At 67.8% G+C, this 115,343-nt stretch carries 89 protein-coding genes, 4 tRNA genes and 1 pseudogene (1 of these 94 only partly in view); 47 read left to right on the forward strand and 47 right to left on the reverse strand.

The genetic code is table 11. The features are described from left to right. The 3 genes from ACLJRM_RS19875 to ACLJRM_RS19885 form a co-directional block, all read right to left on the reverse strand. Positions 1-590, reverse strand: the 5' portion of a protein-coding gene (locus ACLJRM_RS19875; RefSeq protein WP_410663903.1) for a class I SAM-dependent methyltransferase. It extends 235 nt beyond the left edge of the window; 590 of the gene's 825 nt are visible here — the first part of the coding sequence; its start codon is at positions 588-590; the stop codon falls past the left edge of the window. Positions 591-703: 113 nt separating this feature from the next. Continuing rightward, positions 704-1,717 carry a YdcF family protein gene (locus ACLJRM_RS19880; protein ID WP_410663904.1) on the reverse strand — a complete coding sequence of 338 codons (1,014 nt, stop codon included), beginning with the start codon at positions 1,715-1,717 and terminating at the stop codon, positions 704-706. Between the two features lie 623 nt (positions 1,718-2,340). Continuing rightward, complete coding sequence (locus ACLJRM_RS19885) at positions 2,341-3,960, reverse strand: ABC-F family ATP-binding cassette domain-containing protein (RefSeq protein ID WP_101608531.1); 1,620 nt, start codon at positions 3,958-3,960, stop codon at positions 2,341-2,343. 63 nt (positions 3,961-4,023) lie between these two features. On the opposite strand from ACLJRM_RS19885, the gene ACLJRM_RS19890 reads away from it, so the two are divergent. Then, complete coding sequence (locus ACLJRM_RS19890) at positions 4,024-4,380, forward strand: DUF6412 domain-containing protein (protein ID WP_101613257.1); 357 nt, start codon at positions 4,024-4,026, stop codon at positions 4,378-4,380. 69 nt (positions 4,381-4,449) lie between these two features. After that, entirely contained in the window at positions 4,450-5,241 is a 792-nt protein-coding gene (gene yidC, locus ACLJRM_RS19895) for a membrane protein insertase YidC (protein ID WP_101608530.1), read from the forward strand. Here yidC and ACLJRM_RS19900 read toward each other — a convergent pair. After that, complete coding sequence (locus ACLJRM_RS19900) at positions 5,231-5,881, reverse strand: GOLPH3/VPS74 family protein (RefSeq protein WP_101608529.1); 651 nt, start codon at positions 5,879-5,881, stop codon at positions 5,231-5,233. The two genes, yidC and ACLJRM_RS19900, sit on opposite strands and share 11 nt — an antisense overlap. Before the next feature lie 51 nt (positions 5,882-5,932). On the opposite strand from ACLJRM_RS19900, the gene ACLJRM_RS19905 reads away from it, so the two are divergent. Next, the gene (locus ACLJRM_RS19905; RefSeq protein WP_410663905.1) at positions 5,933-6,508 is read left to right on the forward strand and encodes a hypothetical protein; all 576 of its coding nucleotides are present in this window, start codon (positions 5,933-5,935) and stop codon (positions 6,506-6,508) included. 137 nt (positions 6,509-6,645) lie between these two features. On the opposite strand, the gene ACLJRM_RS19910 is transcribed toward ACLJRM_RS19905, so the two are convergent. After that, positions 6,646-8,931 carry an ATP-binding cassette domain-containing protein gene (locus ACLJRM_RS19910; protein ID WP_410663906.1) on the reverse strand — a complete coding sequence of 762 codons (2,286 nt, stop codon included), beginning with the start codon at positions 8,929-8,931 and terminating at the stop codon, positions 6,646-6,648. Positions 8,932-8,993: 62 nt separating this feature from the next. Between ACLJRM_RS19910 and ACLJRM_RS19915 the strand changes: the two genes are divergently transcribed. Further along, a complete protein-coding gene (locus tag ACLJRM_RS19915; protein ID WP_410663907.1) occupies positions 8,994-9,950 on the forward strand; it encodes a helix-turn-helix transcriptional regulator in 957 nt (318 codons plus the stop codon). Between the two features lie 22 nt (positions 9,951-9,972). On the opposite strand, the gene ACLJRM_RS19920 is transcribed toward ACLJRM_RS19915, so the two are convergent. Then, positions 9,973-10,443: an Lrp/AsnC family transcriptional regulator gene (locus ACLJRM_RS19920; protein WP_101608525.1), complete on the reverse strand. Its 471-nt coding sequence runs from the start codon at positions 10,441-10,443 to the stop codon at positions 9,973-9,975. A 162-nt stretch (positions 10,444-10,605) separates the two neighbouring features. Between ACLJRM_RS19920 and ACLJRM_RS19925 the strand changes: the two genes are divergently transcribed. The 6 genes from ACLJRM_RS19925 to ACLJRM_RS19950 all read left to right on the forward strand — a co-directional run bounded on the left by ACLJRM_RS19925 (position 10,606) and on the right by ACLJRM_RS19950 (position 21,691). After that, complete coding sequence (locus ACLJRM_RS19925; RefSeq protein ID WP_410663908.1) at positions 10,606-14,055, forward strand: indolepyruvate ferredoxin oxidoreductase family protein; 3,450 nt, start codon at positions 10,606-10,608, stop codon at positions 14,053-14,055. 442 nt (positions 14,056-14,497) lie between these two features. Continuing rightward, entirely contained in the window at positions 14,498-16,093 is a 1,596-nt protein-coding gene (locus tag ACLJRM_RS19930) for a S8 family peptidase (protein WP_410663909.1), read from the forward strand. After that, positions 16,090-16,674: an RNA polymerase sigma factor gene (locus tag ACLJRM_RS19935; protein WP_101608522.1), complete on the forward strand. Its 585-nt coding sequence runs from the start codon at positions 16,090-16,092 to the stop codon at positions 16,672-16,674. Before ACLJRM_RS19930 ends, ACLJRM_RS19935 begins: the two co-directional genes overlap by 4 nt. Then, a complete protein-coding gene (locus ACLJRM_RS19940) occupies positions 16,671-17,141 on the forward strand; it encodes a hypothetical protein (RefSeq protein ID WP_101608521.1) in 471 nt (156 codons plus the stop codon). Before ACLJRM_RS19935 ends, ACLJRM_RS19940 begins: the two co-directional genes overlap by 4 nt. An 8-nt stretch (positions 17,142-17,149) precedes the next feature. After that, positions 17,150-19,690: a CHAT domain-containing protein gene (locus ACLJRM_RS19945; protein ID WP_410663910.1), complete on the forward strand. Its 2,541-nt coding sequence runs from the start codon at positions 17,150-17,152 to the stop codon at positions 19,688-19,690. A 30-nt stretch (positions 19,691-19,720) separates the two neighbouring features. Further along, entirely contained in the window at positions 19,721-21,691 is a 1,971-nt protein-coding gene (locus ACLJRM_RS19950; protein WP_410663911.1) for a pentapeptide repeat-containing protein, read from the forward strand. On the opposite strand, the gene ACLJRM_RS19955 is transcribed toward ACLJRM_RS19950, so the two are convergent. From ACLJRM_RS19955 to ACLJRM_RS19965, 3 genes are all read right to left on the reverse strand, one after another. After that, positions 21,681-22,832, reverse strand: a complete 1,152-nt coding sequence (locus tag ACLJRM_RS19955; protein ID WP_410663912.1) for a glycosyltransferase — start codon at positions 22,830-22,832, stop codon at positions 21,681-21,683. The genes ACLJRM_RS19950 and ACLJRM_RS19955 overlap by 11 nt on opposite strands. Before the next feature lie 10 nt (positions 22,833-22,842). Next, positions 22,843-24,108, reverse strand: coding sequence for a preprotein translocase subunit SecY (locus ACLJRM_RS19960; RefSeq protein ID WP_410663913.1), 1,266 nt, complete (start codon positions 24,106-24,108; stop codon positions 22,843-22,845). A 90-nt stretch (positions 24,109-24,198) separates the two neighbouring features. Further along, the gene (locus tag ACLJRM_RS19965; RefSeq protein ID WP_233223127.1) at positions 24,199-24,951 is read right to left on the reverse strand and encodes a dienelactone hydrolase family protein; all 753 of its coding nucleotides are present in this window, start codon (positions 24,949-24,951) and stop codon (positions 24,199-24,201) included. Positions 24,952-25,087: 136 nt separating this feature from the next. Between ACLJRM_RS19965 and ACLJRM_RS19970 the strand changes: the two genes are divergently transcribed. Beyond that, a complete protein-coding gene (locus ACLJRM_RS19970; protein ID WP_101608518.1) occupies positions 25,088-26,056 on the forward strand; it encodes a GlxA family transcriptional regulator in 969 nt (322 codons plus the stop codon). A 5-nt stretch (positions 26,057-26,061) separates the two neighbouring features. Here ACLJRM_RS19970 and ACLJRM_RS19975 read toward each other — a convergent pair whose 3' ends face one another. Next, positions 26,062-26,778 carry a Clp protease N-terminal domain-containing protein gene (locus ACLJRM_RS19975; protein WP_101608517.1) on the reverse strand — a complete coding sequence of 239 codons (717 nt, stop codon included), beginning with the start codon at positions 26,776-26,778 and terminating at the stop codon, positions 26,062-26,064. Between the two features lie 158 nt (positions 26,779-26,936). Here ACLJRM_RS19975 and ACLJRM_RS19980 point away from each other — a divergent pair, with 158 nt between their 5' ends. After that, a complete protein-coding gene (locus ACLJRM_RS19980) occupies positions 26,937-28,679 on the forward strand; it encodes a cation:proton antiporter (RefSeq protein ID WP_410663914.1) in 1,743 nt (580 codons plus the stop codon). On the opposite strand, the gene eno is transcribed toward ACLJRM_RS19980, so the two are convergent. Next, positions 28,674-29,963 (reverse strand): phosphopyruvate hydratase, encoded by a 1,290-nt coding sequence (eno, locus tag ACLJRM_RS19985; protein WP_410663915.1) that lies wholly within the window; start codon positions 29,961-29,963, stop codon positions 28,674-28,676. The two genes, ACLJRM_RS19980 and eno, sit on opposite strands and share 6 nt — an antisense overlap. 179 nt (positions 29,964-30,142) lie before the next feature. Further along, positions 30,143-30,742, reverse strand: coding sequence for a DUF1707 domain-containing protein (locus tag ACLJRM_RS19990; RefSeq protein WP_410663916.1), 600 nt, complete (start codon positions 30,740-30,742; stop codon positions 30,143-30,145). Positions 30,743-30,949: 207 nt separating this feature from the next. Here ACLJRM_RS19990 and ACLJRM_RS19995 point away from each other — a divergent pair, with 207 nt between their 5' ends. Further along, positions 30,950-31,306 (forward strand): DUF6892 domain-containing protein, encoded by a 357-nt coding sequence (locus ACLJRM_RS19995; protein ID WP_410663917.1) that lies wholly within the window; start codon positions 30,950-30,952, stop codon positions 31,304-31,306. 43 nt (positions 31,307-31,349) lie between these two features. Here the strand turns inward: ACLJRM_RS19995 and ACLJRM_RS20000 are convergent, their stop codons facing one another. Beyond that, entirely contained in the window at positions 31,350-31,946 is a 597-nt protein-coding gene (locus tag ACLJRM_RS20000; protein ID WP_410663918.1) for a hypothetical protein, read from the reverse strand. A 92-nt stretch (positions 31,947-32,038) separates the two neighbouring features. Beyond that, positions 32,039-32,269 (reverse strand): hypothetical protein, encoded by a 231-nt coding sequence (locus ACLJRM_RS20005; protein WP_101608511.1) that lies wholly within the window; start codon positions 32,267-32,269, stop codon positions 32,039-32,041. Between the two features lie 178 nt (positions 32,270-32,447). Here ACLJRM_RS20005 and ACLJRM_RS20010 point away from each other — a divergent pair, with 178 nt between their 5' ends. Beyond that, the gene (locus tag ACLJRM_RS20010; RefSeq protein WP_410663919.1) at positions 32,448-33,284 is read left to right on the forward strand and encodes a MerR family transcriptional regulator; all 837 of its coding nucleotides are present in this window, start codon (positions 32,448-32,450) and stop codon (positions 33,282-33,284) included. 5 nt (positions 33,285-33,289) lie between these two features. Here the strand turns inward: ACLJRM_RS20010 and ACLJRM_RS20015 are convergent, their stop codons facing one another. Continuing rightward, on the reverse strand, positions 33,290-33,865 hold the full coding sequence (locus tag ACLJRM_RS20015; RefSeq protein ID WP_233223128.1) for a TetR/AcrR family transcriptional regulator: 576 nt from the start codon (positions 33,863-33,865) through the stop codon (positions 33,290-33,292). Between the two features lie 40 nt (positions 33,866-33,905). Between ACLJRM_RS20015 and ACLJRM_RS20020 the strand changes: the two genes are divergently transcribed. Further along, on the forward strand, positions 33,906-34,859 hold the full coding sequence (locus ACLJRM_RS20020; protein ID WP_410663920.1) for an SDR family NAD(P)-dependent oxidoreductase: 954 nt from the start codon (positions 33,906-33,908) through the stop codon (positions 34,857-34,859). Positions 34,860-35,337: 478 nt separating this feature from the next. On the opposite strand, the gene ACLJRM_RS20025 is transcribed toward ACLJRM_RS20020, so the two are convergent. Beyond that, positions 35,338-36,366, reverse strand: coding sequence for a hypothetical protein (locus tag ACLJRM_RS20025; RefSeq protein WP_146044315.1), 1,029 nt, complete (start codon positions 36,364-36,366; stop codon positions 35,338-35,340). A 315-nt stretch (positions 36,367-36,681) separates the two neighbouring features. Between ACLJRM_RS20025 and ACLJRM_RS20030 the strand changes: the two genes are divergently transcribed. After that, the gene (locus ACLJRM_RS20030) at positions 36,682-37,506 is read left to right on the forward strand and encodes an alpha/beta fold hydrolase (protein WP_101608507.1); all 825 of its coding nucleotides are present in this window, start codon (positions 36,682-36,684) and stop codon (positions 37,504-37,506) included. Further along, positions 37,503-37,943: a GbsR/MarR family transcriptional regulator gene (locus tag ACLJRM_RS20035; RefSeq protein WP_410663921.1), complete on the forward strand. Its 441-nt coding sequence runs from the start codon at positions 37,503-37,505 to the stop codon at positions 37,941-37,943. The genes ACLJRM_RS20030 and ACLJRM_RS20035 overlap by 4 nt, the downstream gene beginning before the upstream one ends. A 166-nt stretch (positions 37,944-38,109) precedes the next feature. Here the strand turns inward: ACLJRM_RS20035 and ACLJRM_RS20040 are convergent, their stop codons facing one another. Beyond that, positions 38,110-38,757: an SMI1/KNR4 family protein gene (locus tag ACLJRM_RS20040; RefSeq protein ID WP_410663922.1), complete on the reverse strand. Its 648-nt coding sequence runs from the start codon at positions 38,755-38,757 to the stop codon at positions 38,110-38,112. Positions 38,758-38,834: 77 nt separating this feature from the next. Between ACLJRM_RS20040 and ACLJRM_RS20045 the strand changes: the two genes are divergently transcribed. Continuing rightward, positions 38,835-40,193, forward strand: a complete 1,359-nt coding sequence (locus tag ACLJRM_RS20045) for a lanthionine synthetase LanC family protein (protein WP_410663923.1) — start codon at positions 38,835-38,837, stop codon at positions 40,191-40,193. A 109-nt stretch (positions 40,194-40,302) separates the two neighbouring features. Here the strand turns inward: ACLJRM_RS20045 and ACLJRM_RS20050 are convergent, their stop codons facing one another. The 6 genes from ACLJRM_RS20050 to ACLJRM_RS20075 form a co-directional block, all read right to left on the reverse strand. Further along, complete coding sequence (locus ACLJRM_RS20050) at positions 40,303-41,085, reverse strand: IclR family transcriptional regulator (RefSeq protein ID WP_410663924.1); 783 nt, start codon at positions 41,083-41,085, stop codon at positions 40,303-40,305. A gap of 76 nt (positions 41,086-41,161) precedes the next feature. Further along, positions 41,162-42,436 (reverse strand): SLC13 family permease, encoded by a 1,275-nt coding sequence (locus ACLJRM_RS20055; protein WP_410663925.1) that lies wholly within the window; start codon positions 42,434-42,436, stop codon positions 41,162-41,164. 66 nt (positions 42,437-42,502) lie between these two features. Next, positions 42,503-43,675 (reverse strand): 2-methylaconitate cis-trans isomerase PrpF family protein, encoded by a 1,173-nt coding sequence (locus ACLJRM_RS20060; RefSeq protein ID WP_410663926.1) that lies wholly within the window; start codon positions 43,673-43,675, stop codon positions 42,503-42,505. 38 nt (positions 43,676-43,713) lie between these two features. Then, entirely contained in the window at positions 43,714-44,214 is a 501-nt protein-coding gene (locus tag ACLJRM_RS20065) for a 3-isopropylmalate dehydratase (protein WP_410599062.1), read from the reverse strand. Next, positions 44,211-45,455 carry an aconitase/3-isopropylmalate dehydratase large subunit family protein gene (locus ACLJRM_RS20070; RefSeq protein WP_410663927.1) on the reverse strand — a complete coding sequence of 415 codons (1,245 nt, stop codon included), beginning with the start codon at positions 45,453-45,455 and terminating at the stop codon, positions 44,211-44,213. Before ACLJRM_RS20070 ends, ACLJRM_RS20065 begins: the two co-directional genes overlap by 4 nt. Then, complete coding sequence (locus tag ACLJRM_RS20075) at positions 45,446-46,330, reverse strand: oxaloacetate decarboxylase (RefSeq protein WP_410663928.1); 885 nt, start codon at positions 46,328-46,330, stop codon at positions 45,446-45,448. Before ACLJRM_RS20075 ends, ACLJRM_RS20070 begins: the two co-directional genes overlap by 10 nt. A gap of 400 nt (positions 46,331-46,730) precedes the next feature. Between ACLJRM_RS20075 and ACLJRM_RS20080 the strand changes: the two genes are divergently transcribed. Both ACLJRM_RS20080 and ACLJRM_RS20085 read left to right on the forward strand, forming a co-directional pair. Continuing rightward, positions 46,731-47,009: a hypothetical protein gene (locus tag ACLJRM_RS20080; RefSeq protein WP_410663929.1), complete on the forward strand. Its 279-nt coding sequence runs from the start codon at positions 46,731-46,733 to the stop codon at positions 47,007-47,009. Between the two features lie 412 nt (positions 47,010-47,421). Beyond that, positions 47,422-48,039 carry a histone deacetylase gene (locus ACLJRM_RS20085; protein WP_410663930.1) on the forward strand — a complete coding sequence of 206 codons (618 nt, stop codon included), beginning with the start codon at positions 47,422-47,424 and terminating at the stop codon, positions 48,037-48,039. A gap of 227 nt (positions 48,040-48,266) precedes the next feature. Here ACLJRM_RS20085 and ACLJRM_RS20090 read toward each other — a convergent pair whose 3' ends face one another. Next, complete coding sequence (locus ACLJRM_RS20090; protein WP_410663931.1) at positions 48,267-48,491, reverse strand: hypothetical protein; 225 nt, start codon at positions 48,489-48,491, stop codon at positions 48,267-48,269. A gap of 183 nt (positions 48,492-48,674) precedes the next feature. Between ACLJRM_RS20090 and ACLJRM_RS20095 the strand changes: the two genes are divergently transcribed. Together ACLJRM_RS20095 and ACLJRM_RS20100 are read left to right on the forward strand one after the other, a co-directional pair. After that, entirely contained in the window at positions 48,675-50,405 is a 1,731-nt protein-coding gene (locus ACLJRM_RS20095; protein WP_410663932.1) for an esterase/lipase family protein, read from the forward strand. A 243-nt stretch (positions 50,406-50,648) separates the two neighbouring features. Then, positions 50,649-51,608, forward strand: coding sequence for an aldo/keto reductase (locus ACLJRM_RS20100; RefSeq protein ID WP_410663933.1), 960 nt, complete (start codon positions 50,649-50,651; stop codon positions 51,606-51,608). Between the two features lie 85 nt (positions 51,609-51,693). On the opposite strand, the gene ACLJRM_RS20105 is transcribed toward ACLJRM_RS20100, so the two are convergent. The 3 genes and pseudogenes from ACLJRM_RS20105 to ACLJRM_RS20115 all read right to left on the reverse strand — a co-directional run. Beyond that, complete coding sequence (locus tag ACLJRM_RS20105) at positions 51,694-53,109, reverse strand: alpha/beta fold hydrolase (RefSeq protein ID WP_410663934.1); 1,416 nt, start codon at positions 53,107-53,109, stop codon at positions 51,694-51,696. Positions 53,110-53,289: 180 nt separating this feature from the next. Next, positions 53,290-54,048: an SDR family NAD(P)-dependent oxidoreductase gene (locus ACLJRM_RS20110; protein ID WP_410663935.1), complete on the reverse strand. Its 759-nt coding sequence runs from the start codon at positions 54,046-54,048 to the stop codon at positions 53,290-53,292. Between the two features lie 29 nt (positions 54,049-54,077). Further along, a pseudogene (locus ACLJRM_RS20115) lies at positions 54,078-54,176 on the reverse strand (Atu4866 domain-containing protein); the annotation flags it as partial. 266 nt (positions 54,177-54,442) lie between these two features. On the opposite strand from ACLJRM_RS20115, the gene ACLJRM_RS20120 reads away from it, so the two are divergent. Beyond that, positions 54,443-55,471, forward strand: coding sequence for a hypothetical protein (locus ACLJRM_RS20120; protein ID WP_410663936.1), 1,029 nt, complete (start codon positions 54,443-54,445; stop codon positions 55,469-55,471). A gap of 275 nt (positions 55,472-55,746) precedes the next feature. On the opposite strand, the gene ACLJRM_RS20125 is transcribed toward ACLJRM_RS20120, so the two are convergent. After that, the gene (locus ACLJRM_RS20125) at positions 55,747-56,805 is read right to left on the reverse strand and encodes an ArsR/SmtB family transcription factor (RefSeq protein WP_410663937.1); all 1,059 of its coding nucleotides are present in this window, start codon (positions 56,803-56,805) and stop codon (positions 55,747-55,749) included. A gap of 307 nt (positions 56,806-57,112) precedes the next feature. Here ACLJRM_RS20125 and ACLJRM_RS20130 point away from each other — a divergent pair, with 307 nt between their 5' ends. The 3 genes from ACLJRM_RS20130 to ACLJRM_RS20140 all read left to right on the forward strand — a co-directional run bounded on the left by ACLJRM_RS20130 (position 57,113) and on the right by ACLJRM_RS20140 (position 62,922). Further along, positions 57,113-58,861 carry a trypsin-like serine protease gene (locus ACLJRM_RS20130; RefSeq protein WP_410663938.1) on the forward strand — a complete coding sequence of 583 codons (1,749 nt, stop codon included), beginning with the start codon at positions 57,113-57,115 and terminating at the stop codon, positions 58,859-58,861. A gap of 72 nt (positions 58,862-58,933) precedes the next feature. Next, entirely contained in the window at positions 58,934-59,419 is a 486-nt protein-coding gene (locus ACLJRM_RS20135) for a hypothetical protein (protein ID WP_410663939.1), read from the forward strand. Positions 59,420-59,487: 68 nt separating this feature from the next. Continuing rightward, positions 59,488-62,922 (forward strand): chemotaxis protein, encoded by a 3,435-nt coding sequence (locus tag ACLJRM_RS20140; protein WP_410663940.1) that lies wholly within the window; start codon positions 59,488-59,490, stop codon positions 62,920-62,922. A gap of 440 nt (positions 62,923-63,362) precedes the next feature. Here ACLJRM_RS20140 and ACLJRM_RS20145 read toward each other — a convergent pair whose 3' ends face one another. From ACLJRM_RS20145 to ACLJRM_RS20170, 6 genes are all read right to left on the reverse strand, one after another. Continuing rightward, positions 63,363-64,127 carry an SDR family oxidoreductase gene (locus ACLJRM_RS20145; protein WP_410663941.1) on the reverse strand — a complete coding sequence of 255 codons (765 nt, stop codon included), beginning with the start codon at positions 64,125-64,127 and terminating at the stop codon, positions 63,363-63,365. A gap of 3 nt (positions 64,128-64,130) precedes the next feature. Next, positions 64,131-64,487, reverse strand: coding sequence for a hypothetical protein (locus ACLJRM_RS20150; RefSeq protein ID WP_410663942.1), 357 nt, complete (start codon positions 64,485-64,487; stop codon positions 64,131-64,133). Then, positions 64,385-65,194 (reverse strand): hypothetical protein, encoded by an 810-nt coding sequence (locus ACLJRM_RS20155; RefSeq protein WP_410663943.1) that lies wholly within the window; start codon positions 65,192-65,194, stop codon positions 64,385-64,387. Before ACLJRM_RS20155 ends, ACLJRM_RS20150 begins: the two co-directional genes overlap by 103 nt. Before the next feature lie 65 nt (positions 65,195-65,259). Continuing rightward, positions 65,260-69,621 (reverse strand): hypothetical protein, encoded by a 4,362-nt coding sequence (locus ACLJRM_RS20160; RefSeq protein WP_410663944.1) that lies wholly within the window; start codon positions 69,619-69,621, stop codon positions 65,260-65,262. Beyond that, complete coding sequence (locus tag ACLJRM_RS20165; protein WP_410663945.1) at positions 69,618-70,424, reverse strand: hypothetical protein; 807 nt, start codon at positions 70,422-70,424, stop codon at positions 69,618-69,620. Before ACLJRM_RS20165 ends, ACLJRM_RS20160 begins: the two co-directional genes overlap by 4 nt. A 1,401-nt stretch (positions 70,425-71,825) precedes the next feature. Then, positions 71,826-72,224, reverse strand: coding sequence for an STAS domain-containing protein (locus ACLJRM_RS20170; protein WP_101608492.1), 399 nt, complete (start codon positions 72,222-72,224; stop codon positions 71,826-71,828). Between the two features lie 880 nt (positions 72,225-73,104). Between ACLJRM_RS20170 and ACLJRM_RS20175 the strand changes: the two genes are divergently transcribed. The 3 genes from ACLJRM_RS20175 (at position 73,105) to ACLJRM_RS20185 (ending at position 75,913) form a co-directional block, all read left to right on the forward strand. Continuing rightward, complete coding sequence (locus ACLJRM_RS20175) at positions 73,105-73,632, forward strand: GNAT family N-acetyltransferase (protein WP_410663946.1); 528 nt, start codon at positions 73,105-73,107, stop codon at positions 73,630-73,632. Positions 73,633-74,288: 656 nt separating this feature from the next. Then, entirely contained in the window at positions 74,289-74,597 is a 309-nt protein-coding gene (locus ACLJRM_RS20180; protein ID WP_410663947.1) for a hypothetical protein, read from the forward strand. After that, positions 74,594-75,913, forward strand: coding sequence for a DUF4474 domain-containing protein (locus tag ACLJRM_RS20185; protein ID WP_410663948.1), 1,320 nt, complete (start codon positions 74,594-74,596; stop codon positions 75,911-75,913). Before ACLJRM_RS20180 ends, ACLJRM_RS20185 begins: the two co-directional genes overlap by 4 nt. A 7-nt stretch (positions 75,914-75,920) precedes the next feature. Here the strand turns inward: ACLJRM_RS20185 and ACLJRM_RS20190 are convergent, their stop codons facing one another. Then, positions 75,921-76,160, reverse strand: coding sequence for a hypothetical protein (locus ACLJRM_RS20190; protein WP_101608488.1), 240 nt, complete (start codon positions 76,158-76,160; stop codon positions 75,921-75,923). A gap of 280 nt (positions 76,161-76,440) precedes the next feature. Further along, positions 76,441-77,676, reverse strand: a complete 1,236-nt coding sequence (locus ACLJRM_RS20195; protein ID WP_410663949.1) for a hypothetical protein — start codon at positions 77,674-77,676, stop codon at positions 76,441-76,443. A 359-nt stretch (positions 77,677-78,035) separates the two neighbouring features. Between ACLJRM_RS20195 and ACLJRM_RS20200 the strand changes: the two genes are divergently transcribed. Continuing rightward, the gene (locus ACLJRM_RS20200) at positions 78,036-80,873 is read left to right on the forward strand and encodes a BTAD domain-containing putative transcriptional regulator (protein WP_410663950.1); all 2,838 of its coding nucleotides are present in this window, start codon (positions 78,036-78,038) and stop codon (positions 80,871-80,873) included. A gap of 199 nt (positions 80,874-81,072) precedes the next feature. Here the strand turns inward: ACLJRM_RS20200 and ACLJRM_RS20205 are convergent, their stop codons facing one another. Both ACLJRM_RS20205 and ACLJRM_RS20210 read right to left on the reverse strand, forming a co-directional pair. Then, entirely contained in the window at positions 81,073-82,644 is a 1,572-nt protein-coding gene (locus ACLJRM_RS20205) for a hypothetical protein (protein ID WP_410663951.1), read from the reverse strand. A 709-nt stretch (positions 82,645-83,353) separates the two neighbouring features. After that, complete coding sequence (locus ACLJRM_RS20210; RefSeq protein ID WP_410663952.1) at positions 83,354-83,563, reverse strand: hypothetical protein; 210 nt, start codon at positions 83,561-83,563, stop codon at positions 83,354-83,356. 202 nt (positions 83,564-83,765) lie between these two features. On the opposite strand from ACLJRM_RS20210, the gene ACLJRM_RS20215 reads away from it, so the two are divergent. Next, positions 83,766-83,882, forward strand: a complete 117-nt coding sequence (locus ACLJRM_RS20215; RefSeq protein ID WP_410664102.1) for an HVA1 family protein — start codon at positions 83,766-83,768, stop codon at positions 83,880-83,882. 30 nt (positions 83,883-83,912) lie between these two features. Here the strand turns inward: ACLJRM_RS20215 and ACLJRM_RS20220 are convergent, their stop codons facing one another. Next, entirely contained in the window at positions 83,913-85,151 is a 1,239-nt protein-coding gene (locus ACLJRM_RS20220; protein WP_410663953.1) for an NAD(P)/FAD-dependent oxidoreductase, read from the reverse strand. 425 nt (positions 85,152-85,576) lie between these two features. Between ACLJRM_RS20220 and ACLJRM_RS20225 the strand changes: the two genes are divergently transcribed. After that, positions 85,577-85,777 carry a hypothetical protein gene (locus tag ACLJRM_RS20225; protein WP_410663954.1) on the forward strand — a complete coding sequence of 67 codons (201 nt, stop codon included), beginning with the start codon at positions 85,577-85,579 and terminating at the stop codon, positions 85,775-85,777. Between the two features lie 61 nt (positions 85,778-85,838). Further along, the gene (locus ACLJRM_RS20230; RefSeq protein WP_410663955.1) at positions 85,839-86,111 is read left to right on the forward strand and encodes a hypothetical protein; all 273 of its coding nucleotides are present in this window, start codon (positions 85,839-85,841) and stop codon (positions 86,109-86,111) included. A gap of 49 nt (positions 86,112-86,160) precedes the next feature. Here the strand turns inward: ACLJRM_RS20230 and ACLJRM_RS20235 are convergent. The 4 genes from ACLJRM_RS20235 to ACLJRM_RS20250 all read right to left on the reverse strand — a co-directional run bounded on the left by ACLJRM_RS20235 (position 86,161) and on the right by ACLJRM_RS20250 (position 86,967). Further along, positions 86,161-86,235 (reverse strand) — tRNA-Val (locus ACLJRM_RS20235). Position 86,236: 1 nt separating this feature from the next. Further along, positions 86,237-86,307: transfer RNA gene (locus tag ACLJRM_RS20240), tRNA-Cys, on the reverse strand. A 25-nt stretch (positions 86,308-86,332) separates the two neighbouring features. Then, positions 86,333-86,405 (reverse strand) — tRNA-Gly (locus tag ACLJRM_RS20245). A 136-nt stretch (positions 86,406-86,541) separates the two neighbouring features. Next, positions 86,542-86,967 (reverse strand): SsgA family sporulation/cell division regulator, encoded by a 426-nt coding sequence (locus tag ACLJRM_RS20250; RefSeq protein WP_020672550.1) that lies wholly within the window; start codon positions 86,965-86,967, stop codon positions 86,542-86,544. 400 nt (positions 86,968-87,367) lie between these two features. On the opposite strand from ACLJRM_RS20250, the gene ACLJRM_RS20255 reads away from it, so the two are divergent. From ACLJRM_RS20255 to ACLJRM_RS20275, 5 genes are all read left to right on the forward strand, one after another. Further along, positions 87,368-87,439 (forward strand) — tRNA-Val (locus tag ACLJRM_RS20255). 893 nt (positions 87,440-88,332) lie between these two features. Then, the gene (locus ACLJRM_RS20260; protein WP_168214300.1) at positions 88,333-89,859 is read left to right on the forward strand and encodes a sugar transferase; all 1,527 of its coding nucleotides are present in this window, start codon (positions 88,333-88,335) and stop codon (positions 89,857-89,859) included. Between the two features lie 149 nt (positions 89,860-90,008). Then, on the forward strand, positions 90,009-90,623 hold the full coding sequence (locus tag ACLJRM_RS20265; protein ID WP_410663956.1) for a malonic semialdehyde reductase: 615 nt from the start codon (positions 90,009-90,011) through the stop codon (positions 90,621-90,623). Between the two features lie 138 nt (positions 90,624-90,761). Then, the gene (gene thrS, locus ACLJRM_RS20270; protein ID WP_101607332.1) at positions 90,762-92,831 is read left to right on the forward strand and encodes a threonine--tRNA ligase; all 2,070 of its coding nucleotides are present in this window, start codon (positions 90,762-90,764) and stop codon (positions 92,829-92,831) included. After that, a complete protein-coding gene (locus ACLJRM_RS20275) occupies positions 92,828-93,364 on the forward strand; it encodes an HIT family protein (RefSeq protein WP_410663957.1) in 537 nt (178 codons plus the stop codon). Before thrS ends, ACLJRM_RS20275 begins: the two co-directional genes overlap by 4 nt. Positions 93,365-93,461: 97 nt before the next feature. Here ACLJRM_RS20275 and ACLJRM_RS20280 read toward each other — a convergent pair whose 3' ends face one another. Further along, positions 93,462-94,004 (reverse strand): YceI family protein, encoded by a 543-nt coding sequence (locus ACLJRM_RS20280; protein ID WP_101613142.1) that lies wholly within the window; start codon positions 94,002-94,004, stop codon positions 93,462-93,464. 117 nt (positions 94,005-94,121) lie between these two features. Here ACLJRM_RS20280 and ACLJRM_RS20285 point away from each other — a divergent pair, with 117 nt between their 5' ends. The 6 genes from ACLJRM_RS20285 (at position 94,122) to ACLJRM_RS20310 (ending at position 98,440) form a co-directional block, all read left to right on the forward strand. After that, a complete protein-coding gene (locus ACLJRM_RS20285) occupies positions 94,122-94,664 on the forward strand; it encodes a MarR family winged helix-turn-helix transcriptional regulator (protein ID WP_410663958.1) in 543 nt (180 codons plus the stop codon). A 102-nt stretch (positions 94,665-94,766) separates the two neighbouring features. Then, positions 94,767-95,408, forward strand: coding sequence for a phosphatidylinositol phosphate synthase (gene pgsA, locus ACLJRM_RS20290; protein WP_101607335.1), 642 nt, complete (start codon positions 94,767-94,769; stop codon positions 95,406-95,408). After that, positions 95,405-96,322 carry a phosphatidylinositol mannoside acyltransferase gene (locus tag ACLJRM_RS20295; RefSeq protein ID WP_410663959.1) on the forward strand — a complete coding sequence of 306 codons (918 nt, stop codon included), beginning with the start codon at positions 95,405-95,407 and terminating at the stop codon, positions 96,320-96,322. The genes pgsA and ACLJRM_RS20295 overlap by 4 nt, the downstream gene beginning before the upstream one ends. Positions 96,323-96,344: 22 nt before the next feature. Further along, the gene (locus ACLJRM_RS20300; RefSeq protein ID WP_410663960.1) at positions 96,345-97,490 is read left to right on the forward strand and encodes a glycosyltransferase family 4 protein; all 1,146 of its coding nucleotides are present in this window, start codon (positions 96,345-96,347) and stop codon (positions 97,488-97,490) included. Beyond that, positions 97,487-97,969, forward strand: a complete 483-nt coding sequence (locus tag ACLJRM_RS20305; RefSeq protein WP_410663961.1) for an NUDIX hydrolase — start codon at positions 97,487-97,489, stop codon at positions 97,967-97,969. The genes ACLJRM_RS20300 and ACLJRM_RS20305 overlap by 4 nt, the downstream gene beginning before the upstream one ends. Positions 97,970-97,981: 12 nt before the next feature. Beyond that, positions 97,982-98,440 carry an XdhC family protein gene (locus tag ACLJRM_RS20310; protein WP_101607338.1) on the forward strand — a complete coding sequence of 153 codons (459 nt, stop codon included), beginning with the start codon at positions 97,982-97,984 and terminating at the stop codon, positions 98,438-98,440. Here the strand turns inward: ACLJRM_RS20310 and ACLJRM_RS20315 are convergent. Beyond that, entirely contained in the window at positions 98,437-100,545 is a 2,109-nt protein-coding gene (locus ACLJRM_RS20315; RefSeq protein ID WP_101613144.1) for an elongation factor G-like protein EF-G2, read from the reverse strand. The two genes, ACLJRM_RS20310 and ACLJRM_RS20315, sit on opposite strands and share 4 nt — an antisense overlap. 174 nt (positions 100,546-100,719) lie before the next feature. On the opposite strand from ACLJRM_RS20315, the gene ACLJRM_RS20320 reads away from it, so the two are divergent. The 3 genes from ACLJRM_RS20320 to ACLJRM_RS20330 all read left to right on the forward strand — a co-directional run bounded on the left by ACLJRM_RS20320 (position 100,720) and on the right by ACLJRM_RS20330 (position 103,639). After that, positions 100,720-102,144, forward strand: a complete 1,425-nt coding sequence (locus tag ACLJRM_RS20320; RefSeq protein WP_410663962.1) for an FAD-binding oxidoreductase — start codon at positions 100,720-100,722, stop codon at positions 102,142-102,144. Between the two features lie 190 nt (positions 102,145-102,334). Then, a complete protein-coding gene (pdxS, locus tag ACLJRM_RS20325; RefSeq protein ID WP_101607340.1) occupies positions 102,335-103,249 on the forward strand; it encodes a pyridoxal 5'-phosphate synthase lyase subunit PdxS in 915 nt (304 codons plus the stop codon). A 225-nt stretch (positions 103,250-103,474) separates the two neighbouring features. Beyond that, a complete protein-coding gene (locus ACLJRM_RS20330) occupies positions 103,475-103,639 on the forward strand; it encodes a hypothetical protein (protein ID WP_158255806.1) in 165 nt (54 codons plus the stop codon). 10 nt (positions 103,640-103,649) lie between these two features. Here the strand turns inward: ACLJRM_RS20330 and ACLJRM_RS20335 are convergent, their stop codons facing one another. Next, positions 103,650-114,026, reverse strand: a complete 10,377-nt coding sequence (locus ACLJRM_RS20335; protein ID WP_410663963.1) for an amino acid adenylation domain-containing protein — start codon at positions 114,024-114,026, stop codon at positions 103,650-103,652. Beyond that, positions 114,026-115,255, reverse strand: coding sequence for an MFS transporter (locus ACLJRM_RS20340; protein ID WP_410663964.1), 1,230 nt, complete (start codon positions 115,253-115,255; stop codon positions 114,026-114,028). The genes ACLJRM_RS20335 and ACLJRM_RS20340 overlap by 1 nt, the downstream gene beginning before the upstream one ends. Between the last annotated feature and the right edge of the window lie 88 nt (positions 115,256-115,343).

Here is a 115,343-nt window from a genome sequence, read left to right on the forward strand (position 1 = left end):
CCAGCCGACTCCACGGCCTGGCCGAAGCTCTCGACGGTGGCGAACGAACCGGCCCGGACGGCCATGGTCCACGCGAGTTCCGGCGTCACGAACGGTTTGAACACCTCGCGCACGGCCGCCCACCGGGGATCGTCGGCGCCGAACGTGGTCACGCCCAGCCGTCCGCCCGGCGCGAGCAGGCGATGCCACGATCGCAGGCCGGCGACCGGATCCGGCAGGAAGAACACCACGAACGACGCGAGGACCACGTCGAAGGCGGCGTCGTCGAGCGTCGGTTCTTGGGCGTCCATAAGGGAAACCGAGGCGTTGGCGAGGCCGCGGTCTTCGATGTCCTTCGCGGTGCGCTCGATCATCGCCGAGGAGAGGTCGATCCCCAGCACCGATCCGCCCGCGCCGACCCGCCCGGCCGCGGGGAACAGCACCGCGCCCCGTCCGCAGCCGACGTCCAGCACCCGCTCACCGGGGACGAGCCCGGCACGGTCGAGCAGTTCCCGGGCGAAGGCGCTGAAGAAGTCGACGCCGAGTGCGTCGTAGGTCTTCGCCGTCCGGTCGAACAGCAGCGCCATCGCCTGGCGGGTGTAAGCGCTCATGCGCAGGACGATGGCCCGGCGAAATGGGTGTTGTCAAAGGAAGACGCGGGATTTGTCACGGCGCTCCGGGCGGTGGTGACGCGAATTCGTTCCGGGGTATCAGTTCTCCGGCCTCAGTAGAAGGCGCGTGACACCTGTGAAAGCACGATGAGCCCGCAGATGACCAGGTTCTTGATCTTGTGATCCACGAGGATGGCCACGAATTCGCGGATGGTGGCGCTCGGCCAGAAATACCAGGCCGTCGGCGCCCCGATGACCTGGCCGTTCACCTTGGCGCGGCGCGCGATGAGGGCGGCGCGGAGCACGTGGAAGTTGTTCGTGACCACCGTGCACCGGTAGTCCGCCTTCCGCTCCCTCATGATTTCGGAGCTGAAGGTGAGATTTTCGAACGTCGTCCGAGACCGGTCCTCCAGCAGAATCCGCTCCCGCGGCACCCCGGCCTCGACCAGGTACTCGGCCATGGCGTGGGATTCCGGCAGGTCCTCGTCGGGCCCTTGCCCGCCCGAGGTGACCACCATCGGCTCCCGCCCACGGCGGGCCTCGGAGTCCACGACGCGTTTGGCCCGGTTCAGGCGGCTCCCCAGCAGCGGCGGTACCCGGTGGCCGTCCTGCAGTCCCGATCCCAGCACCACCACGAAGTCCACGCCTTTCTCGGTGCGGATGCGGCCGTAGACGATCGAGTACAGGAGGAAACAGACGAAGAGGAACGAAACGTAGACGACGATCCCGTTGAGGCTGCCGCGGAGGATGTCGAGCGGCTCCCAGGCCAGTTGCGTGACCGTCGCGTTGAACACGACCAGCGCGCAGATGCCGATCCCCGTCAGCAGTGACAGCACGTTGGCCAGCCTGCGGCCTTCGCGGCGGAGCATGGTGATCCCGTTGCAGATCAGGAAGACCGTCAACGCCAGAACCGTCGGGATGATCAGCAGGATCACGCCCACCGCGACGAAGCCCGCCGCTTCGGGTGACACCGAGGCGAGGAGCGCGATGAGGGTGATACCGAGGAACAGGAGCGCGAAGAAGAGGTAGAAGCCGTTCCGCAGCCGTCGCCGGTCGCGAAGGAAGCTCACCAGGAACGCCGCGCAGCACAGGGCCGCGATGGCGAAGGGGATTGCGGCGGCCCTCACGAGTTCTCCAGCCTTGGGACGATGCGGGCACTCGAGTGTCGGTACGCGGTGCGGCGGCATTGAATCACACCGGCGCGGTACCGATGGCGCCGCCGGTCGGCGTGTCGCCTTTCCTTACCCGGCAGTGGGAATCCGCCGCGAGCTGGCGGGTGGGTCGTTAGTGGTAAGGACGGTTAGTGCGGACCGGTATTTGCCTACTTACGTATGACCAGGGCGAAGGTGAAGTGCGGTAGTCGAGGGGTCACTCCGGTCTCGGAGCTCGATGACACCTGACCACTACGGGGTGGCGGCTCAGCGAGTGTCGGGTGTTGACGATGAAGGATATGGGACGTTGAGTGTCCCAAATCCTTCATCGTCGAAGGTGGTCAGTCCGGTCTCGGAGCTTGATCAACGGAGGATCGGGGACACTCAACGTCCCCGATCCTCCGTTGATCAAGACCGTGTCGCCCCGCAACCCCGCGGACGGCAGCCGAGTGGGGAAGATTTGGGACGTTCAACGTCCCAAATCTTCCCCACTCGCCCACATCGGCATCCAGAACAACCTCACCGAGCTGACATCAGGATCCAGTGGGCAGGCAAATACGGGTCCGCTAGAACCGTCCCTACCACTCACGAGCTCTCGCTCACCGCGCCCGTTGCACCGGCCGCTCGTCCCACACCGGTTCCGCGGTCTCCCGCACCCGCCCGTCGGTGCCGAACACGAGGAACCGGTCGAACGAGCGCGCGAACCACCGGTCGTGCGTCACCGACACCGTGGTGCCCTCGTACGCCTCGAGTGCCTGCTGCAGCGCCTCCGCCGAGGCGAGGTCGAGGTTGTCGGTCGGCTCGTCCAGCAGCAGGATGGTGGCGCCGCCGATCTCCAGCAGCAGGATCTGGAACCGTGCCTGCTGGCCGCCGGACAGCTTCTCGAACCGCTGGTCGCCCTGCCCGTCCAGTTCGTAGCGGCGCAGGATGTTCATCGCCGGTCCGCGGCTCCGCGCGTGCTCGGTCCAGAGGATGTCGACGAGCGTCCGTCCGAGCAGTTCGGGATGCGCGTGCGTCTGCGCGAAGTGGCCGGGGACGACGCGGGCGCCGAGTTTCCACAGTCCTTCGTGCGCGACGTCTTCGCCGGCCAGCAGCCGCAGGAAATGCGATTTGCCGGAGCCGTTCGAGCCGAGCACGGCGACCCGCTCGCCGTAGAAGATCTCCAGGTCGAAGGGTTTCATCAGGCCGCGGAGTTCGAGCCCTTCGCAGGTGACGGCCCGGACGCCGGTCCGCCCGCCGCGCAGGCGCATGGTGATCTTCTGTTCGCGCGGGGGAGCGGCGGGGGCGCCCGCCTCCTCGAACTTGCGCAGCCGGGTCTGGGCCGCGTGGTAGCGCGAGGCCATCTCGTCGCTGCGCGCGGCGTACTGACGCATGTCGGCGACGAGTTTCTTGAGCTGCGCGTGCTTTTCGTCCCAGCGACGGCGAAGCTCCTCGAAGCGTTCGAACCGCTCCGTGCGTGCCTGGTGGTAGGTGTCGAAGCCGCCGCCGTGCACCCAGACGTCGCCGCCCGACGGCCCCGGCTCGACGCTGATGATCTTCTTCGCCGCCCGTGCCAGCAGTTCCCGGTCGTGCGAAACGAAGAGCACGGTCTTCTGGGTCTCGCGCAGCCGTTGTTCGAGCCAGAGTTTGCCGGGGACGTCGAGGTAGTTGTCCGGCTCGTCGAGCAGGAGGACCCCGGAACCGCCGAGCAGCAGCGCCTCCAGGACCAGCCGCTTCTGTTCGCCGCCGGACAGGGTGCGCACCTCCCGCCAGCGTGCCTTCTCGTACGGCAGGTTGAGCGCCGCGGTCGTGCACTTGTCCCACATGACCTCGGCTTCGTAGCCGCGAGCGTCGCCCCAGTCGCCGAGCGCCTGGGCGTAGGCCATCTGGGCCGCTTCGTCGTCGCGTTCCATCATCGCGAGTTCGGCCTCGTCGACGGCGCGGGCGGCGTTGCGGAGCGAGTCCGGCGAGACCGAGACGAGCAGGTCCCGCACCGTTCGCTCGTCGCGCACCGAACCGACGAACTGGGGCATCACCCCGAGCCCACCGCTGATGGTCACCGAGCCGCCGTCGGGTTCGAGTTCGCCCGAGATCAGTCTCAGCAAGGTCGTCTTGCCCGCCCCGTTGGCGCCGACGAGCGCGCAGACGCTGCCCTCGCCGACCCGGAACGAGACGTCGCCGAGCAGCAGCCGCCCGTCGGGCAGGTAGTACTCGACGTGCGCGACCTCCACATGCCCCATTCCGACAGCCTGCCTTCGCCGAAGGTGATCACGCAACGCAATATCTCCGGTAAGGTCGGTGACGTGGAGCGAACCTACTTCGGCGTGCGGCTCAAGCTGATGCTTGCGTTGTTCCTGCCCGAGTTGTTCGTCGTGCTCCCGGTCGTCGGCGGGGTCAACCCGCTGAGCCTGGTCACCGCGCTGACGGCGTCGGTGGCGGTCGCCAATCCGCTCGGGCTGGCCGCCGCCCTGACAGCGTCCCTCGCCGTCATCCTGCTCGCGCTCGCGGCGCACTTCCGCCTGGAACCGTCGGCCGCCGCGATGCGGGTGCGAGCCATCAGCCTGCGCGAACGCGCGCAGTTGTACCTGAGCCTGCGCGATCCCGACGCGCGCGGCCGCGTCCGGCCACGGGCTCCGTCACGGGGCATCGTGACTGCCTGACTTCTCCTCGTTCGAAGGTGAGGCAGTCACTCCTGCCCCCGCACCTTCAAACGACGGAGTGACCCGGTCATGTTCGATGTCTTCCTGTACCCCGTTTCCGCCATTCTCTGGTTCTGGCACAAGGTTTTCGGCGCCGTTTCGAGTCCCGACTCGGGCGTCGCCTGGGTGCTGTCCATCGTGTTCCTCGTCTTCACCCTGCGTCTCGTACTGGTCAAACCCGCACTCGGCGCGCTGCGCGCCGGTCGTCGCACGCAGGCTTTGGCCCCGCAGATGCGGAAGATCAAGGAGAAGTACGGCAAGGATCGCCAGCGGATGGCGAAGGAGATCCAAAAACTGCACGCCGACAACGGGTCCAGCCCGCTGGGCGGCTGCCTCCCGGCACTGATCCAGGTTCCGGTGTTCCTGTCGCTGTACTGGGTCCTGCGCGATTTCACCCCGGGTGCCGCGTCGAACCACGTCTTCGACCGCGCCGGGGTGGAGTCCTTCCTGAACGCGGATCTGTTCGGCGCGAAGCTCGGCAACTGGCTTTCGCAGCCGGCGGCGGAGCTGGCCGCGTTCGGCACGGACCACGTCCACATGATCGCGGTCGGCGTACCGCTGATGCTGATCGCGAGCCTGGCCACGTTCTTCTCGATGCGCTCGGGCCTCACCAGGCAGACCGCGACCGCCCCGGAGGCCGCGGGGATCGTCAAGACGATGATGTACCTGGCCCCGCTCGGGATGCTGGTCTCGGGCGCGTTCTTCCCGGTGCCGATCGGGGTGCTGCTGTACTTCCTGGCCACCAACGTGTGGACGCTGGGGCAGCAGCATTTCCTCACCAAGGTCGTCGACAGGGAAGAGGAGGCACGTTCTAGCCGCTGACGGCCGCCCGGCGTGCGGCGATCGAGTACTGCGCGGCCTTCCTCAGCCCGGGGAGGACGGTGTCGACGTGCTCGGCGAGCGCCTTGACCGCGCTCTTGTTCGCGCGTTTCTCCTTGGGGCCGAAGACCGTGTAGACGTCGCCCTCGGCGGACAGCATGGCCAGGACCGCGTCTTCGATCGCGACGGTGGCGGGGTCCTGGCCGCTCAGCACCACGTTCCGGACCCGCTCGCGGAGCTCTTGCGTTCGCTGCGGGTCCATCAAGGTGATGTCGCGAACCGTGAAGATGCCCATCGCCCGGCGCTTCTCGACGAAGAGCACGCCGGACGCGGCGAGCTGGTCGCGGACGGTGTCCTCCGCCTTGTGCCATTCGCGGTCGACGACGGTGAACCACCGGCGCGGCTTCTCGCCGGGAGCGTCCTCGAGCACCTCGGCCAGGAAGGGGTCTATCGGGGTGAGACCGGCCGCGGCCGTGCGCTCGGCCTTTCCGTCACGATCGGTGAGGAGACCGCCGATGATCAGCTCGGCCACCGCGGCCGCGCGCAGGAGCGCGCCCCGCACCAGGGCGCTGACGGGGTCGAGCCTGTTCTTTTCGCTGTCGTAGCCGAGCAGGTACATCCGCTGTGGCAGTGACTGGCTCATGTCGTCCTCTCGTCGGGACCGGTCCCGTCGGACAGCTTTACCCTCGGCCGGATGATGAGCCACCCGGCAGCGCGCTTTCGAGTGACCGCGGCCCTCGCCGTCTGCTGCCTGCTCGCGGGCTGCGGGCCGACCTCGCCCGAACCCGCCCCGGCCCCGGCACCGCCGTCACCGTCGCCGTCTCCGGCTGGCCCGGATCCGGCGCTGGTCTCCTGGGCAGGAGGGTACTGCGGCGCGGTCAAGGAGATGCGGCTGATCGTCTACAGCCTGGCCAAGGGCTACGACATCAAGACCGAGGCCGACGTGCCGAAGGCGGAGGCTTCGCTGAAGAAGCTGGACACCGCGCTGGCCGCCGCGATCGGGGGACTCGAGAAGCTTCCGCAGGTCGCCGCGCCCGCACAGGAGGCCAACGCGCTCGCCTCCGGGGAGCTGGCCTTCTACCGGAAGCTGCGCGGGCAGGTGACCGAGAACCTCGCCCTGCTGCCGAAAGGTGGTGCCCGCTATGCCCAAGCGGCGCTCGACGTGAGCGGGATCGACCTGGTGTCGCACGTGCCCGCCGTCGAGACCGGCAAGGTGCCCGGGCTCGACCAGGCGATGAAGGCGAACGAGTCGTGCGGGCTTGTCGGCTAGATCACGCCGGAATCGGGTGAAGAACTGTTCGGTACCGGCGTGTCGGGCAAAGCCTGATCGGGAATCATCTCGCTCTGCCCGGGAACTGTTCCCGGGCGGGTGGGTGTTCCCGGCGCCGTCAGGCGCCGGGAACGCGTTCAGTGTTTCCGCAGGTGACGGCCCGTGAGCGACGCGGCGTCCTCGGCCAGCGCCGACGGCGCGCCCTCGAACACGACCGACCCGCCGTCGAAACCCGCGCCGGGCCCGATGTCGATGACGTGGTCGGCGTGCGCGATCACCCGTTGGTCGTGCTCGATCAAGACGAGCGTCGCGCCGTCGTCGACGAGTTCGTCGCAGAGGACGAGCAACCGGTCGACGTCGCTGCCGTGCAGCCCGGCGGTGGGTTCGTCGAGGATCAGGCGCAGGTCGTCCGCGGGACCCGCGTCGGCGAGGTGGCGGGCGAGGAGGAGCCGTTGCCTTTCGCCGCCGGACAAGGTGTCGAGGCTCTGGCCGATCGTCAGGTAGCCGAGTCCGACCCGGTCCAGCCAGCGCAACCGTTCCGCGATGGGGGACCGCTCGCCGAACAGGGCGGCGGCCTCCGCGGGGTTCATCGCCAGGACGTCGGCGATGGTCCGGTCGTGCAGGCGCGCGCCGAGTGCTTCCGGGTTGAACCGGGTGCCGCCGCAGGCGTCGCAGCCGGTCTGGACGTCGTCGAGGAACGCCAGATCGGTGATGATGACACCCTTCCCCTTGCAGACGGGGCAGGCTCCGCGGCCGTTGGCGCTGAACCACGACGGATGCTTCCCGGTGGCCTTGCCGAAAGCGTCGCGAACGGGTTCGGCGACGCCGAGCACCGTGGCGGGGGTGGACCGGATGCCGCCGCGCAGCGGTGCCTGGTCGACGACGACGAAACCGGGATGCTGGCGGGGGAGTTCGCCCGCGATCAAGGTGCTCTTGCCGGAACCGGCGACACCCGACACGACGGTCAGGACGCCGAGCGGCACGTCGACGGTGACGTCGCGCAGGTTGTGGCTGCGGGCGCGGGAGATCGTCACGGTCCCCTGGGCGGCGCGGGGCCGCTTCCGGAAGCGGAGCGGGGCACGGAGAACCCGGCCGGTTTCGGTCTCGGTCGTCGTGAGTTCGCGGGGAGTGCCTTCGAACTGGACGCGCCCGCCGCCGGCACCGCCGGTGGGTCCGAGCTCGATGACGTGGTCGGCGGCCGCGATGACCGCGGGATGGTGTTCGACGACGAGGATCGTGTTGTGCGCGTCGCGGAGTTTGGCCAGCAGTTCGAGGAGCCGGTGCACGTCATGGGGGTGAAGCCCGGTGCTGGGCTCGTCGAACACGTAGCAGACGTCGCTGAGGGCGCTGCCGAGATGGCGGACGATCTTGACGCGCTGCGCTTCGCCGCCGGACAGCGTCCTCGATTCCCGTGACAGGCTGAGATAGCCGAGCCCGACGGAATCCAGCGCGTCGAGGCGTTCCCGGATCGCCTGCCGCAGCGGCGCCACCGACGGATCGCGTACGGCCGCGACGACGTCGCGCAGATCGCCGACCGGCATCGCCGACCAGTCCGCGATGGACCGCCCGTCGATCAGGCTCTCGCGCGCTCCCTTGGCGAGACGGGTCCCGGCGCAGTCCGGGCAGACGCCGCGGGTGACGACCCCGGCGAGCCCTTCCTGTTCTTCCGCGGTGAGGCGTGACGGCGTCTTGCGCAGGTACGAGTCCCGGAGCCGCGGGACGATGCCGTCGAAGACGCCGTGCTTGGGATACTCGGAGCCGGGGTCGTCGAGGGAAAGTCCTTCTGCGTGCAGCAGGGTTTCGACCTTCGCCGACGGCAACCGTCCCAGCGGGACATCCGGGTCGACCAGTCCGGAATGGACGAGCCGTTTCCACCGGTAGGTCCCGGGGGCGAACGTCGGGAAGCGCACGGCGCCTTCGCGCAGGCTCCGCGAGCGGTCGAGCAGCCGGTCGAGGTCGATGTCGTCGACCATGCCGAGCCCTTCGCAGCGCGGGCACATCCCGCTGGGATCGTTGAACGAATAGGCGGGCGAGAACCCGGCTCCCGGCTCACCGAGGCGTGAGAACAGCAGGCGCAGCAGCGACGCGATGTCGCTCGCCGTGCCGACTGTGGACCGCGCGTTCCCGGTGAACCGCCGCTGATCCACGATCGTGGTGAAGATCAGCCCGTCGATCCGGTCGACGTCCGGCGGCGGATGCTGCGGGAGGCGGTTCCGGACGAAGGTGGGGTAGGTCCCGGTGACCAGGCGCTCGGCTTCGGCCGCGATCGTGTCGAACGCCAGCGACGACTTCCCCGAACCCGATACGCCGGTGAACACCGTCAGCCGGTGCTTCGGGACCCGCACCGACACCTCGCGGAGGTTGTGCGTCCGGGCTCCCTCCACCGTGATCCAGCGGCCGCGGTCAGCTCGTACTTTCGCCATGAAACGAGGCTACGATGAGTTGTGGCCGGATTACGGCCACAACTAATTGGCAGGGAGGCACCGTGACGGCACCACGAGAACGGATGCTGCGGCTGCTGTCGCTCCTGCAGTCCGGCCGCCAGTGGCCCGCCGCCGAACTCTCCACGGCCATGGAAGTCCCGCCCCGCACCCTCCGCCGCGACATCGACCACCTGCGGACCTTGGGCTATCCCGTGGAGAGCACCCGTGGCCCAGGAGGCAATTACCGCCTCGTCGCGGGCGCCGCGCTGCCGCCGCTCATGCTGGAACACGACGAGGCGATCGCCACCGTGCTCGGGCTGCGGCTCGCCGCGGCGGGCGGGACCGGCATCGACCTCACCGCCGAATCGGCGGACCGCGCCGCCGCGAAACTCCGGCGCGTCCTCCCGGCGGCCCTGCGGCGGCGCACCGACGCGATGCTCGCCGCGGTCGAGTTCGGGAGCGGTGACCAGCCGATGGTCACACCCGACGTCCTGAACGTCCTCGCCGCGGCGATCGCGGCTCGCCGGTGCCTCGAGTTCGCGTACACCGGGAAGGACGGCCCCTCGTCCCGGACGGTCGAGCCGATGCGTCTCGTCCAGCTCGGCAGGCGGTGGTACCTCTACGCCTGGGACCTCGGCCGGCGGGATTGGCGGAGCTTCCGGCTCGACCGGATCACCGCGCCGGAGACGACCGAGGTGGCGTTCGAGCCCCGCGCCCTCCCTGTCGACGACGTCGCGGGTCATCTCCAAGAACGCTTCCACAGCCCGAAATCACTCCGGATCACGCTGACCCTGCGGGTCGGCGCGAGCGAGGCCGCGGCCCGCCTGCACCGGATCGACGGGAGTTTCGAAGCCCTCGGCGACGACAGCTGCCGGTACGTCGCGTACGTCGATTCCTTCGAGTGGCTGGCCGTCGTCCTGACCCTCACCGACATCGACTTCACGGTGGAGGAGCCGGCTGCGTTCGGCGAGTACCTCGCGAGGACCGGACAACGCCTGCTTCGGGGGAGTGGCTCGTGAGCGCCTTTCTGCGCTGCCGGATTCAGGCGTCGCCCGCGTCGGGCCACTGCTGCCCGCGGGTCCAGGAGTCCAGCACCATCAGGGTCTTCGTCCCCGTCACCTGGTGATGCCGCCGGATCTCGTCGATGGTGTGCTGCAGGTGGCCCATGTCCCGGACCCGCAGCCAGACGAGCGCGTCGGGATCGCCCGCGATGGTGAACACCGCCTGGGCTTCCGGCATCCGGGTGGTCGTCCGGACGATCTCGCCGACCTTGGTGGTCCCGGTGAACCGCAGTTCGGTGAACGCCTCGATGCCCCAGCCGAGTTTGGCGTGGTCGATCTGGACGGTGTAGCCGACGATGACACCGTTTTCCTGCATGCGGTCGATGCGGCGTTTGACCGCGGCGGTGGACAACGTGACGCGGGCCCCGATGTCGCCGAGGGTGCGCCGGGCGTCTTCCCGGAGCAGTTCGAGGATTTCGCGATCGGTCTCGTCGATGAGCTGGTCCGCCATGAGCCAGGATGGTACGCAGACGCAACAGATATCGGCTACCGGCGAAGGTGGGCCGGATATTTTGCGTGATCGAGGGCAATAGACTGCCGCTTGTTGCGGCGGCCCGAGCGGTCGGGTCTCCTGTCGTGACATCGCGTGGGGGTGCCGAAGGAGGCAGGTCTGGTGGAGCAGTTCACGTTGGAGGACCGGTATCTGCGGGAAGACGGCACCGTCTACCTCAGCGGGGTCCAGGCCCTGGTCAGGATGCTGTTCGACCGGGTGCGGCACGATCGCGCCGCCGGGGCGTCGCCCGCGGTGTTCGTCTCCGGCTACGAGGGGTCCCCGCTGGCCGGGTACGACCTCGAGCTCGGCCGCCGGTCGGTCCTGCTCGACAAGCACGACGTCGTGCACCGTCCGGGCCTGAACGAGGAAATCGCCGCGACGGCGGTCATGGGCAGTCAGCTCACCGCCTCGATCGGCTCTTCGCGCGGCGGGGTCACCGGGTTCTGGTACGGCAAGGCACCCGGCCTGGACCGGGCGACGGACGCCCTGCGGCACGCCAACCTGGCGGGTACCGACCCGGCGGGCGGCGCGGTGGCGCTGGTCGGCGACGATCCGAACGCCAAGTCCTCTTCGGTGCCCTGCGCCTCCGAGCTCGCGCTGGCCGATCTGGCCATGCCGGTGTTCTACCCGTCCGACTCCCAGGACGTGCTGGACTTCGGGCTCCACGCCGTCGAGCTGTCCAGGGCGAGCGGGCTGTGGTCGTCGATGAAACTCGTGGCGAACGTGGCCGACGCCGCGAGCACCGCCCACGTCCGGCCACAGTGGACGGCTCCGGAGCTGGCGCTGCCCGCGTACCGGCACAAGCCCAGTTCCCGCCTGCTCGGCACCACGCTGATGGCGCTCGAACGCAGCCTCTACACCGAACGCCTGCCGCTGGCCGTCGAATACGTGCGGGCGAGCGGGATCAACCGGATCGTCCAGGAAGGACCCGCGGACCGCATCGGCATCGTCACCGCCGGAAAGTCCTATTTGGACTTGATGCAGGCGTTGCGGCTGCTCGGCCTGGACGCCGACACGTTGTCCCGGCACGGGATCCGGATCCTCAAGCTCGGTGTCATCCATCCGCTCGAACCGTCGATCGTCCGCCGGTTCGCCGACGGCCTGACCGAGATCGTCGTGGTGGAGGAGAAGCGGTCCTTCGTCGAATCGGCGATCAAGGAGGTGCTTTACGGCACCGCCGGTGCGCCCGCCGTGTACGGCAAGACCGGCCCGGACGGCCGCACCCTGTGCACCGAACTCGGCGAACTCGATCCGGACGCCGTGGCCAGGGTGCTCGCCGGGCGGCTGACCGAGCATCACGAGATCCCGTCGGTCACCGCGTGGCGGGGGCGACGGCGCAGTGAGCGCATCTCGGTGCCGCTGCTGACCAGGACGCCGTACTTCTGTTCCGGCTGCCCGCACAACTCGTCGACGAAGGTGCCCGAAGGCACCGTGGTCGGCGGCGGCATCGGCTGTCACGCGATGGCGCTGTTCATGGAGCCGGAACAGGTCGGGGACGTCGTCGGCCTGACGCAGATGGGCGGCGAGGGCGCGCAGTGGCTCGGGATGGAGCCGTTCGTCGAGGCCTCGCATTTCGTGCAGAACATCGGCGACGGCACGTTCACCCATTCCGGCAGCCTCGCGGTGCGGGCCGCGGTGGCCGCCGGGGTGAACATCACCTACAAGATCCTCTACAACGCGACCGTCGCGATGACCGGCGGACAGGACGCCGTCGGCGGGCTCCCGGTGGAGCGGCTGGCGTCGCTGCTCCTGGTCGAAGGTGTCGCCAAGGTGGTCGTCACCAGTGACGAGCCGAAGCGGTTCCGCGGCGTCCGCCTGCCCGACGGCGTGGAGGTCCGCTCCCGTGACGAACTGCTGAGCACGCAAGAGGAACTGGCCGCGGTGCCCGGGGTGACGGTGCTCATCCACGACCAGGAATGCGCCGCGGAGAAGCGCCGCAAACGCCGTCGCGGCAAGCTGGCCACCCCGGCCGCCAAGGTCGTGATCAACGAGCGCGTCTGCGAGGGATGCGGCGACTGCGGCGAGAAGTCGAACTGCCTGTCGGTGCAGCCCGTCAGCACCGAGTTCGGCCGCAAGACCGCGATCCACCAGTCTTCGTGCAATGTGGACTACTCATGTCTGGAGGGGGACTGCCCCTCGTTCATGACGGTGGTGCCCACCGGGAAGAAGCACCGTCGGCAGGCCGGGGAGATCACCGCGGCGGATCTGCCGGATCCCGAGACCGGGAGCACCGACTTCTCCGTGCGGATCACCGGGGTCGGCGGGACCGGAGTGGTCACGGTCGCGCAGATCCTCGCCACCGCAGCGGTGATCGAGGGCAAGCAGGTCCGGACGCTGGACCAGACCGGGCTCGCGCAGAAGGGCGGCGCCGTCGTCTCGGATCTGAAGATCACCGCCGAGCCGACGCCGCAGGCCCCGAAACTCGCGGCCGGGGAATGCGATCTCTACCTGGCCTGCGATGTTCTCGTCGGTGCCGACCCGGCACATCTGACGGTGGCGGACCCCGGCCGGACCACCGCCGTCGTCTCCACGACCGAGGTGCCGACCGGCCGGATGGTCGTCGACACCACCGTCTCCTTCCCGGACGCGGCGGCCGTGCGGGGCGCGATCGCGGAGAGCGCGGCGCGAACCGTGGTGCTCGACGCCAGGGCACTGGCCGAGACCCTGTTCGACGACGACCAGTTCGCCAACATCCTCCAGCTCGGCGCGGCCCACCAGACCGGCGCCATCCCGCTGGCCGCGGCCAGCCTGGAACGCGCGATCGAACTCAACGGGGTCGCCGTCGCGGGCAACCTCCAGGCGTTCCGTCGCGGCAGGCAGCTCGTCGCGGATCCCGACGGCCTGCACGCGGCTGTCACTCCTCCCGCCGTCGCCGCGACCCCGACGCCGTCCGAGGCCGCTCTCCGCGCCCGCGCGCTCGTGCACGCCGAGCCGGGTTCGGAACTCGCGCGCCTGCTGGACATCCGCGTCCCCGAACTCGTTCAGTACCAGGACGCCCGCTATGCCCGGGCGTACGCCGAGTTCGTCGAGCGGGTCCGGGTGCTGGAGGGGGACTCCACCACCGTCACCGAAGCGGTGGCGCGCAATCTGCACAAACTGATGGCCTACAAGGACGAGTACGAGGTCGCGCGGCTTTCGCTCGATCCCGCCGTGCTCGCGGGGATCGAGGCGGAATTCGGGGTGGGCAGCCGCTACGCCTACCGCCTGCACCCGCCCGTGCTCCGCGCGCTGGGAATGAAGCGGAAGATCGCGCTGGGCGCGGGTTTCCGTCCGCTGTTCGTCGCGCTGCGCGCCGGCCGGAAACTGCGCGGCACCCGGTGGGACCTGTTCGGCAAGGCACACGTCCGGAAGGTGGAGCGGGAGCTCGTCACGCAGTACCGGGAAACGATCCTCACCGCGTTCGGCACCGAGGGCGCCGATCGCGGCAGGCTCCTGGCCCTGGCCGAGTTGCCCGACCTGGTTCGCGGTTACGAGGACGTCAAACTGGCGAACGTCGAGGCCTACCAACGGGAACAGGCCGCGATTCTCGCCGATCTCGTCCCGGCGGACAAACTCGGCGTAAGCGGGTGACCTCGGCGCCTCGGTACCGGCGCCGTGGCCGCTTGAAGTACGTGATGGCCCCCTTCCTTGCGTCTAGCGCAAGGAAGGGGGCCATCACGTACTTGGGACAGGCGTGAGGGTCGAGTTTCTTCGGCTGAGCCGAGGCAAGGGGCCCTTCACGGCCCGGACTCGTGAACGACCGCGGCCAGAGGCCGTAGGTAACCAAGACACCCATAGCCCTAACCCGAATCGCCACTCACGACCACCCGGCCCACCAAGCCACCACAGCCCTCCTGTGTCAGGTTCACGAAATAGCCCGGCACACGAAGATATTCCGACGACCATCCGTCTTCGGAACATTCTCGAAGCGGTTGAATTTCGTTACCCGGTCGAGATTCCCGTTTCGTATCCGGCCACTCTCCTCCCGCGACCTCAATGACGTGGTCCGTTCTGTCATGAGAGGGAGGCTGTGATGGCGGTCAGGTTCGTCTCGCCCGACCCGGACGCGTACCCCGAATCAGGCGCCGTCGAGGAGGCCTATCTACCGTCTTGTCCCGCTGAACTGCTGGAACGCCATGGCGCGCGGGTGCTGCGACCCGCGGACGCGATGGTCGTCGCCGGGTGGCCGTCGGAGCGGTCGAGCAGGTTCCTGCCGACCGTCTACCGCGCGAACGCCCTCCTGATGCCGGCGGAGGCGTGGAACGACGGTCCCACCCGCTCCGGTATCGAGGGCGTTCTGCGGGACATGGGATTGCAGGCCCTCACGTCAGGCAGTGACCTCCGCCCGGCGGGCGCGCCGGTCTCGCTCGCGTTGGCGCTCCTTCCCGACGCGAGCGCGCGGACCATCGACGCGTGGGAAGTGCTGCAGCGCATGCGCGAGGCCTCCAGTCGCGAGAGGGCGGGGCTCGATCCGGCTGTCGTGCGCAGGTTTTCCTTGGACCACCTCATGTTCACCGGCGTGGGCCTGACCGGTGTGCCCTGGGATGTCACCGGACTGGGCGAGCGCGTCAACGGTGGCCGGGCAGGCGGCCGGTCCCGGATCCCCGTCTCCCTGCCCGGCCCCGCGCCGTCGCGACCCGCACTGGCCCGGCGCCCGACGGTGCTGGTTCCCGATTCCGGCACCGGGCCCCATCCCTGGCTCGACGTGTACGACCCGTCGCAAGGGGGTCAGTCCGGCGATGAGTTCATCGTCGTCGCACCGGACATCCAGGCGGCGATTCTCGAAAACGAAAAACTGCTGGCGTCGACGGCCCCGGTGGAATTGCTGGTGGGCCATCGCGACGGGCCGATGACGACGGACGCGCTGATCGGCGAGGTCGCCGCGGACGCGGGCCACGGCACCTTCATCGCGGGTGTCGTCCGGCAGGCGGCGCCTCGCGCGAAGGTCCTCGCGGTCAGGATCGTGCACACCGATGGCGTCGCTTATCTTTCGGACACCTTGCTCATGCTGCACAAGGCCTTGGACCGGGTTCGCGCCGCGCAGAAGAGGAACGGCGATCCCGACCTGATGATCGACGTCATTTCGTTTTCCATCGGGTATTTCGAGGAATGGCCGTCGGCCGCGAAGTACACCTCTCAGCTCGCCGAGGTCGTCGGCAAACTGACCGAGCGCGGCGTGGTGGTCGTCGCCGCGGCGGGCAACAACGCGACGACACGCGAGTTCTTCCCCGCGGCCCTTTCGACCCGGCTGTCGGGCAAGGGGCCGCGGGTGGTCGGCGTCGGCGCGCTGAATCCCGACGGCAGCAAGGCGTTGTTCTCCAACGAAGGCGCCTACGTGTCCTGCTGGGCCGACGGCGTCTGCGTGGTGAGCACGCATCCGACCGACATCGACGGATCGGAAACTCCGGACCATCATGTACCCGCTCTGGGCCGGAAGGGATTCGACCCGGACTGTTTCTCGAGTGGATTCGCGATCTGGGACGGAACCTCCTTCGCCGCCCCGCAGGCGGCTTCGGCGGTGCTCAACGCGCTGATCGAAGTCGCGGAGACGGAGAGAACGCCGCTCACGGACTGCACGCGAAGCGCCACCCGGAAGCGGGCCGAAGCGGCATTGGACCTGCTCCGATGAACACGCCATCGGGCGCCCTCGACTTCGACCATCTCGCGACGCTGCTCAAGTCCGCCCAGAGTGGTGACAGGGAAGCCCTGAACGGGCTGATCGAGACCCTGACCCCCTTGCTGTGGCATGTCGCGAGAGCGCAGGGGATCGACAGGGACGGCGCGTCCGACGTCGTCCAGACGTCATGGCTGAATCTTCTCGGCTCCCTCCACGAGATCCACAGTCCCGCCGGCCTCACCGGCTGGCTGATCACGGTGACCAAACGGGAGACCTGGCGGGCGCGGACCCGCTACCAAGCCGAGCGCCCGCCCGCCGACGGTCTTTTCGAGTCGGTGCCCGCGCCCGGTCCGCGTCCGGACGACGAGGCGGTCGCCGCCGATCAGCGGCGGAGGTTGTGGGCGGCGGTGAACAAGTTGCCCGAACGGTGCCGGACCCTGCTGCGCATCGTCGCCTTCGTGCACCGACCGGATTACGAGGAGATCAGTTCGGCGCTCGGGATCAAACGAGGCAGCGTCGGACCCACACGAAGCCGTTGCCTGACCCGGCTCAAGCAGATCTTGACCACCGCCCACGGCGAGGAGTGGAGATGACCGGCATCAACGAAGAATCCCTCGACGACCTGGACCGGACATTGCTCCGCCAGGTTCGCGAGCTGTGGAACGAAACCGACCCGGTACCCGTGAACCTCGTGGAACAGATCCAGTTCGCGGTCCGGCTGAAGAACGTCGAACTGGAGGTCTTCCGGCTGATCGAATGCGGAGGGGTGCCCGCCGCCAGGGGGGACGAGCGCAGCACCCTGCTCACCTTCGAGTGCAGCAGTCTCACGATCATGGTCAGCGTCGGCGCCCGCACCGACGGCACGGTCCGGCTGGACGGGTGGATCCAGCCACCGGCCGCGCTGGAGATCGAGGTCAGGACCTCCTCCGGCTCGATCACGATCAGCTCTGACCGCGAGGGGCGGTTCGCCGTCGACAGGGTGGCGCGGGGCATGGTTCAGCTGATCGCCCGGCCGCAGGGTGGAGGCCGGACGATCAGCACGCCGGCCATGGAACTCTAGGGCCGGTCGTGGAGCCAGATCACCTGTCGCCGAAGGGCATCGACGAGCGTGTGCGCGCGCTGCACCGCGATGGGATCGAAGCGACCAACAGCGGGCACCCCGTACGCGGAGCCCGGCTGCTCCGTGCCGCGGTGAAACTGCTGAACCGTCCTCCGGCTCGGCCGGCGCTCGCCGCGAGAGTTCTGAGCACCCTCGGGGGTGTCGAGGTCGTGCTGGGCAACAGCGAACACGGCTTCGACCTGCTGGACGCCGCCGAGGTGCTGCCCGTCGCCCCCGGTGACCACGGTGCGCTCCGTCAGCAGCGCGGACTGGCCCTGATCCTGGTCGGACGGATGGCCGAAGCGCTCACGTGCTTCGACGAAGCCATTCCGCTGTTGAGGCGTTCCGGCGAACCCGTGGCGCTGGCCAGGGCGTTGTTGAATCGCGCGCTGCTGCACCAGACCGCGGGCCGGGTCCGGCTCGCTCTCGCCGACCTCGACGCCTGTGCCGAGATCGCGACGGCCCACGGGGCTGCCGACGGACTTCCCAGGACGTTGGCGAAAGCGCTCCAAGGACGAGGACAGGCGAAGGTGCTGACCGGGGACATCCCCGCCGCGCTCCGCGATTTCAGCGCGGCGGCCGAGGTCTACGCGGAGCATGGCGAGGGCATGTTGGCTCCGCTCGCGGTGGACAAGGGGCGGGCGCTGCTCGCCGCGGGTCTGCCGAGCGAAGCCGCCGCCGAGCTCGATTTCGCCCTCGCGCGTTTCCCCCGGCTCCGGATGGATCAGGAACATGCCGAAGCGGAGCTCACCAGGGCACGAGCCGCCTTGGCGGCCGGAGACCTGGCAGGCGCCCGGCGATGGGCAGGCCGCGCGACCCGTCGCTTTCGCAGGCGCGGCAACGACACCTGGGCCGCGGTCGCCGCGCTCACCCTGCTGCGGGCCGACTTCACGGCCGGTGGCCGGATGAAACGGGTGGCGGCCGACGCGGCGGAACTCGCCACCCGGCTCACGGGCCTCGGGCTCCGGAACGACGCCGAGACGGCGAAGCTCTTGGCCGCCAGGGCCAACATCGCTCTCGCCGACCCCGAGGCCGCACGCGCCGCGCTCGCGGACCGTGCCCTGCCGGACGGTCCGCTGGCGAACCGGTTGCTCCGCAAGCTGGCCCGGGCGGAGCTCGCGTGGTCGACCGGTGACCGGCGGACGACCTTGGCCCAGGCACGGGCCGGGCTGAAATCGCTCGAGGCCTATCGAAGCGGGTTCGGAAGCCTCGACCTCCGAACCGGTGTCGCCTCACTCGGCCGCGATCTGGCGAAGACCGGCCTGGCAGCGGCATGGGCGAACGGTTCGCCGGAGGTCGTCTTCCGCTGGCTGGAACGCTCCCGTGCCCAGGCTTTCGGGATTCAGCGGCCCCACCGGCCCGACGGGGAAACCGTCGACGCCGTCGCCGAACTGCGCCAGCTCGCGGGCAAGATCCGCACCACCGAACTCGCCGGCGCCTCGGACGCGGAGGCGCGACGCCGGTGCGCCGAACTGGAACGCGGCATCAGGGCTAGGGGATGGGAGACCGAAGGGGCCGACCTTCAGGTATCCAGGGCGACCTATGGCGGTGTCCGCGCCGAACTGTCCAAAAGGGACAGTGTGATGCTCGGTTTCCTCGCCGACAAGGACAGATTCCGTGCTTTGGTGGTCGACGGCCACCGTGCGTCGTTGATCGATCTCGGTGACGTGGCCGTGGTGACCGAAGCGGTCATGCGCCTGCAGAGTGATCTGAACGCGGTCTGCGGCCGAAGGCTGCCGGCCGCGCTGGAGCGGGTCATCCGGTCGTCCGTGCGCCGCCAGGTCGGTGTGCTGGCCGAGGAACTGCTGGTACCGCTGCTCACGCGACTGGGCGACGCCGACGTGGTGGTGGTGCCCACCGGAGTTCTTTCGATCGTGCCGTGGGGGTTGCTCGAGCCCTTCCGGGGCCGTCCGGTGACGGTCACACCGTCGCCTTCCGCCTGGCTCGCCCTCTGTACGGTGCCCACGCGCGAAACAGCGGACCACGCGGCGATGCTGACGGTCGCCGGTCCCGGACTCGAGCACGCCACGAACGAAGCCGATCGCGTCGCGGAGGTCTACCCTCGCGCGGAAGTGCTGGCAGGCAACGACGCCACGATCGAGGCGACGTCGAAAGCTCTCGCCGAATACGACTCGGTGCATCTGGCCGCACACGGGCACCATGAACAGGAGAACGTGCTCTTCTCCCGCCTCGACCTGGCAGACGGCCCGCTGATGGCCTATGACGTCCAGCTGCTCGAATCCGTGCCGGACCATGTCGTCCTGTCCGCCTGCGACATCGGCCAGGCGGTGGTCCGTCCCGGGGACGAGATCCTCGGGTTCACCGCCGCGTTGCTCTACAGCGGAAGCAGGACGGTGATCTCCAGTGTGGCCAGGGTCGACGATCGAGCGGTCGTCCAGGTCATGGAGTCCTACCACCGGGCGCTGGCGCGGGGGACGGTGCCCGCGAGGGCGCTGGCCGACGCCACCTGCGGCGAACTGCTGATGCCGTTGGTCTGCTTCGGTCAGTGAAGCCGAGTTCTTCCGGAAAGGCAGGCGATGATGGAAACCGGTGCCGCGCCCGACGAGCCGCCGCTTGTCGAGCCTTTCTGGCCGACGTGCGCCAACGACGGGTGCGTAGGCCGAACGTGCGAGGGGTTCGACCATTGTCTCGCTCATCTGGACGAGCGCGGGCTGCGCGAGACGCTCCGGAATCTCGGTCCCGGTGCGGATCTGGACGTCCGTGGAACCACGTTCACCTCGTCACTGCTCATGTCGTTACTGATTGCTGTTGCCGATACTCCGGCGAATCAAGAGTTCAAGACACCGCATTTCGGTACTGCGGACTTCGGACATTGTCACTTCAAGGACTTTTTTCACTTTGATCGCTTGGGTTGGGATCATCCAGGCACGCTCACCTATCCTGAGTTCAGGAAATCTCAAGAAGTCTCCTATCTGAGCGGTCGTGGGTTCGCCGGTGCGCGCTTCGATGGCATGGCCCGGTTCGGGAGCGCGCGGTTCAGTGGTGACGCCTGGTTCACCGGTGCGCGGTTCGACGGAGGCGTTTGGTTCGGGAGAACGAGGTTCGAGGGGCACGGTGGATTCAACGATGTCGAGTTCAACGGGAATTCGTATTTCGGGAGCGCGAGATTCGGGGGAATCGCCTGGTTCGGAGATGCACGGTTCAACGATGAGGCGGACTTCACCGGGGTGCGATTTCATCGAAGTGCCCGGTTTGCAGAGGTGCATTTCGGTGGTGGAGCGGATTTCGACGAAGCACGCTTCGGTGCGGCCGCGATGTTCGAGGGCGCGACGTTCCACGGAGCCGCGTACTTCAGCAATGCGCTCTTCGAAGAGGCCGTGAGGTTCGGCCCGCTGGTAGCGACGTCTCTCGTCATCGACGGTGCCTCCTTCGCCCGTCGTGTCGTGGTCGAGGCGGAGGCTGGATCGCTTACAGCATCCGATGCGCGCTTCGAAGCGGGCACCGAGCTACGAGTACGTCGTGCCCAGGTGACCCTTCGGCGAGCGTTCTTCGGGGCGCCGTCGTCACTCAGCGGTTCCCCCGTACCGTTCACGCGAAGGGTCTCGAGCCTGGTCGTCGAGGCTGATCCCGAAATGATCGTGCAGTGGCCGGGCAACCACGCCTCCGGCTCGGTCGAGGTCCTCGAACCGTGGCTACCCAGCGTGCTGAGCGTGCAAGAAACCGATGTGTCGCAAGTGACCCTCGCGGATGTGGACCTGCGGTGGTGCCGGTTCGCCGGAGCTCACCAGCTGGACAAGCTCAAGCTGGAGGGCAGGGGCCCGTTCAACCGGCCTCCCGCCGGTTGGCGGCTCGGCTGGGCGTGGCCGCCCGTGTGGCATTGGTGCCGGAGGCGGGTTCTGGCCGAGGAGCATCCGTGGCGGGCCGAGCGGCGCAAACACCACGGCTGGTCCAGGAACCTGCCCAACCTCGGGAGTCCCGTCACTTTCCCTCCGCTCAGTCCGGAACGGCTCGCCGTGCTGTACCGGTCACTGCGGAAAGCGTTCGAAGACGCCAAGAACGAACCAGGTGCGGGCGACTTCTACTTCGGCGAAATGGAAGCACGTCGCCACTCCGGAACGACCTCTCGCCGGGAACGTGTCTTGCTCACCCTCTACTGGATGATCTCCGGCTATGGTCAGCGCGCGGGACGTGCCCTCTCCGCGTTGGTCGTGCTGGTCGCCGTGATCTTCGCCCTGCTCACCCAGTTCGGCCTGACGAACGGGACCGGGACGCAGGAGATCGTCGGCCCGTTCTCTGCCGCGTCCGGACAGCCCTCGACGACTGTTTACCGAGTCCAGCCCGTCGAGTCGAAACTGCCCGCGCCCGACAAGAGATGGACGCCCGACCGGATGGACAAGGCAATCCGGATCGCCTTGGGCTCGGTGGTCTTCCGCGAAACCGACCAGAAATTCACACCTCTGGGATTCTGGACGGTCATGGCGGGCCGTGCGCTCGGTCCTCTGCTGGTGGCTCTCGCGGTCTTGGCCATCCGTGCCCGTGTCAAACGTTAGCGGCGTACTTCGTCAGGTGGTCCAGGATGGTGGCGGGTTCCGGCATCGCGGCGATCCGCTCGGCGAGGGACGCGGCGGAATCGCGGTACGCGGGGTCGGCGAGCACAGTGCGGACCGCGTCACGGATCCCGTCATCGGCGAGCACCCCGGCGCGAGCCTCGACGACCTGGGCGGCCATGTCGAACTGATCGGTGGCCAGCGGCGAGACCACCAGCGGCACACCGTGCGCGAGCGCGCCCAGTACGGTGCCCGCGCCCGCGTGACAGACGACCGCGTCGACATAGGGCAGTATTCGTTGCTGAGGAAGGAAGTTCTCGATACGTACGGAGTCAGGCTGTGCGCCGAACCGTTCCCGGTCGCCGTCGCGGCCGATGGTCGCGACGACGTTGACACCTTCACCGTGCAGCGCCGAGATCATGGTCTCCAGCACCCCGGGCCGGGTGTTGTGAGAGGTCCCCGCCGTGACGTAGACGGTCCGCGCGTGGGGTAGCCCGTCGAGGACGGCAGGGCGGTTTCCGGCCGCGGGCAGAACTCCTTCCGGGCGCACCGGGAGACGGACGGGGTGATCCCAGACGACTCCTCCCGGCCGCAACGCTTCCGGCCAGATGTCCAGGTACGGGACGGTGTCGTGATCGGGGAACCGGTCGAGGCCGAAGCGCCGCACGATCGGGTCGAGCGCTCGCCAGCCGCCCGCCATGATCCCGGCCGGTTTCGGCGGACCGATCCCGTGCACCACGTACGGCAAACCGGCGATCGCGGCGGCGGCGGGCGCGGCGAATTCGGCGGCACCCGCGATCACCAGATCGGGCCGATGCTCGCGGACCGCGGCCAGCATCTCGTCCACCCTCGGCCCGGCTCCCGTCTCGGCCATCACGGTGACCACGTAGGCCAGCTTCTCGCCCGGCGACATCACCGCCAGCTCGGAGGGTGAGTACTTTCCCCAGGCCTGACGGGCGGCCGCCTCGTCGACCGGTCCGCCCACCCCGATGGTCGGCAAGCCGCTCGCTCGCGTGTGCTCGACCGCGTTCGGCCCGGTCGCGAACATGACGTCGTGCCCCCGGTCCCGCGCCGCCGAGGCCAGCGGCAGCAAGGGGGCGATGTGGCTGTATCCCGATCCGGCGGAGAAGAACAGACGTGTCACTGAAGGCTCCTCAACGAAGGAATTGTCCATAGCTCTTCTGCAGGCGCAGTTCGTTGATCTGCCGCGAAGTGTCCAGCGTGACACTGACGAGGAACACGAGAACCACCTGGAGGGTCACGCCGCCGAAGGGGAGTCGCGGGCTCGCGTCCAGCAAAGCGAGTCCGGCGACCGGGATCAGCGCGATCACTCCGGCGTAGACCGCGCCGAAGAAGCTGATCCGGTGGTACACGTAGCCGATGTAGTCGGCCGTCCAGCTGCCCGGCCGGATCCCGGGGACGAAACCACCCGTGCGCACCAGGTCTCGGGACACCTGCTCGACGTCCAGTGTTCCCGCCGCCCTGACGAACGCGAAGAGGCCGGCGAGGACGACGTAAACCACGATCCGCCAAGGAGTTCCTTCGTCGCGTAGCCGGGATCCGGTCCATTCGAGCCAGGTCACGGTGGGCCAGAGGCCCGACGCCAGTACCGGCAGGGACAGCAGCACGGCGGCGAGGACGGCGGGGCTGTTCGCCTGGGCGATCCGCAAAGGGATGTAGGTCGGGTTTCCGCCGTAGGTCCGCACGCCGATCATCCGCTTCGCGTGCTGTATCGGGATACGGCGTTGTGCCTGCGCGACGACGATCGTGCCCACCATGACCGACGACGCCACGACGGCCATGACCGCGATGGCGACCCAGCCCTTCGCTTCGTAGAGGCGCAGGGACTCCGCCGGCAGCACCGCCAGGACCTGTGCCAGGAGCAGAATCCGGACGCCATTACCGAAGCCGTGGTCGGTGATCACCTCGGTCAGCCGCAGGACCAGCGCGGTACCCGCCGTCATGCACGCCACCGTGACGACGATGGAGACGGCGCCGTGGTCGTCGAAAACCTCCCGGTCTCGGAACACGACCACGCCGACGGCACCGAGGAGGCCGAGCACGACGGTGAGCCGCCGCCGGTACCGAGTCAGCAGGCGCGCGCCGGCTCGCCCTTCGGCCCGGAGCGCGGCCAGCCGCGGGACCAGGGTGATCAGCGTGCGCAGAACCGGAGCCGCGGCCAGGCAGGGAAGGACGCCGAACACGAACACCGGCAGGGTGGACAGCCCGCCACCGGTGAAGAGGTCGAGTAGCCAGTACCAGGGGTTGTCGGTCTTCGGGATTGCTTCGAGCGCGCGGGTGTCCACGTGGGGAGCGGGCAGGTCCTGCCCGAGCCGGAACACCACGATCGCCAGCAGGGTGACCAGGATCCGGTGACGGAGGGAGCTTCTGCCCGCCGTCCGCTCGGCACTGTCGTTCATTGGTTGCTGAGGCCTCCGTCGTCGTCCTGCCCGCCATGTGTGGACCACGCTAGGAAGGGCGGATGAAATCCCGATGACACGCCGCCCGGCTCACCGGGCAGGACGGAGCCGCTCGGTGAGGTAGGCGAGGATCTCGTCTCTGGCCCGCAGCGTGGGTTGCCCGTCGGAGTCGACGAGGTGAGCGGTGACGACGCTGTGCGGCGTGCCGACCACGTCACGGAAGAACGGGGGAGGGTCGGTGTTGGCGGCGCCGTCCGGCAGGACGCGGCCGTCGAAGGCGTCGCCGAGGAGGGCTTGGTAGGCGGCGAAGCGCTGGCCGGTGCACCAGCGATCACCGTCGAAGCGGTAGGCGAGGACTTTCAGGCCATCACGCGAGACGCGGTCTCGGATCGCGAGCGCGTCTTCGTCGCTGAGTTCGAGCCCGCCCGGGTCGTCCAACGGCAGTGACGGATGGTTGACCACGGACGCGACGACGGCGGGTTCGAGCGCCATCGTGAGGGCGAAGTTCCCGGTGAAGCACAGCCCGATCGCTCCTACTCCGGGACCGCCGCACTCGGCGTGGGCCAGCCGTGCGAGCCCGCGCAGCCAAGACGTGACGGGGCTGGTGCCGCCGCCGGCGAACGCCCTGAACTCCGCGCTGACACACGCGCGGCGGACCACCTGCTGGCCCTCCTCGGCCGTCGGGTAGGCCCCGTCCGTTCCGAAGAGGGACGGCAGGTGGACGGTGAACCCCGCGTCCCGCACCCAGCGCGCGAACCGGAGAACGTCGGGGCTGATGCCCGGCATCTCGGGCATCAGCACCACGGCGGGCCCGGAACCCCCGACGTATACCGTCTTCGTCACGCCGTCCACCTCCCGGAGACAGCGAGAGAAATCGGTGATCGCATCGTCGAGGTTTCCGTCCACACCCGCAGCCTGGACCATCGCGCCCATCGGCGGCGATAGGCCGGATCGCCAGATTCAGGGGTAATCTCGCCATATGCTGCGAGTCGGTGTCCTGGCCTATCCGGGTTGCTTCGCGTCCGAGGTGTTCGGCGTCCCCGATCTCCTCACGATGGCCACGCACGTCGCAGGACCGGACAACGCCGGATACGAGGTGTCTGTCGTCTCGCCGCGCCGCCGAGTCGTCGCATCCGGCGGTGTGGCGTTGACCGTCTCGCCGCTGCGTGAGGTGGACGTCCTGGTCGTGCCGGGATTCGAGTTCATACCCGGTCAGGACCTCGACGCGAAGATCGCGGGCCTCTCCAAGGAAGTCGCGGCGATCCGGTCCCACGCCGAAGCGGGCAACGTCGTCGTCTCGATCTGTGTCGGCGCGTTCCTGCTCGGCGAAGCAGGGCTTCTCGACCGGCGCCGCGCCACCACGTCCTGGCTCTTCGCGGACGAACTGGCTCGACGCCGCCCTGAGGCCGATGTCCGGCCCGAGCACCTGGTCGTCACCGACAAGGGAGTCACGACGACGGCGGCCTTCAGCGCCATGTACGACTTCGCGCTCGAACTGATCCGCGAACACAGCGGCGCCGAGGTGGCGCGGACGACAGCGCGGGTGGCGCTGGTCGACGACGCGCGATCGTCCCAGACCCCCTACGTCGACGCGCGGCTCCTTCCGCAGCGCGGCAACGAGTTCTCCCGCCAGGTCATGCGACGGCTCGACCAGAACCTGGCCGCCCGTTACGACCTGGCGGCCTTGGCGGACACGTTCAAGGTCAGCACGAGGACGTTGCTGCGGCGTTTCGCGGAGGAGGCGGGCCAGAGCCCGCTCGAATACCTGCATTCCTCACGCGTCCGGCGCGCCCGCCATCTTCTCGAAACGACGGACCGCACCGTCTCCGGAATCTGTACCGCGATCGGGTACCGGGACCCCGGAACCTTCGCCGCCCTGTTCGCCAAGCACACGGGACGCCGTCCGAGGGATTACCGCGCGGCGTTTCGTCGCGGCGCGGGCGGATAGCCAGGTCAGGCGGTTCCGCCGGGGTTCGACGGCGGCTCGTCGGCGGCGTCCGCGACGAACCTCTCGGCGGCCGCCGCGTCGACGCCCAGTGAGGACAGCAACCCGGTGCCGTTCTCCTCTTCCAGCAACGCCAACAGGATATGGCCGGTGCCGACGCCGTCGTCGTCGAGCCGCAAGGCCGTCCGGAAGGTCAGCTCGAGCGCTTTCTTCGCACGGGCGTCGTACGGAATCATCACCGGATCGGCGTCGGTGCGTGGCGGCAGGGTCGCGACCACCGTTTCCCGTGCGCGGTCGAGATCGACACCCTGCGCCCGCAAGGCATCGGCCGCGGTGCCCTCGGTGCCGAGCAGGCTGAGGACGAGATGCGCGGGGATGATCTCGGCGTTGCCCGCCAGCTTGGCCTCTTGCATGCTGGAGATGACCGCGGCGCGGGCGGGCTGGGAGAACTTCTCGAAACTGTGCGACGGGTTGGCATCGGGTTTGCCGACGAACCGTTTCTGCGCGGCCTGTTTGGTGACACCCATGCTGCGGCCGATGTCGGTCCAGGACGCGCCCGAACGACGGGCCTGGTCGACGAAGTGGCCGATGAGATGGTCGGCGACCTCGCCGATGTGATCGGCCATCAGCATCGCTCCGGCAAGTTGGTCGAGGGCGTCGGTGTGGTTCTTGGTGATCGCCGTGATCAGGTCGTCGAGCCTGACCGGAGGGTTTGCCTGTGTCATGTCGTCAACCCTAGGTTGACTAGACCGGTTTCGTCAACCTCAGGTTGACCCCGGAGGGGTGGCTGTTCCCCGACTTGCGGGCCCGGCGATGTCGTGTCACCAATGGACACGCTCCACTCCAATGACGCCTCAGAGCCGCGAGAGGACATGTACAGCCTGTGGACCTGACCCTCGTCATCGTGCTCGGTGTCATCAGCATCGTGGCCGTGGCCGCGTTCTCCGAGCGGCTCAACCTGGCCGCGCCGCTGAGTCTCGTGCTGGTCGGCATCGGCCTGAGCTTCCTGCCGGGCGTCCCGCATCCGGAGGTGGAGCCCGAGCTGATCCTCGCGGGGGTGCTGCCCCCGCTGCTGTATTCGGCGGCGGTGAACATGCCGATGGTCGACTTCCGGCGGAACATCCGGCCGATCACCGGCCTCGCGGTCCTGCTCGTGGTGGGGTCGACGCTGGGCGCGGGCTGGCTGTTCCACTGGCTGATCCCGGACATCGGCTGGCCCGCCGCGTTCGCGCTCGGCGCGGTCATCAGCCCCACCGACGCCGTCGCGGCGACTTCGGTGGGACGGCGGCTCGGCTTGCCGCCCCGGCTGCTGACCGTCCTCGAAGGCGAAGGGCTCGTCAACGACGCCTCCGCGCTCGTGCTGCTGCGGTCCGCCGTCGCGGCGGTCGCCGGGTCGGTGTCCGTCTGGGGCATCGTGGGGGAGTTCTTCTACGCGGTCGCCGTGGCGGTCGGGATCGGGCTCCTGGTCGGAGTCGTCAACGTCCGGGTGCGCGCGTTGCTGGGCAACGCGGTGCTCAACACCGCCATCTCCTTCGTGGTCCCGTTCATCGCCTTCCTGCCCGCCGAAGAGGCGGGTGCTTCGGGAATCCTCGCCGTCGTCGTCGCCGGGCTGGTGACCGGTCACCTCGCCCCGCGGCACCTGCGCGCGACGGATCGTCTCGCCGAGACCGTCAACTGGCGCACCGTGGCCTTCCTGCTGGAGAGCGGGATGTTCCTGCTGATGGGACTCAGCGTCAAGACCCTCGTCGACGAGGTGCACGAAGACGGTTCGAGCGCTTGGCGCGCGCTCCTCATCGGCCTGGCCGCCTCGGTGCTCGTCATCGTCGCGCGCATCGTTTTCGTCGGACCGCTCGTCGCGGGTCTTTACCGCGAACAACGAAGAGCGGCGCGATTCAAGCCACGCTTGGAAACGACCCAGGCGGTTCTTCGGGGCGACGAGTCCCATCCCGCCGTCACCGAGCGCCTGGACAAAGCATCACCACGGCGGGTGGAGAACCTCCGGAAACGGCTCGATCGTGCCGCCGCGGACGTCGAGTTCCGGCTCACCGAAACTCTGGGCTGGCGCGGCGGCGTGGTGCTCGGCTGGGCGGGGATGCGCGGGGCGATCACCCTGGCCGCGGCGCAGACCCTTCCGCAGGACACGCCGGATCGCGCGCTGCTGGTCCTGATCGCCTACGTGGTGGCGACCACCACACTGCTCGTCCAGGGCTTGACGCTCCCGGCGGTCATCCGCGCGGCACGCGTACCCGAAGAGGATCCGGACCGGTTGCGCCGGGAGTACGTCGGTCTCATGACCGAGCTGACCGAGGCGGCCAAGTCTTTTTTGGACGACCCGGCGCTGGAAGATCCGGGCAACGGGCCGTTCGGCGAGCGGGTCCTGGACCGGGTGCGGTCGGATGTGCGCGTCCCGTCCGGAGCGCGGGCGGGCCGCCCGGAACCGGATCAGGCCGAAAGCGTGTTCCAGTATCTGCGGCTGCGGTTGCGTGTCCTCACCGAGCAGTCCGAGCGCCTCCAGCACGCGCGGTCGAGCGGCCACTACAGCTCGGAGGCCTTGAGCCGCGCGCAAACCTCCCTGGACGTGGAGATGGCCCGCCTCGAGCAACTGGGGGACAAGCCCGCCTCATGACCGGCGGCGGCCGCTGATGGTGGTTGCCCCGGCGTAGCGGGCTTCGGTGCCGAGTTCCTCTTCGATGCGGAGGAGCTGGTTGTACTTGGCCGTGCGGTCGGAGCGCGACAGCGAGCCGGTTTTGATCTGGCCGCAGTTGGTGGCGACGGCGAGATCGGCGATGGTGGTGTCCTCGGTTTCGCCGGAGCGGTGCGACATCACCACGGAGTAACCCGCCTTGTGCGCGGTCTCGACCGTGGTGAGGGTTTCGGTGAGCGTTCCGATCTGGTTGACCTTGACCAGGATCGAGTTCGCGATGCCGCGCTCGATACCGTCCTCGAGCAGTTTCACGTTGGTACAGAACACATCGTCGCCGACGAGCTGGACGCGGTCGCCGATGGCGCCGGTGAGCTGCTCCCAGCCGGTGAAGTCGTCCTGGGCGATACCGTCCTCAATGGACACGATGGGGTAGCGCGAGGTCAGGTCGGCGAGGTAGGCCACGTGCTCCTCGACGCTGCGCTTGCGGCCTTCTCCGGTGTAGTCGTAGACGTCGCCGGTGTAGAACTCGGACGCGGCCGGGTCGAGCAGCAGGGCGATGTCTTCTCCGGGGGTGTAACCGGACTTCTCGATCGCACGCAGTACGAACTCGAGCGCCTCGTCGGCGGAGTTGAGGTTCGGCGCGAAGCCGCCTTCGTCTCCGACATTGGTGCTGTGCCCGGCTTCGTGGAGCGAGGCGCGCAGGGTATGGAACACCTCCGAGCCCATCCGGACGGCGTCGGTGAAGGTCTCGGCGCCGAGCGGGCCGATCATGAACTCCTGGAAGTCGATCGGGTTGTCCGCGTGGGCGCCGCCGTTGATGATGTTCATCATCGGCATCGGCAGCAGATGCGCGGACACGCCACCGACGTAGCGGTACAGCGGGAGGTTCCTGGCGGCCGCGGCGGCTTTGGCCACGGCGAGCGAGACGCCGAGGGTGGCGTTGGCACCGAGCCGGGCCTTGTTCGCGGTGCCGTCCAGTGCGATCAGCGCGCGGTCGACGTCGGCCTGCGCCTCCGCGTCGCGTCCGACGATCGCTTCGGCGATCTCGGAGTTGACGGCGTCGACGGCCTTGCGCACACCCTTGCCGTGGAAGCGGGTCTTGTCCCCGTCACGGAGTTCGACCGCTTCCTTGGTCCCGGTGGAGGCGCCCGACGGTACGGCGGCCCGGCCGAGTGAGCCGTCCGCCAGTTCGACGTCGACCTCGACGGTCGGGTTGCCCCGGCTGTCGAGGATCTGGCGGCCGTGGACCCGGGTGATGACGGTCATGTTCGCTCCTCGATGAGTCGCGCCGGAACACCGGGCCCGAGACGGCCACGGCGTATCGGCTGCGGTGCGCGGCACCCCAGTGAGCCGCGAGACATCCGGGAGACTAGCAGAGATCCACTGAATCGATCCCGAATTCCGTCCGGCCGGCTCGGGGAGCAGGACGCACCCGCCCGGCGCGACTACGTTCGCGAAACTCCCCCGATCGTCTTGCGTCGCGACTCGCGGGCCTTCCGGATCACCTTCACCGAGCCCCACCAGGCGAAACCGGTGACGCGCAGCACCGGCGCACCGATCGCCGGCCGTTGCCGCGTCCGGCTGCGGCCGGTCCCGAAGCCGCCCATGAGCCCGATTCCCCGGACGTCGACGACGAAGTCCTCCGGGACCACGATCGTGACGCCGCCCATGATCGCGACGGCCCTGATCGTGCAGGGATCGGCGGTGATCTCGGCGTGCCGCAGATCGAGGCGCACGCTGCCCCAGAAGGCGCGGCTGACGTGTTTCGACGGCAGCGGCCCGTCGAACCGTCGTCGAGTGCCCGACATGACGGCGATGGAGGACCGCCCACCGCGTGCGTCCTCGGCGTCGGTGCTCACCGGAGAGAGATCCGCGACGACCGGCTCGAAGTCCGCGAAGGTCTTCGCCGAGTAGACGGCGTCGAGTCTCGCCTCCAGTTCGGCGGTGGTGATCCGGCCCGCCCCCATGGCCTCGTACAGCAGCTGAGCCACCCTTTCGCGGTCGGAATCAGCCACTCGCCTCGCCGATCGCTCCGCTTCAGACATGGTCGCGATTGTAGGGGCTGGGGCCGTTTTTCCTTACCTGTGAGGAAAAAGTGGTCCGGCGACCTTGACGCAGGTGAGCAGGTGCCGGAGAGGCGGGATGACGGGCGTGACAAAACCAGGCCGCGTTACGCCGTATAGGGTTCGGGGCATGAGCCAGCAGATCCCGTTCGCCGACACCAACTTCAAGCTCGCCGTCGTCAAGAGCTGATGTACAACCAAGACCTCCTGCCGAGGTTCAACCTGCGGGAGTACGCCGCCGCACAAGGTTTCACCTATGACGACGGGAGCGTCGAGGCGGTACCTGAGGCTCTGGCGTACTTCGAGGCGCTCGAGGTCCCTGTCGAGCTCGCGGAGAAGATCACCGAGATCGAGATGGACGGCGGCAACGAGATCTACCTGGAGATCGCGCCGAACTGGGACGGCGAGGACGGGCTGTTCGACGTCGACGAGTTCGCCGACCTGCGGCACTTTCCCCACCTGAAGTCGATGACGCTGCTCTACACGGGCAACGAGGAGGCGCTGGAGACGTTGCGTGCCCGCGGAATCGAGGCAGACTGGCTCTGAGGCGAGCCTTCTCCTCTCGATGTGGAGAAGGATGCCTCGCGGATCACAGTCGCTCACCCAGTAGTTTCGCCACCTGGGTGTAGACGTCGTCGCGATGATGGGGGAGATGGAGGTCCACCATCCTCGTCTCTCCGTGGACGCGCTTGGCGATGGCGAGCGTGGTCCAGTAGTCGTCCAGTTCGCAGTACATCGCGGCGTCTCCGACTCCGGGAAGCGATGTGCTCGGGCCTGTGCAGTTCTTGGCCGTGCTGGAGACCGGAGTGTTCGGGTCGGCTTTGGTGAAAGCGAAGAAGTAGAGCCGTGGCGCCGATTCGCGCGGCGGATCGCCGGTTCCGTAGGCACAGGTGTACTTCGGTGCCGTGTCGGTCTTTCCGGGTGGTTCTTCCTTGGCGACGATGCCCGAGGTGCCGATGATCTGAGCGAGTTCTCCGGCCCCGAGGAACGGGCAGGCGGCGGTCACCTTCGGAGGGGAAACCGCCGGCGTGAAGGTGGGCTGCGTGCTGCTGGTGGCCGGTTTGCTCGGCGGCGGTTTGCTCGTCGACGACGCAGGTGGCGGCGTGGGACTTTCGTCCGGACCGCCGCAGGCCGAGGCCGCGAGCAGCAGACTGAGCGCGGCGAGAATCCCCCAGGATCTGTCCATTCGGGAAACCTAGCCCTGAGACGCGGGAACTGCCAGGGTTCCGGCAGGCGTGGGGACGCTCATGGTTCGCCAGGTCCCCACGCCGTCACGGACTACCGCTTGACGTAGAGGTCCCACGAATAGGTCGACGCCGAGCAGAAGTAGTCCGACCAGCGGCCCTCCTGCTTGCCTGAGTGGCCGCTGATCTTGCAGTCGCCCTCAGTCGACCAGCTGGACTCGCGGTAGTACCTCGGGTCGACGCCCGCGCTGGCAGGCTGCGCGAACGCGATCGTTGACGCCAGTGCGCCCATCACGGCGGCGGCTGCCGCGATCTTCTTCTTCACTTGTGCATCCCCAGTTCTCTCTCTTGGAACACGTGCGCGCACAAACAATCATGAAACGGGCGCGCTTGTCCGGCGATCAGGTGAATTCAACAAGTTGTTGACGGCTTGGCGTGTTGCACATGCCGCTACGGCATGTGCTGTCCTTGGAGGCACCACAGCACGAGAGGCGCCGTTTGCGATGTACCTTTCCTTCACGTCTCCCCGGCACGTCAAGATCGGTGATGCCGCCGCTTTCGCTGGGACGACCCCACGTGCCATCCGCCACTATCACCAGATCGGCCTGCTTCGTGAGCCTGAGCGCGGTGGGGACGGCCGCCGCCGCTACGGCTACGACGACATGATCCGTCTGCTGTGGATCCGCAAGATGGCAGAGGCCGGCATCAAGCTCGACGACATGCGGGCCGCGTTCGACGAAACCCGGGACATCGAGGAAAACCTGGACCTCCTGGATGAAACCCTGGCCGCCCAGGAGGCCAACATCCGACGTCAGCGCGCGGCCGTTCAGCGCCTGCGGGCCGTGGGCAGCCCGCTGGGACTGCTTTCCGACCTGGTGACGGACAGGCTCAGTCACCTGCCCCCTGGCGCGCTGCGCCCCTCCGACCTGGAGGCCCTGCTGGTCACGGAGCGGATCTTCGGTCCGCTGGGCGCCGCAGTCCAGGCCGGTTTGTTCATCGCGCTGGCCACCCACCCCGACCTGCGGGCTGAGGAAGACCGTCTCGACTTGGCCGAGGCCGCCCTCGACGACGGTGTCGAGCCGGACGATCCGCGCGTCGAAGACCTTGCCGTCCAGCGATACACCCATAACAAGGCCGTGTGGCAGGCCATCGAGGCCGCCGGGCTGGACGCGGACGAAGAGAAGCTCTTCGAGAGCTACGAAGACCCGGACGAGGGAAACGACACGCAGATGAGCGCCCTCGAAGCGTTCACGAAGATGCCGTACGACTTCTCACCCGCCCGGATGCGCTGCATCGAGCGCGCGGGACAACTCCTCGGTCAGGATCTCGCAGACGGCTGACGCCGTCATCCGTGTCGGATCGCGTCGATCAGCATGTGCACGAGTTGCTCCACGCTGACCTGCCACTTGTCTTTCGCCAGATGACCGCTGAGTTCCATTCCCGCGATGCCGTGCGCACTCGACATCAGCAGCGCGCCGTACCGAGGAGCGTCGGACTCACCGACCACATCCGCGACCAGCGCCAGGAATACGCCTTCGAGCCGGCCCGCGGCCTCCAGCGCGGCAGGCGTATCGGCCGGAGCGCTGAACATCAGCGCGTACCGGTGCGGCAGACGGCGAGCGACGTCGATCAGCGCCAGAATGGCTCGCTCCAGCAGTATGTCCGAAGTGGACTCGAGGTTCGCGCGAAGGTGCTCGACGTCGTCCGCCAGGGAACTCCACGCGTTGATGGCGAGCTGGGCAAGCAGATGTTCCTTGTTCTCGAAGTGCCCGTAGGGAGCACCTCGTGAGACTCCGGCCCGGGCTCCGACCGCGCGCAGGGTCACAGCGTCAGGGCCGCCCTGGTCGAGCAGCTCGGAAGCGGCGCGGACAAGAGCTTGCCGCGTGGCCTCGGCGGTCTCGGTGCGTGTCACACCGCCCATTCTAGTTGACAGTGTCATCCGAACTGGGCAGGCTATCCATATGACAGTGTCATATGAGTTGCCCGACCTGACGGGTCGCACCGTCGTCGTCACCGGGACGACCTCCGGCCTCGGTCTCGCTCTCTCCGGTGCGCTGGCGGCGGCCGGTGCCCGGATCCTGATGACCGTTCGCGACGCCGAACGTGGAGCGGCGGCCGTCGACCAGGTGCGAGCCGGGATCGACGGCGCCGGGTCGGCCGAACCCGTTCTGCTCGACCTGGCAGACCTCTCCTCGGTACGGGCCGCCGCCGCGGAGATCCGGGAACGCACCGGGGACCGGATCGACGTGCTGATCAACAACGCCGCGGTGTCGCTGGGGCCGCACAGCCGGACCCGGGACGGGTTCGAGCTGCAGATCGGCACCAACCACCTCGGCCCGGCCGCGCTGACCTGGTTGCTGATGCCCGCGCTGCGGGCAGCCGGAGACCGCGGGCGCCCCGCGCGGGTCGTGACGACGTCCAGCCTCGGCCACCGCACCGGCGGACTCGGCCTCGCCGACCTGCATTGGGAGCGCAGGCGCTATTCGCCGACCCGCGCCTACGGAGCCTCCAAGCTCGCGAACCTCCTGTTCGCCGCGGAGCTCGATCGACGGTCGCGCGCCGCCGGGGACCCGGTGCTGTCGATCGCCGCTCACCCGGGGCTGACGACGTCACAGCTGCTGACCAACGCGCTCGCCCGCGGGAGCACGTGGAGGTCCCGCCTTCTCGTGCTGCCGGACCGCTACCTCTCACAGCCGGTCACCGCCGGTATCGCACCCCAGCTCATGGCCGCCACGGGACCGGTCGAAAGCGGTGACTACCTGGGCCCGGCCGGACCGTTCGAGATCCGCGGTCCGGCCGGTCCGGCACGCCGCTCGGCGGCTGCCAAGGATCGGGGGCTCGCGAACGAGCTCTGGCGGGTCACGAGCACCGCCACCGGGGTCACTCCAGATCCCGGGCCCGCAAGCGACACGTGACCGCGATGGGGCGATGCTGACCTCGACTTGAAGTCGAGCCGGGGTGCGGAGAGCAATCATTCTCCGGGTATCTCAAAAGGGTGCGGGTCATTCAGGTAATCAGGAGAAGGATCACCGTCGGTCTTGGTAACCACATTCGTTGACGCAAGCCAAGTTCCCCGTCGACCCAGACATCCGCCGGGCGCACTCATCGGCCACACGGTGCTGATCTGGATCGCGATAGCCCGCGGGCCCCTGCTCCCGTTCGCCAACAGACTTACCAAGGTGTTCGCCGGCAACTGCCTCGGCTATCCGCTCCGCTGGGCCGCGTTCGTCCTTTCGTTTTCAGGTTCGGGCTCGACCTGCTGGTGGCCGGTCTGGTTGCTGCGAAACCCTGCTCGGTACCGGGAGGCGGGCGTCGCCTGGGGCGGTTCGGTCTCGTTGGCCGAAACCGCCGCGGGGTTCCCATGCCGCCCCACGGCGGCGTTCCGCGCTCAGGTCAGCCGTGGCCGATCTCGGTCCGGTGCCACACGACCGGCGCGCCGCCTTCGTCGAGCGGCCCGTTCGCCGCGATCCCGGCGATCGCGCCGTCGTCACCGATCGCGTAGGCCCTTCCCACGGCGAAACCGTCGGGCAGCGGGAGCTTGGCCACCGAGCCGGGTGCCTGCCAAACCGCGGGGTGACCGTAGGACACTCCTGGCTCGGAGGTCAGCGCACCGGCGATCAGCCCCGATCCGTTGACCCGCAGCCCGGCACTGGAATCGGTCAGGCGTTCAGGAGAGATGGCGGATGTCCAGCGAAAGCCCGTCGAACCGTTGACTCCCTCCGCGTCGGCGCTGCCGACGACGGTCCCGTTCTTGATCGCGCGAGCCAGAGCGACGGTGTACCCGGCCGGGATGGCCAGTTTCTCCACTGTCCCGTTCCGCCAGGTGTAGGGCCGTCCGGACGAGTTGAACAGCACGGTTCCGTCGGTATCAAGATCCGCAGGCCGGGCGTCTTCGTCGGTCGGGATCACGATTGGACCGACGCCTGGCGACGGCCACACCACGGTCACGTGGGCGTCCGGCTTCTCCGTCGAAGCAGTGCCGAGGATGTCGCCGCGATCGTTGAGTGCCACGGCCCACGTTCGTGTGTACCCGGCGGGCACCGGGACCTCGTGAAAACCTCGTTCGTCCAGCACGAAGGTGCGCGTCCCGCCGGCTCCATTGGCCTCCAGGAGCACGGTCCCGGCGCTGTTCTGGTCGATGACGTGCGCGTCCTGGTAGCCGGACGGGACGCCGCGTACCGACACCTTCCCTTCTCGCCAGGTGACCACCTGGGTGTGATCGTCGATGGCGAGTTCGCCCGCGTAGCCACCCTTCCCGTCGGTGCCGAACACGAAACCCGTTGCCCCCGGGTGTCCGGCGGGCAACGGCAGCAGCGTCGCCTGCCAGCCCGGTACTGCCTCCGCCGACGCCACCCCCAGCGCTGTGGTCATGACCGCGGCTGCGACCAGGACACCTGCTCGCAGCGTTGTCCGAATGCTCATGAATCTCCCCATTCTTCCCCGACCTATGAGATTCACGCAGCCACGGCCGGATAGGTTGCTTGCCGGGCTTGGACATTGTCGAAGGTGGATGGATCAGGACGGCAGGCCGTACGCGTGGCTCATGTCGGAGTCGTGTGCCTGGTTCCTTGCTGACGGTGAAGTCCGCGTTGTCGAGTGGCACGTATTTGTGGTGTACCCAGTACGGGACTTTCACTTGGGACGTCTAGTACTTGTCGCATGGCGTGTTCGGCCGGCAGATCATCAGTTCGACGTCGCCGCCGGGGTGCCGCGGTCAATGTAGGCTATATTTAGAATATGGTGAATTTGGATGGGGTGCTGACTCGCGACGGTGGGGTGCTGCGGTACGGAGACCTGGCGGGGGACGGGCGTCCTGTCGTCTTCACGCACGGCGCCGGGATGGACCACCGGATGTTCGACGCGCAGGCACTGGCCCTGAACGAGGCTGGTCACCGGGTGGTCAGCTGGGATCAGCGGGGACACGGCGAGTCGAGCCTCGCACCGGGTGCCCGGTTCACCGCGGAGAGCGCGCTCGACGATCTGAGCGCTCTGCTCGACCACCTCGGTCTCGACCGCCCGGTCCTTGTCGGGCACTCGCTCGGCGGGAACCTCGCGCAGGCACTCGTCCGTCGCTTTCCCGCGCGCGTGTCCGGTCTCGTCGTCGTGGACTCGGCGTGGAACACCGGTCCGCTCACGGCGGTCGAGCGGTTCTCGCTGAAACTCGCCGCTCCGGCGCTCGCCCTCATCCCCGCCTCGCGGCTCCCGGGTCTCATGGCCAGGGCCTCGGCCGTGACCCCGGAAGGGATCGCCGAGTCCGAGGCGACGTTCGCGAACATGCCCAAACAGGTCTTCCTCGACGTCTGGCGGGCCACCGTGTCGTTCGTCGCCCCGGAACCGGGCTACCGCACTCCCGTGCCACTGGGCCTCATCCGCGGCGACCGCGACCGCACCGGCAACATCGCGGTCGCGATGCCTCGCTGGGCGCGGGCCGAAGGTGTGACCGAGCACGTCGTTCCCGATGCCGGACACGTGGTCACCCTCGACGCGGCGGACGCGGTGAGCACGGTGATCCGGGACATCATCGACGGCTGGGACGCGGCGATCGAGGAGCGCTCGGCGTGACCGTGGCCGACGACCGGGCCGCGTTCGCCACGGCGATGGGCGACTTCCTCGCGTCGTGGAACCTGCCCCGTGCGACGGGCCGGGTCTACGGGCGGCTCCTGCTCAACGCGGGTCCCGCGTCGCTGGACGAACTCGGCGGGGCACTCGGCCTCAGCAAGGGAGCGGTGAGCGTGGCCGTCCGCGAGCTGGTTTCCTGGGGGCTTGCCAGGACCATCCCGCAGCCGGGCAGTCGCCGGCTGCTCGTCGAGGTGGTGGGCGGGTTCGAGCAGCTCCTCGCGGCCAGTCACGAACGGACACGGGCCTTCGTCCGGGTGCTCCGGACCGGAACGGCGAGTGCGGAGGACGAACGCGCCCAGTCCCGGCTCACGGAGGTCGCGGACTTCTTCGAGTCCTATGTGGACGCAGGAGAGCAGATGCTGCGAAACAGACGTTCGTAACGCGGCACCCGACCCGCCGCCAAACTCCTCGCGACACTCGAAGAATGCGAGAGCCAGCGGCAGGCGGTCACCATGCGGAGCGTGGAAGAGACTCTCGAGTCGAGGATTCTCGCAACCCCTCCCGAATCCGTTGCTCCTGTTAGGTGGCGGCCCGTGACGTTGTGGCCTATCGCCTGAATCTGATCTTCTTCAAGCGATCGTCGTAGTGTCCGAGGATCGGGTTTCGGATCGTTCCTTCGAGGGTGCCGAGCAGGAACGAGCTGAAGTTTCCGTCGTAGAGGAAGTGGTAGTCGACCAGGTCTCCGGTGACGATCTTCCAGTCGTCCGGTTTCCCTTCGGTGGCCCAGTAGAGGTTCTGTCCGAAGGCGTTGACACCCCACGCGAGAAGCCCGCCCAGGGCGGGGTAGGAGCCGTAGGCGAACTGGTCGGGATCCTCCTCGACCAGTTCGCTGAGTGCGGTTCCTTGGATGACGGCGTTGCTGAGGAAGTTGTCGTACTTGTCGCGGGCGGTGGGATGGGTCAGATACAGGAAGTCGTCCAGCTCGATGGCCGGGTAGTAGTCACAGAACTCTTTGAAGTCCTGGGGGAGTTTCAGCCCGAGTTCGGCCTCGACGTCGCTCCACGACACCGGGGATGGTGTGAAGTCCGGAACTCCCAGCAAGTTCTTCAACCGATCGACCACGTCCGACATACCCCGGCTCCTTCGACGACACGATGCCGTTCCTGATATGTATATCGCGCCCGCTACTGTCACCCTCCCGCCGGTGGCGAGCGACTTCGCGCTGCCAACGGCGCTCTTCGCGTCGTGAGCCACCCCAGCTGCCCGCGGCCCTACGACCGCGGTTGACCGCAGAGGGCCGGATTTCGCCGCGCGGATGCGATGATCGATGGGTGATCTCGGGTAGCGCGCAGGAGTATCGCGGTGTGGCCGAAGCCGCGTGGCGGTGGGTGCTGGATCAGGTCCGTTGGGACGACGGGCCGTGGATTCCCGAATCGGCGGGGATTTCGGAAATCTCGGAGTACCGCGACACCATGTACAGCGGGGTGGGTGGGCTGGCCTATGTGCTGGCTGAGATCCGGTTCGCCCGGGGTTGGACGGTCGAGGAGCGGGATGTCGCGGAGGCGATCGTCAAACGGCTCACCGGTCGAATCGAGAACGAGGTCGACTGCAGCCTCTTCGGCGGGCTGGTCAGCTCCATCGGCGTGCTGACCGCGCTCGAGGCTCCCGGGGCACAGGCGGCCGTCGACCGGCTGATCACGCTGCGCACCCGGGATGGCTGGCCACAAACAGCCATCGGGCCACCAGATTTCCTGCCGGACGCCCTGGTCAACGATGCCACTCTCGGCACGGCCGGGATCCTGCTCGGCGCGTTGTGGGCCCGACGCGCGGGCTTGGCCAACGCCGGCGACCTCGGTGCGCAGGCTGCCGCTGTACTGATGGCGGACCGGGAGGAGGTGCCGACCGGGGTCAACTGGCACTGGGTACCGCACCGGTTCCATGCCGAGCCGGCCAGGCAGATGCCCAACTTCTCGCACGGCCTCGCAGGAATCGCGGCGGCCCTCGCCCTGGCCGGCGCCGAGCTCGACCGGCCGGACCTGACCGGCGCGGCCACCCTCGGCGCGGAACATCTGGTGACGCTGGGCCGCACCGACGGCGGGGGATTCGTCGTGCCGCGCACCATCCCCAGCAAACCGGGCCAGGACGTCCACACCTACAACTGGTGCCACGGCCCCGCCGGCACCTCGCTGCTCTTCCTCGCCCTCGATCTCGCCGGAGTCGAGGACGTCGCGGGTGAACCGCCACTGGCGTGGCATCGCCGATGCCTGCACAGCACTCGTAGCTCCGGCCTGCCCGCCAGACGGCACCCCGGCTTCTGGGACAACGACGGGCGCTGCTGCGGGACGACCGGCGTCGGTGAGGTGTTTCTGGACTCCTGGCAGCGCTTCGGCCGCACCGACGACCTCGAGTTCGCCGTGCATCTGGCCGATACCCTGGTCGAGCGCGCGGTGCGGGACGGACCGCACGCCTACTGGCGGTTCATCGAACACCTCGGCCCGGAACCGCTGCTGCCACCGGGGGTCGGCTGGATGCAAGGAGCGGCCGGCATCGCTGCGTTCCTCTTCCGGATCAGCCGCGTCCTGCAGGACGAGCGCGACGCCACCCCTGTCACGCGCATGGACAGCTGGTGGGCACTCCCCACCCCGGGTTCCTGCCCGGTCACGCGATCGGGCAGGTCGAAGACCCGTTAGCGCGGACTGTTCCTGCAGCCGGAGTCCAGTGCGGATCATCAGGCCGCCGAACACCGAGTTCCGGGCTGCCCAGCGACCTGGCGCAGGGTGATGGGTGCGTGAAGGCCGACTAATGCTCCAGGGCGTCGAGATGCCGGCCGACGGCCGCGGCCGCTTCGAGGAGGCTCGGTACGAACTCCAGTGCGCGGTCTTCGGTCCAGCGCTGTTCGGGACCGGAGATGACCAGGGACATCGCGGAGGTCTCGCCGCGCGCAAAGGGGATGGGCGCGGCGATTCCCTGGACACCGACGTGGTTGGCCCCGCAGGAGAGCGCGTATCCGAGGTCGGCGATGGTTGCGAGCCGATCGCGAAGCCGGTCCGCTTCGGTGCTCGTCAGCCCGGCTCTGATCATGATCACGTCGATGTCGTTTTCGGGGAGCCGGGAGAGGATGGCGTTTCCTCCGCAACCTCGGACGAGCGGGCCTGCGTCACCGACCTGGGCGACCTGGCGCAGCGTGTGCTGCTCGCTTTCCAGCCCGAAGACCAGAACGCTGAGATCACCTACGCGCCTGTGGAGGGTCACCGTCTCGGCGGTGGATTCGACGAGATTCCGAAGGATCGGTCGGGCCGCCGCGTATAGCTGGGTATGCGGGGCGGCGATCGCGGCCAGTCCGGCGAAGGCACGGCCGATGCGGTAGCCGCCCGCGGGAATCCGTTCCGCGTAGTCTTCTTCCTGCAGTACACGGAGAAGCCGGTAAGTGATGCTTTTGTTGAGACCGATCGAGTCGGCGAGTTCCTGGAGCTTGATCGGCTGATGATGGGTGAGTCCCTCCAGAACCCGGAGAGTGCGGCGCGCCGTCTCGGCCCCGCTGGTCTTTCCGCGTTCCGCGCCAGCGTCATCCTGGGATTCCACATAGTGCAACCTACTGGCAAGTGGGTCCATCGGCAATGAGCCCTCACCTTCCCGACCGGGTGGATCGGCGTCACGGTCACAGCCAGCCGGGTGCGACGAGGACCGCCCAGCTCACCAGCGGTCCGGCGATCGTCATCAGGCCCGCGAACCGGAGCAGGCCGCGATAGACATCTCGTCGCTCCGCTTTCGGTGCGTTCGCCATGGCGATGGCCCCGCCTGTCGAGAAGGGCGAGACGTCCACCAGTGAGGAGGAGATCGCCAGCGCGGTGACGAACCCGATGGCTCCGATCGCTCCTGTGCCGACCAAAGGGACGGTGAGCGGGATGACGGCACCGAGAATGCCTGTTGTCGAGGCGAAAGCGGACACCACGGCACCGATGAGACAGATCAGGAGGGCGGCGATCAGGGGCGAGTCGACCGACGCCACGGTCTCGCCCAGCCAGTCGATCGTCCCGTTGCGCTGGAGCACTCCTACATAGGTGAGGATTCCCGTCATCAACAGCACGATGTCCCAGCTGACTTCCTTCGCCGCGGTCCGGCTCGCCTCCGGGTACGCCAGCGCGAGCACTGCGGCCACGGTCAAGGCGACGAATCCGATGTCGAAGTCGAAGACGAGCGCGCCGGCGATCAGCACGACGAAACCGAGGAGCGTCACGCTTTGCTGCAAGGTCGGCTTAGCGGTGACCGGTGGTGCCGTGGCTGCCCCCGGGCTGTCTTTCGCCCTGGTCATTTCGCGTGGGACGGTGAGGAGCTTTTGGCGCCGATTGAGGAGCATGAAGGTCGTGACCGCGATCACGGTGCTGATGACGAACGTGCCGGCGAAGAGGACGAGGGGTTCGCTTGCCAGTCCGTTGTCCTCTTGCACGCGGTGCACGACCAGGCCGAGCAGACCTGTCGGAGCGAATGAGCCCGCCGTGGATCCCAAGCCGATGAGAATGCTGATGAGCACAGGCCGGACGTTGTACTCGGCGACGAAACCCATCGCCATGGGCACCAGGATCGCTCCGACCGCGGGCGGCAGCGCGCCGATGCCACAGAGCACCGCCGCGAGAAGGAAGAACATCCACGGGATGGTGCTCACCCTGCCGCCCGCGAGCCGGAACGCCCCGTCGACGATCCACTGGACGGTGCCGTTGTTCTTGGCGATGGCGAACAAGTAGGTAACGCCGACGAGGATGACGAACAGGTTGGCAGGAAAAGACTTCAGGACTTGCTCCGGCGACTCGCCGCCGATGATGCCGCCCACCACGAAGGCGGCGACGAGTCCCAGCACCCCCATGTTGATCGGCCGGACGGTGGCGAGCGCGACGACTGTCACGAGTACCGCGATGGACAAGAGCGCAGTGGGCATGGGCGTACTCCCGAGCTAAGCGACGTTGATCGGCTGGGACGTGCGATGGGAACGGGCTGGACGGGCTTACGCGTCGGCGCGGGGGTAGTAAGCGGTGCTGTCCATGAGCCGGCGCGCCGTCCTGCTGAAGCCGAGCATCTCGAAGGACACGGACGGCCATTGCGGAACGGTGCGGGTCACCACCTTGGCCGGGGTGATTCCGGAAGGGTGTCCGATGAGGACGGTGTCTCCTTCGCTGCGCGCGATCACGGAATTCACGACGGAACGCGGGATCCGTGAGGCCGCGGCGAGACAGATCGACGCTGTGCCCGAGATGCTCTCGTGGAGGCGGTCCATGAAGAGAAGCCGGACTCGCAGGTCCATATTGACCGCCTGGGCGAAGGTGCCGTTCAGGGTGGGATAGCCGGCGGGTTCGCTGACGAACCCGACCATGGGGAGCCCGGGGGACTGCTCGTCGACTCGGCGCCAGTCGGCGCACAAGCCGATCCGTTCCGCGGCCTTGCCTCGGATCTCACGGGCGGTTTCGATCAGGACCGTGTCCCTGTTGATCCGGTCCGCGAGTTCGCTTCCGTCGAGGCCGACGTCGGCGGCTGGGACCCAGACAGTGGGATTACCGGCGTCACAGATCGTGGCGCGGACCGCCGCACCACCGTCGAGATCGATTTTCTCCACCACTTCACCGGTGGGGAGGAGCTTCCCTGTCTTCGCTCCGACCGAATGCGACCAATCCATGACGATCTCGGCTCCCGTGCCCGGCACGCCCGGAATGGCGAAATCTCCGAGAACCCGGGCCCTCCCCAAGTGGACCGGCACGTGGGCGGTCATCACGACCCCGCTGTTGGTGTTGTGGATCCGCACCGGGGTCGTAGGCTCGACGGCCTTGACGAGACCTTCGTCGATCGCGAACGGTCCCACCCCGACGGAGATGTTGCCGCAGTTGCCGGAGTAGTGGACGACCGCGCGTTCGATCTCGACCTGCCCGAAGGTGTAGTCGATGTCGGCGTCGTCGCGTTCGGAAGGGGCGATGATCGCGAGCTTCGAGGTGATCGGCCGGGAACCGCCGAGCCCGTCGACCTGCAGGGGATCCGGTGAGCCCATGAGCCGGACGAGCAGTGCGTCCCGCGTGGGTCCGGGAACGGGTAGGTCGGCTTCGTGGAAGTACAGTCCTTTGCTCGTGCCGCCGCGCATCAACACGCAGTGAACGGTCGCCTGATCTGGTTGCTCGGACGGCGTGGTCACGGAATTTCCTTTCCTGCAGAGATTACGTCGGTGTCTGATCAGGAAGTCGCGGGTAGGAAGCCGCCCGCGACGAGGCGGGCGAGCAGGCCCCCTTCGTCGAGGATGTCGAGCACGGCGTCCGGCAAAGCCGCTCCTTGAATCCGTTTCCCTCCACGGTCGAGCCAGCCCTCGGCCAGATCGAGCGTGACGACGTCCCCCTCGCCGACCAGCGTGGTGACGCCGGGAACGGTCAGCGCGGGTAGGCCGTTGTTGATGGCATTGCGCAGGAACAGCGAGTTGAATTCCTCCGCGACGATCGCGGCGACACCCAGTTCCCGCATGAGCAGGGCGACGGGACGGCTGGAGCCGATCCCGAAATTCCGGCCTGCCACAAGAATGTCTCCTTCTTCGACCTCGTCCGTCCATCCGGGACGCAGGTCGTAGAACACGTGTTTCGCCGCCTCGGCGGGAGGTAGTTTCATCGCGAAGCCGGGATACATCGCGTCGGTGTTGACGCTGTCGCCGACGACCCACGTCCTTCCGGTGATCCGGTACTTCATGACAGCACCTCCCTGGGGTCGGTGATGCGTCCTGTGCAGGCGGAAACGGCGACGGTCGCGGTGGAGGCCATGTAGATTTCCGCGTCCGTGCTGCCCATCCGGCCGCGGAAGTTGCGGGTGCTCGCGGTCAGGCACACTTCCCCGTCGCCGAGCAGTCCCATGTGATAGCCGAAACAGGCTCCGCACGTCGAATTGGTGACCACCGCGCCCGCTTCGGCCAGGGTCTCCAGATAGCCGAGCTTCGCCGCGTCCCGGTATACGGCTTGGGAAGCAGGAGTGACGATGAGGCGCACGCCGGAGGCGACCTGCCGCCCGTCGAGAATCTCCGCCGCGATGCGCAGGTCCTCGAGCTGCCCGTTCGCGCAGGATCCGATGAAGCACTGATCCAGCCGGCGGGAGTCGACGTCAGCGACCGGCCAGGCGTTCTGACTGACCTTGCCCGGCAAGGCGACGTGGGGTTCCAGCGTGCCGAGATCGATTGCCCGCACGTCCTCGTAGCTTGCGCCGGGATCGGGCGCGGCAGGTACGTAGTCGCCCGCTCCGTGCGCCTCGAGGTAGTCCCCGCATCGCTCGTCGAACTCGAAAACCGTGAAGTCGGCGGAGATCTCCGCCCCCTGGGTGGCTATCGTCCGGCGGTCGTTCATCGGCAATGACGCGAGCCCGGGGCCGCCGAACTCCAGGTTTCGATTGGCGGCGTCGCCGTGCACCCCCGCGATGTGCAGGAACACGTCCTTGCCACCGAGGAGGGAGGGCAGGGCCCCGGACAGCTCGTAGCGGATGGTCGGCGCCACCGCGTACCAGGTCTCCCCGGTGCACATGATCGAGATGACCTCGGCCGGGCCCAGCCCCCGGGCCGCCGAATTGAACGCCCCCGCGGCGCACGTGTGCGAATCGGTGCACGTGAGCACCTGCCCCGGCAACGCGAGCGCGTTCTCGGCGATGACCTGATGGCAGATGCCGTGCCTGCCGACGTCGTAGAACCGCCCGATCCCGAAGTCGGCCGCGAAGGCGCGAGCCCGGATGGCCGCGTTGGCGTCGGTGAGGGTCGGCGCGGGAACGGCGTGATCCATCACGATCGCCACGCGGTCGGGATCGGCGATCTTCAACGGCTGGGTCCAGCTCATGAACATGAGGTCGATGAGGACGTTCATGTCGACCTTGGCCACCACGGTGTCGCCCGCGGTGACCTGCTCCCGGCCCGAGGCACGGGCCAGGATCTTCTCGATCACGGTCATGGCCATACGACTTCGCCCTCCTGATATCGGCGCCCCAGGTCGGCCCACTCTTCGAGCCCGACGGCTCCGAAGAACCCGTCCGGTCCGACGATCTCGCCGGGATCCCGGCCGCCCATCCCCGACAGCGCCGCGGTCACGGCGACGACGGCCGGCGCGAGCAACGCGCCTGGATAGATGGCAAGCCGGTAGCCGAGGGCCTCCAGTTCGTCGTCTCCGATATCGGGTGTCAGCCCGGAAGGAACGACGTTGAACAACAACGGGGCATCGATCTCACCGGCGATCCGCTTGATCTCGTCGCGGGACCGCGGCGCCTCGACGAAGATGAGATCCGCTCCCTCGGCCGCGTACAGGCGGCCCCGCGCGATCGCCTCGTCGATCCCATGGGGACCGAGGGCATCGGTGCGAGCGATGATGACGGTGTTGCGGGTTCTTGCCTCGAGCGCGGCATGCAGCTTGCGCACGAAGTCGTCGGCCGCGACGACTTCCTTGCCCGAGAGGTGCCCGCACCGCTTCGGGAACGTTTGATCTTCCAGCTGGATGGCGGCCACTCCGGCGCGCTCGAGATCGCGAACCGTCCTCACCACGTGGATCGGATTGCCGTAGCCGGTGTCAGCGTCGGCGATCACGGGCACCTGGCTCGCTTCGACCACAACGGCCGCCCGAGCGAGCATCTCGGTGGCTGTCACGAGTCCGATGTCGGGAAGACCGTATCCGGCCGCCGCGACACCCGCGCCGGTCAAGTAGGCGACGGGAAAACCCGCCCGGCGCACAAGGTGTGCGCTCAGACCGTCGTACACGCCCGGAGCACGCACCAGGCCGTGCCCGGTCAGCAAGCCCCTCAGGACGTCCGACGGTGACGCGGCATCGCTCCCGTTCGACACGTTCACAAAGCCTCCGTGTTTCAGACTGTGAAACCTCTTGTTTCAGATTGTGTGCAGGCTGCCATGCCTGTTACTCCATGTCAAACGTCTGGACAGCGTCGAGTCAGGCGAGTTTCACTATGTGAAGAAGCGGCGTCGAGTGCGGTCAGGACGCGGCACGTAGGACTGTCCAAACTGGACTCTTCCCGAACCGACAGAGATCCCGCCCAGCTCGCAAGCAGGTTCGGCTTGTCCTGATCGGGCGCGCCGGGATCGACGAAGTGGCGCGCGGGACAGCGGACACAGTGATCGCCGTCTTTTTCACATTCGACAAGCGTGGTAAACATCAAGGTGTTCTCGACCCCAACACGGGGCAGCCAACCCCTGGGAAAGGCCCCGATCCCACCCGGAGCGTTGAACCATGAACGATCATGTGGTCGGATGGCAGATCGAGGCTTTTCGCGAGTCGGATGAGCGCTTGGCCTGGTCCGCAGATCTACCTTTCGGGACCAGCTATCACGTCCTCGAGGCATTGCTCGGCATGGACGACTTGTCCATGCCTGAGGGGTACCCCGTTACCCTGGAACAAGTTTATGCCGTTCTGGACAACTTCGATGTGCCGGCAGATACCGTCGGTCCGCTCGACAACGTCGAATACACGTACTTCCTCAGCGCCTTCGCCGATACGCGCACTGCCTAGCCCGTCTGGCCGTGTGGGAAGGGCCTCGTCCCGCCGACGACGCGGCGGCTAAGGCGACCTTCGATGCTCTCGTCGCGGAATTCATGGGCGGTAGGAAGACGCCGCCGACCATGCTGGTTACGCGCTATGTCGGCGAACTGAGCGGAGCGCGCTCGTGTGCTTGGCCTGGTCTGCTTCGATCCCCAGGATGAACGTCTCGTCACCTGACGGCGGACGATGGGGCAGAAGGTGTGCTCCGCCAGTCCGATGGCTCATGGCGCTGGCGGGGAAGCTGTACGAGCGCGGCGATATTGCGGCGGGTGATCCGGTCGAAGACGAGTGTGCCGCGCGAAGCGGGGTTGTCGTGAGAACTCTGGACGAGACGGTTGGCGAGTTGCCCGGTTTGGTCTGGTATGCCAGCTACGGTTCGAATATGAACGCCGGGCGGCTCGGCTGTTACCTGGCCGGCGGTGTTCCGGACGGCGGCACCCGGCTCTATCCGGGCTGCCGCGATCGGCGGCCGCCGGCGGGTTCCCGAGGGTGTGAACTGCCGGGCGGGATCTATTTCGCGACCATGTCGCCGGTGTGGGGCGGTGGCCGCGCGTTCTACGATCCGGCGCTGCCCGGGCGAGCGTTCGCGCGCGCCTACCTGATCACCGCCGGGCAGTTCGCCGACGTCGTCGCTCAGGAGATGTACCGCGAGCCCGGCACGGACCTCGACCTCGCTCCGGTCCTGGCTACCGGTGCGGCCACGCTCGGTCCTGGCCGCTACGAGACCCTGCTCCATGCCGGGGATCTCGACGGGCATCCCGTCCTGACCTTCACCGCACCCTGGGCTGCCGACGAGGTCGCCCCTGTCGCCCCGTCCGCGGCGTACCTGCGGATGCTCGCCACCGGACTGTGCGACGCCCACGGCTGGCCTCTGGCCCGAGCCGCCGGGTACCTTGCCGAGCTCTCCGGCGTGCGCGGCACCTGGACCCCGCAGGATCTTCTGGCTGTGCTCAGCTGGCGCGACACCGCGGCGGTCACGCCGACCGAACCGTCGAGCTGAGCGCCGGGCGCACGCCGGTAGCTCTGTCGCGGACCGTGCCCCACGAACGATTACACCCGATGTATCGCAAACCGGGTTCGCAGTCACCGGCTTGGCCCGTATTCGCGGGTAGCGGCGCCACAACCGACGAGGCAGGCCATGTGGTCGAGCGAGACCATCCCGCGGATCGTGAACGCATTGGGCCAAACCGGCGGTTGCGTCCCTGTACCGGGAGGGTCAGTCCCCGCTCATCCCGCGCAGACCAGTGGTGTCCTGAGGACAGTGCACTTTCGACTCCTCGTACCGTCGACAATGGTGATCGTCGGCAGGGCGTCGCAGGTGAGGACGGGCAGGTCGCCGCTGGGCCGGCCGAAGTGCAGTTGGACGTAGTCGTGCACGAAGTTCACGGAGTAGAGCCGAGACCCGATCAGCCTGCCCAGCAACTCGTTCGGCACGTAACTGTGCGCTGCCATGCAGCCATCCTGCCGTAGCGCGCTCCGTTATCAGTGGAAGCGCACGTCACGACCGATCGATCAGCGGCACGAGCGGGTGTTCACGGATGGTGATCGAGCGTGTAACGCGGCTGCGGCGGCAAGCGACAGTTCACCGGGCCGAGCTCGCGGTGGGCGGCACGAATTCGTTGTGGGAGCAAAGTGGTGACCGAGCTCGTCGAGGTGAGTACGGACGAGGATCCGGTGTTGGACGTCGTTTTCGTGCATGGTCTCGACGGTGACGCCTTCAAGAGTTGGTCGACGAAGCGGAAAGGTTCGTTCTGGCCGGAGTGGCTCGGCCGGGACATCACGGGATTGTCTGTCTGGTCACTGGGGTACGACGCGGCGTCGAGCCGCTGGCTGGGCCATGCGATGCCGATTCAGGACCGGGCGATCAACCTGCTGGCCCTCCTGGAAAGTCGCGGGCTCGGACAGCGTCCGCTGTGTTTCGTCACCCACAGCATGGGTGGGCTCGTGGTCAAGGAGATGCTGCTGCACGCGGCCGACGGCCGCGCCGACTACACCGAATTCGCCACCGCCACACGAGGGGTGGTGTTCCTGGCTACCCCGCACACTGGGTCCGGCATCGTCACTCAGGCCGTCTTTCAGGCATTGAGCGTCGTTTACCGCAAGACGAAGGCGGTCGACGCCCTGGAACGCAACAGCGCGCACCTTCGGCAGCTCAACACCAGATACCGCAACTGGGCCGTGGACCAGACGACGGAAATCGAGCACAAGATCTTCTACGAGACCTTGCGGACCAAGGGTGTGCATGTGGTCGACGCCGGCTCGGCCGACCCCGCCATCCCGGGCCAGACAGCCATCCCGGTGGACACGAACCACATCGACATCTGCAAACCCAGTACTCCCAGCGACCTGGTCTACGGCCAGATCAAGCTCTTCATCATCGGAATTGTCACCGCACTGCACACCAGCCCGACTGACATCCTTCAGGATGGCAGCCCGGAGAGCACGGTGCGAGGCCCGGTAAGTCTCGCCATCGATCGCGAGGAAACGGGGCAGCGCAGGACGAGTACTCGGCCAGGTGACGCCTTTGTGAGCGCCCGGAACGTGGAGCTTCGGGAACGTTCACCGACACGGGCTCATTCTACTCACCGTGGCCGATGGTGGTCACGGTCTGCCATGGTGAAGCGAGTAGCCGTTGCGACGGCGGTGAGCGTTGCCGTTGCCGTGTCGGTGTGGGTGGCAGTCCCCACCGGAAGCTCATCGTCACCGTCGCCCGGCACAACGCAAGCCGTGAGTATGTCAGCCGCGTTGCAGGATGAGTCCTACCGCCTGGTGTTCCCCCTGTACAACGTGCTAGCGAGCGAGCAATCGGTGAAGAGGCTGCACGTAATCATCTCATTCGACAGTGGCGTGGCCTGTGCAGAAGTGCCGCCTGCGGTCATCTTCGATGTCAGCGACGTGGTCGTTGCAGGACCATCGGGCACGATCACGCAAGGTGCCGTATCGGCGGAGAACGGACCGGCGGCAGGATTCAAGGTGCCGGTTTCCGGCTCAATCAACTACGGCTGCGGGTGGAACCAGGTACAACTCAGCTTCACCCCTCCCGGAGCGATAATGAACCGGCTCACCACCACACCGATTGCGATCGACGTCCCGAGAAAGATCGCCGTCTCTTACCGCAGGATGCCCGACAGCGGCCCATACGAAGAACGCCTCGCCATGCCGACCCTCGAAGAGCTCGGCGAAGAACGGGTGGTGGCCTTTCGCGCCATAGCGGAAGTCGGCGATGCGAACACGATCGAATCCTGCTTTCTGATTGCTCGCTCAGCAGTGTCAGGGCCCCAAGACTGCGATTACAAACTCGGCAGCCACCAGGTTTTCTGGCGACAGATCCCAGTGAACGCAGGAGAGGTCAGATACGAGCGATGAACACGTCACAAAACTCAGTTCACCAACGGTGCGTCCACTTCACCGTCGCCTGATGGCTGCGGCTCAGCGGGATCAGCGCGTTGACGATGGTGCCCGCGTAGCGGACTGACTGGACGCCGTGTGTCTAGTGGACTGGCCGGACGGCTGACGCGCCCTGCCCTCAGCACCAGCGCGCGTTACCCGTCCGGGCAAAGATGGCCCGCGCTGAAACCATCCTGGGCGCGACGCGCGTTGAGTGCTGATATGACTGAACTTCACCGGCTCGGGTCGTCCGACCTCCTCGTCTCGCCCCTCTGCCTGGGCGGCAACGTTTTCGGCTGGACCGCCGACCAGGCCCAGTCCTTCGCGGTGCTGGACGCCTACCTTGCCGGAGGCGGCAACTTCGTCGACACCTCCGACTCGTACATGAACTACTATCCGGAGCAGGGCAACGAACCCGGCCAGTCGGAGACCATCATCGGCACCTGGCTCGCCCGCCGCGGCAACCGCGACGACGTGGTCGTGGCGACCAAGGTCGGCGACCACCCGCGCTACCTCGGCCTCGCGCCCGCCACTATCAAGGCCGCCGCCGAGGAGTCGCTGCGGCGGCTGCGCACCGACCACATCGACCTCTACTACACCCACTTCGACCGGGACGAGTCCATTCCGGTCGATGACATCATCGGCGCACTGGACGAACTCGTGCAGGCGGGCAAGGTGCGCGCGATCGGCGCATCCAACATCAGCCCCGAGCGGCTCGCCGCGTCACTGTCTTTCGCCGACAGCGCAGGCACCGCCCGCTACGTGGCGCTCCAGCCGCAGTACAACCTCGTGTCGCGTGACACCTACGAAGGCGCCCGGCGCGACATCGTGCAGCGCGAGGGGCTGGCGTGCGTGCCGTACTTCGCGCTCGCCTCGGGGTTCCTCACCGGCAAGTACCGTCCGGGCCAGACCGTCGAGAACGTACGCAACCTGCCCGGACTGGCAGGTGGCTACGCGGATACCGAACGCGGCGTACGGGTGCTCGATGCGTTGGCCCAGGTCGCGACCGGTCGCGGAGTGGAGATGGCCACCGTGGCGCTGGCCTGGCTCGGGCAGCAGCCAACGGTGACTGCGCCGATCGCCTCCGCGCGCACCGTCGAGCAGTTGCCCGCGCTGCTCGCCGCCCACGACCTGCACCTCTCGGACGTCGAGTTGCACTCGCTCACCTCCGCCTCGTCCTGACCGGTGCCCGCGGTCAGGAAGCACGGCCGCGCTGGCGCGGACCGCGCGGTGCCGCTGCTCGTCAACGCCAGAGTGGGGTTCGCGCTCAGGCCGCCGGGGGGATCGGAGTGCCTGGGCAGGTGGTGTTGGAGGTTTTGCCGGTGTCGAAGAACTCGACCGCTTTCGAGGCGCACGGCAGGATTGACAGTGAGCCGTGCATGTCGTCCTCGACGGTGAGGAGCGAGCCGCCGATGTGGGCGCGCATGTCGTGGGCCCACGGTAGTGGTGTGACTGATTCGTAGGCGTGACCCACGAGTTGTAGTGGGCTCTTGCCCGGCTTGAAGTGCCACGTGGTGGCGGGTAATGGCCAGCCGGCGCAGTAGCCGTCGTAGGAGCCGTGGCTGCCGGCGACCGGGAGTTCGGCGGACAGCGCGAGGTGGTTGCGCCAGTGCGCTTCGAAGTCGCGGGGGCCGCTTGATTCGTTGCAGATCACCGCGTTCTGCTGGTCCGGGTTGAACGCGGGGTTCGGATCGTCCCAGCCGAAGCCGGTGCGGGTGGACACGACCACACTAGGCACCTCGCCGCCGGAGCGGAGCTTCACCAACTGCCGGGCCGACTCCGGCCATTTGCGGCGGGCTCCGAGGAGCAGGCTGTCGACCGTGTTCAGGTCGGTGGCCTTCGCCCGCAGGTCCAGCAGCGCGTTGGTGACCGCCTCCTTCGTGGCGCCGAAGTGGTAGACGTGGTCGTTGCCTGCCACCCAGCCGGTGAAGTCATGGAAAGAGTTCTCCAGCGCCGTCATCTGGTCGTGGTCGACCGCGGTGAGGTCGAAAGTGGATGTCACGACCGAGTCGAGCAGCATCGCGGCGACGTGCTCGTCGAACAGCGTGCGGTATTGGGCGCCCAGCGCGGTGCCCCAGGAAATCCCGTAGTAGCCGATCTTTTCCTCGCCGAGAGCCTGGCGGATCCGGTCCATGTCGCGGGCGACGTTCGCGGTGGTCAGATTTGCCGTGAACTCCGGGTCCCGTGCCACACAGTCCTGGTAGTGCCGGGCGTCGCGTTCGGACTCGAAGCGGGCTTTTTCCTTGTCGGACAGGGAAGGATTCGGCTGTGTGTTGTCCTGCGGGCAGGACAGCCCGGCGCTGTAGCCGACTCCGCGCGGGGCGAAACCGACGATGTCGTGGTGCACGCCCAGTCCCGCGGCCTTCGAGGCCAGCAGTTCCCGCGGCATGCTCATGCCGTACGCGCCGGGGCCGCCCGGGTTGACCAGGATGACCCCGTCCCGGCTGCCGGTGGCCCTGATCCGGCTCACGGCCAGCTCGAACGTGCGCTCGTCCGGTTTCGTGTAGTCGACCGGCACCGTGATCATGGCGCATTCGGTGCGCTGATCCTCCGCGGGCCAGCCGTCCGCGATGGTTCGGCACGGCTGCCAAGACAGACCGTCCGCAGCCGTTGCCGTTCCCGGCACCAGCTGTACGAGAAGCAGGCCGGCCAGTACCGGTCCGGCGAGTTTCTTGATCGACATGAGGCTCATGGTGGCAGCCCCGCCGGGCCGGGCCGATCGGCCACCCCAGGGCGGCGATCGGTCAATTGCCGAGGCGGCTCCGCTCCGAACCACGGCGGGCGAGCCGATGACGCACCCGGTCGCCGCGTATCGACCGCGTCCACGCATGATGCGCTCTTTCTTCGTGGTGGTTGCGTGGTGTCAGGCGGCGGTGTAGCCGCCGTCGGCGGCGACGACCGCGCCGGTGATGAACCCGGACCGGGGCGAGGCCAGGAAACCGATCACCTCGGCGATCTCCTCGGGCTGCGCGACACGGCCCAAGGGGTGGGCGTCGCCGAAGGAGCGCAGATACTCCCGGCTGTCCGCGCGGAAGTTGTCGAGCATGTCGGTCTCGATCACACCGGGGGCGACGACGTTGGCTCGGATGCCGTGCGGGCCGCCCTCCAGCGCGAGCACCTTGGTCAACTGCGCCAGTGCCCCCTTCGACGCGCTGTAGGCGGCCGCATCGGCGAGGCCGACTGTGCAGGCGAACGAGCCGACGGTGACGATCACACCCCCACCGCGTTCGCTCATCACCCGGAATGCCTCCCTGGCGTGCAGAAACGTTCCGCGGGCATTGATCGACATCAGCTCGTCCCAGTCGGCCGCAGTGGTCGCGATGATCGGCTTGTTCACCGATCGGCCGGCGTTGCTGACCAGGATGTCCATGCCGCCGAACCGGTCGATCGCCGCAGCGACCGACCGCACTGCGACGTCCTCCTGGGACACGTCACCCACCAGCGTGGACACCTGGTCGAAGCGGGCGGCGAGAACGTCTACTTCGGGGCGGAGGTCTGTGGCCAGCACTCGCGCGCCGCGGGCGTGCAGCCAGGCGACCGTGGCCGCGCCAACCCCGCGGGCGGCCCCGGTGACCAACGCGACTTTGCCCTCCAGTTCACGATCGGAGCTCGGCCCGCTCATCGCCGGGCCTGCCCCGGGCGATGAGCGGCGCCGCGTGCTTCGTCGTAGCGCCCGTCGGCGCGTAGTTCCGGCCGGATATGCCCGTCCGCGGTGACCCACGCGATGGCCACGTCGATATCGCTTGTCATACCGACCATCGTCGGCAACGAAGACAGGCGATGGCAGGACGTGTGGTAGCTGGGTGTGCGGCACCCTCCCGGCCGGCCGGCCGGCGTCGTGCGGGTGGTGGCCGGGAGATCGGGGCTGGTGGGGCGAGAACAGGTTGACATTCACATTAATGGGAATGTTCTGAGATCTGGTCATGATGATGACTGGTGGCCGGTCGGCACTGTTCCGCGTCGGACTCGCTCTGGAGGGGGTCGGCTGGCATCCCGCCGCGTGGCCGGAGTCGTCGATGACCGATCCCGCCGAACTCTTCGGCAGTCGCCATTGGACTGATTGGGGACGTGCGGCCGCGACGGGAGGCATCGACTTCGTGACCCTGGAAGACGGTTTGAGCGCGCAGACCGAGCAGTTCACGGGCGTGCCAGGCGACCCTCGGAAAGTGGTCAGGGGCAGGCTCGATCCGGTGGTGACCGCCGCGATCCTGTTGTCCTCCACCGATATCGGCGAGGTGGTGGTGTCCAGGAACGTGACCCACTCGAATCCCTTCCACGTCGCGACGCAACTGGCGTCGTTGGCCGCGATCGCACCGGGCCGGGTGACTTTCCGGCCCCAGGTGTCGGCTAACGCGGGTGACGCCACCGTGGTCGGCGGCACACCGACTCCCCGGCTCGAGCCCGAGGACGTCCGGGCCCCGGTGCGCATCGCTCATCGCCTCCGGGACCTGTTCCGGGACGCGGAGTCCCAGGTGCGCGCGATTCGGAGCCTGTGGTCGACCTTCCCCCACGAGAGCCTGGGTTCCGGGGACGAATTCTGGCGGTACGGGCCGATCGCACCCCGCGTCCCGGACCATCACCCTGCTGCGGGGCCGCTGAACGTTCCCGTGGCCGTGCCGCCGCGAGTAGCTGCGCTCGCCCACCATGCCCTGGAGCCTTATCGGCTCGCTGCCGCGGTCGCCGACCGGGTCTTTCTCACACCGACCGCCGAGCATCCCGTGCCGGACCTGGTCGCGGCGTTCCGGCAAATCGAGGAGCTGACGCCAGATGCCACTAAGACTGAACTCTATGCGGACATCGCGGTTGTTCTCGGCGACACCGACGACGGCGCGCGGGCCAGGCTCGCTCACCTGAACCATGTCACCGGCGCGGTCTGGTCGACCGACACCGGCATCTTCACCGGCACCGCGGCCGGGCTCGCGGAAGTCGTGACCGGCTGGCGCGATCAGGACGGGATCGCCGGTGTCCGCCTTCGGCCGGCGGTCCTCGACGAGGACGGGCAACGGATCATCCGCGACCTCGCCCCGTTGATAGCAGCCCCGTGAGCTAATGGCTGCAGCGACCTGGACCTGCCTCAGTACGCCGGCAACAGCGTGACAGGGGTGGCCTGCCACGTGATCGGGCTGGTCGGTGTTGTATCGCGGCCGGCTACAGCTGGTAAGCAACGTCCATGCGTGATGGCGGGGATCTCGTGCTGAATCTGTCGGACGACGCGCGCCTGGGTGCGCTGACCGCCAGCCTGCTGCCCCGAAGCGGATGACGACGAGGATGCCGTTTCCGGGACGAACCTAGAAACGCTGCCGCGGATCGGCCCGTCGGGTCAGGACTCGGCCTCGCCTTGCCGGCGCCGGTCGGTTTCGGCGGTTTCGGCGAGCAGGGTTGCCCCTTGGTCGGTGAGAGTGTGCTGGACAGCTTCGGCGATACGTCGCGTGGAGATGAGGCCTGCTTCGCGGAGCACGCTCGCGTGCCGGCTGGCGGAGGCTACTGATGTGTTGGCTCGCCGGGCCAGTTCGGAGGTGGTGGCTCCGGTGCTGACGTTGGCCAGTACGGCCGCTCTGGTCGGGCCGAGAAGCGCGGCCAGGGATCGCTTCGCTTGCGGCGGGGCGCTCATTGCGTACCGCTTGAGGTCTTGCTGCATGGCGTAGGCAAGTGTCGGGGGCGCGTCGGGGACTTCGGAGAGCACGGGTTTGCCACGGTAGAAGACGGTGGGAACCAGCACCAGTCCTCGACCGTCCAGATGGAGGTCGCGGTCGGTGTGCGAGTCCACATCGAGGATGGGCGGATTCCAGCGCATCGCGGGGCCGAGAGAGGCGAAGAGCCCGTCTACCCCCTTGAGCAGCATCGCGCGGCCCAGGACACCGCGTTCGATGGCGGCGAGGGCCAGCAGTTGGCTCCACGCCGGCACGAGGGCGACCTCGTGGTAGACGCGTAGTGCGTCGGCGACTTGAGTGAGGATTCCGGTGTCACCATCGGCCAGGTCTTGAGCCCAGGTCGGCAGCGGCTGAGATTCGGCAAGAAGCCCCAGCTCCGTACCCAACTGGCGGCGGGAAGTGGTCAGCACCCTCTCGATCCCGTCGTCCCAGCTGCGTGGGGCCTCCGCCGGGCTCAGGAAACTGAGAAGGTGGCCCGACGCTGGTACCAGTGTCTTGAGCAGGGTTTTCACCCCGGGTGGCGTCGTCGGCGCTGCCAGCTTGGACCGGGTCCGGCGCTGCCAGCAGTCGAACAACAGAATCGTGTTGCGTTGTTGCATGAGCCGCAGGCTGAGGACGGTCTCCCAGAGCGGATCGGACATCTCCGCGACCCGTGTGCGGGCCAGGTCAGCCATCGTGAAATGAATCCGCAGCATCACATCTCCCCAGGTGTGCACCGGCCAATCCATGATCAACTATCTACCAACAGCCTGCCGGTCGGAGACGCGGCGCGCATCCCCCATGAGATGCAAGTTCCCGGACCAAAGGGACGTTGTGGGGTGCGGGTGGCTGTGCCGGGCTACTTCGCGCCCGCATCGGTTGGGCTCCTCCCTCCTGAGGAGGAGGTTTTCATCCACGTGCAAAGGCACTGGTGCCAAGGGCAGATTCAGCTCAAGGTTCTTTCGCCGGGCAGATCGAACGACGGCGGAGTTCGACGGATTCATCGGATTCATCCATACCTTCACCTCAATAGTGGTGAGGCGGAACAGGGGGTAAATGCAGGTGTCACGACTACGTCCGCGAGGAAAATGGATTGCCGGTTTAGTTGCCACAGTCTTGACGACGGGTGCGTTGTCCTGTGTATCGGCCAGTGCCGTCAGTGGAGGTCCCGCCGCGGAAGGTGCTTACCGATTCGTCGCCAAGTTGGACTTCGGTACCGCAAATCGAAGTTGCAGTGGCGCGCTCATCGATCCGCAATGGGTGATCACCGCGAGTGCTTGCTTCGGTGCGGACCCCGAAACAGGGCGAGGTCTCCAGACAGGGCCGCCCAGCCAGCCCACCACGGCCACGTTCGGGCGTACTGGCGCGAGCGGCCAGGACGGCCCGGTGCTGAACGTCGTCACGGTGGTGGCTCATCCCGAGCGCGACCTCGCGCTCGTCAGGCTGGAGGAACCGGTCGCCGACATCGCGCCCTTGGCGATCGGTGTTTCGGCGCCGCGTCAAGACGAAGTGCTGACGACTGCCGGTTTCGGGCGGACGGCGACCGAGTGGTTGCCGTATCGGGTGCATACCGCACAGTTCTCCGTGACGTCGGTCGAGGCCGCCACAGTGGGTATTGTCGGCACCACGCCGCAGGCCAGTATCTGCAAGGGTGACGCGGGAGGCCCGGCCTTCCGTACGAACGGCAGCGTTTCGGTCGAGTTGGTAGCCCTGCACAGCGCCTCGTGGCAGGCGGGTTGCAAGGGCGAGATCGAGAGCCGCAAGGGTGCCACTGAAACCAGGGTCGACGACCTCGGAGTTTGGATCCAGCGGCAGATCGTTCAGAACAGCTCGGATCTCGGCCCCGGAACCGGGCCCGCGGCGACGATGTTCCAGAACAAGTTGATGTTCTTCGGCCGAAACACCAGCAACGTCTTGCAGCGCTGGTCGATCAAGAACGGTGAGGCCCACCGGCAGGAGTCCTGGGGCGGCTCTGTCGTGGGCAAACCGGCCGCAGTGGTGTTCAAGGACCACGTCACCGTGTTCGCCAGGGGCGCCGACGGCACCTTGCAGCACTGGTGGACCGGGCCCGATGGCGTCCTCGGTGGACACGACACCTGGGGTGGCGGGCTGGGAGGCGATCCAACGGTTCTGGTATCCAACGGTTTCCTCACGGTGTTCGCCAGGGGTGCCGACGGCACCTTGCAGCATTGGTGGCTGCGGGAAAACGAGACCAGTTCTCACCGGGACCACTGGGGTGGCGGCGTAGCCGGAGATCCGGCCGCAGTGGTTTTCAACGACGCCATCACCGTCTTCGCCCGGGGCACCGATGGCACCCTGCAGCACTGGTGGCTCGGCAAGAACGAGACCAGCGCTCATCGGGACCACTGGGGCGGCGGAGTCGCCGGCAACCCCACGACCGCGGTCTTTAACGACGCCATCACCGTCTTCGCCCGGGGCACCGACGGCACCCTGCAGCACTGGTGGCTCGGCAAGAACGAGACCAGCGCTCATCGGGACCACTGGGGCGGCGGAGTCGCCGGCAACCCCAGCACGGCGGCCACGGGAGATGAACTCACCGTCTTCGCCCGGGGCACCGATGGCACTTTGCAGCATTGGTGGCTGGGCAGGAACGAGATCAGCGCACATCGGGACCACTGGGGCGGCGGAGTGACCGGTAACCCCACCGCGACCCGCTTCACCGACGGCAACGTGAACATCCTGACGGTATTCGCCCGTGGTGCCGGGAACAGCTTGCAGCACTGGTGGTTTTCCCCGGCGGATGGAGTCCACCGCGATCAGTGGGGAACAAGTTTCCTCAGTTGACCCAAGAGGTCGACCAGAACTTCATCGGACTGAATACGGAGAAACGAGAAGAATATGCGACTTTCCCCTCGCTTGCTGATCGTCGGCCTGGTCGGCGGCGCTACCTTGCTGGCAGGCACCCTTGCCGCGGAATCCGCCGAAAATGTCCATGCCGATACGCCACCCAGTGTCGTTGAAACCTACGACCATCCTGGCGCGAGCGTGATATTCGCCAATCGCGGCATTGTTGTCGGCAGAGGCGATGGCCATATCGAGCTCGCCGATTGCCCCAGTGACACGAGCACGGATCAGGATTACATCCTGGTCAAAGGGCGAAGTGCCACCGGGCTGGTAAAAGCCTGTTTCCGGGTAACCGGCGCCAGTGGCCGTCTGAGCATGGAATTGCCAAAAGTCTTCTACATCGAGGCCGACAGAAACCATCGTGTCAATGCCACGCTCAACACCAAGGGTGCGATCGAGAATGTCGATATTCCCAAGGGGGACGGAAAGTCGGTCGGTGAGGGCACCGGGCCCGCCAATGGCCCGTCCACGCTTCTGGAACTCACGGCCTTGCCATGAGCCGAGCGCGAACCAAGTGTTTGAAGGGATACGAACGCATGAGAAGAAAGTCAGGCAGGGTGAGCAGAATGCGCGCGACCGTTGTGGTCGCCGCGACGGCTCTGATCGCGGGAATGACCGGTGTGCCGCTTGCCGCGGCGGATCCGCCGCCGGTGAATGAGCGTCAGCTTGTGGTGGACATGCTGAAAAGCGGAGGGCCCGGGACGATGCTCGCCGCGGAGGCCGCGTTGCTGGATTCCGATGCGGCATTGGGCGAATTCTTGCGTACCGGGCAGCACATTGCCCGCGAACAGGACAATCAGGTGCGGCTGGCCCAGATCATGCACACCGGTGGACCCGCGACGCGAGAGGCGGTCAGAGCCGCGTTCCGTGGTTCCGCGGACGGGGTGCGGGTATTCCTGGAATCGGGTTGGCGACCACCCTTCGAGCAGGACCAGCAGGTGGAGGTCACGCAGACCATGCACACCGGCGGGCCTGCGGTGCGGGAGGCGGCCCAGGCCGCGCTGCGTGGGTCCGCCAAGGATGTGTGGGATTTCCTGGTCACCAAACGATACGTCTTGCGGGCTGAGGACAACGAGGTACTGGCGACGCAGCTCATGGCCGTGGGTGGGGCCGCGGTGAAGCAGGCCGCCCGGTCCGCGCTGGCCGGTTCGGCCGAGGATGTCGAGGATTTCCTTCGCAAGGGGCAGTACCTGGCTCGGGCACGGGATGAGGAACGGGCCAGCGTCGCCGGATTGGCGGGCCAGGCGAAGGAAGCGGGCCAGCGGGCCGCCACCGAGACCGAGGCGGCGAAGGAAGCATCCGCCCGTGCCGTGGAGGCTTCTCGACTGGCCAAGGAGGCGGCGGAACGCGCCGCGAGCGAGACCGTGCAGGCCGGCGCCGATGCGGCGAAGGCCACTGCGGCGGCAGGCCGGGCAGCGGACGCCGCCTTGCGTGCGGCCGAAGCGACCCAGACCGCGATAGCGGCGGCCAACGCCGCCACCGCAGCTGCTCGCGGAGCGGCGAACGCCGCGGCCAAGGCGGCCTCCGCAGCTTCCGCGGCCGCGCAGGCCGCCGCCCGCGCCCGTAAGGCCGCGGCCGCCGCGGTCGGCGATGCCAAACAGGCCGAGGCGGCGGGCGCGGCAGCTGTCGACGCTCACAATGTCGCGTTGGCGACGAAGGACGCCGCCAACGCGATGCTCGCGATGGGCCCCGTGCTGCAGGAGGCCCGAACGGCCCTGCGGGCGGTCCTCAGCGCTCGTGGGCATTCCAGTGCCGCGGCTGCCGCGGCACTGGTGGCCGGTAACCAGTCCCATGCCGCAGGAGCGCAAGCCGAGCGCGCGAAGCAGGCCGCTGCCACCGCGAGGCGGCAGGCGGCGGAAGCTGACTCCGCGGCGAATGCCGCCGACGCGTACGCCTCGGAATCGGCTCAGGCCGCGACCGAGGCGTACGAGGCGGCGACCGGTGCGGCCGCGCATGCCGAAGCCGCGTCCATCGCGGCCCGGGAAGCCGCCGAACATGCCGGTCAGTCGGCTGACGCGGCGAGGGAAGCCACCGCTCATGCCGAAGCAGCACAGCAGGCGGCTGACGCCGCCGTGGCGGCGGCCAATCGGGCGAGCAAGGTCGAAGAAGACGCTCGCAAGTCGGACGCCGCACGGTTGAGCAGGGAGACATCCCAGGGGATCGCCGACGCGGAGATGGCGAAAACCAAGTACGAGGCGGGAAAGTCCACGCTCGCGTGGGAGGCCACCGAAGCCGCCAGACTGGACGCGGACACGCGACGACTGCTCGCCGAGGCGACGGCGCCGGGCGCCACTACCGAGGTCATCGTGGGCAATGGGCGCAAGGTCGCGATCAGGTCGATGCGCACAGGTGGCCCCTGGGCGCAGGCGGTGGCCGAAGCGGCACTCGTCGGCGGTGAATTCGACGTACGCGCGTTCGTGTCCAGCCAGCGTCAACTGGCCGCCGAACAGGACGACCGCACCCGGGTGGGCCACATCGCGGACAACACCGACCGACCCGAACAGCGGAAATCGGCCGAAGCGCTGATGTTCGGGCCTTATGCCGGAGTTCAGGAGTTCCTGCGTACTCGGCATTATCCTGGCAAGGAGGCAGATGATCAGGTTCTGATCGCCCAGCTCATGAACTCGGGCGGCCCCGCGGTAAAGGAAGCGGGCAGGACAGCGTTGAACGGAACGCCCCAGCAGGTTCAAGACTTCCTTGAGCGTGGTCAGTTCGTTGCTGCCGAGCAGGACGATCAGGTCCAGGCCACCCAGTTTGTCAGTGCGGGCGGTGAAGTGAACGCCGCTGCACGGATCGCGTTGGCAGGGCCCCCGGACGTCGTGCGGGACTTCCTTCGGGTCGGTGTGCATCAAGCCAAGAAACGTGATCTCGAGACCGCGAGTCATGTCGCGGAGGTCCGTGGGTATGTCGCCGAGGCGGCACAGTCGGCTGCCACTGCTCGGCAGAACGCCGCCGAAGCGGGCAGGGTCGCGGCCATCGCCCGGAACGCGGCCGCAGAGGCGGAGGAGTACGCCAGGCGAGCCAGTGAATCGGCCAACGAGGCCAACGGTTATGCCGATCAAGCCCGCCAGTCCGCTGACCAGGCTCAGGAATCCGCGAACCAGGCCGCCCAATCGGCCAAGTCGGCCCGCGAAGCCGCCCAAGCCGCTCAGAGCCAGTCGGCGGCCGCCGCCCATTCCGCCGCACGGGCCAACTCCTCCGCGGCCCAAGCCCGTCGCTCCGCGTCCTCGGCGTCAGCCTCGGCCGCGCAAGCCAGGGCAGCGGCCATCGCGGCGGGGCAGAGCGCGGACAAGGCGGCCGCAGCGCTGGTCGGAGCCATGGAACACATGCTGAACCTGCAGAAGCAGGAGGAAGAGGCAAGGCGCAAGAAGGCTGCGGAACAACCGCCCGGGCAGCCGGTCGAACGCAAACCATGGGCGCTCGATCAGGAAAACATCGAGATGGAGCTGGCCGAGAAATACCACTATCAGCCAAAAGAGTTCGAGAAGATGATATCCATCTACGGACTTCCGCAGGCTGTTCGGTGGGAAGCACTCATGGAACTCGAAAACAGGCTGTGTGCCAAATTTCCCGGCAACTGTGAGGAAATCAACCTGCAAATGGCGGACCGCGGCCTGTGGCTGGTATCGTCCAATGGGCCGATGGCGGGCAAAAAAGAGCTTCTGGAGGCAATGCGCGACGGCCTTAACTGGGTCATGGCCAGCAAGCGCAGCAAAGACATACTCAACGACAATTTGAGCGAAACTGCGAAAAGGAGAATGAAGGAGGATCGCAGCCTGACCCGGGACTTCCTTCGTACCGCCCTTCAGCTGGAAGTGGAAAAGTACATGAAAACCAAGTTTGGTGACCGGTTCAGGCTCGACGGAGGACTGGTCTACGACAGTGTGACCAAGAGTAGCGCGGAAGTGACCTGGCAAGGCCTGGTTCCGTCGATGTTGCCTGGCGGTAGGAATATCTATCAGACCCTGTATGTCGCTTACCAGCCTGTCGGTCTCAGATAGAAGTGAAGTAGCATCGGTCTCCGCTTCCTTCGGTCGGTTGGAGGAGGCAGGCGTCCGCGGATGCGTCGGTGCTGACCTCCTCGAAGTGCCGGTGGACGGTCGCCTGAATTTCGCCGTGCTCCGCGGGGAACCGTCCGATCAGGGCGAGGACCAGCTTCTTGAGGTTTTCGTCGGTGGGCGGAAGGTGGGACGGATCTTCCGGTATGGCAACTCCACATGTTCGGGAGACGACACTGAGACGGCGCACGGCGACCACAGGATGCGGAAGCTGGTTGAGGTGATCAGGCACACGAACCGTCCCATGTGCGACAGTTTGAAGTGGTCGCTTCCAGCCTGTGTTGCAGGGCTGGTCTCAATCACGACGTGCTGACTTGAGGGCGGCCGGGACCCGGCCGCCCTCAAGCCTGATGAGGCAGTGTTCGTTCGCGCGATGTCCTCCCTTACCGGGGTGTGGAGATGCCTTGGCCGATGCCGCCGTCGATGGTGAGTCTGGCGCCGGTGGTGAAGGTCGCGTCGAAGGCGAGGAACAGTACGGCCGTGGCGATTTCCTCGACGGTGCCGTGTCGCTTCATCGGGGTAGCCGTGTCTCCCATTTCCTTCAACGCGTCCCGGTCGTCGTCGGTCATGCCGGTGATGCCCATGGTCGGGGTGTCGATGAAGCCGGGGCTGATCACGTTCACCCTGATGTTCCGCGGCAGGAGCGCGCTGGCGATCCCTTTCGCGAAGGCCCGGACGGCGGCTTTCGCTCCGGAGTAGACGGTCAGGGTGTCTGTTCCGCCTTCGTCGGCGATGGAGGTGGTGAAGACGATCGAGCCGCCGTCGCGGACGAGGGGAGCGAGCCGCTGGGTGGTGAAGAACGCGCCTTTGGTGTTGGTGTCGAAGCTTTGGTCGTAGGACGCTTCGGTTACTTGGTCGAAGGGTTCGAGCTTGGCGAGTCCGATGTTGACGAACACGAAGTCGATCTGGCCGAGTCCGGCTTCGACGAGGTCACCGAGCGCGTGGATGTCGGCCATGCTGGTGGCGTCGGATCGGACCACATGTGCGGCGGAGGACGTGAGTTCGGTGCGCGCCGTTTCGATGTTCTTCTCGTTGCGGCCGGTCAGCACGACTTCCGCGCCGCCGTCGAGGAGTGCTTTGACGACCGCGAGCCCCATGCCGTGCGTTCCGCCCGCGATGACGGCTTTCCTGCCCGAGTATTTGTTCAAGGTCTACTCCGTGGGTTTCTTGATCAGGTCGACCATGCCGGCGAGGTCGCGGTCGTGGGCGGACTGGCCGATGAGGTCTCGCAGGGGGATGGCCAGGTGGGAGAGCAAGGCTTTGTCGACGTTCTGGGCGTTGCTGGCCGTGACTGTGTTGACGATGGCCACCGCCTGCATGTCCGGTGGGGAAACGGATTCCTCGACCGCCTGCGTGCTGGTGCCGTTTCCCTGGGCGAGCAGGGGCAGAGCGACGGTCGTCGCGGTCAGCCAGGGAGCCAGCAGGGACGCGGCGAACTCCGCGAGATCGGCTTTCTCCGTGCCGACGAGGGCGAGTGCGTGGCTCGCCCCCGCGAACTGGCCGTACATCGCGCTGAGCAAGGCCAGGTCGTAGAGCGACGCCAGGCCCGGGTCGGCGCCCACGCGCGCGATCTCCCCGTCATCGCAGCGACGTAGCGTGCGGTGCGGAAGTGCCGCTCGCTGAACTCCGCCACCCACCAGCCGGGCTCCAGCCGCCCGAGAACGTCGGTGTGCCGCCAGCCGAGGTCGTCGGGAGTCTCGTCGACCGATCCGGTGCGGCGAACGAGATCGTGGGCGTAGTACCCGTTCTTGGTGGCGAGGCCGTGCCATACGTCGAAGTACCTGGCCTCGGCGGTCTCCCGTCCGCGGATGGTCCGTTCCAGATCGTCGCGGCCGACCGGCAGCACGACCCTGTCGCGCGGCTCCTTCCCCTGCACCCACGCACCCTCGTGCAGGTAGGTCTCCCATTCGCCGTCGCCGCTCGAGGGGCAGCGGATCAGCGCGTGCGCGCGGCCGATGTCCGCGACGTCGTCCAGCTTCTCGAACTCCGCGAAGTAGTGGTGACCGTCCACCTGCCCGGCTCGCCGCCGTGCCGCCAGCAGAGCGACGATGCCCGCGAGGCCGTCCCGTTCGAAGGGCGCCAGCGACAACGCGTAACGGTGTTCCGGCAGCAACTCGTCGACCACGGCGTACGCCGAGCGCAGGTCGACCAACTTCTGCTCGTCGTGAGAGCCGATGCTGCGGTAGAGGCCCTTGGCGTTGCCGACATCGGACATGGCGCGTTGGTCTTCGAACAACTGGAGATTCGGGAAGCGCCTCTGGTTCACTTCGCGGAGCGCCATCAACGCTGGGATCGCGTCGACTCTCCCTCGACCTGATTCGATACTCCGAGTCTCGCGGAATAGGTAACATTTTCTACCTGTCCGAAGAAATTATCGTCAGGGTTCGCCCCGTTGGCTCTCCAGGATGCCAGATATGTGGCCAGGTTATCGAGCCGGAGGTCCAAATCCTGCTTTTCGGGGTCGCGCCACCGTGTGTGACTCGAGTGTGTGATGAATTGTTCGAGCACCTCGCTGACTCGTACCAGCTCTTTGCGGTATTCTGCCGCCAGACCGTGATCTGCTCGAGCCTCTGTCGGTGGTGTTGAGTGTGCGCGCACTATCGTGGCGCACGCACGAATACGGCAGAGCATGACACCGCAGTCGTAGTAGCGGGCACCGTTCCTGCCGACTGCCTCACGTGTCGCTCCGAGCAGGTGTTCGAGGGTTCTCCTTATATGCTTTCTGCGCATCACCCACGCCATGAAAGACTCTTTGGTGGGGAGGGCTTCTCTAGTGGGCAGACTGTCCAGTGTACGCTCGAAGAGCTCGATCAGAGACGACTCGAGGTTGATTTCACGAAGTCGCCCAACCACCCAGGATCCCCTGGTCTTCAGGTGTGCGACTACATTATCTGGGAGTCCCTGAGTAATATCCACCTGCGAGTCGGCGTAGATGCAGTAGATTTCTTCCAGCTCGTAGCCCAAGCGCAGCTGCCAATGTAGCCGAGACGCTGCGGCTTCCGCGATTTCGACAGCCAGGCTCAGTTCGGTGAGGAACGCCGGATCCGTCACAGACAACTCCCGGTACAAACGCATCGCCTGCTCACTGGCGGCTACGGCAGCGTCCAGGTCGGCGCCTGACATCGCGCGTACGGCCGCGAATGTGCGCAGGCCGCGCGCCAGGGAGGGCCGGTGCTCACCTGCGTACGAATCGGTCAGCTCCTGACACAGCTCAACCGATCGTTGTGAAGGAACGTGAGCGTCGGTGTATCGACCGGCCTCCAGCAGTCGCGCCACCTGATTGTGGACGACGACCGCCAACTCGCTCAGGTACGTTGGCCGATCGGTGGTCACCAGTTCCTCGAACAGCTCACAAGCGCGCTCGGTACACGTCAACGCCTCTTCGCGTTGTCCAGAGGTCGCCAGCCTGTTGCCATGATTGGCCAGCGCCCGCGCCAGCCCGGGCAGGCAGGTGAGGGGGTGGGCCGCGGCCAGTTCCTCATACATTCGCAGGGCGCGTTCCGACTCGACCGATGCTTCGGCGTGCCTGCCGCGTTCGGCCAGACGGATCGCGTGATTGCTCAGCGATTCCGCAAGGTGGGCATCGGCCGCGGCGGGCTTCGCGTCTGCCAAGGTCGCTCGCAGCACGACCACGCGTTCGGACACCGTGAACGATTCGGCGCGTCGGCCGGAGTCGGCCAGCCAGACCGCGTGATTGTGTAGCCACGTCGCCAACTCCTGCTGTTGCGACGGGTCACTGGCCTCGTTCAGTTCCTCCCGTAACGTGAGCGCGCGCTGGGAAAATGTCAAGGCCACAGCGGGTTGCCCGGCTCTGCCCAGCCGCAGAGCGTGTTTGTACAGCATTCCGGCCAGTGCGAGCTGACGGACCGGTCCTTCCGCATCGAAGGCTGGCTCCTCGCTAAGCTGGATCGCCTGCTCAGAACAGCTCAGGGCCTCCTCGTGGCGGCCGTACCGATCGAGCAGCGCCGCGTGGTTGTGCATCGCGACCGCCCACCCGGGCACATGCGCGACCCGGTTGCCTGCACACAGCTCCTTTTGCAAGTCGAGTGCGCGCTCCGAGCAGGCCAGGGCCTCGTCGTGGCGGTCATTTTCGGCCAGCCGTGTGGCGTGATTGGTGATCGCCTTGGCAAAGGCGGTCAGGTGCGCCGCTCGCTCTGCCGCCGCCAACTCTTCGAAGGCCTGGACCGCTCGATCGGAACATTCCAAGGCCTCGCCGGACCGGCCGGCTTCCGCCAGCCGTATCGCCAGGTTGACCAGTGAGGTGCCCAAGTACGGTAGATACATCGCCCGGTTGGCTGTCACCAGCTCCTCACGCAGTGCCACGGCGCGTTCGCTGCAGGCCAGCGCCTCGGTCTGCCGGCCGTGCTCGGCCAACCGGACGGCGTGATTGTGTATCGATACCGCCAACCCGGGCAAGTGGGCCGCGCGGTCAGCCGCGGCGAGCGTTTCGCGAACCTCCAGTGCACGCTGGGACAAGGTGATCGCCTCGGCCCGAAATCCGGCCTGGCCGAGAAGACTGGCGTGGTTGGCCAAGGCGGTGGCCAAGGAATCACGGTGACGCGCGGGATCAGTCACGTGCAATTGTTCATATAGTGCGACCGCTCGCCGGGAGACGTCCAGAGCCTCAGCACGTCTTCCCACCTCGACGAGCTGCAACGCGTGGTTGGTCACAGCGGTGGCAAGATCGGAAAGCCTTTCGCCGGGGCGGTTTTCCGCCAGCCCCTCATACAGCCCCACGGCGCGTTCGGTGTGGACCACGGCTTCGGCAAAGCGCCCTAGTTCAGCCAGGTTGGACGCGTGGGTGCCGACTGAGCGCGCCAGTGTCGCCAGGTGCGTGGCGCGGTCGGCGGCGGCCAATCGTTCGCTGATACCGACGGCATTCCGGGAGTGCTCGAGCGCTTCGGCCGGCCGGCCGGCCGAAGCGAGCCGGTCGCTGACTTCCAGATGTAGGTCCGCCCGGTCGACGGGGTCGTCGACAAGCGGAAACACGCGAGCGGCGAGAGCGCTGACGATTTCCGCGGCGCCGACGTCCAGGTTGGTGTTCCGACCATCAGGCAGCACCTGCTCCACCGCGCCGAGGACCTCCACAGGAACGTCCTCGATCCCGGCGATGGCGGTCAGCGCACCGCTACCGGCCGCGACCGCAATGTTCGGCTGCGCTTTGAGCAACGGATACAGCACTTTCGTGCCGACGTGAGGCCACCGATCGGTGGCCGAGGCGAGGAAGGTCACCGCGCGGGCCGCGACACTCAAGCGTTGCCCGGTGCTGGCGACGGCCGACTGGCCGGGCTCACTCGACCTCCAGCGGCCAGGATCGCCGGAGTTGGTGTCGTTGTCCGTGAGTGCGGCGACGATGCCCCCGACCGCCGTGTTCACGAGCGCGGTGAAGTCGAGGAGCAACCGGCCGGGCACGGTCGTGGCCCAAGGATCAGGCTCGTAGGAGCTGATGTCGTGGCCAGGTGTGAGCAGGGAAAGGAAGTCTTCGGCGAGCCGGTCGGGCAGCAACGGTTCCAGGACGTTGGCCTGTGCCGGGTCGGTAGGTGGATAGCAGCGGGCGTGGTCGGTGAGAACCCGCTCGGTGGGTTCGCCCGGCATGAGTTCGTTCAGGACGCTTTGGGCTGCCTGCAGGTGTGTGGAGCCGGTAAGGATCGCGGTGAACACGGTTCGGGCCATCACCGTGTCGGAAGTGCGGAAGTCGAGACCGGCCTCGGCGTTCTCATACAGCTGCCGCCAATTCTCGTGCTCCCGGTTCAACAAGTAGGCGGTCAAGCCGGCCATGTCGGCAGGGGCGGTGCGGCCATGGGCTTCAGCGTCCACGGCGACCAGCGCGGCCATCTGCACCGCCAGCGTCAGCCCGAAGTCCGGATGGCGAAGTGGTCCGGGCGGCGCGATGGCGTCCGGCCGGGTGACCTCCGGATAGCGCTGGGCGAAGCAGTCCCGTGCTGTGGTGAACATGTCGTCGCGGTGCCCGCCGACATCGGGTAGTGGAGGCAGCTTCTGAGCGGAGGTGTCGATGCCCTGCTGGAGCTTGTGAAGTTTTCCCTGGATCGCCGGCCAACCGCCGGCAGAGCGGGCCAGCAACAGAACCCGTGTCGGCACGGACTGGTGCAGGAGCCGGTTCTGAAACAACCAGCTCAGATCCGACACGGGCCATCGATCGGCGTAGTCGACCAGCAGCAGCACCCCGGCGTGCCTGTCCGGCCGCAAGTCCTGGCTGCCCGCCGCCGGTGGGTGGGTGTCCGTCCGGTGCGAGGCGCGCACGGCCATCCATCCGACCCGCTGGGCGTCGGCCGCGAGTTGCGCGGCGAGGCGCGTCTTGCCCTGGCCGCCTTCGCCGTGTAACCACCGCACCGCGAACCGCGGGCGAGCGTCACGCCAAGTGGTCAGCTCATTCAGTTCCGCGTCACGGCCGGTGAAGTCGACGACCTCGGCACGGGCGTCCAGCAACCGGCTGGGCTGTGCCCGCAGCCACTGCGGGTCCAGGCTGGTCGCCTGGCGATGTTCGAACAGTAGGTACAGCGGGCTTCCGTCACCGAATACGTGGATGTCTGCGCCGAGAGCGCCGTAGGCGTAGCCACCTTCGGCCCGCACTTCCTGATTGAGCGATTTTGGCAGCGGGGGTCCATCATCGATCCCGGTCACTGTGGCGTTCCGATGCCGCCGACCGCATCACCCGGTGCGGACGGCACTTGTTTGCCGGCATGGTGATGGTGGGTGACGTTGCCGAACATCGCGCCAGAGGCGATGGAACCTTGGCCGGCCGCGGTGATGTGCTGCACCGCGGGGAGCTGGGATGGCTCCTGTTCGGTCCGATGGTCAGAGACCGGCACCGAGGTCGCCAGATGCGCGGCATCGGGTGGATACGGGTGATCCGGCAGGCAGATCCAGCACACCGCAGTAGTCTCTTTCACCAAGACCCGCATCGGCCGATACGTCGCGGGAGCTGCGTCCCGGCTGTGCCGGACCACCTCTTCGAAGAACCATTCGGAGGCGACCAAGGCGAGTAGGCCCGGCGACTCGGCGAGGGCGGTCTTCAGAGGGCGGGCATCCAGCAGCCGGAAGGCCAGATTTATCGATGCCGCGGTGACGCCATGCTTGTCGTAGTTGACCTCTCCAGCGTGCAAGGCCATCCGCACCCGGATCCGTTCCTCGTCCGGGTGCGTGGCGTTGTGTTCGCGCAACGCCCTGGTCAGCGCATGTGGCACGGTGTCCACGAACGGCGCCTTGGGTATTGCGGCGGGGGCCAGGATGAACACCCCATCGCCACGGTCCTCATGGTGGCAGTCCGCCCATGGCACGCCCGCCATCGCGAATGCTTGCTCTACGGCCAGGTACAACCCTTCACGGACACCGAGCTGGTGCTGATTGGTCCGTCGCTTGTCCCCGAACCCCTCCACATCCACCACGATGATCGTGTGATGCACCGCCGACTTCGTTCCGTTCACACGACCCCCTGTCAGCCGGGCCACCCCGCTGCTGCGGCCAGTTGTACCGGCCGACGGCCGGACGCGGTGGGTCAAATGACACATAGATCTCCGGACGGCAGCGACACCACTCGACCGGGCGAATCGATGGACACCCACGGGGCGAATAGTTGCCTCTGCTCTCCCGCACTTGCTGCCGGCTCTTGCCTCGATCGGAGTGTTTCGGCACCAGTGGGCTGGGCGCCGTCCTGCCCGGCGGGCAACCCCCGCGTCGCCGCACTCGGTCGCGCGCTAACGGACGGAAGGAATCACCTCAACGTGGTGTCGTCGCTCGACACAGTCCGGCACGTGCCGGACACAGGGGACGCGGGGTTTCACCGCCTGGTCCCGGAATCACACCGGGCCGGTTCCACCCCTTCGGCGGAACCGGCCGACTATACGGCCGCGCCGTGGAATCGCACCACGAGCCGTTCATAGCCACACTGTCGATCATTTTCGAGGGTTCCACCCGGCGACGAACGTCTCGGCACCCGACGGGATCCAGGTGGTGACCAGTGCGGTGCTGCATCGGCATGCCTCGACCTCGTCGTCGCGAGTGTGCCTGCACCTCTCGCCGCCGACAGCTACCGCCACGTCGAGATCGTCCGCTCTGATCTGCACGGCGACGGCCGCCCGGTATCAGAAGCTCGGCAACGATAGTCCGAACCTTGGAGAACATCCCGTCGAGGTCCTTGTCCGCGCTCGTCCGACGAGTGTCCCGACCGCGGCAGGTCGAGGATTTTGGGCGGCATAGCGCCGACGCCAAAGCGGATCACTTACGCACGATGTGGCGGCGTCGACCCGGCCCGTGGTTCCTCCGCCGATGAGGTCCTGGTTCTGACTGATCATCCTGAGACGTTGATCGAGAGAACGACGTCACGCGCGCCTTTCTCCAGACGAGCGTACTGGCGGCCGCGCAAGCGGATGTCGTTCATTTTCGCCAAGCCCGATCCGGAACATCGGCAGCAGAGGAGAACCGCCGGCTACCTCGGCGAAGTCCTGATCACGCAGCCCGTAGAAGATCAAGCACCTCACTGCCGTCGGTGCCGCAGGACACGTGATCCTGCGGGCCACCCCGCTGTCATGCCGATCCCGGACAGGATTACTGCGGCCAATCGGCTCGTCTCCGCCTTCCGCCACGGTGGGCTCGGCGAAGCCGACCTCGTGGCGATCCAGAAGGAACGGCTCCCCGCGATCGAGAAAGTCCAGGCACAGCAGACGGCCCGTACCCGCCCCGGCTCGACGACGCGGTGCTCGGACCGGCCGGCTGAGGGAAGTCGACGATTCACCAGGACGATCCGAGGTATTTCCCGATCATGTCCTCGGCAAGCTCGCTGGGGCGGGGTCGCCGCGCCCGACCCTGGTGCGAACAGCGGGTTCCGGTCAGGGCGTGAACGTCATGGCCGGCTCGTCGCGGTGACCGGCGCGCCCCGCGTTTCGGAGCCATGTGCGAGCGTCGGAGGGCCGACGGTGAACAACCAAGTCGGAGCCGAGACGGAGGGTGAGCAGCGGGCGAAGGATGGCGTAGGCGGCGGTGTGGAGCGCGAAAGGTACTCCGGCGCGCTGTGCGTCCGCGCACGCGGTCAGGAGTTCCGAGAAGGTGCCCGCGGAACCGAACGTCATCGTGGTGGCGTCGACGAGGATGGCACGGGGCTTGGCGGCGATCGCGTCGGCGAGGCAGGTGCTCAGCGAGGTCTTCTTCGTAGCGTCGAAGTCCCCGCGGAGGGCCACGACCAGTGCGTCATCGCGCCAGATCGTCTGTTCGAAGCCTTTCCGTGGCATCGGGATCCGGGAACTGCGATCGATCCGGGAACTCGACGTGCGCGCGGGACAGTGGCGTGACCCGGTGGGGGACATGGTGACGTCTGCTCCTCGACTCGATCGCTCGTGGCGCTCGCCGGGTGAGGCCGTCGGCGCGACAGAAAGAGGATCATAACCCGGCGTGCTGTACGGCCGGAGCCGATACCAGGTCGAACACCGGCGACCCTTTCGGCGGGCCTGCCGAGCTGACCGCGGCTGGTGACCTCGACGGGTCGAGGTGCCCCCTCACTACGACGATGCTGACGGAAAGTGTTTGGGCGTAACAAAGATTCGGGTAATCGAGAAACGACCCTGGGACGTTCGGCGGTGAGGGTGGGATGTATGGCTGTGGCGAAACGACGTCTGGGCAGAACGACCATGGATGCGAAGTCAGCGCGTCGCATGGCGGTGACTTGGGATCTTTTCGGGGCTGTCTGGCTCATTCTGGGAGTAACCGATGTGGGGCCGATGGACTGGAAGAACTGGGCCAACGTCGGCCTCGGCGCGGTGTTGGTGCTGGGCAGTGGCTACTACTGGGTCATTTTCCTGCGCGGGAACCGGAAGGATCCCTGAGCTGCCGACATGGCGTCGCTGGCGGCGGCGAACAGCGCTGTCGTGATGACGAGCACGGCGCGCAGGCCGAGGGTGACCTGGCGGGATGGGAGGCCGAACCGGGCCCACTGGGCGGGCGAAACGCTCCACCGGGCCGTCCCCACATAGGGCTCGTGCAATGAGCGAGTATGCGTTTCGACCGTCTTGCCGTACCGCGTTATGGTCGATGCCGCGCCGATGCCGTCTCGTCGCCATCACCCCACGCGTACTGCTGCCGCTGAACAAGCCTGGACCACGAGGAGCATTTCCCATGACAGTGACCCGTTCCGACTCGGTGGAACTTGTCGCGGTGGACAATGACGTGCTTGACGACCTGGTCAGGGTCGCGGTCGAGGATGCGTCGGCCGACGACGTGACGCCGCCGCTGACGGCGGACGGTTCGTGGAGCGACGAGCGGATCGCTTGGCTGCGCGCCTACCATCAGGACCGTCGAGCTGGCCTGGCCGGACACTGCCGGGAACGTACCTGGGCTGTTCGTGCCGAAGGAATGATCGTGGGGGCGGTGCGCCTCGCAGCCGGTCCCACCGGCGATGCGGCCGCGGAACTGGGGATCTGGCTCGCACGCTCCACGCGGGGTCGCGGCGTCGGCGCCGCGGCGGTGCGGCTGCTGGTCGACGAGGCGTCGGCGGCCGGTGTGGCGACGCTGAGTGCGTCGACCCGTGAGTCCAATCAAGCAGCCCTGCGGATCCTGCGGTCCGTCGGCTTCACCACCGACCGGCCCGGTCCGGACGGAGCGGTCGAGGCGCGACGCGGACCGTTGCAGAGCGATCCCGCCTGACAAAGGCACGTCTTCATTCGATCTGCAGTGTGTGCGCGATCTGACTCAGCCCTACGACCGGCCCGCCCTCACATTCTCCTGTCGTGTCGGCGGGGATTCGTCGGGTCTTCCTGTCCCGAGCTAGGTGACGTCGCCGTCAGGATCGAGAAGGAGGGGACGCGGTGCGCACGTGGCCGTTCCCGGCACGCTCAGCACTGACGAACGGTGTCGTACCGAGGACCTCGCCCACACAGATCGCCGGATCCGGGTCGCTCTCGACACCCCCGATGCGGACTTCATGTAGGTGAAGGCCGCAGGCCCGGAACTGATCCGCTACTGGGAGCACGCACCCACCTGCGGCAAAGTATGTGGCGTCGAAGGCGGGCCGGGCGCTACGCAGGTCGAACAGGAAGGACGAGCCACAGAGCTGATCGTGAGGTCATGCTCGGTGCCGGGGCATGGTGTCGTCGGGCCGCGGCCGGTGGCGCGTGATGCCCGGCGCGAAGATGTCGAGTCTTTGTTAGCCACGTGATGAGGGGCGTCGCGAGTGTGGGCAACCAGGTAATGGCGCGGTGGTGACAGACGTCGATGCGGCGCCTGTCAGAACCGGGTATCGAATCCAGGATTGAATGTTACATTGCCTACGCGGGATGTCACTTATGTGGGGAGGATGTGCTGTGGGTTTCGAGGTCGATGTCGCGGATATCAGCAATGCGGCGGGAAAGCTCGCCGCGGGGAAGCAGCCGACGCTCACCGCTGGGGGTGCGCCGAACGTCGGCGGCACCCACCGTGCTGCCGGTTACGCGGGGGACTACGACGTGTGGTTGCTGACCCGTCAGGAAGACCTGAAGGCGGCGCAACTCCAGGTGGTTAGCCTGGTTGACGCCATTCGTGCTGCCGCCAAGAGTTACGAGGGGACCGACTCCGCCGCGCGTGACACCTTCTTGAAGGCATTGGACAGCGGCCTCGAAGGGATTGACCGGTGAGCTCGGTCTTCGACAAGATCCGCCATGTCGCCGACCAGGTGGAAAAAGGCAGCACGACCGACCTGGACGATCGGGCCCGAGCCTGCCGTGCCACCAAAGAAGCCGTTCTGGACGCCAAGGTGCTGGTCGAGGCGGTCCGGGTTCAGCTGGCCGAGTGCTGGCGCGGCGGGGCCGGCGAGTCGGCGCTCACGTCGCTGACGGACTTCAAGAAGAACCGCGACGACCAGGCGCAGGATCTCGAGGAGTCCGCAATGTCGTTCGAGGTGGTCCGCGACGCGCTGTCCAAAGCGCAAGGCGACGCTCGCAGTCACCGTGCGGACGCCGAAGCGCTGGAGAAACAGCTGGACGGCGTCTGGAATGACCTCTCGCGTGGTGAGGGCAACATCGTCTCCGCGTGGGCGGAGGACAAGGTGATCAAGGCGCGGGCTGTCGTCGTGCTCGCGGACCTGGAGCGGATCGTCCTCGGCTACGACGCGGTCCTTCTCGCCGAGGGTCTCAAGCTCCGGACCAAGACCGGCCAGGTGTGGGAGCTGGCGGGGTCGGAAAAGCGGAACCTCGCCGAGATCGCCGCGATCATGCTGCGTGAGATCCCGGGCATAGCCGAGCTGGTGAAGAACGATCCGAGGCTCAAGGTCGCCCTGGCGACCGGAAACTGGGAACTGCTGCTCCAGAACCGCGAGATCGCGCAGAAGATCTACGACTATCTCGGCTTCAGATACGTCGCGGACGGCGACTACTACACCACCGGTGAACACTCGATGCAGAGCTTCCTGGGCTGGCACGACTTCTACGACAAGCTGGAGAAGCTCATCGGCGCTGACCTCGACGCGACCGGTGACGATGGTGACAATATGGAATTCACCGACCCGAAGACCGGCAAGCAGTACCGGCTCGAACTGTGGAAGGGCAGCTACGGGTTCGGTGGCGCGTTCGGCGGCGAAGTCGGGTTCTACACCCGTGAACCGGGCTCGTCGGACCCTGCGGGCTACTTCGACGCCGCCCAAGGCGACGACCAGATCAAAGTGAGCCAGACGATCTACAACAAGACGACCGACGAGGTCTACTTCACCAACGACGGCCACGGCGCCGACGGCAGCGACAAGAAGCACTTCTGGAACCTGGGGATCCGCACCGATCCTGACGTCGATCCAAGCCAGCTGGCCCAGCGCGCCACGATCGAGGTGCGGGACATCGGCCTGCGCGATCAGCTCTATGACGAGATGACCCGGTGGGCTGAAGCGCACCGCGATCAGAACCTCATCGTCACGAAGACGACCGACGACCCACCTGCCCTGAGCTACACCTGGGAGAAGTGAGCCACGTTCAGGTCGAGGGCTCCGTCTTGAACTCCCACGGCACGTCGTCGTTGCTGCCTCGTCGCCGGTTCTCGGTGTCGCGCAGTCCGGCGAACACGCCGTCGACGTCAAGCAGACCGGCGACCTCGTCGGCAATGTGCTGGCCGTGCCGCGTTTCGATCTCTTCGAGTCCTTCGCGCAGAGCGCCGGTCGCGGCGGTTCTTGCCGTGGCCCGCAGCGTGCGAGCCAGCTCCTCCGGGTCACTCATGAACCCACTCTAGTCGGTGCACGTCGCACCGGTCGACGTCAGTTCCGGGTTCGTGGTGACGACCACCGGAAAGGTGACGTGACGCAGACGGACGTAGTGGTGCCAGGTCTCGGCCGCAGAACGCGCGGACTACGAGGATCTCCTCGCCTGCGTTCCTCCGGTGCGCGCAGGCCGCCGCCCGCTACGACGCGCTGCATGGGTTACCCGCTCCATCGCCGCCCAATCAACGAGCGCCCCGGTGGCGCGGTCTCGCCACCGGGGCTGTGTCGGGGAGGGTGTGTCAGCTGGTTACGGGTGTGATGCCGAGATCGGCGACTGCGGTTCCGAACTGCTGCCACAGCAGGATTGGGCCGTTGATTTGCCCGCCGGTGATGGTGCCTTTGGCGACGACCCGGTCGGTGCCGTCCAGGCTGAACACCGGTCCGCCGCTGTCTCCGGGGCGACCGGCGATCGCACCGGTCCTGTGTCTGGACTGGACGAGTCCTGAGTAGCACTCGTAGTTGCCATACGGGTCATAGCCGCACAGAACCTTGCCGAATGCTTCGACGACGTGCCCGCAGATCGCCCCGCTGACCGCTCCGGAACTGCACAGTTCCTCGCCGCCGATGACCCATGCCCAGCCGGAGACGCCCTTGGAGAACTCGCCGGTGCCGACGCCGCCGTCGTAGATCCGGCCACCCGCGTCCGTGGCGATGAGCAGCAGATCGTGCTCAACGTGCTCGTGGGTAGCGTTGCCGACGAACCGGCTGCGGTCGCCGTTCTCCCAGCCGCCGCCCGGACGCCCGCAGTGACCGGCGGTCAGCAGGTACCGCTGGCCACCGTTTCGCACTCCGAAGCCCGACGAGCAGCCGGCGGAAACGTCGGTATTGACGATCTCTGCGCCGCCCCAGTAGGGGGGTGCGTCGTTGTGGCGCCCGACGTACGGAGTGAGTCGCTCCCGGTGTGCGATCTGCACCGGTATCGACACCTGTGGCAGATCGAGTGCCGAGGCGGTGGTGGCCCGGTCGACCCCGACGACCAGTCCCTGGCCGTCGGGTGTGATTTCGATGCTGTGCGCGGGCCCGCCGGGTTGGGTACGCAGTTTTCCGGTGATCCGTGCCATGGCGGTTTCCAGTTCGGCCAGGGAATACCGGGCGGCCTTGATGATGACCGGTCCTGTTCGGCGGGCCTGCGCGATCGCGGTCTGCACCGCGTCGGGGACCGGTCCCTTGTAGGACAGTTCGATCGAGGTTCCGCGTAACTCGATGCTGGTGAAGCCGGTGGCGCGGCTGGTGGCGATGGCCTGGCGGACAGTGTTCGCGACAGCCTTGGTCTTGGCTTGCGCGGCCATCCTGTGGCGAACGTCGGGTGGCAGGTAAGAGAACGGCCGATCTTCCACGTTTCCGGGTTTGCCGTGAGTATCGGCGGATATCGCCGCAACCGGTCCGGCTGTGCTGGGAGCGGCCGCAAAAACCCCGCTGATCCCGAGCGTCGCGGTGATCCCCAGCGCCAGCAGGCACTGTCTCTTCTTGGTCATGTGTCGTCCCCTAACGGATGCAATCGAATGATCGTGAGCGGTCAACTCCGCACACGTGGATGGGCGTCCACTTGCACATTTCGCGAATTGTTCGGCCTGGGCGGGGCGTCAAGCCTGGTATTCCTTTCGTGTGGGCGAATGTCACTGGCAACAGTGGGTTCAGCGGCCGCGGAAGGCGCGAGGACACGAAACTCCCCCTTGGTGCTTCGTGTCCTCGCGTGCCCTGTTGGCTACCTCGTTGGCGCTGTCGCCGATGTCTGCCGGTCGCCACAATGAGGGGCGGGGGTGGTGAGCAACATGGGTAGGAACCTTGAAGTCGCTGGCAGGTGCGGTAGAGACAGCAGTCCGGGCAGGATGCGATGAACGTCGAGTTCCGCCTGCTGGGGGAGGTGGAGGTCGTACTCGGCGGCCGCCGGGTATGGGCAGGGCACGCTCAGCAGCGCACCGTTCTGGCCATCTTGCTGGTCCAGGTCAACCACGCCGTTTCCGTGGATGAGCTCGTCGATGCCGTGTGGGGCGACGGGTTGCCGCGGCGACCGCGCGAGACGCTGTACGGGCATGTCTCGCGGCTGCGACGTCTGTTCGCCACCGTGGAGGGCGTCTCTATCCGCAAACAGCCCGGCGGTTACGTGCTGGACGCGGACCCGCTGCAGGTGGACCTGTACCGCTTCGACAGCCTGGTCAGCCAGGCACGCGCGTGCGACAGCGACGAAGGCTCGCTCGCGCTGATCGATGAGGCACTCGGCCTGTGGCGCGGCAAGCTATTGGCCGAATCGGACGCCCCGTGGTTGTGGCCGGTGCGTGAGCGACTGGAGAGGCAGCGTCTCGCCGTCGAGCTCGACCGCAACGACATAGAGTTGCGCCTGGGCGGACACGCCGGTCTGCTGGCGCGGCTGACCGCTCAGGTGACCGAGCAACCGCTCGATGAGCGCCTGGCAGGCCAGTTGATGCTGGCGCAGTACCGCTGCGGTCGCCAGGCCCAGGCGCTCAAGACTTATCGGCAGGTGTGTGACCGGCTCGGTGAGGAACTCGGTGTCACCCCGGCAGCCGACTTGCAGCAGGTCTACCAGCGGGTCCTGACCGCGGACTCGTCCCTTGTCGCACCGTCCCTCCAAGCCCCGGTGCCTCGGCAACTCCCCGCGGTGCCCATGGCCTTCATCGGCAGAGACGCGGAACTCGGCCACCTCGACGCGGCCCACCACAGCAACAACGGCGCTCCGGTGATCACCGCTGTCGGCGGGGCCGGCGGCATCGGGAAAACGTGGCTCGCACTGCGCTGGGCACACGACAACGTCGACCGGTTCCCCGACGGGCAGCTGTACGCCAATCTCCGCGGCTTCGACCCCACCGAGCCGCCGATTCCGGCGGCGACCATCCTGGCGGCGTTTCTTCGCTCTCTCGGTGTGCCGCTCCGCGACATCCCCGTAGATCACGACACCCGAGCGTCGTACTACCGCAGTCTGGTCGCTGACAAACAGATCTTGGTAGTGCTCGACAACGCCCGCGACAGGGCCCACGTCGAACCGCTACTGCCCGGGACCCCGTCCTGCCAGGTGCTCATCACCAGCCGCAACGACTTGACCAGCCTGGTGACCACGCATGGCGCACGGACCGTGCCGCTCGACTACCTCGGCGACGGCGACGGCCACGCGCTCCTCAGCGGCTATCTCGGCGCCGAGCGGATGGATGCGGAACCCGCCGCTGTCACGTCGCTGCTGCACCACTGTGGAGGCCTTCCCCTCGCGCTCGGCATCCTCGCCGCGCGTGCCGCCCGTCACCCGCACTTTCCTCTGGCGGTGCTGGCCGAGGAGCTCGCCGACGACACCACTCGGCTTGCCACTCTGCAGACCGGTGACCTGCACGCGGATCTCGGTGCCGTCATCGCGAGCTCGTACCGTGCGCTGGAAACGGAAACCGCCGACGTGTTCCAGCGCCTGGGGTACATGATCGGGCCGGACATCGGGCTCCCCGCGGCGGCGCGGCTCACCGAGCAGCCTCACTCACGGACACGAGCGATGCTGGACGAGCTGGAACGCCTGCACTTGGTGCAGCAGCATCAGCCTGGCCGCTATCGGATGCACGACCTGGTCCGGCTCTTCGCACGAAACATCGCCGACCCGGAACCGGACGCTGTCGGCCGGCTACTCGACTTCTACCTGACCGGCTCTGCCCAGGCTGCTGAACCGAGCCGCGATCAGCACATCCGCTGGCTGGAAACCGAGTACGACAACCTCGTGGCGGCAAGCGCCACCGCAGCCGAACACGGCTGGAACGACCACGCATGGCGGCTGGCCGACGCGCTGTGGTACTTCCGCTATGCCCGCGGGTATGGCGACGACTGGATCGACACCCTCGTCACCGCGCTACAGGCAGCTCGTCAGCTCGGCGACCGTACCGGTGAGGCGGCCACCCTGAAACAACTCGGCAACGCGTCCCTCCAGTGCGGACGACCTCATGATTCCCTCCGCTACGGCGAGAATGCCCTTGAGCGCTATCGCGCACTCGGGAACCTCCGGGGAAAGGCTGCCGTCTCGAACAATCTCGGAGTCGCTCACGCCCAGCTCGGCCACTACGCCGAGGCAGCCAAAAGTCTCCGAATGTCAGCTGCGCTGCATCGAGAAACCGGTGTCCTCCACCTGTACGCGTCAACTCAGGGCTGCCTGGGCACGGTGCTCGCACAGCTGGGGCACATCGATGAGGCCCTCCAGTGCGGTAAGGAAGCCCTGGCGGCTACGGAACTTCTGACAGCCACACACGACACCGCGAACGGAGCCAGTGAGCCGGACTTCAGCCTCGACTCTATCCGCGGATGCGTCCAGGGAAGCCACGGCGTCATTCTGCGGATCGCAGGTCGCTACGACGAGGCGCTAGCCCACCTTCGCAACGCTCTGATCTTCGTCCGCCGCATACGTGAAAAGACCTCCGAATGCAATGGACTCAACGAACTCGGCGAGACACTCCGGTGCGCCGGCCAACCCGCTGAGGCCCTCACAGCCTTCGAACAGGCGCTCGCACTCGGACGTTCAATGGTCTTCCCCTACGGAGCAGCAAAGGCCCACGCCGGGACCGCCAAGTGCGACGGTGCTCACGCCGATGAACATCGGACCGCCTCGATCAAGCTCTTCACCGAGATGGGAGTCCTTGACAACGAGATCCAGAGATTGACCAGGGGGCCGACTATAAGAGTCTCGCGATGAGCAGTCCGCCAGGCGCCTCAGCTGACGGCCTCGGGTTTGTGGAGTCGATGACTTGTCGTCTGGAAGGCTGTCGATCATGCCGAAGGCTTATTCCGCTGAGTTCATCGCCCCCCTCCCGTCTCGGCAACCCCACGCCTAACCCAAGGTGTCGGTGAGGTCGCAGAGTTGCCCTGACAGCCCCCGTAAGGCGGGATCGCGATCAGGTGCGGCTCAGGAGTCGCCTGGCTCCCGCGACGACAGCGGTCGCCAGCAACCACCCCGCGACCACCAAGGCCATCGCTACCACCTTGTCGGTACCAACGGGGTCCCACGCCTTCTCCTGGCCAAGGTCGACGATCGGCACCACCAGGTCGAGTGCGTAGACGAACGGATCCCAGGTGGGATGCTCGTGCTGCTTGAGTGGGCGCACGGGATGACCGGAGAACCACCATGCTCCGGTGCCGACTATGGCAGCAAGCCAGAGGAGTGCTCTTGCCGGCGCGAATCCATACCCGAACAACGCGTCTTGGGTCCGACCCCACACCCGCCCCGCGAAGTGCTGGTGATGCAGGAGATGACGTTCCCTGGTGAGCCGAACCGTCCGGGCGGAGCGTTCGTCACCCGCGCTCTGATAGTAGGCCGCCAGCCGCTCGAACGAGGCCGCACTCACCTCTGGATCGCGGGTGAGCCAGCCGATTCGCTCCCTGACCGCGAGGGACTCGGTGGCCCCGATCCGGTCGTATCCCAGTCCCTCCAAATCCAGATCGCCGTCGACGGGCCAGGTCGAGGCTGAATCGATCAGTGAGCTGACCCGTACGTCGCGCAGGATGAGGCGCCCGCTCGGAGCAGTGCGAGTGTCCAACCGCAGACGGGATGTCGTGAGTCTGGTGAGGTTCGCGGAGGTGGGCGATCCGCGCAGTTCGGAGTCGTGGAACGTGACGATGTTGCCCGCCCGCATGGCGAGCAGGTCGACTGGACCGGACGCGACGAACCCATATCCGGCGAAGAAGCCACCGCTCACCGTCACGATGCTCGCGTCGACCGCGCCGACCTCCGCCCCGTCGAGGACGATGGAGTTCTCCAGTTTCGCCTCCCAGAGGTTGATTCCCCCGGTCGCGCGGAGAGAATTGGCGATGAACGACCCGGATGCCTGTAGTCGCGGCGCGTAGATCGCCCACGGTTCGCCGGTGCGGATCGTGGACTTCGACAGTACGACGTCGCCCTCGACCCGGCTGCTCGTCAGTGTCACCGGAGCGACCACATCCCGGTCCGGCGTGCTTGTCGGAGTTTGCACCTGGTCGCCTCTGCGACTGCGGAATTCCTGCCAGGAAGACGTCGGCTCGTACTGGTTCGCCTGCCCTATCCGGGCCTGGTGCAGCACAAGGTCGCCGCCCAGCCGGGTGTTGGCGGCCAGGAGGGCGTCCATTTCGGTGCCGGACAGATCAACCGCACCGATGGTCGTGCCCGTGAGCACCAGCCCACCGGAGATCGCGCACCCCGTCAGATCCAGGTCGTAGGCCAGGCGGAGGTGAGACAGGTCGAGAGAGCCGGCGATGCGGAAATTGCGGATCCGCACGGGGTGCGGCAGCGACACCTTGGGCCGTGTGCAGGCCAGGAGGAGTTCTCGCACCTGCTCCGCGGTCATCGACTGGCTTCGGCCGACTCCGTCGATCCCGCCGTCGAGCACCGCTTTGAACAAGTGTCGCGCTTTTCCCCCTCGATGCAGCACTTTGTTCCCCTCGTTTCTGTCGATGGCGACTTTGTCAAAAGCGACCATGGCCCGGCGAACCACCGCTAATATATCGGGTGAAGGAAAAATGTTCGCGCGTGAAGTTCGTGGTTGGGCAAAAGCCGGACTTCGCGGCACGCTGACGAAACTCAGGCGGGTGTGGTGCAGGCATCAGAACATCCTTCCTGGTGACCGGTGGTCGCTTCAGGTGAGATGACCGGACAATCGGGGGAAGTTCGTCTGCGTCCTCGGCGATTTCAGTGGCCAGTTCCTCCTCGGCTGCGGCGTGGCGCGGCAGCGATCCATTCGTAGAACCCGGGTCGTCGCACACCCAGGACCCGGTACAACAGCGCGACACCGAAGGTGGCGCGGTGTTCGGAAATGAACCGGTAGCTACAGGCCAACGACCCATCTCCTTCGCGAAAGGCGGCCGCTTTCCGCAGAATCTCCTTTTCCACCTCCAGTTCCGTCACTCGCTTACGTAGCGACCGCAACTCGTCCTGATCGGCATCGCCCGACGCGGCGGACGGCTGCCCGGACTGCTTCTCAGCGGTCTTGACTTAGCTACGCAAGGTCTCGTGGTTCACACCCAACTCACGGGACGACCTGACGCAACGGGACGGTCAGAGGTGCGGATCAACTCCACCGCATCAGCGCGGAACTGCCCGGGAGACTTCGACGAACGTGACACCAGAACATCCTCCCCCAGAAAAACTGTCTGGGCTCAAGTGTCCGGCCCGAAGGGGAATCTCAGTTTTCGGCACGCACAGCGTCAGCCGAGGGCCTGTCCGTCCCGTCGCGAGCGACTGCGCAAGCCACTCGCGATTTTGCGGAGCTGGCCGCGTTTTTCCGGTTGTTGCGGTGGTGTCTGGAAAGTTCGGTAGTGCTGTTTGGTGACGCACAGGATGACGGCGTGCATGAAGCTTTCGCGGTCTGGCACTTGCACTGCCCAGCGTTCGTCGGTGCGGGTGTTCCACAGCACGCCTGTTTGGTGGCCGCTCATGACGAGGTAGAGCGCCAGTCGGAGGAATGGCGCGGTCGAGTTCGGAGACGAACTCGAGTTCGAAGACCTGGCCGTCGTGCACGGCGTCGGCGACGCCCACGAACGTGATCGGTGTCGCTGTCGCTGTCGGTGAGGCGACAGCCGTGCCTGAGAGATCCATCGGTACCTGTGCCGAGTGGCGATGACGCAGCGTTTCAAGCGGGGTGACCGGGTTCGCTGGAACAGCCACGGCGGAGAAGCCGAAGGCGTGGTCCTGAAGGAGATCATTCACAAGCCCGACGTGCTCGAGAAGATCTGAACGAGCTGATGAATCTCGCCGAACGTCGACTCAGCGGCCTGGGAGATCTGCGAGCACGGCCCGGGCGGCCCGTTGCCCCGAAACGAGTGCGCCCTGGATCGATGGGGTGTCGCGGTGATCGCCGCAGACGTAACGGCCATCGCTGACACGGACAGGGCGGCGTAGTGGGGCTCCGGCGGGGAAGACCGGTAAGGCTCGTGGCACGGCGTACGCATGCAGCAGTTCCCATTCGCTGGTGTCGGTCCGGTAAATGCGGGTCAGGCGTTCGCGAACTCGTGCTTCGAGGTGGACCTCGGACCGGCCGGGCACCGACGCGGCAATGAGCGAGGAGCCCTCGGGAGCGTATTCCGGCGCGATCTCGCTGATGACCGCGGTGTGGAGCAGAAGGTCGGTCGTGCCGTCGAGAAGCAGTGTCGGCGAGCGCAGGGGAGCGGTGTCGGCGCGATAGTAGAACGTGGTGACCGCGTGCCACTCCGGCGCCTCGATACCCGGAAGCAGGCGAGAGGCGGCGTCGCCGTCGGTGGCGACGATAACGGCGTTCGCGGTCAGGTGTTCGCCGGAACTCGTGCGGACGCCGCCGTCGGTGACTTCGCCGACCGCGATGCCCGTGCGGATCGTTTCGGTCGGCAGGCCCGCCGCCAGTGATCGGGGGAGAGTCTGCATTCCGTGGGCGGGCAGGGCGCCGCCGCCACGGAGGAAACTCCGCCACAGTAAGTGAAAGAGCCGTGAAGAGGTGTTCAGCGCCGGGTCCAGGAACACCCCGGCAAGGAACGGTCGCAGGACCTCCTCGATCGTGCTCGCCGACAGCCCCCAGTGCATGAACTCTTCCGCGGTCGTCCGCTGAGCGTCCTTGCGCACGACCGAGTTCGGAGCCAAGGCGTCGCGCAGGACCAGCCTGGTCATGCGGAGGGCATCGCCCGGATGGTGCATGGCGAACTGGGCGAGTCCTCGAATCGCGGGAAGGCCGTGCCAGGGACCTGCCAGCCAGCGGTGGCCGTCGGGGAGGGTGGCTATGGTGCCGCGCGTGAACTTCCGCAGCTGCAGGTCGTCTTCCGTGATCAGCCGCCGCACCGCCGGGTAGGCGGGGAGCAATACCTGGAAACCTCGATCGAGGCGGAAGCCGTCGACTTCGTCCGTGCGGACGCGGCCACCGACGTCGTCGTCCGCTTCGAGCACGATGACCCGGACACCTGTTCGGTGAAGACGGGTCGCCGCGCTCAGCCCGGCGAGCCCCGCTCCCACGACGATGACATCGGACGCTGTGGTCATCTATCTCTCCCTTCTCTCATGTGGGAGTGCCCCGTACGCGCTAGATCAACACCATCTCGCGATCGAGCGGCGCCGATCACACCTGTACTCCGCTGAAATACCGTGACTGGGCCAGGCGGTTCAGCACGCCGATCCGGACGCGGTTGGGCACCGACCGAGGACGCTGCTCGACGTCCGCTTCTTAGCTTGGCGAGCTTGGTGACAGCGGCGTTCAGGCTGATTTCCAGGCCGTCGACTTCGCCGAGCCACCCGTAGGCACGTGCCTCGGTGATGCGCTCGCGCAGGTTCTGGACGATCTCGGCCAGGCGTTGTGCTTGGCGGGGGTCGACTCGGAGGACGGGGCAGCGGATGCAGGCGTTCTCGTGCCGGCAGGGGGTGCCGTAGGGACGGCCGCAGGTGCCGAGTTCGAGTTTACGCAGCTCGAAGTGCTGCTGGAACTCACGCCATTCCTCATCGGTCGGATCACGGTATTCCTCCGCAGGCCGGACTGTTCGTCGGCGGTCGAGGAAGCCCCGGTAGGCGCGGATGACATCGTCCTGGAAGACGGCGAGATAGGCTTGTGTGGTGGTCAGTGTTTTATGACCGAGAAGGCGTGCGGCGATGTGAACGGGGGAGACCGCCGGTGACGGTCTCGGTGGCGAACATGCGACGGAAGCCGTGCGGGGTGTAGCGAAGCGGTTTCCCGGCTTGATCGCGGATACGGGTGCGGTGGATCGCGACGCGCAGAAGCCGGGCGATCGTCGAGGTGCTCATCACCTCGGCTTGCCAATATGGGCGGCGTTGGAACAGGTGCGGCAGCGACGGCCCAGTCACACGTTCGTGTGGGTCGTAGCGGGGGACCAGAGGTACTTTGCCGAAGTTCGCGTCGCGGAGCTGGAGCTGCCGCCGAGCATCGCGATCTTCTACGAAGAGCTGATCGACAGTCACAGCTTCGCCTTTTCATCGTCCTTTGACGACTGAAGCCCCGCCCCTCCGAGGAGGAGCAGGGCTTCTGACCTGCGAAAACAGATGGTGCGCGATACTGGGATTGAACCAGTGACCTCTTCCGTGTCAGGGAAGCGCTCTCCCGCTGAGCTAATCGCGCGAGGTGGAGACGGGATTCGAACCCGTGTACACGGCTTTGCAGGCCGTTGCCTCGCCTCTCGGCCACTCCACCGTGTCAGGCCCGAGAAGGCCTTCCGAGCGGATGACGGGATTCGAACCCGCGACCCTCACCTTGGCAAGGTGATGCGCTACCAGCTGCGCTACATCCGCACATCCTCGGTTCGGTTCGAGAGTTTCTACCTCGCGGTTTTGCCTCTCACCCCGTCGCCGTGGTGTGTGTGAACACTATCCGACCCCGAAATCGACTCTGCAACCGGGGTGCCACTTGCTGTTCGCAAGCCCGTCATCAGGACAGATCGTTGGGGATGAGGTGCGTGAGGGCGTCGTCGACGTCGACCCACAGGTGCTCGTTGCCCGGCAGCACGACGTCGTAGGTCCTGTCGAGGAAGTCGGCCAGCTCCTGAGCGGACGCCTCGAACATGGCGTGCCCGGACGGCGAGTTCAGTTCGATCAGGACGGACTCGGGGTCTTCGACGGAGGGGCGGATGCGTACGTCGCCGTCGCCCGCGTCGGCCAGCAGACCGTCCGCGAGGAGGTCGCGCGCGTAGACCCACTCGACCCAGCCGGCGCGGCCGGTGCGGAAGGCGGCGACGACCGCGTAGGGGTCGCGTGTGTCGTATCGCAGTTCCACCTTGACCGGAACCGCGGGTGTCCGCGGCGCCAGGAGGTCGAACACCGCCGTCGAGCGGAGCGTCACGTGATCGTTGCGCATCGTCCTACCCTTCGTCTCCTTCCCGGCCCGGTCGAACCGAGTGGCGATGATGTGACGCATCGGCCGGGCGATCGGAACGCGGTTTTGCCGCAGATCACCCGGACGGGGTCATCGGACCCCGGGTCCCTACTTCGTCACCCCATCATCACCCGCGCGACGCGCAGCCCTACATGCGCCCTGCAGGCAGTCCACATGTACATACTGCGCGGTTTAGTCGTCACGCGATAGCACCGTCGCACGAATGTCGAAACGCGTCGCGGGCGCCCCCCGGCCCTGACAACCCCGGCTAGCTCGTGGTTGTTCGCTCCGTATTTGCTGGTGAGCGGAGTGTGGTCGGCGCGAACCACCCGTTTGCAGGCCCCCTAAAGTCGTGAGGTAGAGTCGGCCGGACACCGCGAGCGGGCGATTAGCTCAGCGGGAGAGCGCTTCGTTCACACCGAAGAGGTCGCTGGTTCGATCCCAGTATCGCCCACCGGATGAAGGCCCTGGACCACTCGGTCCGGGGCCTTGATTCATTCTCGGACACTGTCGGCGGCGAGCCGTCCGGCGGCATTCGATCCCCAGGTCGGACGCGGGTTATGTGGGGGCGGTACTTCTACCGTCGCGGGCGGGCGCGTCGATGCGGCCGAATCGCCCTGGTGCGAGGGCGACGGCAGGGAGAGCCGGTTCGAAGATCTTCGGTGGCGACGGTTCCGACCGGTGTGGACATTCGTCGGAAACCACGTGTCGCGCGACGAAAACGTCGTGTGAGCCATCCGCCGAGACGACATTGTGATCCTCGGCACTTCGCACCCCGTGAGAAGGTCCAGACCACCTTCGAAGTGATGCGGGGCACGGGAGACCGGCTCACCCGTCCGGCTCCGGGGGAGGGGGTGCCGTGATGCTGACGTGATGTGACGAAACGCCACTCCGGTGACCGATTGACAAGGTAGGTCCGCGCGCAGTGAGCGCGCCTCCCCCGCCGTGGTGCTCCGGAGGTGTGAAATCCACTGTGGACCGGCCGGAGATCGACTTCGGTAGACCGTCCACTGTGGAGTTTTCGGGGCTGTTCGGCCGTTCGGGCGCGTGGTGCTCCAAGTGGCCGGGAAAGCCGGGAATTCGTGACTACTTTGCGTAGTTGTTCGGCGGATACGGTCTATTACGCATCGTCATCATCTTGTTATCAACACGGCATTCATTTGCCTGAAGCTCGGACAGGGTGTGGCTGGAAATCCTTGTAACGACGGCCGGAGAGTTGCCGATACCTTGGCGTGTGTCGCCCCATCGGCCGCTGAGGAACCTTGAGAATCGATCACTCTTCGAAATCGCTCTCATTTACTCAGCGTGTTGGTCCGGCGTTCGGGAATCCCCACTCCGGGAGGTCTGATGGAAGAGTCGGTGCGGCCGTCGTCCACCGTTAACGGGACGCCGCAGCACATCGACCTTCAGTCGATCCCGCGTCCCCCGCAAAGGGACGCGGGCAGCGCCGCGGCAGTCGACACCACGTCGGCACGGCCGCCTTACGCGGCTTGGGAATCGCGCTACCGTGCCTGGGTCATCGGTAGTGACGTTTTCACCGCCTTCGCGCTCATCGTGATGAGCGCCTTCTTGATCGATCGATCCGATCCGCACGACATGCACGCGCTCGGCACCGCCGCCGCCTTCTTGTTCGGGTTGTCGGTCTGCCGGGCCTGGAGTCCGCGAGTCCTCGGCGAGGGCGCGGAGGAGTACCGGACGCTGGGCCGTGGCCTGGTGGCCACCGCGGTCCTCGTCGCGCTGGGCGGTCTGCTCTTCGGGGCGCTCGCCGTGCAGCCGTGGGTCTTCATCGTCGTCCCGATGATCTCGGTCTTCATGTTCCTGCAGCGGTACGCGCTGAGACAGGTGCTGCACCGGCGCAGGCGGCTCGGTGAGTGCCTGCTGCCCGTGCTCGCGGCGGGAAGCCCCGACACGGTCGCCGATCTCATCGCCCGCACCAAGGCCGACCCCCATGTCGGCTGGCGGGTGGAAGCCGTCTGCACGTACAGCGGCGCCGGCGCGGAGCGGGGCAGCGGCGAGGTGGAAGGCGTCCCGGTCGTCGGGAAGCTCGACGAGCTCGCGGGCCACGTCCGCCGTGGCGGCTACCGGGTGGTCGCCGTGACCGCGGATCAGCACTGGAACCCGAAACGCCTGCAGCGGCTCGCCTGGGACCTCGAAGGGACCTCCGCCGAGATGGTGGTCGCCCCGATGCTGATGGAGGTGGCCGGACCCCGGCTGAACGTCTCCGGGGTGCTCGGCATGCCACTGCTGCGGGTCACCGCGCCGATGTTCACCGGCGGCCGCCGTCTGGTGAAGGAAGTGCTCGACCGGTTCGGCTCCACGCTGCTCCTCACCCTCGTTTCCCCGCTGCTGCTGGCGATCGCGATCGCGATCAAGCTCGACGACCGCGGCCCGGTGATCTACCGCCAGCGCCGGGTGGGCCGCGACGGGCACACCTTCACCATGCTGAAGTTCCGCACGATGGTCACCAACGCCGACAAGCTCAAGCAGGACCTGCAGTCGGACAACGAGGGGGCCGGACCGCTGTTCAAAATGCGCAAGGATCCGCGGGTCACGCGGGTCGGCGGCATGCTTCGCCGGTACTCGCTCGACGAGCTGCCGCAGCTGTTCAACGTCGCGAGCGGGCGTATGTCGCTCGTCGGTCCCCGCCCGCCGTTGCCGGAGGAGACCGCGAAGTACGCCCCCGACGCGCGCCGCCGTCTGCTGGTCAAGCCGGGGTTGACCGGGCTCTGGCAGGTCAGCGGCCGCAGCGACCTCAGCTGGGCCGAGAGCATCCGCCTCGACCTGCGCTATGTCGAGGACTGGTCGCTCGCGCTGGACCTGGTCATCCTCTGGAAGACTTTCCGGGCCGTGGTGCAAGGGCGAGGGGCCTACTGACCTTTTCGCCGTGTCGGCCGCCGTTCCCTCCGGGACGGCGGCCGATTCTTGTGATCGACCGCACACGCAGAGGTAGTTGAACCAGAAATAGTCAAGCGCTCAACTATGTTGTGACGAGTACAGGAAGCGTACGGAAGGAAGATCCACCCATGACCACCAGCGTTGAGTCGGCCGAGACCCTGAACCTCCCGCAGGACGTGCAGGACCTGCTGTTCCGCGAGGCCCGCACCGCGAACAACTTCAGCGACGAGCCGGTGACCGACGAGCAGATCCGCGCGATCTACGAACTGGTCAAGTGGGCCCCGACGTCGATGAACAACCAGCCGCTGCGCGCGCTGGTGATCCGGACCGAAGAGGGCAAGAAGCGCCTCTCCCCGTTGATGTCCGAGGGCAACCGCGCGAAGACCGAGGCCGCTCCGGTGACCGTCGTGCTCGCCGCCGACACCGAGTTCCACGAGAACCTCCCGCGCGTGTTCCCGCACTTCCCCGGCGCGAAGGACCTGTTCGCCGACGAGGCGGGCCGCACCGAGACCGCCAAGCTCAACGCGCTGCTGCAGGTCGGCTACTTCATCATCGGCGTCCGCGCCGCCGGGCTGGCCGCCGGCCCGATGACCGGCTTCGACCGCGAAGGCATCGACAAGGAGTTCTTCGCGGACAAGCCGTGGAAGTCCCTTGTCGTGATCAACGTCGGCAAGCCGGGCGAGAACCCCTGGTTCGACCGCCTGCCGCGGCTGGACTTCGACGAGGTCGTCGAGACCGTCTGACCTCGTCGCTCGATACGCGAAGGCCTTCTTCCGATGGGAAGGAGGCCTTCGTGGTCGTTGGGGTAATGCGCGTGAGACCTGTCATGGCTGACGACTAACATCACAGCAAAGTTGTACAACTTAGCCAAGGAGATCATCGTGTCCCAGCCGTCGTCAGTAGCAGCCGCAACCGCCTCGCGCGTGGTGGTACCGGCGGGCACTACGGCGGGCACCGCGGTCCGCGAAGCCGGGCTGCCGACCAAGGGGCCGGACACGATCGTCGTCGTGCGCGACGCCGAGGGCAACCTCCGCGATCTGGCCTGGGCTCCGGAGTCCGAGGTCGAGGTCGAAGCCGTCGCGGCGAACACCGACGACGGCCGCAGCGTCATCCGCCACTCGGCCGCCCACGTGCTCGCCCAGGCCGTGCAGCAGCAGTTCCCGCAGGCCAAGCTCGGCATCGGCCCGCCGGTCAGGGACGGTTTCTACTACGACTTCGCCGTCGACACCCCGTTCACCCCGGAAGACCTGCAGGCGCTGGAAAAGCGCATGAAGCAGATCGTGAAGGGTTCGCAGCAGTTCTCCCGCCGCGTCTTCGACTCGGTCGACGAGGCGAAGAAGGAACTGGCCGACGAGCCGTTCAAGCTCGAACTGGTCGACCTGAAGTCCGAAGACTCCACAGTGGACACCTCCGAGGTGATGGAGGTCGGCGGCGGCGAGCTGACCATCTACGACAACCTCGACCCGCGCACCAAGGAGCGCGTGTGGAGCGACCTCTGCCGCGGCCCGCACGTGCCGACCACCAAGTTCATCCCGGCGTTCAAGCTCACCCGCGTCGCCGCCGCGTACTGGCGCGGTGACGACAAGAACCCGCAGCTGCAGCGGATCTACGGCACCGCATGGGAATCCGCCGAGGCGCAGGACGTCTACCTGGAGCGCCTCGCCGAGGCCGAGCGGCGCGATCACCGCAAGCTCGGTGTCGAGCTGGACCTCTTCTCCTTCCCCGACGAGATCGGCTCGGGGCTGCCGGTGTTCCACCCCAAGGGCGGGATCATCCGGCAGGAGATGGAGAACTACTCGCGTCAGCGGCACGTCGAGGCGGGGTACGACTTCGTCTACTCGCCGCACATCACCAAGGGCGCGCTCTTCGAGACCTCCGGTCACCTCGACTGGTACCGCGACGGCATGTACCCGGCGATGCACCTCGACGCCGAGCACAACGAGGACGGCACTGTCCGCAAGCCCGGCCAGGACTACTACCTCAAGCCGATGAACTGCCCGTTCCACGACCTGATCTTCCGTTCGCGCGGGCGTTCCTACCGGGAGCTGCCGCTGCGGATGTTCGAGTTCGGCTCGGTGTACCGCTACGAGAAGTCCGGCGTGATCCACGGGCTCACCCGTGTCCGGGGCATGACGCAGGACGACGCGCACATCTTCTGCACCCTGGAGCAGGTCCCCGGTGAGCTGAAGTCCCTTTTGGACTTCGTGCTGAACCTGTTGCGCGACTACGGTCTCGACGACTTCTACCTCGAACTGTCCACCCGGAACGAAGAGAAGTACATCGGCTCGGAAGAGGTCTGGGCCGAGGCGACCGAGGTGCTGCGCACCGCCGCCGTGGACTCCGGGCTCGAACTGGTGCCGGACCCGGGTGGCGCGGCGTTCTACGGGCCGAAGATCTCCGTGCAGGCCAAGGACGCGCTGGGCCGCACCTGGCAGATGTCGACCATCCAGCTGGACTTCATGCTGCCCGAGAAGTTCGAGCTCGAGTACACCGCCGGTGACGGCAGTCGTCAGCGCCCAGTGATGATCCACCGCGCGCTGTTCGGCTCGATCGAGCGGTTCTTCGGCGTGCTGACCGAGCACTACGCGGGCGCGTTCCCGGCGTGGCTGTCGCCGGTCCAGGTGGTCGGCATCCCGATCACCGAGGGCCAGGTGGAGCACCTGCGCGGGGTCGAGAAGGCGCTGCGGTCCAAGGGGATCCGGGTGAACGTCGACGCGAGCGACGACCGGATGCAGAAGAAGATCCGCACCCACACCACGCAGAAGGTGCCCTTCATGCTCCTGGCGGGCGCCAAGGACGTCGAGGCGGGCGCGGTGTCGTTCCGGTTCCGCGACGGCGGCCAGATCAACGGCATCCCGGTGGCCGACGCGGTCGAGGCGATCGCCGGCTGGGTCCAGCGCCGCGAGAACTCCTCGCCGACCGTGGCGGGCTTGGAGGCGGTCCTCCGGTGACGGGCCCCGATGGCCCCGAAGTCGTCGGACAGGACGGTGTCGGGGTTCCCGACGCGTTGCAGCGCCTGTGGACCCCGCATCGGCTCGCCTACGTCCAGGGATCGAAGCGACCCGACGAGGGCTGCCCGTTCTGTCATCTTCCCGAGAAGAGCGACGAGGACGCGCTGATCCTCGCGCGCGGGAAGACGGTGTACGCGGTGCTGAACCTGTACCCGTACAACCCCGGCCACCTGATGGCCGTGCCGTACCGCCATGTCGCGGACTACACGGATCTGACGCCGGGGGAGACCGTCGAGGTGGCGGAGTTCACCCAGCGCGCGATGCGCGTGATCAGGGAAGTGTCTTCGGCGCACGGGTTCAACATCGGGATGAACCAGGGCGTGATCGCCGGCGCCGGGATCGCCGCGCATCTGCATCAGCACGTGGTGCCGCGGTGGGGTGGCGACGCGAACTTCATGCCGGTGATCGGGCACACGAAGGTGCTGCCGCAGCTGCTGGGGGAGACGCGGCAACTGCTGGCGGACGCCTGGTAGGTCTTGTTCCGCTGAGGCTCCCAAATCCGTGAAGGCCTCCTTGAGGGACCCAGAGTCCCTCAAGGAGGCCTTCACGGATTTGCCGGGGCAGCGCGAGTCAGGCGTTGAGCGCGGCCTGCAGCTCGATGTCGATCTTGACCTTCTCGGACAGGAAGGCGTTGCCCTCCGGGCCGATGCCGAAGTCGCGGCGGTTCACGGTGGCGCTGGCCGAGACGCCGAGGGTGGTGGCGTTGTCGTTGGCCGGGTTGGTGCCGATGCCGTTGAACTCGGCTTCGAGCGAGACCGGGACGCTCTTGCCGCGCCAGGTGAGCTCGCCGTCGATGACGTAGTCGCCGCCGTCCTCGCGGATGCCGGTCGAGCGGAAGGTGATGACCGGGTGCTCGTCGACGTGGAAGAAGTCCTCTGACTTGAGGTGCGTGTCACGCCCGTCGACACCGCTGGCGACCGACGAGGCGTCGATCTCGACGGTGACCGTGGAGTCGAGGATGTTGTCCGCGGTGACGACCTCGCCGGTGAAGGCGGTGAAGTTGCCGCGGGACTTCGCCAGGCCGAGGTGCTTCACGGTGTAGGCGATGTCCGAGTGGGCGGTGTCGACGGTCCACTTGCCTGCGACGTAGCCCGGGATTTCGGTGGTGGTCATGAAGTCGATCTCCAAAAGTCTCTGGTCTGGCTGTGGTGAACCCTCGTCTGGTTGAGCGCTCAACCACGACTGTAGCGCAGTTTGGTTGAGCGTTCAACCAGGGGTAGAATGAGTGACATGTCCGAACCCCGATGGCTCTCCGACGAGGAGCAAAAAGTCTGGCGTGACTTCTCCGAGGCCACGCGGATGCTGCAAGCGCATCTGGAGGGCCAGCTCCAGCACGAGGCGGGCATGCCCCACACCTACTACGAGGTGCTCGTGGCCCTGTCCGAGGCGCCGGGCCGCAGGCTGCGGATGAGTGAACTCGCCGACGCGCGCAAGGCGTCGCGCAGCAGGCTCTCGCACGCGGTCGCGCGGCTCGAGGCCAACGGCTGGGTGCACCGTGAGTCCTGCCCCACCGACAAGCGCGGTTCCTGGGCGGTGCTGACCGCCGAGGGTTTCGCCGCGCTGGAGAAGGCCGCGCCCGGGCACGTCGAGGCCGTCCGGGAGAGCCTCTTCGACCCGCTGACCCCCGAACAGGTGAAGGCGCTCGGGGAGATCAGTGCCGCCGTCCTGGGGCGGCTGTCGCCGAAATGTGCCGCCGCGGAGGCGGAACTGGCACTGCGGGAAGACAATCTCGCCGAGTTCGGAGAGACGGCCGAACTGGCCAAAGCGGACTGAGCGAAAGCCTGTCCAGGGCGGGCACGACGACGGGTGTCGGTGCGGGTGGATAGGCTTCGGACGCCCAACCGACCCTGCTGCTTAGGTGCACCTGAAGAACCGATGCTCAACATTTTCGCGCGCGCCTCCGTTTCCCGCGTCACCGACCCCATGGGGAAGGTGCTCGTGCGCGCCGGCCTGACCCCGAACGCGATGACCGTCATCGGCACGGCCGGGGCGGTGCTCTGCGCGCTCGTGTTCTTCCCGAACGACATGCTGCTGTGGGGCACCTTCACCGTCTGGGGCTTCGCGATGCTGGACCTGCTCGACGGCGCGATGGCCCGCGCCCGCGGGTACGGCACGGCGTTCGGGGCCGTCCTCGACGCGACCTGCGACAGACTGGTCGACGGCGCGCTGTTCGCCGCGATCGCGTGGTGGTGCTTCGTCCACGACGACAACCGCCCGGCCGCGGCCGCCGCGCTGATCTGCCTGGTGCTCGCGCAGGTCATCTCGTACGTCAAGGCCCGCGCCGAGGCTTCCGGGCTGGAGGCCGACGGCGGTCTCGTCGAGCGCGCGGAACGGCTGATCATCGCCCTGGTGGGAACCGGACTGCACGGTCTGGGCGTTCCGTACACCGTGGACATCACCCTCTGGCTGCTCGCGGTGCTTTCCGTGATCACCCTTCTGCAGCGGACGGCCGCGGTGGCCAAGGCCGCGAGGGCCGCCAAGGCGGCCGGGCCACCCGCCACGGAAGGCGGCTCATGACCGGGTTCTCGCAGCGGCTGGGCGACTTCGGCTACGCGGCGGGCTGGCGGCTCGCGCGCTGGCTGCCGGAGCAGGTCGGCTCGGTGACCTTCGGCCTCGGCGCCGACCTCGCCGTCCGGCGGGACGGCGGAGGGGTGCGCCAGCTGCGGAGCAACCTCGCCAGGGTCGTGCCCCAGGCCGACGGCGTCGAACTCGACGAACTGACCCGCCGTGCGATGCGGTCCTACGCTCGCTACTGGCACGAGATGTTCCGGCTGCCTTCGATGGACCATAAGGAGGTCAGCCGCAAGGTCGCCCAGTCGATCACCGGGGTCGAGAACCTCGACGCCGCCCTAGCCGAGGGCAACGGCGCGGTGATGGCGCTGCCGCACAGCGGGAACTGGGACGCGGCGGGTGTCTGGCTCGCGGACTACCTCGGCGGCTTCACCACGGTCGCGGAGCGGCTGAAACCCGAATCGCTGTACCAGCGGTTCGTGTCCTATCGCGAATCCCTCGGTTTCGAGATCGTGCCGCTGACCGGCGACAGTTCCGCGATGCGCGTGCTGCTCAAGCGGCTGCGGGAGAACAAGGCGATCTGCCTGGTGGGCGACAGGGACCTGACGAACTCCGGGGTGCCGGTCAAGTTCTTCGGCGAGCAGACCAAGATGCCGGGCGGCCCGGCCCGGCTGGCCGCCACCACCGGTGCCGCGCTGATCCCGGCGGGCTGCTGGTTCACCGAGGACGGCTGGCAGATCCGGCTGCACCCGAGGATCAGGGTCACGAACCGGTCCGAGGTCCCGGCCGCCACCCAGGCGCTGGCGGACATCTTCGCCGGTGACATCGCCGCGCATCCGGCCGATTGGCACATGATGCAGAAGTTCTGGCTCACCGACTTCGAAGCCGGGGAACAAGCCGCCCTCGGCGAAGCGAGTTGAGCCGATGGCTCAGGCGCGCGTCATGAAGATCGGGATCGTCTGCCCCTACTCGTTCGACGTGCCGGGCGGCGTCCAGGGGCACGTCATCGACCTGGCCAAGGCGCTTCTCGCTCGGGGGCACGAGGTTTCGGTGCTCGCGCCGGCGGACGAGGACTCCGACGTCCCGGATTTCGTCGTCCCCGCGGGGAAGGCGCTCGGCATCCCGTACAACGGCTCGGTCGCTCGGCTGCAGTTCGGCCCGGTGTCCTACGCCCGGGTGCGGCGGTGGATCCGTGACGGCGACTTCGACGTCCTCCACCTCCACGAGCCCGCCGCGCCGAGTCTTTCCCTGCTCGCGCTGAAGGTCGCGGACGGCCCGATCGTGGCGACCTTCCACACCGCGACGACGCGTTCGCGCACGCTGGCGGCGTTCCAGCCGGTGCTGCGGCCGCTGCTGGAGAAGATCACCGCGCGGATCGCTGTGTCGGCGCTGGCCCGCCGGGTCCAGGTCGAGCACGCCGGGGGAGACGCGGTCGAGGTGCCCAACGGCGTCGACGTCGACTTCTTCTCCCGCGCGCTTCCGTTGGACGGCTACCCGCGGGCGGGCGGCACGGTCGGGTTCGTCGGGCGGTACACCGAGCCTCGCAAGGGGATGGGTGTGCTGCTGGAGGCGCTGCGGATGCTGCTGCCGGAGTTCGAGGACCTGCGGATGCTGGTCGTCGGCCGCGGCGACGCCGATCAGCTCCGCCGTGAAGCGGGGCCGGAACTGGCGTCGCATATCGATCTGCTGGGCCAGGTCGACCACGAGACGAAGGCACGGGCGCTGCGCAGCGTCGACGTCTACTGCGCGCCGAACACGGGCGGCGAGAGTTTCGGGATGATCCTCACCGAGGCGATGGCGGCGGGCACCCCGGTGCTGGCGAGCGGCCTGGACTCCTTCCGCCGGGTCCTCGACGACGGCAAGGCCGGGATGCTGACCGAAACCGGCGACGCGGCGGCGCTGGCCGACGGGTTGCGTGAGCTGCTCGGCGATCCGGCACGGCGGGCGTCGCTCGCGGCGGCCGCGGGGGAGCGGGTCGCGATGTTCGACTGGTCCGTGGTCACCACGCAGGTCTTGCGCGTGTACGAGGCGGCGATCGCCGCCGACCCCCGGCGGGTCGGCGCGGGTGAACGCGAGTTCAGCCGATGACGACCTGGGTGTGGATCGGCGGCCTGGTGGCCGTGATCGTGGTGCTGGGCGGGCTGTTCCTGCTCGCGACGGCGAACCGGCTGGACCGGCTGCACGTCCGGATGGACGCGGGCTGGGCGGCGCTCGACGCGGCCCTCGCGCGCCGCGCCGTCGTCGCCAGGGCGGCCGCGGTGATCCTGGAGGACGAAGAGCTGCGCGCGCTGGGCGAGCGGGCCGAGCACGCCGAGCGCCCGGATCGCGAAGGCGAGGAGAGCGAACTGACGTTGCGACTGGCGCATGTCGACCGGACGGCCTTGCCCGCCCCCTTGACCGAAGAGCTGAACGACGCCGAGCACCGCGTCGTCATCGCGCGGCGGGTGCACAACGACGCCGTCCGGGACACACTGCATCTACGGCGGCGCCGAAAGGTCCGGTACTTCGGCCTCGCCGGTACCGCCAGGCTCCCGGAGTACTTCGAAATCGCCGAACCCGACGTGTAGGAGGACTGCCCCATGACCGAGCGGGTACTGGTCGCCGTGTTCGCGACGCCGGTGGCGTCCTTCCTCCTGCGCTACGGCAAGGACCTCGGGTACACGCCGGTGTTGTTCGATCCGGACGGCGCACGGGCGACAGACGTCGAGGGCGGCTTCGAGGCCGTCTCGACGGTGCCGGACCTCGGAGCGGACGCCGACGTGGTCGTCACCGATCACGACCGGCCCGAACTCGGCGAAGTGCTCAAAGCGGTGCTCGACCGCCCGGCCCGGTGGGTCGGCGTGCTGGGCAACCCGCGCCACGCCGGCCCGCATGTCGTCGCGCTCCAGGCGCTGGACGTTCCGGCCGCCGAGATCGCCCGCGTGCATCGCCCGGTCGGGCTGAACATCGGCTCGCGTACGCCGCCGGAGATCGCCATCGCCACCCTGGCCGGGCTGCTCGCCGACCGGAACGGGCGTCCCGGCGGTTTCGAGTTCTAGAGCGCCACCGCTCCTTCCGGCATCGGCTCGAAGCGGGCGTGCTTGCGGGTGAAGGTCGCCGTGCCCGAGGTCAGCGAACGCAGGTCGATCGCGTAGCGCAGTAGTTCCGCCGCGGGGACCTCGGCGCGGATGACCGTGCGGCCGCCTTCACCCGATTCGGTGCCGAGAACGCGGCCTCGCCGGGACGAGAGATCACCCAGCACGGTGCCCAGATGCTCGTCCGGAAGCCGCACCGCCACCTCTTCGAGTGGCTCCAGCAACGCGATCTTCCCGGCCGCGGCCGCCTCCTTCAGCGCCAGCGCGCCCGCCGTCTGGAACGCGGCGTCCGACGAGTCGACGCTGTGCGCCTTGCCGTCGACCAGGGTCACCCGGATGTCGATCAGCGGGTGGCCGTCGACCAGCCCTCGCTGGGCCTGCGCCCGGACTCCCTTCTCGACGCTGGGGATGAACTGGTGCGGCACCGAACCGCCGACGACCTTGTCCACGAATTCGAAGCCGGAACCCCGTGGCAGCGGTTGGACTTCGATGTCGCAGACGGCGAACTGGCCGTGGCCGCCGGATTGCTTGACGTGCCGCCCGTGCCCGCGGCCCGGCCCGGCGAAGGTCGACCGCAGGCTGATGCGGACGGGTTCGGTGTCCACGTCGGCGCCTCCCGCGCGCAGCCGCGACAGCACGACGTCGGCGTGGGCCTCGCCCATGCACCACAGCACGAGCTGGTTCGTCTCGGCGTTGCGGTCCAGCCGCAGGGTCGGGTCGCCCGCGACGAGCCGGGAAAGGTTGCGCGCCAGCGTGTCCTCGTCGCTGCGTGTCTTCGCGATGACGGCGACCGGAAGCAGCGGTTCCGGCATCGTCCACGGTTTCATGATCAGCGGGTCTTCGGGGGAGGAGACGGTGTCGCCCGTCTCGGCCGAGCCGACCTTGGTGAGCGCGCAGAGGTCGCCCGCGACGCAGTACGGGACTTCGCGCAGGTTCGCGCCGAGCGGCGAGTACAGATGCGCGACCCGCTCGTCGGCGTCGTGATCCTCGTGCCCGCGTTCGGCGAGCCCGTGGCCGGAGACGTGCACCGGGCGTTCCGGGCGAAGCGTCCCGGAGAACACCCGCACCAGCGACACCCGGCCGACGTAGGAGTCGACAGCGGTCCGGACGACCTCGGCGGCCAGCGGGCCGTCGGGATCGGCGCGGAGAAGCGCGTGCGGCTCGCCGGTGGGTGAGGTGACCTCCGGCGGGACGTGCTCCAGCGGTGAGGGGAAGGCACGGACGATCCCGTCGAGGACTTCGGCGAGCCCGACCCCCGTCGTCGCGCACACCGGGATCACCGGATGGAAGGACCCGCGGGCGACCGCGGTCTCGAGGTCGGCGATCAGCGTGTCCTCGGCGATCTCCTCACCGGAGAGGTACCGGTCCATCAACGACTCGTCCTCGCTCTCGGCGATGACGCCTTCGATCAGTTCGTTGCGGGCCTCGGTCAGCCGGGCGAGATCGTTCCCGTCCGGCTCGCCGACTTCGGGCGGGAAGCCGTGCGAATAGTCGAAGTAGCGGCGCGTGATGAGCCCGACGAGACCGTCACGAGCGGGTAGGTACAGCGGCAGGACGCCGGCCCCGAAGGCCTCCTGGCAGGCCGCGATCTCGCCCTCGGGGTCGGCGCGGTGATGGTCGAGCCGGGAGACGACCACCGCCCTCGGCATCCCGACGGCCGCGCACTCCTCCCAGACCGCGATCGTGGCCGCGTCGACGCCTTCGGCCGCGCAGACCACGAACAGCGCCGCGTCGGCGGCGCGGAGCCCGGCCCGCAGTTCGCCGACGAAATCGGCGTACCCGGGGGTGTCGATGAGGTTGATCTTGTGGCCCTGGTGCAGCACCGGCGCGACCGAGAGGCCGACCGACCGCTGCTGCCGGACCGCGGCGGGATCGTGGTCGCACACCGTGGTGCCCTCCACGACCGAGCCCGCCCGCGTCACCGTGCCGGACGCGGCGAGCAGTGCTTCGGCGAGTGTCGTCTTGCCGGATCCCGACGGGCCGACCAGGACGACGTTGCGCACTTTCGCCGGGTCGTCCACAGCGACGGCGGCCCCGGAGTCTCCGTTCTTGCTCTGTTTCTCGGCCATGCCGGTCTCCTCACCACACGACGCCGCGAACAGTGTGTCCTCGATCACACACCCGCGACCGCCGTCGCGGCAAGGCGACCGGCGAGGGACCCCCCGAATGTCGACCCGGCGCTATGCTCGATGGCGGACACCCGGAGGCGTATCCGAACCGAATCCGACGGTGGGGGATGAGCGATGGAGCTCGACAGGCGGACGGTGTTGCGACTGGCAGGTGCGGTCCCGGTGCTGGCGGCGGTGCCCGCGGCGATCCCGGGGCACGGCGGCGGGGACGAATGGGAACGGCTGCGAGCCCGGCTGACGGGCACGCTCTTCCGGCCCGGTGAGCCGGGGTACGACGAAGCGCGGCTCGGGTTCTTCTCGCTGTACGACCATCGGCTGCCCGCCGGGATCGCGGTCTGCGCGAACGAGGACGATGTCCGGCGCTGTGTCGACTTCGCCGCGCGGCACCACGTGCCGATCGCGGCTCGCTCGGGCGGGCACAGCTACGCCGGTTACTCCATTGTGGACAAAGGGCTCATCGTCGATCTGTCCCGGCTGAACGCGATCGAGATCCGGCCGGGTGGCCGCGCGGCGATCGGAGCCGGCGCGCAGCTCGGCCAGGTGTACGAAGCGTTGGCGGCGGCGGGCCGCGCGTTGCCCGCGGGCAGTTGCCCGTCGGTCGGCATCGCCGGGCTGACCCTCGGCGGCGGGATCGGCGTCTTGGGCCGCAAGTACGGACTGACCTGCGACAGCCTGGAATCCGTGCGGTTCGTCGGCGCGGACGGGAAACTGCGTGTGGTGTCGGAGGGGACCGCGCCGGACCTGCTGTGGGCGTTGCGTGGCGGTGGCGGCGGCAACTTCGGCATCGTCACCTCGTTCACCTTCCGCACGGCGGCGGCCAGGACGCTGACGAACTTCGGACTGACCTTCCCGCCCGCCGTGCTGGCCGACCTGGTCGCGGCCTGGCAGGACTGGCAGCCCGCGATGCCTGACGAACTGTGGTCCGGGATGGGCCTCGGATCGGCGGCCGTCAACTGCGGTGGCTGTTTCGTGGGTCGTGCCACGGAGCTGAACCCGCTCATCGACGACCTCGTCCGCCGCGTCGGCACCGAGCCGCTCACCCGGGATGTGAGCGAACAGAGCCACCTGGCGACCATGCGCGCTTTCGCCGAGGAGACCCATTTCCCGGCCGCGGTGGCGCAGCGAGGGGAGTACGTCTCCACTTCGCGGATGCTGACCCATCGGGTTCCGGATCCCGACGCGCTGGCGTCACTGCTGACCAGCGATCCCGAGCTGTACTCGATCGTCGACGCGTACGGCGGCGCGATCGCGCGGGTGCCGTCGAGCGAGTCTTGCTTCCCGCACCGGTCCGCGCTCGGCAGTATCCAGATCACCCGCGGCCTGGCAGGCGGCGAAGTGCATGCGCGTCAGGTGATCGGCCGGGTCAGGGACGAACTCGGCCGGGAATTCGGCCAGGCCGGGTACGTCAACTACATCGACCCGGAGATGCCGGACTGGGCGAAGGCGTACTACGGCGACAGCCTGCCGCGGCTGCGCCGGGTGGCGCGAAAGTACGACCCGGACGGCCTGTTCGCCTTCGAGCAGGGCCTGGCCCGCTAACTCCCCTTCGCAATTCGTCCTCTGGTTGCGGTAGTTGCACGCGCAAGTACCGCAACCAGAGGACTGATTGCGGGCTAGATCACCCAGTGGACTGCTGAAATCGCCGCGAACTGGCCTGCTTCAGAGGTCCAAAAGCGGCCTACCCTCGGAAGCGTCACCCCTCCTCGTGCGCTTTCCGAAAGGTCCAGCAGTGTCTGACGACTCCACGAACACGGCCACCACCTCGCTCACCGGCACCGCCCGGGTCAAGCGCGGGATGGCGGAGATGCTCAAGGGCGGTGTGATCATGGACGTGGTCACCGCCGAGCAGGCGAAGATCGCCGAAGACGCCGGTGCCGTCGCGGTGATGGCGCTCGAGCGGGTCCCCGCGGACATCCGCGCGCAGGGCGGTGTCGCGCGGATGAGCGACCCGGATCTGATCGACGGCATCATCGAGGCCGTCTCGATCCCCGTGATGGCGAAGGCCCGCATCGGCCACTTCGTCGAGGCTCAGCTGCTGCAGTCGCTCGGCGTCGACTACATCGACGAGTCCGAGGTGCTGACCCCGGCCGACTTCGAGAACCACATCGACAAGTGGGCCTACACCGTGCCCTTCGTCTGTGGTGCGACCAACCTCGGTGAGGCGCTGCGCCGGATCAACGAGGGCGCGGCGATGATCCGCTCCAAGGGCGAGGCCGGCACCGGCGACGTCTCGAACGCGACCACGCACATGCGCAAGATCCGCGCGGAGCTGCGTCGCCTTTCCTCGCTGCCCGAGGACGAGCTTTACGTCGCGGCGAAAGAACTCCAGGCCCCGTACGAACTCGTCAAGGAGGTCGCGGAGAAGGGCAAGCTGCCCGTCGTGCTGTTCACCGCGGGTGGCATCGCGACCCCGGCCGACGCCGCGATGATGATGCAGCTCGGCGCCGAAGGCGTGTTCGTCGGCTCCGGCATCTTCAAGTCCGGCAACCCGGCGCAGCGCGCCGAGGCGATCGTCAAGGCGACCACGTTCTACGACGACCCGGACGTCATCGCGAAGGTTTCGCGCGGTCTCGGCGAGGCGATGGTCGGCATCAACGTCGCGGACTTGCCCGAGCCGCACCGGCTGGCTGAGCGCGGCTGGTAAGCGATTCGGTCGAGCGAGAGGCCCCGTGGACTTCTGTTCACGGGGCCTCTTCGCGTACCGAAGCGCACGGTCGTTTCGATGCCCTTACGGCCTTCGATCAGGGAAGAAGCGGGAGTAAGGGGTCGATCGGCCCCCGGGTGTAGGTGATCACCCGATGCCGGAGGGCACCCCTCAGGACGAATCTGGTCATTACCAAACGAGGTAGTGAGTTCCTGAGGGGAAACGATGATGAACAGCAACGACGTCCTGCTCGCCGAGGTGCTGGCCGAGGTGGACTACCGGACCGAGCGGATGCTGGATGCCGGTCGCAGCGTGTGGGTCGAGCGGGCCCGCCGGGCGGGTAAGCGGATCCGCGGGCACCGCGCCGAGGGCCGGGTTTCGGCCCAGTAGGGAAAGCCGATCAGGGAAGCTCCTTCAGCAGCCGGACGAGTTCGCGGGCGAACCGGTCGATGGTCTTGGCGTCGAACAGGTCGGTGGAGTACTCGAACGTGATTCCCAGGCCGTCGGCGTCTTCGGCGAACACGACGTAGAGCTCGGTTCTGGCGCAGCCGGGAACAGGCAATCCGCGCACGGTGGCCGAAACGCCGGGCAGGTCGAGTTCCCCTGGAGGCGTCGTGACCACGGTGAACAACACGGCGGGATAGCGCTCGACGTCTTGCCCGGACAGCGAGATCGTTTCCCTGAGCGGTAGGTCCTGGTGATCGAGAGAGGCGAACAGTTTCTCCGCGACGAGCGGGATCACGTCGGGCAGCTCCGCGGTTTCGCCGAGCCGGACGCGCAGGGGCACGGCCTCCCCGATCATGCCGACCGTCTGCTCGTGCTCGCGACGGCTCCGGCGGGCGCTGGAGGTGGCGAGCACGAGGTCCCGTTGACCACAGGTCTCCGCGCCCCAAAGCGCGAACACGCTCGCGAGGAGTATGGCCCGAGTGGTGTGGGCGGCAGCGGCGAAGCCGTCGATGTGGCGCAGCTGTTCCGGCGTGAGACGCACGTGGTGCAGATCGCCCTCACCGGAAGGCCGTGCGGGCGGAACGCGGTCATAGGGCAGCCGCCAGCGCAGGTCGGCGTCCGCCAGTTCGGTTCGCCAGTAGTCGACGTCGGCGGAATGATCAGTGCCCGCTTGCCATCGCGCATAGTCGGAGTGCTGGCCCCCGGGCGCAGGCAGGGCGGCGGACGTCGCGTCGATTTCGACGGCGTACAGCCGGGACAGCTCGTGCCACAGGATGTTCAGGGACCAGCCGTCACAGACCAGGTGATGCAGGACGAGCACCAGCACCCACCGGTCACCGGCGATCCGGCCGAGCCGGGCACGCAGCAACGGGCCTTCGGTGAGTTCGAACGGTTCCGCGACGACGCTTCCGCACCACGCGTCGATGCCGGTGCCGAGCTCGTCGAGAGGCAGGTCGAGCGCGAACGGGGCCAGCACTTCGATCATCCGCCCGGCGCCGGACGCCGCGACGCGGCCACGCAAGGCGTCGTGCCGGGCCACCAGCCGGTCGAGCGCGCGGTGCAGTGCCCGCGGGTTCAGGTCGCCGCGCAGGTCGACGCGATGACCGACGTTGTAGACCTGAGGCCGCGGCTTTTCCGCCTGACGTTCCCAAAGCCTGCGCTGTAGCGAGGTCATCGGGACGGTCTGTGCGATCCGGCGGCCCAGTCCGGCCGCCATCGCGCGGATGGTGGGCGCGCGGAAGAACTCCGCGACCGAGACCTCCGCCCGGAACTCCTCGTTGATCCGGTTGACCAGCCTGACCACGGCGAGCGAATGCCCGCCCGCGTTGAAGAAGGACCGGTCGGCCGCCACGGTGTCCAGGCCGAGCTCCGCGCACCACAGCGCGTGCAGACGGAGTTCGAGCTCGGTGGACGGCGGGGCGCTGTCCCGGCTCTCGGCCGGTGGTTCGGGCAGGGCGGACCGGTCGAGCTTTCCCGTGGTGGTCATGGGCAAGCGGTCGAGCGCGACCCAGCGGGTCGGGATGAGGTAGGCGGGCAGGTCGTCCGCGAGGGCTTCGGCGATTCCCGTCCACGGCTCCGGCGCGGCGGTGTCGGCGAGTACGACGTAGCCGACGAGTTCCGCTTCGCCCCGGTGGTCCGGCCGCACGATCACCGCGGCGTCCGCCACCGCGCCGAGGCCGGCCAGCACCCGTTGTGTTTCACCGGGTTCGACCCGGTTGCCGCGGATCTTGGCCTGGTCGTCGAGACGGCCGAGGAACTCGAGCGTGCCGTCGCCACGCCATCGGGCGAGGTCGCCGGTGCGGTACCACCGGTCTCCGGGCCGGAGCACGCCGGAGAGGAAAGCCGCGGCGGTCTCTTCCGGCTTGCCGACGTAACCTTCGGCCAGCCCGGCTCCGCCGAGGTGGATCTCGCCGACGGCGCCGATCGGAACTGCTCGCCCGGCGGGATCGACCAGCCGCAGCCGCACCCCGTCGATCGGGGCGCCGATCGGCGGACGGGGCCCGCGGCGCGGATCCACCAGGTGATCGGTGACGATGATCGACGCCTCGGTCGGACCGTACTGGTTGTGCAGCACGCAGCCGGGATTGTCCGCGAGGAAGCGGCGCAGCGCCGGGGTGAGCACGAGCGGCTCGCCGCAGCACAGGATCAACCGCAGCGACGGCGCGGTGAGGCCGGGTTCGACCAGGTACTTCAGCGGAGTGAACGGCATCAGGATCCGCTCCACCCGGTGACGGCCGATCGCGGTGGCGACGGCGTCACGATCCTTGTGCTGGTCGTCGTCGAGCAGCACGAGCGTCCCACCGGCGGCCAGCGTGGAGAAGATCTCCTGGACGCTGACGTCGAAGCTCGGTGAGGTCCAGTGCAGGGTGCGCATCGGCGGATGCTGATCACGTTGCCACGCGACGACGTTGGCCGGACCGCGGTGCGGGACGAGAACGCCCTTCGGGGTTCCGGTGGACCCGGAGGTGTACATGCAGTACGCAGGCGCCTCCGGTCGCACCTCGGGCAGCTCCGGCGCCTCCGGGCCCGGCAAGATTTCCTCGGCGAGTTGAACCGGAAAGTCGTTCAGCACCGGCTGGGAACCGCGAATGTCCTTTGTGGTCAGTACGAGGACGGCGCCGCTGTCTTCCAGCATGTACCGGCACCGTTGCGGCGGCAGCCGCGGATCCAGTGGCAGGTACGCCGCACCACTCTTCAGTACGCCGTAGAGCGCGGCGATGAGTTCGGGGCCGCGGGGGAGGGACACCGCCACGATCTGCCCGGGTCCGACGCCCTGGCTCGCCAGCCGACGCGCGATCGTCTCGGCGCGCTGGTCCAGTTCCCGGTAGCTGATCTCACCGTCGTCGCTGACCAGCGCCACCTCGCCGGGAGTCTCGGCGACCTGCTGCTCGACCATCGTGTGCAGGCAGCGCGCGGGGCGTTCCGGCGCACCGTTCTGCCACCGCTCCAGCAGCCGCAGGTCTTCTTCGACCGGCGTGGTCAGCTCGGACAGCCGGGCCGACGGATCCGCGGTCGCGCGGCGCAGTACCTGCGCCAGCAGGTCCAGCAACCGGGCGATGGTCGCTTCGTCGAACAGGTCGGTGCTGTACTCGATCAGGCAACGCAGGCCGTCACGGTGTGCCGTCAGATAGCAGGCGAGGTCGAAGGGCACCTCGTCGCGCGCCACGTCCAGCGCGGTGGCCGTCAGCGGCGGCGCGAAAGGCTCGTCCACGGCGTTCTCGAATTCGACCAGGACGTCGAACAGCGGGTTGCGGTTCGCCGCGCGGTCCGGATTCAGCATGCCGACCAGCTCGTCGAACGGGACCGCCCGGTGCTCGTAGGCGCCCGTGGTGCGGTCCCGGACGCGCTGGGTCAGCTCGGTGAAGGACGGATCCCCGGACAGATCGAGCCGTACCGGGACCGTGTCGAGGAACAGCCCGATCGTGTCCCTCGCCGTGTCCGGCCGGGTGCTGACGACCGTGCCGACCGCGAAGTCCTGCTGCCCGCTGTAGCGGCCGAGCACCGAGCCGATCGCGCCGAGCACCGCCATGAACACCGTGCTCCCACACTCGGCCGCGAGGGCGCGGAGCGGCTCGCCGAGGCCGGCCGCCAGCTCTCTGCTCAGACCGGCGCCGCGTCTGGACACCACCGGCGGGCGCGGCCGGTCGGTGGGCAGCACGAGTTCGGGGGTCCCCTTCAGCTCATCGCGCCAGAACTCCGTGTCGGACGCGGGATTCCCGATCTCATCCGCCTCGAGAACCTGTCCGGGCCGCGCGGCAGGCAGGGCAGGCCACGCGCGGTAGTGCGCGGCGAGATCGCGGAGGAACACCGCCGTCGACGCCGAGTCGAACACGATGTGGTGGGCCACCAGGTAGAGCAGATGGCGATCGTCGGCGAGCCGGACCAACGCCGTGGCGACCAGTGGCCCGGCGTCGAGATCGAACCGGATCCGCCCCACCGTGGCCTGGACCTCGGCCAGGGCTTCCGCTTCGGTGCGGCCGGACAGGTCGATCAGCGGACAGTCGACGGTCACCGACGGCCGAACGACCTTCCTCGGCACGCCGTCCCGCTCGCGGAACACCGTGCGCAGGCTGGGATGCGCCGACACCACGCGCGGCACCGACTCCCGCAGCGCCACGTCGTCCAACGGCCCGTCGAGCCGGATCGCCTTGGGCTCGTGATAGGCGCCGGTGCCGGGGAACATCCTTTCCAGGAACCAGATCCGGCGCTGCGCGGCGGACAGCTCGTCCTCCCGTGCCGGCGCGCCCGGCGAATAGCGGCGGCGTAAACCATCGAGCAGCGGCAGGGCGTCGAGCACCTGCTCCCGGGGGACGCCGAAATCCACGAAAGCGGCGATCTCGTCGGCCCCCGCCGCGATCAGCGCGTCCACCACCGGCGCGCACTGATCGGGACCGCCGATCAACGCACGGGACTCGCAGTAGCGTTCGTACGCGCCACCCAGGACGAAATCGACGTCCTCATCGGTCGCGCCGTCCAGGTCGACCTTCATCCCGAGGCTGTTGCCGACCTGGTCGAGCAGGGAAAGCGACGAGCGAAGGTAGTCGCAGAACGGCCGGAAAGCCCGCTGCCGCGCGGTTTCGTGATCCTCACCGAGAAAGGTGTGCACGAGCACCACGACCCGTCCCTGGTCCGGATCGAGTCCGTGTTCCGCGCGGGTGCGGCGGTAGAGCGCGATGTTCTCGGCCAGGGCGGGCACGTCCTGGGTCATCAGATTGGTGACCACGCCGAGATCGGCGGCGGCGGCCCGGCGGTAGCTGTCCGGGTTGCCCACCACGGCCGCGAACAACGGCGGATCCTGCTGGAGAGGCGCGGGATGCAGGCGGACCCGGGTCGCGGTGCCGTCACCCGCGACGGCGTCGATCTCTTCTCCCGACCACAGCCGGCGCACGGTGTCCAGGTGTTCGTACATCAGGTCGCGGTGGCCGCCGAAATTCTCCGGGGCGAGCGTGAAATCCCTGGCGTGCCATCCGCTGGCCACGCACAGGCCGACCCGCCCGGAAGACAGGTTGTCCACAATGGACCATTCCTCGGCCACCCGGATCGGATGGTGCAGCGGGAGCACGACCGACCCGGCGTGCAGCCGGATCCGCTCGGTGTGGACGGCCAGCGCGGAGGCCAGCACCGACGGATTCGGGAACAGCGCGCCGAACGAGTCGAAATGCCGCTCCGGCAACCAGAGCGCGTGGAAGTCGTGCTCATCGGCGAACCGCGCCGCGTCCATGATCAGCCGGTACTTGTCGCTGGAGTCCCGGTCGGGATAGTCGCCGAAGAAGTAGAGGCTGAACGCGCAGCCGTTCCTCGTCGACGTCAGTCCTGGAACCGGCACGGGCACCGGACGGGCCGTGTGGTCGACCGGCTTCGGCACGGACGTCGGCGGCGGTTCGGGGGTCACGGTGTCGGCGGGCGCGCCGCGCACCACGTCGAGCTGGCGGTGCATCAGGTCCGTCACCTGTCGCATCATGTCGTCCGCGAGCTGCAACTGCCGGGCCATCAAGCCGTGGAGTGAGGAGTCCTCGGCAGGGGCGGATGGCGGCTCGTCGTGTTCGCGGACCACCGGCTCGGTCTCCGGGACTGCTCCGCCGCGCTGAACGATCAGTTCGGCCACCTTGGCCGGGGTCTGCGCCTCGGCGAGCAGCTCGCGAACACCGATCCGCACCCCGTAGACGTTCTGCAGTTCGCGGGCCAAGCCCATCAGTGCGAGCGAATCGGCGCCGCCTGCCACGAAAGTGGTGTCGTCGGAGAGCTCGCTCACGCCGAGACGCTCGGCGGCGAGGCGCCGGACTTCGGTGAGGACGGCGTCCGCGGGTGCGGGCCCGGTCGGAGCCGTCGGCTGAGCGAAACGTTTGCGCCGGTAGGGGTATCCCGGCAGCGGGACGCGCCGCCCGCCGGACACGAGCGCGGACCAGTCCAGGTCGGCGCCACGACGGTAAAGCGCCGCGGCGGCGCGCAGCACCGCGTCAGGCTCGTCCTCGGCGGGTGAGACGAGGGACGGGCGCCAGTATCGGTGCGGGAGAGCCGCGCGCCCGATCGAGCCGAGCACCTCGCGCGGTCCGATCTCCAGGTAGGCCCCGCAACCGGTCCGTTCGAGCGCCCGAAGCGAATCGTCGAAGCGCGCTGTCTCACGGATTTGCCGACGCAGGTAGCGCGCGTCCACCGAGGCGCCCGCCGGGATCAGTCCGTCCAGATTGGACGCCAACGGAATCTGCAGCGGGCCGAACCGCGCCGCGGCGGCCGCTTGCTCGAACTCGTCGAGGATGGGATCGAGTAGTGCCGAGTGAAAGGCCCGGTCCGCCGGAAGTCGTTGCCAGGAAAGGCGTTCCCGATCGAGTGCCGCTTCGGCGGCCGCGATCGCCGCTGCCGGCCCGGACAGTACGTGTGACCGGTCGCCATTGACCACCGCGACCTCGGTCCCGGTGACGGCGGCCAGCCGCCGGGCCTGCTCCGACGAGGCGCGGATCGCGATCATGCCGCCCGCCGCGGTCGCGTGCATCAGCCGTCCGCGCAGGCAGGTCAGCCGAAGCCCGTCGGCGACGCTGATCCCGCCCGCCACCGCGAGAGCCGCGTATTCCCCCAAGCTGTGCCCGGCCACGTAGTCCGGCTGGACGCCCCACGATCGCCACAACGCGGCCAGCGCGACCTGGTAACAGAACAGTGCGGGCTGTCCGTCCTCAGTGGATAGAACGACGGCTGGATCCGGGGTGCCGAGCAGTGCGTCGGCCAGCCCTGTCACGCCGAACTCTTCGGCGAAACCCAGACACTCGTCCAGCGCTTCACGGAAGGTGGGGAACGCGTCACAGAGCCGTTTCGCCATCCCGCGATACGTCGACCCCTGCCCGGAGAAGACGAACGCGAGCGTGCCGAAACGTTGCGAGGCAACGGGTTCCGCCGCGATCGAGTCGAGCGCGGCGGCCAGTTCGGCGGTGTCCCGGCCGACCACGGCGTGCCGATGCGTTCGGTGCGGCCTGCCGAGCGCCATGCTCGCCGCCACGTCCCGGGCCCGGAGTTCGGGATGCGCGCGCAGGTGATCCCGCACCGCTCCGGTGAGCGCGGACAGGCCCGTCTCGTCGGTGGCCGACACGGGCATCAGCACCGGTCCCTGTGCTGCCGGTGCGGGGACGGGCACCGGGGCCTGTTCCAGTACCAGGTGGACGTTCGTGCCGCCGACGCCCAGCGCGCTGACCCCGGCCCGCCGGGGTCCTTCGGTGATCCACGGGGTGTTTTCCTTCGCCAGCACGAACGGACTGCCCGCCAGCCGCAGTCCCGGGTTGGGCCGGTCCAGGTTCACCGTCGGCACCAGCTCCCCGTGACGCAGCATCAGCACCGTCTTGACCAATCCGGCGAGGCCCGCGCAGGTGTCCAGGTGGCCGATGCCGGGTTTGACCGAGCCGAGCGCGCAGAATCCCGTGTGCCCGGTTTCGCCGTAGGCCTGGCTGAGCGCCTCGAATTCGACCGGATCGCCCAGCGCGGTGCCGGTCCCGTGCGCCTCGACGTAGGTGACGGACGACGCCGGCACGCGTGCCCGCGCCAATGCCCGTCGGACGACCTCCGCCTGCCCGGACACGCTCGGTGTCGCGAAACCCGCCGTACGGCCGGCGTCGTTGTTCACCGCGGAGCCCAGGATCACCGCGTGCACCGTGTCCCCGTCGGCGATCGCCCGGTCGAGCCGTTTCAGCAGCACCGCGACCACGCCGTTGCCGCCGACCGTGCCGTCCGCGTTCGCGTCGAAGGCCCGGCAGGCACCGGTCGGCGACAGGATCCCGCCTTCGTACGGCCGGTAGCCGGAATCCTGCGGCAGATGGATCGCCGCCGCTCCGGCCAAAGCCAGGTCGGCGTCCCCGGTGAGGAGCGCCTGCCCGGCCAGATGCACCGCGACCAGCCCGGTCGAACACGCCGTCTGCACGCCGATCGCGGGTCCCGACAAGCCCAGCCGGTACGCCACCCGACTGGCCAGGAAGTCGGGTTCCGACCCCATCGCGGCCTGCATCGCGGCCAACTCGTCCGCGGCGGGCGGGCGCCCGTTCTCCCGTGCGCGCCGCTGGTGGCCGTAAAGCTGCATGCCCGCTCCGGCGAACACGCCGATCCTGGTGCCCGCACCGGTCGCCGCGTACCCGCCGAGTTCGAGCGCCTCGTGGCAGCACTCCAGGAACAAGCGGTGCGCCGGGTCGGTCAGGGCCGCCTCGTGCGGGCTCATCCCGAAGAACTCCGCGTCGAACGAGTCCACGTCGTCGAGCACGCCCCCGACCGGAACCACCCCCGGCTCCACCGGGTGGGCGAAGGTCCGCACACTGCACACACCGTCGCGCAGGTTGGCCCAGAACGAGGCGAGGTCCGGCGCACCGGGCAACCGCGCCGCGATGCCGATGATCGCGATCCGGTCTTCGGACGCCGGGGTCTCCGGTGCGGCGGGGCGCGGCCGCCGGGCGGCGCCTGCCAGGCTGCCGGCGAGGGCGGCGGGGGTCGGGTACTCGAACACCGCGGTCGGCGACACCTCACGGCGCAGTCGCCCGCTGAGGGTCGAGGCCAACTTGACCACGGACACCGAGGTCAGGCCCGCCTCATAGAACGGTGTCGCCGGATCGACGTCGTGGCCGAGTATCTCCCGGACAGCCGACAAGACCGTGGACTCGACGTCGGCGGGCGCGGTGCCCGCCTGCCCGAGTTCCCCGGCGGTCAGCCGTCGTCGCAGCTCGGCCCGCTGAACCTTGCCGCCGCCCGTCCGCGGAAAGGATGCGGGCGCGACCGGGACGACCCGGGTCACCGTCAGCCGCAACCGGGTGAACACCGCCTGGCGCACCGCCGTCGCGACCGCGTCGAACTCGGCCGCGGGTGCCGTGCTGGCCAGCAGGACGATCAAATCCTCCGTACCGGTTTCCGCGTTGGGAACGCCCACCGCGGCCACCTCACCCGCGCGGGCACCGCCCGCCGCGCAGACGACTTCCTCGATCTCGTGGCAGAAATGGTTCTGTCCATTGAGGATGATCAGATCCTTGGCGCGCCCGGTGATCACCACCTGCCCGTGCGCCAGAAAGGCGAGATCGCCTGTGTCCAGCCAGCCCGGCTCGGGGAACGCGGCGCGATTCGCCGCTTCGTCGTGCAGGTAGCCGGGCGTGACGCGCGCCGAGCGCAGCTGCAGCCTGCCGATCTCACGCTCGCGCAGCAGCTCGCCCCGGTCGTCCACCACCCGCACACTCGCCCCCGGCGCGGGCGGCCCGACCGCCACGAAAGTGCTGTACTCGTGCTCTTCCGCGGATTCGGGGGCGTGGCGTAGTTCGCCGCCGAGGCTGGACTTCAGGACACGGTGCACGCTTTCCGGCGTACCGAGCCTTCCGAAGGTGATCGCGGTGACCGTCTCCGTCATGCCCCACACCGGCATGATGGTGGTCTCCTCGATGCCGAACGGGGCGGTGCGTTCGAGAAAACGCGCCAGCACCGGTAGCTGGATTTGTTCCCCGCCACAGAGCAGCGTCCGGACCGCGGACAGGTCCAGGTCGCGGGTGTTCTCGGACAACGCCGAGGCAACCTGGGCGAAGCCGAACATCGGCGCCCAGCTGTGCGCGACCCGGTACTCCGCGAGCAGATCCATCCAGGTGCCCGGCCGGGCGAGGACCAGTTCGGTCGGGACGTGCACGTTGGTCACCCCGGCGAACACTTCGAGCACGTGGTAGATCAGCAAAGCGCCACTGTGGTCGATCGGAAGCCAGTTCAGTGTGGTGTCACCGGCCCGCAGGCCGAGCGATCTGCGGGCTCCTGCCGCGAATTCCAGCAGGCCGCGATGCGTCAGGGGGATTCCCTTCGCCGCGCCGGTGCTCCCGGAAGACAGCATCACGAGCGCCGGATCGGCCAGGCTTGGCCGGTGCACGTCGAGTTCGGGCAGCGCGCTCATCGGCTCCGTCGGGACCCGCGCGGTCCGCAAGCCGGGCAAGCCGGGGTCCGCGTCCGCGACGAGCACGAGGGGATCGTGCAGCAGGTTCGCCACGTGCCGGACCCGTCGCCGTAACGCGTCGTCCCCTGTCGCGCCCGCGATCGGCACCGGCAGCGCACCACCGAGTACGCATCCCCAGAAGAGGGGGAAGAACTCGGCGAGCGGCAGTCCGGAAAGCACGACCGGGTCGCCGGGGCCGACTCCGAGATCCCGCAGCCGTGCCTGGACCGCGCTCGCCCTGGCCAAGAGTTCCGGATAGGGACAGCGATCCGGCCTGCCCGCCGAATCCAGGGTCACCACCGCGTGGCCGGGTGCGCCGGCCGCGGCGTTCCGCAACGCCTGCGCGAGATCCACCCGCTCGCCGTCACCCAGGTCGAGTGGTTCTCCGTGAACCAGCGCTTCCCCCATTACGACCCCTTCTTCGATACCTGACGGCCTCGTACGCGCAGCAAGACGATTCCCGCCACGAGAACCGGAAGACAGTGGTAGGCCGCGACCACGACCGGCGGAGACGCCACCTCGAGCACCAGCCCGCAGGTGGCCATCCCGGCGGCGAAACCCGCCGTCTCCGCGGTGGCCGACAGGCCGAACAACCGGGCACGCTCCGCCTCCGGCGCGGCCTGCAGCCTGCTGAGATACGCGACCTCGGTGAGCCCGTCGGCGAGGCCGGCGACGAACAGCACCGCCACCAGCACCGGAACCGGCAGCCCGGTGAACGCGACCACGAAGGCCACGGACATGAGCACGGTCCCCGCCGCGAACACCCGCTCGTCGAGCCGGACCCCGCCTCCGCGATCCATCCTGCGCACCACCCACTGCACCGCGATGCTGCCGATGGCCCACGCGGTCCAGAACCAGCTCATGAACGCGTACGGCGCGCCCGGCCACTCCGTACCCGCGTGGATCGGGAGCGCCACGTTGTGCGACGCCGACCCGAAGGCGTCCGAGCCACGGATCAGCACCAGGGCGAGGACGGCCAGCGGCAGTCCCGCCAGTGCCGGCGACCTCGGACCGGTGGACGGCACACTGCTTTCGTCCCGGCCGGATACGTTGGTACGCAAGGGAAGAATCCACAACACCGCCGCGGACACCAAGAACGACGCGGCGTTGACCAAGAACGCGGCCTCGAACCCGCCTGCCAGGACCACGACGGGTGCCGACGCATAGCCCAGCACCGTTCCCAGTGACCGCCCCGCGACCAGCCGACCGTTCGCCCGGACCCGGTGCTCCTGACCCACCATCGCGGGCACGCTCGTCCGCAGCGACACCGAGAAGACCGTGTTGCCGACACCGAGCACGGCGGCGGCCACCATCAGCCCGCCGAGCCCCGCCGCCCGCCCGGCGATGCCGAGCACGATCATCGCCGTCGCCTGTGCGAGATCCGCGCAGACCATCAGCCGCCGTCGATCGAAGCGCGCGGCCAGCTTCCCGGCCAGCACTCCGGACAGGAGGCCGGAACCGACGCGGACGGCCATCACCGCCCCGAGGCCGACCGGCCCGCCGGTCACCTCCAGGGTGAACAGGCTCAGCGCGATCAGGTTGAGAAAGGTCCCGAACGACGACACCGAGTACGCCACGAGGAACGCCCAGAACGCGGCGCTCCCTGCGTCGGCCGTCCTGGTACGAAAGACGAGCATCGAAACCTCTGATCGTTTGCCCGAACCGGTCCGGCGCGGCCTTGTCCTCCGGCGGAATTCACCGGGGAACAGCGAGGTCAGCCCGTTT

This window comes from Amycolatopsis sp. lyj-84 (assembly GCF_046549075.1).
GTDB lineage: Bacteria > Actinomycetota > Actinomycetes > Mycobacteriales > Pseudonocardiaceae > Amycolatopsis.

Bases quoted from the DNA above. Each gene is read 5' to 3' on its own strand.
- ACLJRM_RS19885 (WP_101608531.1), bottom strand. From the start codon at position 3,960: ATGGGGCATGTGGAGGTCGCGCACGTCGAGTACTACCTGCCCGACGGG.
- yidC (WP_101608530.1), top strand. From the start codon at position 4,450: ATGTTCGATGTCTTCCTGTACCCCGTTTCCGCCATTCTCTGGTTCTGG.
- ACLJRM_RS19900 (WP_101608529.1), bottom strand. From the start codon at position 5,881: ATGAGCCAGTCACTGCCACAGCGGATGTACCTGCTCGGCTACGACAGC.
- ACLJRM_RS19905 (WP_410663905.1), top strand. From the start codon at position 5,933: ATGATGAGCCACCCGGCAGCGCGCTTTCGAGTGACCGCGGCCCTCGCC.
- ACLJRM_RS19910 (WP_410663906.1), bottom strand. From the start codon at position 8,931: ATGGCGAAAGTACGAGCTGACCGCGGCCGCTGGATCACGGTGGAGGGA.
- ACLJRM_RS19920 (WP_101608525.1), bottom strand. From the start codon at position 10,443: ATGGCGGACCAGCTCATCGACGAGACCGATCGCGAAATCCTCGAACTG.
- ACLJRM_RS19930 (WP_410663909.1), top strand. From the start codon at position 14,498: ATGGCGGTCAGGTTCGTCTCGCCCGACCCGGACGCGTACCCCGAATCA.
- ACLJRM_RS19935 (WP_101608522.1), top strand. From the start codon at position 16,090: ATGAACACGCCATCGGGCGCCCTCGACTTCGACCATCTCGCGACGCTG.
- ACLJRM_RS19940 (WP_101608521.1), top strand. From the start codon at position 16,671: ATGACCGGCATCAACGAAGAATCCCTCGACGACCTGGACCGGACATTG.
- ACLJRM_RS19950 (WP_410663911.1), top strand. From the start codon at position 19,721: ATGGAAACCGGTGCCGCGCCCGACGAGCCGCCGCTTGTCGAGCCTTTC.
- ACLJRM_RS19960 (WP_410663913.1), bottom strand. From the start codon at position 24,108: ATGAACGACAGTGCCGAGCGGACGGCGGGCAGAAGCTCCCTCCGTCAC.
- ACLJRM_RS19970 (WP_101608518.1), top strand. From the start codon at position 25,088: ATGCTGCGAGTCGGTGTCCTGGCCTATCCGGGTTGCTTCGCGTCCGAG.
- ACLJRM_RS19975 (WP_101608517.1), bottom strand. From the start codon at position 26,778: ATGACACAGGCAAACCCTCCGGTCAGGCTCGACGACCTGATCACGGCG.
- eno (WP_410663915.1), bottom strand. From the start codon at position 29,963: ATGACCGTCATCACCCGGGTCCACGGCCGCCAGATCCTCGACAGCCGG.
- ACLJRM_RS19990 (WP_410663916.1), bottom strand. From the start codon at position 30,742: ATGTCTGAAGCGGAGCGATCGGCGAGGCGAGTGGCTGATTCCGACCGC.
- ACLJRM_RS19995 (WP_410663917.1), top strand. From the start codon at position 30,950: ATGTACAACCAAGACCTCCTGCCGAGGTTCAACCTGCGGGAGTACGCC.
- ACLJRM_RS20000 (WP_410663918.1), bottom strand. From the start codon at position 31,946: ATGGACAGATCCTGGGGGATTCTCGCCGCGCTCAGTCTGCTGCTCGCG.
- ACLJRM_RS20010 (WP_410663919.1), top strand. From the start codon at position 32,448: ATGTACCTTTCCTTCACGTCTCCCCGGCACGTCAAGATCGGTGATGCC.
- ACLJRM_RS20015 (WP_233223128.1), bottom strand. From the start codon at position 33,865: ATGGGCGGTGTGACACGCACCGAGACCGCCGAGGCCACGCGGCAAGCT.
- ACLJRM_RS20020 (WP_410663920.1), top strand. From the start codon at position 33,906: ATGACAGTGTCATATGAGTTGCCCGACCTGACGGGTCGCACCGTCGTC.
- ACLJRM_RS20025 (WP_146044315.1), bottom strand. From the start codon at position 36,366: ATGAGCATTCGGACAACGCTGCGAGCAGGTGTCCTGGTCGCAGCCGCG.
- ACLJRM_RS20030 (WP_101608507.1), top strand. From the start codon at position 36,682: ATGGTGAATTTGGATGGGGTGCTGACTCGCGACGGTGGGGTGCTGCGG.
- ACLJRM_RS20055 (WP_410663925.1), bottom strand. From the start codon at position 42,436: ATGCCCACTGCGCTCTTGTCCATCGCGGTACTCGTGACAGTCGTCGCG.
- ACLJRM_RS20065 (WP_410599062.1), bottom strand. From the start codon at position 44,214: ATGAAGTACCGGATCACCGGAAGGACGTGGGTCGTCGGCGACAGCGTC.
- ACLJRM_RS20070 (WP_410663927.1), bottom strand. From the start codon at position 45,455: ATGGCCATGACCGTGATCGAGAAGATCCTGGCCCGTGCCTCGGGCCGG.
- ACLJRM_RS20080 (WP_410663929.1), top strand. From the start codon at position 46,731: ATGAACGATCATGTGGTCGGATGGCAGATCGAGGCTTTTCGCGAGTCG.
- ACLJRM_RS20085 (WP_410663930.1), top strand. From the start codon at position 47,422: ATGAACGCCGGGCGGCTCGGCTGTTACCTGGCCGGCGGTGTTCCGGAC.
- ACLJRM_RS20090 (WP_410663931.1), bottom strand. From the start codon at position 48,491: ATGGCAGCGCACAGTTACGTGCCGAACGAGTTGCTGGGCAGGCTGATC.
- ACLJRM_RS20100 (WP_410663933.1), top strand. From the start codon at position 50,649: ATGACTGAACTTCACCGGCTCGGGTCGTCCGACCTCCTCGTCTCGCCC.
- ACLJRM_RS20105 (WP_410663934.1), bottom strand. From the start codon at position 53,109: ATGTCGATCAAGAAACTCGCCGGACCGGTACTGGCCGGCCTGCTTCTC.
- ACLJRM_RS20110 (WP_410663935.1), bottom strand. From the start codon at position 54,048: ATGAGCGGGCCGAGCTCCGATCGTGAACTGGAGGGCAAAGTCGCGTTG.
- ACLJRM_RS20120 (WP_410663936.1), top strand. From the start codon at position 54,443: ATGACCGATCCCGCCGAACTCTTCGGCAGTCGCCATTGGACTGATTGG.
- ACLJRM_RS20125 (WP_410663937.1), bottom strand. From the start codon at position 56,805: ATGGATTGGCCGGTGCACACCTGGGGAGATGTGATGCTGCGGATTCAT.
- ACLJRM_RS20130 (WP_410663938.1), top strand. From the start codon at position 57,113: ATGCAGGTGTCACGACTACGTCCGCGAGGAAAATGGATTGCCGGTTTA.
- ACLJRM_RS20140 (WP_410663940.1), top strand. From the start codon at position 59,488: ATGCGCGCGACCGTTGTGGTCGCCGCGACGGCTCTGATCGCGGGAATG.
- ACLJRM_RS20150 (WP_410663942.1), bottom strand. From the start codon at position 64,487: ATGTACGGCCAGTTCGCGGGGGCGAGCCACGCACTCGCCCTCGTCGGC.
- ACLJRM_RS20155 (WP_410663943.1), bottom strand. From the start codon at position 65,194: ATGTCCGATGTCGGCAACGCCAAGGGCCTCTACCGCAGCATCGGCTCT.
- ACLJRM_RS20170 (WP_101608492.1), bottom strand. From the start codon at position 72,224: ATGCCACGGAAAGGCTTCGAACAGACGATCTGGCGCGATGACGCACTG.
- ACLJRM_RS20175 (WP_410663946.1), top strand. From the start codon at position 73,105: ATGACAGTGACCCGTTCCGACTCGGTGGAACTTGTCGCGGTGGACAAT.
- ACLJRM_RS20190 (WP_101608488.1), bottom strand. From the start codon at position 76,160: ATGAGTGACCCGGAGGAGCTGGCTCGCACGCTGCGGGCCACGGCAAGA.
- ACLJRM_RS20195 (WP_410663949.1), bottom strand. From the start codon at position 77,676: ATGACCAAGAAGAGACAGTGCCTGCTGGCGCTGGGGATCACCGCGACG.
- ACLJRM_RS20200 (WP_410663950.1), top strand. From the start codon at position 78,036: ATGAACGTCGAGTTCCGCCTGCTGGGGGAGGTGGAGGTCGTACTCGGC.
- ACLJRM_RS20215 (WP_410664102.1), top strand. From the start codon at position 83,766: ATGACGCAGCGTTTCAAGCGGGGTGACCGGGTTCGCTGGAACAGCCAC.
- ACLJRM_RS20220 (WP_410663953.1), bottom strand. From the start codon at position 85,151: ATGACCACAGCGTCCGATGTCATCGTCGTGGGAGCGGGGCTCGCCGGG.
- ACLJRM_RS20250 (WP_020672550.1), bottom strand. From the start codon at position 86,967: ATGCGCAACGATCACGTGACGCTCCGCTCGACGGCGGTGTTCGACCTC.
- ACLJRM_RS20260 (WP_168214300.1), top strand. From the start codon at position 88,333: ATGGAAGAGTCGGTGCGGCCGTCGTCCACCGTTAACGGGACGCCGCAG.
- ACLJRM_RS20265 (WP_410663956.1), top strand. From the start codon at position 90,009: ATGACCACCAGCGTTGAGTCGGCCGAGACCCTGAACCTCCCGCAGGAC.
- ACLJRM_RS20280 (WP_101613142.1), bottom strand. From the start codon at position 94,004: ATGACCACCACCGAAATCCCGGGCTACGTCGCAGGCAAGTGGACCGTC.
- ACLJRM_RS20285 (WP_410663958.1), top strand. From the start codon at position 94,122: ATGTCCGAACCCCGATGGCTCTCCGACGAGGAGCAAAAAGTCTGGCGT.
- pgsA (WP_101607335.1), top strand. From the start codon at position 94,767: ATGCTCAACATTTTCGCGCGCGCCTCCGTTTCCCGCGTCACCGACCCC.
- ACLJRM_RS20295 (WP_410663959.1), top strand. From the start codon at position 95,405: ATGACCGGGTTCTCGCAGCGGCTGGGCGACTTCGGCTACGCGGCGGGC.
- ACLJRM_RS20300 (WP_410663960.1), top strand. From the start codon at position 96,345: ATGAAGATCGGGATCGTCTGCCCCTACTCGTTCGACGTGCCGGGCGGC.
- ACLJRM_RS20305 (WP_410663961.1), top strand. From the start codon at position 97,487: ATGACGACCTGGGTGTGGATCGGCGGCCTGGTGGCCGTGATCGTGGTG.
- ACLJRM_RS20310 (WP_101607338.1), top strand. From the start codon at position 97,982: ATGACCGAGCGGGTACTGGTCGCCGTGTTCGCGACGCCGGTGGCGTCC.
- ACLJRM_RS20315 (WP_101613144.1), bottom strand. From the start codon at position 100,545: ATGGCCGAGAAACAGAGCAAGAACGGAGACTCCGGGGCCGCCGTCGCT.
- ACLJRM_RS20320 (WP_410663962.1), top strand. From the start codon at position 100,720: ATGGAGCTCGACAGGCGGACGGTGTTGCGACTGGCAGGTGCGGTCCCG.
- ACLJRM_RS20330 (WP_158255806.1), top strand. From the start codon at position 103,475: ATGATGAACAGCAACGACGTCCTGCTCGCCGAGGTGCTGGCCGAGGTG.
- ACLJRM_RS20335 (WP_410663963.1), bottom strand. From the start codon at position 114,026: ATGGGGGAAGCGCTGGTTCACGGAGAACCACTCGACCTGGGTGACGGC.
- ACLJRM_RS20340 (WP_410663964.1), bottom strand. From the start codon at position 115,255: ATGCTCGTCTTTCGTACCAGGACGGCCGACGCAGGGAGCGCCGCGTTC.